This window comes from Pseudomonas sp. 2725 (assembly GCF_050434585.1).
Taxonomy (GTDB): domain Bacteria; phylum Pseudomonadota; class Gammaproteobacteria; order Pseudomonadales; family Pseudomonadaceae; genus Aquipseudomonas; species Aquipseudomonas jessenii.
The window spans coordinates 568715-682188 of record NZ_JBNDIV010000002.1 but is presented as its reverse complement, the minus strand read 5'-3'; the positions used below and the strand labels follow the sequence as shown (position 1 = coordinate 682188).

At 59.9% G+C, this 113474-nt stretch carries 105 protein-coding genes and 1 pseudogene (2 of these 106 running past the window's edge); 54 read left to right on the top strand and 52 right to left on the bottom strand.

Annotation, left to right across the window (positions count from 1 at the left end; translation table 11 throughout):
• A protein-coding gene (locus ABIE16_RS07380; protein WP_429520788.1) for a PepSY domain-containing protein crosses the window boundary here: on the bottom strand, positions 1–1152 show its beginning. 1377 nt of this gene lie to the left of the window's left edge; 1152 of the gene's 2529 nt are visible here — the first part of the coding sequence; the start codon lies at positions 1150–1152; the stop codon falls past the left edge of the window.
• A gap of 248 nt (positions 1153–1400) precedes the next feature.
• Positions 1401–3725 carry a TonB-dependent receptor gene (locus ABIE16_RS07375; protein ID WP_429520787.1) on the bottom strand — a complete coding sequence of 775 codons (2325 nt, stop codon included), beginning with the start codon at positions 3723–3725 and terminating at the stop codon, positions 1401–1403.
• 207 nt (positions 3726–3932) lie between these two features.
• Between ABIE16_RS07375 and ABIE16_RS07370 the strand changes: the two genes are divergently transcribed.
• The gene (locus ABIE16_RS07370; protein ID WP_090453057.1) at positions 3933–4613 is read left to right on the top strand and encodes a Fe2+-dependent dioxygenase; all 681 of its coding nucleotides are present in this window, start codon (positions 3933–3935) and stop codon (positions 4611–4613) included.
• Positions 4614–5375, top strand: a complete 762-nt coding sequence (locus ABIE16_RS07365) for a tetratricopeptide repeat protein (RefSeq protein ID WP_429520786.1) — start codon at positions 4614–4616, stop codon at positions 5373–5375. It begins immediately after the preceding gene.
• 157 nt (positions 5376–5532) lie between these two features.
• Here ABIE16_RS07365 and ABIE16_RS07360 read toward each other — a convergent pair whose 3' ends face one another.
• The 5 genes from ABIE16_RS07360 to ABIE16_RS07340 all read right to left on the bottom strand — a co-directional run bounded on the left by ABIE16_RS07360 (position 5533) and on the right by ABIE16_RS07340 (position 10807).
• Positions 5533–6696 (bottom strand): type III PLP-dependent enzyme, encoded by a 1164-nt coding sequence (locus ABIE16_RS07360; protein WP_056728269.1) that lies wholly within the window; start codon positions 6694–6696, stop codon positions 5533–5535.
• A 660-nt stretch (positions 6697–7356) separates the two neighbouring features.
• Positions 7357–8514 carry a betaine/proline/choline family ABC transporter ATP-binding protein gene (locus ABIE16_RS07355; RefSeq protein WP_057716457.1) on the bottom strand — a complete coding sequence of 386 codons (1158 nt, stop codon included), beginning with the start codon at positions 8512–8514 and terminating at the stop codon, positions 7357–7359.
• Positions 8511–9164, bottom strand: a complete 654-nt coding sequence (locus ABIE16_RS07350; RefSeq protein WP_057716456.1) for an ABC transporter permease — start codon at positions 9162–9164, stop codon at positions 8511–8513. Before ABIE16_RS07350 ends, ABIE16_RS07355 begins: the two co-directional genes overlap by 4 nt.
• Positions 9165–9176: 12 nt before the next feature.
• Positions 9177–10070 carry a glycine betaine ABC transporter substrate-binding protein gene (locus tag ABIE16_RS07345; RefSeq protein ID WP_057716455.1) on the bottom strand — a complete coding sequence of 298 codons (894 nt, stop codon included), beginning with the start codon at positions 10068–10070 and terminating at the stop codon, positions 9177–9179.
• A 20-nt stretch (positions 10071–10090) separates the two neighbouring features.
• Positions 10091–10807 (bottom strand): ABC transporter permease, encoded by a 717-nt coding sequence (locus ABIE16_RS07340; RefSeq protein WP_223501413.1) that lies wholly within the window; start codon positions 10805–10807, stop codon positions 10091–10093.
• A gap of 438 nt (positions 10808–11245) precedes the next feature.
• Between ABIE16_RS07340 and ABIE16_RS07335 the strand changes: the two genes are divergently transcribed.
• Positions 11246–12829, top strand: coding sequence for a peptide chain release factor 3 (locus tag ABIE16_RS07335; protein ID WP_057716453.1), 1584 nt, complete (start codon positions 11246–11248; stop codon positions 12827–12829).
• 338 nt (positions 12830–13167) lie between these two features.
• Positions 13168–13422: a hypothetical protein gene (locus tag ABIE16_RS07330; protein WP_057716452.1), complete on the top strand. Its 255-nt coding sequence runs from the start codon at positions 13168–13170 to the stop codon at positions 13420–13422.
• 195 nt (positions 13423–13617) lie between these two features.
• On the opposite strand, the gene ABIE16_RS07325 is transcribed toward ABIE16_RS07330, so the two are convergent.
• The 9 genes from ABIE16_RS07325 to ABIE16_RS07285 all read right to left on the bottom strand — a co-directional run bounded on the left by ABIE16_RS07325 (position 13618) and on the right by ABIE16_RS07285 (position 25557).
• The gene (locus tag ABIE16_RS07325; protein ID WP_429520785.1) at positions 13618–14598 is read right to left on the bottom strand and encodes a peptide ABC transporter ATP-binding protein; all 981 of its coding nucleotides are present in this window, start codon (positions 14596–14598) and stop codon (positions 13618–13620) included.
• On the bottom strand, positions 14598–15566 hold the full coding sequence (locus ABIE16_RS07320; RefSeq protein WP_057716450.1) for an ABC transporter ATP-binding protein: 969 nt from the start codon (positions 15564–15566) through the stop codon (positions 14598–14600). Before ABIE16_RS07320 ends, ABIE16_RS07325 begins: the two co-directional genes overlap by 1 nt.
• Before the next feature lie 10 nt (positions 15567–15576).
• A complete protein-coding gene (locus ABIE16_RS07315; protein ID WP_057716449.1) occupies positions 15577–16488 on the bottom strand; it encodes an ABC transporter permease subunit in 912 nt (303 codons plus the stop codon).
• A 10-nt stretch (positions 16489–16498) separates the two neighbouring features.
• Positions 16499–17509, bottom strand: coding sequence for an ABC transporter permease subunit (locus ABIE16_RS07310; protein ID WP_008051717.1), 1011 nt, complete (start codon positions 17507–17509; stop codon positions 16499–16501).
• Positions 17510–17581: 72 nt separating this feature from the next.
• On the bottom strand, positions 17582–19177 hold the full coding sequence (locus tag ABIE16_RS07305) for an ABC transporter substrate-binding protein (protein WP_057716448.1): 1596 nt from the start codon (positions 19175–19177) through the stop codon (positions 17582–17584).
• Between the two features lie 78 nt (positions 19178–19255).
• Complete coding sequence (locus tag ABIE16_RS07300) at positions 19256–20689, bottom strand: OprD family porin (protein ID WP_057716447.1); 1434 nt, start codon at positions 20687–20689, stop codon at positions 19256–19258.
• Between the two features lie 174 nt (positions 20690–20863).
• Positions 20864–22465: an ABC transporter substrate-binding protein gene (locus tag ABIE16_RS07295; RefSeq protein ID WP_057716446.1), complete on the bottom strand. Its 1602-nt coding sequence runs from the start codon at positions 22463–22465 to the stop codon at positions 20864–20866.
• 303 nt (positions 22466–22768) lie between these two features.
• Positions 22769–24394, bottom strand: a complete 1626-nt coding sequence (locus ABIE16_RS07290) for an ABC transporter substrate-binding protein (protein ID WP_057716445.1) — start codon at positions 24392–24394, stop codon at positions 22769–22771.
• A 446-nt stretch (positions 24395–24840) separates the two neighbouring features.
• The gene (locus ABIE16_RS07285; RefSeq protein ID WP_090453064.1) at positions 24841–25557 is read right to left on the bottom strand and encodes an SIMPL domain-containing protein; all 717 of its coding nucleotides are present in this window, start codon (positions 25555–25557) and stop codon (positions 24841–24843) included.
• Between the two features lie 372 nt (positions 25558–25929).
• On the opposite strand from ABIE16_RS07285, the gene ABIE16_RS07280 reads away from it, so the two are divergent.
• The 9 genes from ABIE16_RS07280 to ABIE16_RS07240 all read left to right on the top strand — a co-directional run bounded on the left by ABIE16_RS07280 (position 25930) and on the right by ABIE16_RS07240 (position 37564).
• The gene (locus tag ABIE16_RS07280) at positions 25930–27192 is read left to right on the top strand and encodes an ATP-binding protein (protein WP_057716443.1); all 1263 of its coding nucleotides are present in this window, start codon (positions 25930–25932) and stop codon (positions 27190–27192) included.
• Positions 27185–27745 (top strand): response regulator transcription factor, encoded by a 561-nt coding sequence (locus ABIE16_RS07275; protein WP_007973041.1) that lies wholly within the window; start codon positions 27185–27187, stop codon positions 27743–27745. Before ABIE16_RS07280 ends, ABIE16_RS07275 begins: the two co-directional genes overlap by 8 nt.
• 97 nt (positions 27746–27842) lie before the next feature.
• The gene (locus tag ABIE16_RS07270; RefSeq protein WP_057716442.1) at positions 27843–29570 is read left to right on the top strand and encodes an ABC transporter ATP-binding protein/permease; all 1728 of its coding nucleotides are present in this window, start codon (positions 27843–27845) and stop codon (positions 29568–29570) included.
• 177 nt (positions 29571–29747) lie between these two features.
• The gene (locus tag ABIE16_RS07265) at positions 29748–30497 is read left to right on the top strand and encodes a FadR/GntR family transcriptional regulator (protein ID WP_178081865.1); all 750 of its coding nucleotides are present in this window, start codon (positions 29748–29750) and stop codon (positions 30495–30497) included.
• A 404-nt stretch (positions 30498–30901) separates the two neighbouring features.
• The gene (gene kdgD / locus ABIE16_RS07260) at positions 30902–31813 is read left to right on the top strand and encodes a 5-dehydro-4-deoxyglucarate dehydratase (RefSeq protein WP_007976489.1); all 912 of its coding nucleotides are present in this window, start codon (positions 30902–30904) and stop codon (positions 31811–31813) included.
• Between the two features lie 61 nt (positions 31814–31874).
• Positions 31875–33320, top strand: coding sequence for an aldehyde dehydrogenase family protein (locus ABIE16_RS07255; RefSeq protein WP_150812819.1), 1446 nt, complete (start codon positions 31875–31877; stop codon positions 33318–33320).
• Between the two features lie 188 nt (positions 33321–33508).
• Entirely contained in the window at positions 33509–34870 is a 1362-nt protein-coding gene (locus ABIE16_RS07250) for an MFS transporter (RefSeq protein ID WP_057716439.1), read from the top strand.
• 11 nt (positions 34871–34881) lie between these two features.
• Complete coding sequence (gene garD / locus ABIE16_RS07245) at positions 34882–36435, top strand: galactarate dehydratase (RefSeq protein ID WP_429520784.1); 1554 nt, start codon at positions 34882–34884, stop codon at positions 36433–36435.
• A 187-nt stretch (positions 36436–36622) separates the two neighbouring features.
• Complete coding sequence (locus ABIE16_RS07240; RefSeq protein WP_429520783.1) at positions 36623–37564, top strand: AEC family transporter; 942 nt, start codon at positions 36623–36625, stop codon at positions 37562–37564.
• On the opposite strand, the gene ABIE16_RS07235 is transcribed toward ABIE16_RS07240, so the two are convergent.
• The 7 genes from ABIE16_RS07235 to gatC all read right to left on the bottom strand — a co-directional run bounded on the left by ABIE16_RS07235 (position 37561) and on the right by gatC (position 44471).
• Positions 37561–39042, bottom strand: coding sequence for a PhoPQ-activated pathogenicity-related family protein (locus ABIE16_RS07235; protein WP_429520782.1), 1482 nt, complete (start codon positions 39040–39042; stop codon positions 37561–37563). The two genes, ABIE16_RS07240 and ABIE16_RS07235, sit on opposite strands and share 4 nt — an antisense overlap.
• Positions 39043–39245: 203 nt before the next feature.
• Positions 39246–39626 carry a carboxymuconolactone decarboxylase family protein gene (locus ABIE16_RS07230; protein WP_057716435.1) on the bottom strand — a complete coding sequence of 127 codons (381 nt, stop codon included), beginning with the start codon at positions 39624–39626 and terminating at the stop codon, positions 39246–39248.
• Entirely contained in the window at positions 39623–40684 is a 1062-nt protein-coding gene (locus tag ABIE16_RS07225; RefSeq protein WP_057716434.1) for a calcium/sodium antiporter, read from the bottom strand. The genes ABIE16_RS07230 and ABIE16_RS07225 overlap by 4 nt, the downstream gene beginning before the upstream one ends.
• Positions 40685–40734: 50 nt before the next feature.
• Positions 40735–41109 carry a septal ring lytic transglycosylase RlpA family protein gene (locus ABIE16_RS07220; protein WP_008051680.1) on the bottom strand — a complete coding sequence of 125 codons (375 nt, stop codon included), beginning with the start codon at positions 41107–41109 and terminating at the stop codon, positions 40735–40737.
• Between the two features lie 149 nt (positions 41110–41258).
• The gene (gene gatB / locus ABIE16_RS07215) at positions 41259–42704 is read right to left on the bottom strand and encodes an Asp-tRNA(Asn)/Glu-tRNA(Gln) amidotransferase subunit GatB (RefSeq protein ID WP_090453075.1); all 1446 of its coding nucleotides are present in this window, start codon (positions 42702–42704) and stop codon (positions 41259–41261) included.
• A gap of 10 nt (positions 42705–42714) precedes the next feature.
• On the bottom strand, positions 42715–44166 hold the full coding sequence (gene gatA / locus ABIE16_RS07210) for an Asp-tRNA(Asn)/Glu-tRNA(Gln) amidotransferase subunit GatA (protein ID WP_057398872.1): 1452 nt from the start codon (positions 44164–44166) through the stop codon (positions 42715–42717).
• A 17-nt stretch (positions 44167–44183) separates the two neighbouring features.
• Complete coding sequence (gatC, locus tag ABIE16_RS07205; RefSeq protein WP_007901429.1) at positions 44184–44471, bottom strand: Asp-tRNA(Asn)/Glu-tRNA(Gln) amidotransferase subunit GatC; 288 nt, start codon at positions 44469–44471, stop codon at positions 44184–44186.
• Positions 44472–44682: 211 nt separating this feature from the next.
• Here gatC and mreB point away from each other — a divergent pair, with 211 nt between their 5' ends.
• The 8 genes from mreB to tldD all read left to right on the top strand — a co-directional run bounded on the left by mreB (position 44683) and on the right by tldD (position 56007).
• Positions 44683–45720 (top strand): rod shape-determining protein MreB, encoded by a 1038-nt coding sequence (gene mreB / locus ABIE16_RS07200; protein WP_002555108.1) that lies wholly within the window; start codon positions 44683–44685, stop codon positions 45718–45720.
• A gap of 191 nt (positions 45721–45911) precedes the next feature.
• Positions 45912–47000 (top strand): rod shape-determining protein MreC, encoded by a 1089-nt coding sequence (gene mreC / locus ABIE16_RS07195; protein WP_407514504.1) that lies wholly within the window; start codon positions 45912–45914, stop codon positions 46998–47000.
• Positions 47000–47491: a rod shape-determining protein MreD gene (gene mreD / locus ABIE16_RS07190; protein ID WP_007970244.1), complete on the top strand. Its 492-nt coding sequence runs from the start codon at positions 47000–47002 to the stop codon at positions 47489–47491. The genes mreC and mreD overlap by 1 nt, the downstream gene beginning before the upstream one ends.
• 32 nt (positions 47492–47523) lie before the next feature.
• A complete protein-coding gene (locus ABIE16_RS07185; RefSeq protein ID WP_429520781.1) occupies positions 47524–48132 on the top strand; it encodes a Maf family protein in 609 nt (202 codons plus the stop codon).
• Between the two features lie 45 nt (positions 48133–48177).
• Entirely contained in the window at positions 48178–49635 is a 1458-nt protein-coding gene (gene rng, locus ABIE16_RS07180) for a ribonuclease G (RefSeq protein WP_008018726.1), read from the top strand.
• A 75-nt stretch (positions 49636–49710) separates the two neighbouring features.
• Entirely contained in the window at positions 49711–53514 is a 3804-nt protein-coding gene (locus tag ABIE16_RS07175; protein WP_429520780.1) for a YhdP family protein, read from the top strand.
• Positions 53515–53697: 183 nt separating this feature from the next.
• The gene (locus tag ABIE16_RS07170) at positions 53698–54552 is read left to right on the top strand and encodes a carbon-nitrogen hydrolase family protein (protein WP_218494920.1); all 855 of its coding nucleotides are present in this window, start codon (positions 53698–53700) and stop codon (positions 54550–54552) included.
• A 12-nt stretch (positions 54553–54564) separates the two neighbouring features.
• Positions 54565–56007: a metalloprotease TldD gene (gene tldD, locus ABIE16_RS07165; protein ID WP_057716428.1), complete on the top strand. Its 1443-nt coding sequence runs from the start codon at positions 54565–54567 to the stop codon at positions 56005–56007.
• Positions 56008–56055: 48 nt separating this feature from the next.
• Here tldD and yjgA read toward each other — a convergent pair whose 3' ends face one another.
• Positions 56056–56580: a ribosome biogenesis factor YjgA gene (gene yjgA / locus ABIE16_RS07160; protein ID WP_056728351.1), complete on the bottom strand. Its 525-nt coding sequence runs from the start codon at positions 56578–56580 to the stop codon at positions 56056–56058.
• A gap of 108 nt (positions 56581–56688) precedes the next feature.
• Between yjgA and pmbA the strand changes: the two genes are divergently transcribed.
• The 6 genes from pmbA to ABIE16_RS07130 all read left to right on the top strand — a co-directional run bounded on the left by pmbA (position 56689) and on the right by ABIE16_RS07130 (position 62045).
• Positions 56689–58035 (top strand): metalloprotease PmbA, encoded by a 1347-nt coding sequence (gene pmbA, locus ABIE16_RS07155; RefSeq protein WP_057716426.1) that lies wholly within the window; start codon positions 56689–56691, stop codon positions 58033–58035.
• A 250-nt stretch (positions 58036–58285) separates the two neighbouring features.
• Positions 58286–58681 (top strand): hypothetical protein, encoded by a 396-nt coding sequence (locus ABIE16_RS07150; RefSeq protein WP_057716425.1) that lies wholly within the window; start codon positions 58286–58288, stop codon positions 58679–58681.
• Positions 58674–60050 carry a class II fumarate hydratase gene (locus ABIE16_RS07145; RefSeq protein ID WP_429520779.1) on the top strand — a complete coding sequence of 459 codons (1377 nt, stop codon included), beginning with the start codon at positions 58674–58676 and terminating at the stop codon, positions 60048–60050. The genes ABIE16_RS07150 and ABIE16_RS07145 overlap by 8 nt, the downstream gene beginning before the upstream one ends.
• 27 nt (positions 60051–60077) lie before the next feature.
• Positions 60078–60506 carry a hypothetical protein gene (locus tag ABIE16_RS07140; RefSeq protein ID WP_429520778.1) on the top strand — a complete coding sequence of 143 codons (429 nt, stop codon included), beginning with the start codon at positions 60078–60080 and terminating at the stop codon, positions 60504–60506.
• A 2-nt stretch (positions 60507–60508) separates the two neighbouring features.
• Positions 60509–61120 (top strand): superoxide dismutase, encoded by a 612-nt coding sequence (locus ABIE16_RS07135; RefSeq protein WP_218494923.1) that lies wholly within the window; start codon positions 60509–60511, stop codon positions 61118–61120.
• A 31-nt stretch (positions 61121–61151) separates the two neighbouring features.
• Positions 61152–62045 (top strand): ZIP family metal transporter, encoded by an 894-nt coding sequence (locus tag ABIE16_RS07130; protein ID WP_057716421.1) that lies wholly within the window; start codon positions 61152–61154, stop codon positions 62043–62045.
• Between the two features lie 28 nt (positions 62046–62073).
• Here the strand turns inward: ABIE16_RS07130 and ABIE16_RS07125 are convergent, their stop codons facing one another.
• From ABIE16_RS07125 to ABIE16_RS07080, 10 genes are all read right to left on the bottom strand, one after another.
• The gene (locus ABIE16_RS07125; protein ID WP_057716420.1) at positions 62074–62346 is read right to left on the bottom strand and encodes an HPr family phosphocarrier protein; all 273 of its coding nucleotides are present in this window, start codon (positions 62344–62346) and stop codon (positions 62074–62076) included.
• A 15-nt stretch (positions 62347–62361) separates the two neighbouring features.
• Positions 62362–63219 (bottom strand): RNase adapter RapZ, encoded by an 858-nt coding sequence (gene rapZ, locus ABIE16_RS07120; protein ID WP_057716419.1) that lies wholly within the window; start codon positions 63217–63219, stop codon positions 62362–62364.
• A 2-nt stretch (positions 63220–63221) separates the two neighbouring features.
• Positions 63222–63686 carry a PTS IIA-like nitrogen regulatory protein PtsN gene (ptsN, locus tag ABIE16_RS07115; protein WP_008046148.1) on the bottom strand — a complete coding sequence of 155 codons (465 nt, stop codon included), beginning with the start codon at positions 63684–63686 and terminating at the stop codon, positions 63222–63224.
• A 12-nt stretch (positions 63687–63698) separates the two neighbouring features.
• Positions 63699–64007, bottom strand: a complete 309-nt coding sequence (hpf, locus tag ABIE16_RS07110; RefSeq protein ID WP_007941242.1) for a ribosome hibernation-promoting factor, HPF/YfiA family — start codon at positions 64005–64007, stop codon at positions 63699–63701.
• Between the two features lie 74 nt (positions 64008–64081).
• Entirely contained in the window at positions 64082–65575 is a 1494-nt protein-coding gene (locus tag ABIE16_RS07105; RefSeq protein WP_015093497.1) for an RNA polymerase factor sigma-54, read from the bottom strand.
• 247 nt (positions 65576–65822) lie between these two features.
• Complete coding sequence (lptB, locus tag ABIE16_RS07100) at positions 65823–66548, bottom strand: LPS export ABC transporter ATP-binding protein (protein WP_008054366.1); 726 nt, start codon at positions 66546–66548, stop codon at positions 65823–65825.
• Entirely contained in the window at positions 66548–67096 is a 549-nt protein-coding gene (gene lptA, locus ABIE16_RS07095) for a lipopolysaccharide transport periplasmic protein LptA (protein WP_057716418.1), read from the bottom strand. Before lptA ends, lptB begins: the two co-directional genes overlap by 1 nt.
• Entirely contained in the window at positions 67083–67655 is a 573-nt protein-coding gene (lptC, locus tag ABIE16_RS07090) for an LPS export ABC transporter periplasmic protein LptC (protein WP_057716417.1), read from the bottom strand. Before lptC ends, lptA begins: the two co-directional genes overlap by 14 nt.
• A gap of 7 nt (positions 67656–67662) precedes the next feature.
• On the bottom strand, positions 67663–68187 hold the full coding sequence (locus tag ABIE16_RS07085) for a KdsC family phosphatase (RefSeq protein ID WP_008018712.1): 525 nt from the start codon (positions 68185–68187) through the stop codon (positions 67663–67665).
• Positions 68187–69161, bottom strand: coding sequence for a KpsF/GutQ family sugar-phosphate isomerase (locus ABIE16_RS07080; protein WP_218494925.1), 975 nt, complete (start codon positions 69159–69161; stop codon positions 68187–68189). The genes ABIE16_RS07085 and ABIE16_RS07080 overlap by 1 nt, the downstream gene beginning before the upstream one ends.
• Positions 69162–69436: 275 nt before the next feature.
• Between ABIE16_RS07080 and ABIE16_RS07075 the strand changes: the two genes are divergently transcribed.
• From ABIE16_RS07075 to hisC, 10 genes are all read left to right on the top strand, one after another.
• On the top strand, positions 69437–70246 hold the full coding sequence (locus ABIE16_RS07075) for an ATP-binding cassette domain-containing protein (RefSeq protein WP_007986707.1): 810 nt from the start codon (positions 69437–69439) through the stop codon (positions 70244–70246).
• A complete protein-coding gene (gene mlaE, locus ABIE16_RS07070) occupies positions 70246–71043 on the top strand; it encodes a lipid asymmetry maintenance ABC transporter permease subunit MlaE (RefSeq protein WP_057716415.1) in 798 nt (265 codons plus the stop codon). The genes ABIE16_RS07075 and mlaE overlap by 1 nt, the downstream gene beginning before the upstream one ends.
• Entirely contained in the window at positions 71043–71510 is a 468-nt protein-coding gene (gene mlaD, locus ABIE16_RS07065; protein WP_007970271.1) for an outer membrane lipid asymmetry maintenance protein MlaD, read from the top strand. Before mlaE ends, mlaD begins: the two co-directional genes overlap by 1 nt.
• An 11-nt stretch (positions 71511–71521) precedes the next feature.
• Positions 71522–72175 (top strand): MlaC/ttg2D family ABC transporter substrate-binding protein, encoded by a 654-nt coding sequence (locus tag ABIE16_RS07060; RefSeq protein ID WP_429520777.1) that lies wholly within the window; start codon positions 71522–71524, stop codon positions 72173–72175.
• Positions 72172–72477: an STAS domain-containing protein gene (locus tag ABIE16_RS07055; protein WP_057716413.1), complete on the top strand. Its 306-nt coding sequence runs from the start codon at positions 72172–72174 to the stop codon at positions 72475–72477. Before ABIE16_RS07060 ends, ABIE16_RS07055 begins: the two co-directional genes overlap by 4 nt.
• Positions 72478–72591: 114 nt before the next feature.
• Positions 72592–72831, top strand: coding sequence for a BolA family protein (locus tag ABIE16_RS07050; protein ID WP_020796650.1), 240 nt, complete (start codon positions 72592–72594; stop codon positions 72829–72831).
• Between the two features lie 22 nt (positions 72832–72853).
• Positions 72854–74119, top strand: a complete 1266-nt coding sequence (gene murA, locus ABIE16_RS07045; protein WP_056728381.1) for a UDP-N-acetylglucosamine 1-carboxyvinyltransferase — start codon at positions 72854–72856, stop codon at positions 74117–74119.
• A gap of 125 nt (positions 74120–74244) precedes the next feature.
• On the top strand, positions 74245–74880 hold the full coding sequence (gene hisG, locus ABIE16_RS07040) for an ATP phosphoribosyltransferase (protein WP_008018703.1): 636 nt from the start codon (positions 74245–74247) through the stop codon (positions 74878–74880).
• 126 nt (positions 74881–75006) lie between these two features.
• Positions 75007–76344: a histidinol dehydrogenase gene (gene hisD, locus ABIE16_RS07035; RefSeq protein WP_057716412.1), complete on the top strand. Its 1338-nt coding sequence runs from the start codon at positions 75007–75009 to the stop codon at positions 76342–76344.
• A gap of 2 nt (positions 76345–76346) precedes the next feature.
• Positions 76347–77399, top strand: a complete 1053-nt coding sequence (gene hisC / locus ABIE16_RS07030; RefSeq protein WP_429520776.1) for a histidinol-phosphate transaminase — start codon at positions 76347–76349, stop codon at positions 77397–77399.
• Positions 77400–77537: 138 nt separating this feature from the next.
• Here the strand turns inward: hisC and ABIE16_RS07025 are convergent, their stop codons facing one another.
• The 3 genes from ABIE16_RS07025 to algW all read right to left on the bottom strand — a co-directional run bounded on the left by ABIE16_RS07025 (position 77538) and on the right by algW (position 81623).
• A complete protein-coding gene (locus ABIE16_RS07025; RefSeq protein ID WP_429520775.1) occupies positions 77538–78257 on the bottom strand; it encodes a DUF4198 domain-containing protein in 720 nt (239 codons plus the stop codon).
• Positions 78258–78269: 12 nt separating this feature from the next.
• Positions 78270–80375: a TonB-dependent siderophore receptor gene (locus tag ABIE16_RS07020; RefSeq protein ID WP_429520774.1), complete on the bottom strand. Its 2106-nt coding sequence runs from the start codon at positions 80373–80375 to the stop codon at positions 78270–78272.
• A gap of 87 nt (positions 80376–80462) precedes the next feature.
• Positions 80463–81623 (bottom strand): Do family serine endopeptidase AlgW, encoded by a 1161-nt coding sequence (gene algW / locus ABIE16_RS07015; protein ID WP_057716410.1) that lies wholly within the window; start codon positions 81621–81623, stop codon positions 80463–80465.
• 103 nt (positions 81624–81726) lie between these two features.
• Here algW and ABIE16_RS07010 point away from each other — a divergent pair, with 103 nt between their 5' ends.
• The 3 genes from ABIE16_RS07010 (at position 81727) to cysN (ending at position 85567) form a co-directional block, all read left to right on the top strand.
• Positions 81727–82485: a Nif3-like dinuclear metal center hexameric protein gene (locus ABIE16_RS07010; RefSeq protein WP_429520773.1), complete on the top strand. Its 759-nt coding sequence runs from the start codon at positions 81727–81729 to the stop codon at positions 82483–82485.
• A gap of 256 nt (positions 82486–82741) precedes the next feature.
• Positions 82742–83659 carry a sulfate adenylyltransferase subunit CysD gene (gene cysD / locus ABIE16_RS07005; protein WP_008046199.1) on the top strand — a complete coding sequence of 306 codons (918 nt, stop codon included), beginning with the start codon at positions 82742–82744 and terminating at the stop codon, positions 83657–83659.
• A gap of 9 nt (positions 83660–83668) precedes the next feature.
• Entirely contained in the window at positions 83669–85567 is a 1899-nt protein-coding gene (gene cysN / locus ABIE16_RS07000; RefSeq protein ID WP_218494929.1) for a sulfate adenylyltransferase subunit CysN, read from the top strand.
• 183 nt (positions 85568–85750) lie between these two features.
• Here cysN and ABIE16_RS06995 read toward each other — a convergent pair whose 3' ends face one another.
• The 3 genes from ABIE16_RS06995 to ABIE16_RS06985 are packed head-to-tail and all read right to left on the bottom strand — an operon-like array spanning position 85751 to position 89143.
• The gene (locus ABIE16_RS06995) at positions 85751–86656 is read right to left on the bottom strand and encodes an acyltransferase (RefSeq protein WP_349733689.1); all 906 of its coding nucleotides are present in this window, start codon (positions 86654–86656) and stop codon (positions 85751–85753) included.
• Positions 86657–88756, bottom strand: coding sequence for a phosphate acetyltransferase (gene pta, locus ABIE16_RS06990; RefSeq protein WP_429520772.1), 2100 nt, complete (start codon positions 88754–88756; stop codon positions 86657–86659).
• 60 nt (positions 88757–88816) lie between these two features.
• Complete coding sequence (locus ABIE16_RS06985) at positions 88817–89143, bottom strand: DUF3565 domain-containing protein (protein ID WP_057716672.1); 327 nt, start codon at positions 89141–89143, stop codon at positions 88817–88819.
• Here ABIE16_RS06985 and ABIE16_RS06980 point away from each other — a divergent pair.
• The 3 genes from ABIE16_RS06980 (at position 89112) to ABIE16_RS06970 (ending at position 91503) form a co-directional block, all read left to right on the top strand.
• The gene (locus ABIE16_RS06980; RefSeq protein ID WP_007942189.1) at positions 89112–89597 is read left to right on the top strand and encodes an FKBP-type peptidyl-prolyl cis-trans isomerase; all 486 of its coding nucleotides are present in this window, start codon (positions 89112–89114) and stop codon (positions 89595–89597) included. The genes ABIE16_RS06985 and ABIE16_RS06980 overlap by 32 nt on opposite strands.
• 122 nt (positions 89598–89719) lie before the next feature.
• Positions 89720–90202, top strand: coding sequence for a glutathione peroxidase (locus ABIE16_RS06975; protein ID WP_150812800.1), 483 nt, complete (start codon positions 89720–89722; stop codon positions 90200–90202).
• A 197-nt stretch (positions 90203–90399) separates the two neighbouring features.
• Entirely contained in the window at positions 90400–91503 is a 1104-nt protein-coding gene (locus ABIE16_RS06970; RefSeq protein WP_150812799.1) for an NADH:flavin oxidoreductase, read from the top strand.
• A gap of 119 nt (positions 91504–91622) precedes the next feature.
• Here ABIE16_RS06970 and ABIE16_RS06965 read toward each other — a convergent pair whose 3' ends face one another.
• Together ABIE16_RS06965 and cysZ are read right to left on the bottom strand one after the other, a co-directional pair.
• Entirely contained in the window at positions 91623–92822 is a 1200-nt protein-coding gene (locus ABIE16_RS06965) for a glycosyltransferase family 4 protein (RefSeq protein ID WP_429520771.1), read from the bottom strand.
• Between the two features lie 36 nt (positions 92823–92858).
• Positions 92859–93611: a sulfate transporter CysZ gene (gene cysZ, locus ABIE16_RS06960; RefSeq protein ID WP_057716404.1), complete on the bottom strand. Its 753-nt coding sequence runs from the start codon at positions 93609–93611 to the stop codon at positions 92859–92861.
• Positions 93612–93926: 315 nt separating this feature from the next.
• On the opposite strand from cysZ, the gene trxB reads away from it, so the two are divergent.
• Positions 93927–94883 (top strand): thioredoxin-disulfide reductase, encoded by a 957-nt coding sequence (gene trxB / locus ABIE16_RS06955; RefSeq protein ID WP_057716403.1) that lies wholly within the window; start codon positions 93927–93929, stop codon positions 94881–94883.
• Positions 94884–94970: 87 nt separating this feature from the next.
• Positions 94971–95051, top strand: a pseudogene (locus ABIE16_RS06950) (outer membrane lipoprotein carrier protein LolA); the annotation flags it as partial.
• Between the two features lie 9 nt (positions 95052–95060).
• Here ABIE16_RS06950 and ABIE16_RS06945 read toward each other — a convergent pair.
• From ABIE16_RS06945 to ABIE16_RS06915, 7 genes are all read right to left on the bottom strand, one after another.
• A complete protein-coding gene (locus ABIE16_RS06945) occupies positions 95061–96311 on the bottom strand; it encodes a 2-aminoadipate transaminase (protein ID WP_429520770.1) in 1251 nt (416 codons plus the stop codon).
• A gap of 248 nt (positions 96312–96559) precedes the next feature.
• Entirely contained in the window at positions 96560–96898 is a 339-nt protein-coding gene (locus tag ABIE16_RS06940; RefSeq protein ID WP_407514357.1) for a HopJ type III effector protein, read from the bottom strand.
• Positions 96891–97187: a DUF1244 domain-containing protein gene (locus ABIE16_RS06935; protein WP_046040093.1), complete on the bottom strand. Its 297-nt coding sequence runs from the start codon at positions 97185–97187 to the stop codon at positions 96891–96893. The genes ABIE16_RS06940 and ABIE16_RS06935 overlap by 8 nt, the downstream gene beginning before the upstream one ends.
• A 97-nt stretch (positions 97188–97284) precedes the next feature.
• Positions 97285–97656: a dihydroneopterin triphosphate 2'-epimerase gene (gene folX, locus ABIE16_RS06930; RefSeq protein WP_007970304.1), complete on the bottom strand. Its 372-nt coding sequence runs from the start codon at positions 97654–97656 to the stop codon at positions 97285–97287.
• A gap of 2 nt (positions 97657–97658) precedes the next feature.
• The gene (gene folE, locus ABIE16_RS06925; protein ID WP_008046221.1) at positions 97659–98219 is read right to left on the bottom strand and encodes a GTP cyclohydrolase I FolE; all 561 of its coding nucleotides are present in this window, start codon (positions 98217–98219) and stop codon (positions 97659–97661) included.
• Positions 98220–98238: 19 nt separating this feature from the next.
• Positions 98239–98949, bottom strand: a complete 711-nt coding sequence (gene folM / locus ABIE16_RS06920) for a dihydromonapterin reductase (protein WP_429520769.1) — start codon at positions 98947–98949, stop codon at positions 98239–98241.
• Positions 98950–99120: 171 nt separating this feature from the next.
• Positions 99121–99690, bottom strand: coding sequence for an antibiotic biosynthesis monooxygenase (locus tag ABIE16_RS06915; protein ID WP_429520768.1), 570 nt, complete (start codon positions 99688–99690; stop codon positions 99121–99123).
• Between the two features lie 223 nt (positions 99691–99913).
• On the opposite strand from ABIE16_RS06915, the gene ABIE16_RS06910 reads away from it, so the two are divergent.
• Entirely contained in the window at positions 99914–100873 is a 960-nt protein-coding gene (locus ABIE16_RS06910; protein WP_429520767.1) for a MerR family transcriptional regulator, read from the top strand.
• A gap of 3 nt (positions 100874–100876) precedes the next feature.
• On the opposite strand, the gene ABIE16_RS06905 is transcribed toward ABIE16_RS06910, so the two are convergent.
• Positions 100877–101482, bottom strand: coding sequence for a hypothetical protein (locus ABIE16_RS06905; RefSeq protein WP_223501320.1), 606 nt, complete (start codon positions 101480–101482; stop codon positions 100877–100879).
• Between the two features lie 54 nt (positions 101483–101536).
• The gene (locus ABIE16_RS06900) at positions 101537–102013 is read right to left on the bottom strand and encodes a PAS domain-containing protein (RefSeq protein WP_218494936.1); all 477 of its coding nucleotides are present in this window, start codon (positions 102011–102013) and stop codon (positions 101537–101539) included.
• A 102-nt stretch (positions 102014–102115) separates the two neighbouring features.
• On the opposite strand from ABIE16_RS06900, the gene ABIE16_RS06895 reads away from it, so the two are divergent.
• The 4 genes from ABIE16_RS06895 (at position 102116) to ABIE16_RS06880 (ending at position 105645) form a co-directional block, all read left to right on the top strand.
• Entirely contained in the window at positions 102116–102571 is a 456-nt protein-coding gene (locus ABIE16_RS06895; protein ID WP_218494937.1) for a flavodoxin, read from the top strand.
• A 191-nt stretch (positions 102572–102762) separates the two neighbouring features.
• Positions 102763–103545 (top strand): class II aldolase/adducin family protein, encoded by a 783-nt coding sequence (locus tag ABIE16_RS06890; protein WP_429520766.1) that lies wholly within the window; start codon positions 102763–102765, stop codon positions 103543–103545.
• Positions 103545–104447 carry an alpha/beta fold hydrolase gene (locus ABIE16_RS06885; protein WP_057716393.1) on the top strand — a complete coding sequence of 301 codons (903 nt, stop codon included), beginning with the start codon at positions 103545–103547 and terminating at the stop codon, positions 104445–104447. Before ABIE16_RS06890 ends, ABIE16_RS06885 begins: the two co-directional genes overlap by 1 nt.
• 286 nt (positions 104448–104733) lie before the next feature.
• The gene (locus tag ABIE16_RS06880) at positions 104734–105645 is read left to right on the top strand and encodes an SDR family oxidoreductase (protein WP_057716392.1); all 912 of its coding nucleotides are present in this window, start codon (positions 104734–104736) and stop codon (positions 105643–105645) included.
• A gap of 74 nt (positions 105646–105719) precedes the next feature.
• Here ABIE16_RS06880 and ABIE16_RS06875 read toward each other — a convergent pair whose 3' ends face one another.
• The gene (locus tag ABIE16_RS06875; RefSeq protein WP_429520765.1) at positions 105720–106490 is read right to left on the bottom strand and encodes an N-acetylmuramoyl-L-alanine amidase; all 771 of its coding nucleotides are present in this window, start codon (positions 106488–106490) and stop codon (positions 105720–105722) included.
• Positions 106491–107069: 579 nt separating this feature from the next.
• Between ABIE16_RS06875 and ABIE16_RS06870 the strand changes: the two genes are divergently transcribed.
• From ABIE16_RS06870 to ABIE16_RS06855, 4 genes are all read left to right on the top strand, one after another.
• A complete protein-coding gene (locus ABIE16_RS06870) occupies positions 107070–108863 on the top strand; it encodes a DUF1302 domain-containing protein (RefSeq protein ID WP_429520764.1) in 1794 nt (597 codons plus the stop codon).
• Between the two features lie 23 nt (positions 108864–108886).
• The gene (locus tag ABIE16_RS06865) at positions 108887–110257 is read left to right on the top strand and encodes a DUF1329 domain-containing protein (protein ID WP_340315209.1); all 1371 of its coding nucleotides are present in this window, start codon (positions 108887–108889) and stop codon (positions 110255–110257) included.
• Between the two features lie 141 nt (positions 110258–110398).
• Positions 110399–112945: a LuxR C-terminal-related transcriptional regulator gene (locus tag ABIE16_RS06860; RefSeq protein WP_429520763.1), complete on the top strand. Its 2547-nt coding sequence runs from the start codon at positions 110399–110401 to the stop codon at positions 112943–112945.
• Positions 112946–113117: 172 nt separating this feature from the next.
• Positions 113118–113474, top strand: the 5' portion of a protein-coding gene (locus ABIE16_RS06855) for a hypothetical protein (protein ID WP_057716387.1). Its footprint extends 333 nt past the window's final position; the window shows 357 of its 690 coding nt (coding positions 1–357); its start codon is at positions 113118–113120; its stop codon lies beyond the right edge, outside the window.

The window sequence follows — 113474 nt, the reverse complement described above, 5'->3', positions numbered from 1 at the left end:
CGCCGGCGCGTCGCTGGCGGTTTGCACGAGATCTTTGCGTGCATCCTTGATCTGGCGCTTTTTGCGCCGACGATCCAGGTACAGCATCCAGCCGGTGATGAAGAACAGCGGCATGGTCAGCGAGGCGATGGTCAGGATAATGCGCCCGACGATGCCGAAGTAACTACCGACGTGCAGCGCATAGATGCTGGTCAGCAGTTGCGCCTTGAGGCTCTTGTCGCTGTAGCGATCAACCCGTTTGACCACGCCGGTGGCCGGGTCAAGGGTGATCTGGTTCAGGGCGCGGTCGTGAGGCGAAGTTTTCAGCAGGAAGTAAACGGTCGCTGGTTGGCCGGCCACGGGCGGCATGCGCACGTTATAGGAGCTGAGTTGCGGACCGGCCGCACTGTAGATGCTGCTCCACATCGCCGCGTAATCGGCCGTCGGTGCCGGACCGCTTGGCGCAGGGCCGCGTCCGCCGCGAACGCGTTCGCTCTGTGGTGAGTCGGAGAGCAACCGGGTCAGGCCTTTGTTGTACCACTCGTAGGACCAGGACAACCCGGTCAGCGCCGCCAGGAGGTAAAACACCAGGCACCAGGTGCCGGCCACCGAGTGCAGGTCCCAGTTGAAGCTGCGGCCCTTTTTCTTCCAGTCCAGGGTCAGCCAGGTCCGCCAGCTTTTCCACTGGCGAGGCCAGCGCAGGTATAGGCCGGACAGGCAGAAGAACACCAGAATCAGCGTGCACGCGCCGGTGATCTGCCGCCCCGTGTCGCCCATGGCGAGGAAACGGTGCAGTTGCAGCATCAGGCCGAAAAAGCCCTGGCCGGTGGCGTCGCCGAGGAACTCGGCGGTGTACGGGTCGAAGTAGCGCATCTCGCCACGGCGTTCACCCGGCGGCGGGGTGAACCACACTTTGGCGGCGCTGCCGCTGTCCGTTTCCACCGTGAGCATCGAGACTTTTTTGCCCGATGCGGCTTCGATTCGCTCCACCAGTTCGACGGGCGGCAGCACACCGGCGACCTGTTTCTCGACCTGCAACACAGAAGGATTGAGTGTGCTCAGGATTTCATCCTGAAACGACACCGCCGCCCCGGTGATGCCCATCAGGGCCAGGACCAGCCCGGCGCTGATGCCGAAAAACCAGTGCAACTGGAACAGGGTTTTCTTCAACACGTCGCTCGCCTTGTTCGTTCAAGTTGATTCATCACGGCGCGCATTATGCCGTGGGGTTGTCGAGAAGCATTCTTTTTTACGCACAAAGGCCCCGTTCATGTGGATGAACGGGGCCGGGTCTGATTTCACCCTCTCCTGTGGGAGCGAGCTTGCTCGCGATAGCGGTGTGTCGGCCAACATAAATGTTGAATGTGGCGACGTCATCGCGAGCAAGCTCGCTCCCACAGGGATTGCAGTGTGAGTGGCAATCAGAAGTGGAAGTTGGTGCTCAGCAAGGCGGTACGACCGGCCGCCTGGTTGGCGAAGTGAGTCGAGAACGCCTTGTCGTAGTAGGTTTCGTCGGTCAGGTTCTGTACGTTCAGTTGCAGGTCGACGTTCTTGGTCAGCTTGTACGCCGCCATTGCGTCGTAACGAACGTAGGAATCGACCATGGTGGTGTTGGCGGCACTGCCGAACACGTCATCGACATAGAACGCACCGCCACCGATGGTCAGCCTTGGCGTGACCTGATAGGTCGTCCACAGGCTGGCGCTGTTTTTCGGCGTGTTAGGCAGTTCGTTGCCGTTGTTGGCTTTGTTTGCTGGCATGTCGCCGCCATCGACTTGCTCGCTGTCCATGTAGGCGTAACCGGCGAAGACCTGCCATTTGTCGGTGAGCTTGCCGGTGGCCGACAGTTCGATACCTTGAACGCGGGTTTTGCCGACGTTTTCAAACGTAGTGGTGTTGGTTTGCACACGAGCGTTTTCTTTCTCGGTGCGGAAGATGTCGGCAGTCAGGGACAAACGATCGTTCAGCAGATCCCACTTGGTACCGATTTCGTAGTTCTTGGTGGTTTCCGGCTCCATGTCGCTTTTCAGCAGGTTGCCGTTGCGATCCGGCGTGCCGCCCAGCGGGTTGCCTTCCGAGCCTTCGCCGAGGGTGTTGCCCGGTGGAGTGGCAGACGTCGCATAGGAGGCATAGATGCTGCCGTTTTCGGCTGGTTTGTACACCACACCGAACTGACCGGTAACGAACTCGCTGGTGTCATCGCCCTTGGACGTGGTCACGCTGGAACCGTTGAAGGTTTTGTAGTCGGTGTCGAAATGGTCGTAGCGCAGGCCCATGTTCACCAGCCACTGCTCGGACAACGTCAGGGTGTCGAATACATACAGTGCGTAGGTGTTGGCCTTGGTTTCGGTGCCCGCGTAGTTGCGCGAGATGGCACCGCTCCACGGATCATTCGGCGTCGGGTTGGACAGCGAGGTGCAGTTGTAACCGCTTGGCGCGCCGATCAGTGCCGGCGAGCAGTTGTTGGTTACCGCTGCCGTTCCCGGGGTGGTGTCCGTGTTGACGTTGTACGAGGATTTTTCACTTTCCTCGTGGGTGTATTCGACACCGGTGGAGAAGCTGTTCTTGAACCCGGCGATGTAGATATCACCAAACAGGTCGGTCTGGTTGGTGGTGGTCTCGGTGTTGCTCACGCGGGTGTTCGCCCGGCGCCAGACGCTGCCGTTGTTGACGTTGCCTTTACTGTCGTCCGGCTGGGTCAGGATGTAATCCTGCATGCTGCTGCCGTGACGCAGGGTGTTCTTGATGGTCAGCGAGTCGCTCAGGTCGTGCTCGATGGCGAAGGTCGCGGTGTCGGTGCGGGTCTTGCGGAAGTCGCGGTCGGTCAGACCATAGAAATTGCTGCTGTCGCCGCCGTCATTCGGCTTGTCCGGGTTGGACTTGGTGCGTCCAGCCGCGAGAGTGGTCGGGATCGAGTACGGAATGCCCGAATCCGGCGTGTCGTTGCTTTCGAGGTGGTAGTAGTCGAGGTTGACGCGAGTGTCTGTACCCAGGCCGAAAGCCAGGGACGGTGCGACACCCCAGCGGTCGTAGTCGACGCTGTCACGTCCGGCGACGTTGCTCTCATGGCTCATCAGGTTCAGACGGCCAGCGGCAGTGTCGGTGAACTGATAGTTGCCGTCCATGGTGTAGCGCTGGGTCTGGTCGGAGCCCCAGGTGAAACCACCATCGAACGAATTGCCCAGGTGAGCTTTCTTGCTGACCAGGTTGATGCTGCCGCCTGCAGCGCCGCGACCGCCGATGGCAGAGTTCGGGCCTTTGCTGACTTCGATCGATTCCACGGCGAAGATCTCGCGGCTCTGGGAACCGGTATCGCGAACGCCGTCCAGGTAGGTATCGCCCTGGGCGTCAAAGCCGCGAATGAACGGACGGTCGCCCTGTGGGTTACCGCCTTCACCGGCACCGAAGGTGATGCCTGGAATGGTGCGCAGGGCGTCCTGCATGTTCATGGCGCCCGTGTCTTTCAACACTTGTTGCGGAATGACGGTGATCGAGCGCGGTGTGTCCACCAGCGGCGCGGTGTACTTGGGCGAGGAGGCTTTCTCTACGTTGTAGGTCGTCTCGTCCTGGGCTTCGCCGGTGATGGCGGTGGCGCCCAGCGAAATCACATTGCCCGGTGCTTTTTCGTCGGCTTTTTCCGCCGCGAAAACCATGTGGCCCGCAGAGCCGGCAGTAATCGCCATGCCGATGGCCGATGCGAGCAGACGTGGTGAACTGACCGGTACTTGTGGTTGTTGACGCGACATTTGAGTTCCCCTCCCCAAGGATTTGAGGCCGCGGAATATAGGGTAAACACGTATTCGTATCAATTGCGAAATATTACTATTCGCACTGAATTTACATTCTTTACAATTTACCCTTACGGTTTCTGCTGACTCATTCGTCAGATGTGTTTTACACAGGCAATAAGAATCAATACCATTGGCATCCCTTTGGTTTCAGGTGCCTTTGTCATGCTGCTGCACATTCCCGGCCTGTTTGAAAAAGACGAGGTGCAGCGCATTCGCGAGGCTCTGGAGCAAGCCGATTGGGCCGATGGCAAGATCACCGCCGGCTACCAGTCGGCGAAGGCCAAACACAATTTGCAGTTGCCGGAAGGTCACCCGCTGGCCAAGGAGATCGGCGCGGCGATGCTGGAGCGGCTGTGGAAAAATCCGCTGTTCATGTCAGCAGCGTTACCGCACAAAGTCTTCCCTCCGTTAGTGAACTGTTACACCGCCGGTGGCAGTTTCGACTTCCATATCGACAACGCGGTGCGTCAGCCAAAAGGCAGCATCGAGCGGGTGCGTACGGATTTGTCCGCCACGCTGTTCTTCAGCGAGCCGGAGGATTATGACGGCGGCGAGCTGGAGATCCAGGACACCTTCGGCACCCAACGGGTGAAGCTGCCTGCCGGCGACATGGTGCTGTATCCCGGCACCAGTCTGCACAAGGTCAATGCGGTGACACGCGGAGCGCGACTCGCCTCGTTTTTCTGGACGCAAAGCCTGGTGCGTGAAGACAGCCAGCGCGCCCTGTTGTTCGAGATGGACGGAGCAATCCAGCAACTGACCCGCGATGTGCCCGATCATCCATCGCTGATCCGCCTGACCGGGACGTATCACAACCTGTTGCGTCGCTGGGTCGAGGTCTAAGTGGCGGATTTTCGTTTACGCCGCGAGGAAATGCTCGACGGTGAGCGACTGCGCGCGATGCTCGACGAAAGTCCGGCCCGTGCGGCCCAGGCCATCCTGATTGCCGCACGAGAAGGAGAGGTCGAAGCCCAGGCCTTGCTCGGGCAGATTCTGCTCGACGGCCAGGGGATCGCGCAGGACCAACCGCTGGCAGTGAGCTGGTTCGGCATCGCAGCGCGCCAGGGGCACCTCATGGCGCGCAACATGCTCGGTCGTTGCCATGAGCATGGTTGGGGCTGCGCTGCCGATGCATCGCTAGCGGCCAGGCATTACCGACTTGCCGCCACTGCAGGGCTGGATTGGGCGATGTACAACTACGCCAATCTGCTGGCGACCGGTCGCGGGGTGGTTGAGGATCAGCTTCAGGCACTGAGTCTCTATCGCCGTGCGGCTGAATTGGGCCATGCAAAATCGATGAATCTGTTGGGGCGGTATCTGGAAGAAGGGCGGGTCTGTCCGGTGAATCCGGCAGCTGCGCGTGACTGGTATCGACGTTCGGCCGAGGGCGGGGATTTTCGCGGGCAGTTCAGCTTTGCTGCGGTCTTGACCGACGAAGGGAATATCGAGGATGCGTTGGTCTGGCTGCGCAAGGCGTTGGCCGGTGGCAACCTGAATTTTCTGCGAGTGGCGAGTCAGGCGCTGATGGGCGCGGTCGATCCGAGGATCCAGGCACTGGCCCACGAATTCCATCATCGTGCCGAAGAATTAACCCCAGTCTCTTGAGCCTTTGTGGGAGCGAGCTTGCTCGCGATGACGTCATGACATTCAGCATCAATGTTGATTGAGCTATCGCCATCGCGAGCAAGCTCGCTCCCACAGAGGGTGGCGTAAATGAAAAAGCCCATGACAGGTCATGGGCTTTTTGTTTTCTACGCAGTATTTACACGTAGAACGACTTCAGCGGCGGGAAGCCATTGAACTCGACGGCGCTGTAACTGGTGGTGTACGCACCGGTCGACAGCCAGTACAGGCGATCACCGATGGCCAGGTTCAGCGGCAGGCCGTACTTGTAGTTTTCGTACATGATGTCGGCGCTGTCGCAGGTTGGACCGGCGATGACCACTTCTTCCATTTCGCCTTTTTTCTCGGTCCAGATCGGGAACTTGATGGCTTCGTCCATGGTTTCGATCAGGCCGGAGAACTTGCCCACATCCGTGTACACCCAACGCTCTACTGCGGTACGGGATTTACGTGCAACCAGTACCACTTCGCTAACCAGGATGCCGGCGTTGGCGATCAGCGAGCGGCCTGGCTCCAGGATGATTTCCGGCAAGTCATCACCGAAGTCTTCCTTCAGGAAGCGGATGATTTCCTCGGCGTAGGTTTCCAGGCTGTTGGTGCGGGTGATGTAGTTGGCCGGGAAGCCACCACCCATGTTGATCAGCTTCAGGTGGATGCCGTCTTCTTCCTTCAGGCGTTCGAAGATCACTTTGACCTTGGCGATCGCCGCGTCCCAGACGCTGATGTCGCGCTGCTGCGAGCCGACGTGGAAGGAGATGCCGTAAGGCACCAGGCCCAGGTCGCGGGCGAGGATCAGCAGGTCCATGGCCATGTCGGTCTGGCAGCCGAATTTGCGCGACAACGGCCAGTCGGCGGTGGTCGAGCCTTCGGTCAGGATACGCACGTAGACTTTCGAGCCCGGTGCGGCCTTGGCGATGTTGCGCAGGTCGGCTTCGGAGTCGGTGGCGAACAGGCGCACGCCCTTCTCGTAGAAGTAGCGGATGTCCTTGGATTTCTTGATGGTGTTGCCGTAGCTGATCTGGTCGGCGCTGACGCCGCGACCAAGCACTTTGTCCAGCTCGTAGATCGAGGCGATGTCGAAGCTCGAACCTTTCTCTTTGAGCAGGTCGATGATCTCGACGGCCGGGTTGGCCTTGACCGCGTAGTAGACCTTGGCGAATTCGAAACCGGCGCGCAGGTCGTCATAGGCCTGGCTGATCATCGCGGTGTCGATCACCACGAACGGGGTTTCCTGTTTGTCGGCGAACGCCTTCATTTTCTGAAAGGTTTCACGCGCGAAATAGTCTTCGACCTGGATCGACATACCTGGGAGCTCCTAAAGGCAAACGTTGTTAATCAATGGGTGCAAATGAACGTCCTCCGTATCCCCACTTTGGTTCGCCTACTTCCCAAGGCATGTCGCCGAAAGCAAAAAGGCCATGGGAAGTGCAGCTTTCCCTTGGCCTTGCTGTCTCGTCGTCAGTACTTGAGCCGGATGGATCGTTTCCAGCATGGACGTTCGGCGCGAACTTTAGGGCGTGAGGGGCTTGAGATCAACAAAAAATGTCGCGTTTTTGCACTCTTCTGACGCGCGTTGCAGGCATCACTCTTTGTAACCGACACAGATGACAGTCGGATGTTCCCGAGGATTTATGGAGTGTTAAAAATACCTGCACGTTCGACGCTTTTGTGTGCAAAGTCGCTAGTAACTACGATAGCGTCAACATCGGCGACGTTGGCCGCGAAAAGGTGGTCTGAGAGGGGATTTGACTATTCAGGAGCGTGTTTCCGAATAGCCTTTACAGACGCTACTGTTGATATTTTTTTCCGGCCTGCGAATCACTGGAAAATCGCATAGAACCTGTGGGAGCGAGCTTGCTCGCGATGACATTTTCACAGCCAGCATCGTAGTTGCCTGAAATGACGCCATCGCGAGCAAGCTCGCTCCCACAGGTTTTGTGTTTTTACCTGGTTATGTGAGCTGTCAGGCGACCACCGCCTCGGCTGGCGAGACGATATTGGTCTTCATTCCACGGGAGCGACCGGAGCTCAAATAAGCCGCTATCGACTCCTGCGTCACCTCGCCCAAAAACACCCGCTCGGCATCCATCACCGGCAACCACGCCCGATTGAACTCGTACATGCGCGACAGCAGGATGCGCAAATGTTCGTCGTACGCCGCCGTGGCGTTGAACTCGCGTTGGTACTGCGCGCAGGTGCCGGCCTGACGGTGCAAGTCGCGACGTCGTACATAACCCAGGGCTTTATTCTCGGCACAAGTGACCACCACATAGCGTCGGTCATGCTCGTCCATCAACTCCAGCGCTTCGGCCACCGGGGTATGCGGGCTGACGGAAGGCGCGTTGTCCGCCGCATCTTCGGCTTTCACCAGCAGCAGGCGTTTCAGTGTGCTGTCCTGGCCGACGAAGTTGCTGACAAACTCATCCGCCGGATGCGCGAGCAAAGTGTCCGGGTGATCGATCTGCAGCAGCTTGCCGGCGCGGAAAATCGCGATCTTGTCGCCGAGCTTGATCGCCTCGTCGATGTCGTGGCTGACCATGATCACGGTCTTGTTCAGCGCCCGCTGCATTTCGAAGAACTCGTTCTGGATCATCTCGCGGTTGATCGGGTCGACTGCCCCGAACGGCTCGTCCATTAATAGCAGTGGTGCATCGGCGGCCAGTGCGCGAATCACGCCGATCCGCTGTTGCTGGCCACCGGACAGTTCTCGTGGATAGCGATGCAGATATTGCTTGGGTTCGAGCTTGATCATGCTCATCAACTCGCGGGCGCGGTCGTGGCATTTCTGCTTGTCCCAGCCGAGCAGTTTCGGCACCACGACGATGTTCTCCTCGATGGTCATGTTCGGGAACAAACCGATTTGCTGGATGACGTAGCCGATGTTGCGGCGCAGCGTCACTTCGTCGAGGCCCGTGGTGTCTTCACCGTTGATCAGGATCTTGCCCGAGGTCGGTTTGATCAGGCGGTTGATCATTTTCAGCGTGGTGCTTTTGCCGCAACCCGATGGCCCGAGGAACACGCAGATTTCGCCTTCATTGACGGTCAGGCTCACCGAGTCCACGGCTTTCACATCTTTGCCGTTGCTTTGGAAGGTCTTGCTGAGGTTTTGAAGTTCGATCATTTGAGCAGTCCTTTTGGAGTCAGCGAACGTTGCAGCACTTGCAGGATCAGGTCGGCGATGATCGCCAGCACACTGACCAGTACAGCGCCGACAATCAGCATCGACATGTCGCTGCGGCTGATGGCAGCGAGGATGAGTACGCCCAGGCCACCGGCGCCGATGGTCGCGGCGATGGTCATGACGCCGATGTTCATGACCACGGCAGTGCGCACACCAGCGAGGATCACCGGCACGGCGATGGGTAATTCGACCATGCGCAGGCGCTGACCGAAGGTCATGCCGATGCCGCGCGCGGCTTCACGGATGCCCGGTTCGACGTTGGTCAGGGCCAAGTAGGTGTTACGCATGATCGGCAGCAGCGAATACAGAAACACCGCGGTGATTGCCGGCATCGGGCCCAGGCCCTGGCCGAACTTGGAGTAGAACGGCAGCAGCAGGCCAAACAGGGCAATCGACGGCACGGTCAGGAGCACCGTGGCGCTGGCTTGCAACGGCCCGGCGAGGCTCGGGAAACGTGTCATCAGGATGCCCAGCGGCACGCCGACCACAATCGCCAGGGTTACGGCGATGCCGACCAGGGTGATGTGTTGGCCGGTCAGCTGTATCACCTGCTGCCAGTCGAGGTGGGAAAAGGCGTTGAGAAATTCCATGGCTTTTCCTCCTTATTTGATTGGATGCTGGCGCAGGAAATCTGCGGCAACGGACGAAGGGCTTTGGTGATCGACATCGACCCGCGCATTGAGCTCGCGCATGGTGTTGTCGTCGAACAGCTCAGCCAGAGGCTTGAGTTGTTCGGCCAGTTGCGGATGCGCATCGAGGTAGGCCTGACGCACCACCGGTGCGGCGGTGTAGTCGGGGAAGTAATGCTTGTCGTCTTCCAGCAGTTTCAGCTTGAAGGCGTTGAGGCGACCGTCGGTGGTGTAGACCAGACCGGCAAACACCTGACCGTTACGCAGCGCGGTGTACACCAGGCCGGCGTCCATCTGGCGGATGTTCTTGCGGGTCAGGTTCATGTCGTAGAGCTTGACCATGCCATCAAGACCGTCCGAGCGGTTGGCGAACTCGGTATCCAGCGCCACCAGATTGTTGGTCTCGGCCTCCTTGCGCAGCACCGAGTTCAGCTCGCTGATGGTGTTGATCTGCGGGTATTGGTCAGCAACGTTTTTCGGCAGTGCCAGGGCATAGGTGTTGCTGAATTTCGACGGTGTCAGCCAGACCAGGCCTTTTTTCGCGTCGAGTTCTTTTACTCGTGCGTAGGACTGTTCGCTGTCGAGTTTTTCAGTGACATGGTTGTAGGCCACCAGCGAAACGCCGGTGTATTCCCAGAGCATGTCCAGTTGGCCACTTTCATGGGCGCTGCGGGCCAGATTGCTGCCCAGGCCGCCGGTCACCTGCACCTCGTAACCTTTGGTGCGCAGGTACTGCGAGGTGATTTCCGCCAGCAGGGTCTGTTCGGTGAACACCCGGGCGCCGATGCGGATCAACGGTTTTTCCGTGGCTTGGGCAAATCCTGCGAACAGCAGGACGCAGCCTAGTAAAAAGCTTGAAGTTTTCATGACGATTCCTTTGCCGAGGCTTAAGACGGGCGCAAGCCGCGTTCGAGCCAGAGGCGGCTGGCGAGTGTCACCAGGCCGTCGAGCAACAAGGCCAGCAGGGCGGTGCAGGCCGCGCCGAGCAGCAATTGCGGCTGATTGTTCAGGGCTATGCCGGGGAAGATCAGGCTGCCGAGACTGTTGGCGCCGATCAGGAACGCCAGCGGCGCCGTCCCGACATTGATCGCCAATGCCACACGCACACCACCGATGATGATCGGCACCGCGTTGGGCAATTCGACTTTCCACAGTACCTGGCGCGGGGTCATGCCGATGCCGACGGCGGCTTCCTTGAGCGAACCCTGAACGTTTTTCAGGCCTTCGTAGGTGTTGCGCACGATGGGCAGCAAAGAGGCGAGGAACAGGGCGAAGATCGCAGGACCGCTGCCGATGCCGAGGATGCCTAAGGCGATGGCCAGGACGGCCAGGGGCGGAACGGTGTTGCCAATGTTGAAGAACTGCATGAAGCGTTCGGCACGGCCGACCATGGACGGGCGGCTGAGGAGGATGCCGGCAGGAATGCCCACGACAAGGGCGGCCAGCATGGAAGCGAGGACGAGAACCAGATGAGCTTGCAGGTAAAACAACAAATCGTCGCGGTAGTGTTCGATCGTGTTGATGCCGATCCATTGGATCAGCAGGGCCAGAAGGGCGAATACCAGCGCGCCTCCTATCAGCCCTTTGCCATAGTGGATAGCCACAGGCGGACTCCTTTTTTCAGTCGGCGAACACTTTCTCGTGTGGCAACGCCATTCCTGGCTGCCGAAAAAATGATCGCGATAAGCAGCTCCTGCCGAGCGCGTTTCACTGTAGGAGCGAGCTTGCTCGCGAAAAACTTCAAGACAATGCGTACCTTCAGGTACCCAGCATTATCGTTGACGTCCATCGCGAGCAGGCTCGCTCCTACAGGGGGAAACGCACGACAATCGAGCCATGAGCACAGCCTCGTCAGGCCGAATTGCAGGTGTTTCAAGCCCCCGACGAGTGGTCGTTACGGGGGAGTGGACGTCTCCGTGCCTTAAAAGGTTCCCATCTGAAGCAGCATTTGGCCACCCCTAATGTGCTCAACGGTTCGGTTCTTGGATCAACTTGGGCTATAATCTGCGCCCTTTTTTGAATCACCTGCCAGGCGATTTCCCATGACCAAACAGGCCGCCGAAGTCGCGAAACGCCGCACTTTCGCCATTATTTCCCACCCCGATGCCGGTAAGACCACCATCACCGAGAAGCTCCTGCTGATGGGCAAGGCGATTGCGGTAGCCGGTACGGTGAAATCTCGTAAATCCGATCGCCATGCCACCTCCGACTGGATGGAAATGGAAAAGCAGCGGGGTATCTCCATTACCACGTCGGTCATGCAGTTCCCGTATCGCGAACACATGATCAACCTGCTCGACACCCCGGGCCACGAAGACTTCTCCGAAGATACCTATCGCACCCTGACGGCGGTGGACTCGGCGTTGATGGTTCTCGACGGCGGTAAAGGTGTAGAGCCTCGGACCATCGCCCTGATGGACGTCTGCCGTCTGCGTGACACGCCGATCGTCAGCTTCATCAACAAACTCGACCGTGACATCCGCGACCCGATCGAACTGCTCGACGAAATCGAAGCCGTCCTCAAGATCAAGGCTGCGCCGATCACCTGGCCGATTGGTTGCTACCGTGATTTCAAAGGCGTGTATCACCTCGCCGATGACTACATCATCGTGTACACCGCCGGTCACGGCCACGAACGCACCGAAACCAGGATCATCGAGAAGCTCGACTCCGATGAAGCCCGCGCCCACCTGGGTGACGAGTACGAGCGTTTCATCGAGCAGCTGGAACTGGTGCAGGGCGCCTGCCACGAGTTCAACCAGCAGGAGTTCCTCGATGGTCAACTGACTCCGGTGTTCTTCGGTACGGCACTGGGCAACTTCGGTGTCGACCACGTCCTCGACGCCGTCGTTGATTGGGCGCCGCGCCCACTGGCACGCGTGGCCAACGAGCGCACCGTGGAGCCGGTGGAAGAGAAGTTCTCGGGTTTCATCTTCAAGATCCAGGCGAACATGGACCCGAAACACCGCGACCGCATCGCCTTCATGCGTATCTGCTCGGGCAAGTACGAAAAAGGCATGAAGATGCGCCACGTGCGCACCGGCAAGGACGTGCGGATCGGCGACGCGCTGACCTTCTTCTCCTCCGAGCGTGAGCAACTGGAAGAAGCGTTTGCCGGCGACATCATCGGCCTGCACAACCACGGCACCATCCAGATCGGCGACACCTTCAGCGAAGGCGAAGTCCTGGGTTTCACCGGCATTCCACACTTCGCCCCGGAACTGTTCCGTCGCGTACGCCTGAAAGATCCGCTGAAATCCAAGCAACTGCGCCAGGGCCTGCAACAACTGGCCGAAGAAGGCGCGACCCAGGTGTTCTTCCCGGAGCGCAGCAACGACATCATCCTCGGCGCCGTCGGTGTGCTGCAGTTCGATGTGGTCGCGAGCCGTTTGAAAGAGGAATACAAGGTCGAGTGCTCCTACGAGCCGATCACTGTTTACTCTGCGCGCTGGATCGAATGCAGCGACAAGAAGAAGCTTGAGGAATTCTCCAACAAGGCTGTGGAAAACCTGGCGCTGGACGGCGGTGGTCACCTGACCTACCTCGCACCGACGCGGGTCAACCTGGCCCTGATGGAAGAACGCTGGCCGGACGTGAAATTCCGTGCGACCCGTGAGCATCATTAAGCGCTGAGCTGCAAAATCCCAAAACCCCGTTGCGAAAGCTGCGGGGTTTTTTATTGCCTGGCGCAATTCCCTGTAGGAGCGAGCCTGCTCGCGATGATTCCAGCCGCGCTGCATTTATCCAGACAGAGCGCGTCATCGTTAGCCTCCATCGCGAGCAGGCTCGCTCCTACAGGGGGCTTCGGTGTTAGTTGAGTTGTGAATAACCCCTATTCCAAACCAGTCTCCAAACCCGCTGCATTTTCCCCCGCCAGATAGCGTCCAATCTGGAGAACCCGGCTGATCGGAACTAGATTTGACTCAGCACCAGACAGGCACTCAACGAAAGGAAGGAATCGGCTATGAACAGGTTGTTTCGCGTTTTACTGCTGTTGAAGGTGATGGTGATGCTCTCGCTCGGAGCTTCGACGGCGTGGGCCGAGTGTATCGATCACGGGGAGCAGGCTTCGAGCGGGCAGGCGGGTTATGCGGGGTTGATGATCGCCAAGTCTGAATCGGAACCGGGAGATCAGGGGCAGGGCGGTGCGGACAACGACGATGACTCGACCACCGACGAACCGGACTCCGATGAGGAAGAGGGCGACAGCCAGACGTAGTCGCTCTATTGCAGGCAAAAGAAAACCCCTTCTACCTGAGTGATGCGCATTCGAGGCAGAAGGGGTTTGGTTAACGCGTAATTACTTGAGCTACTCAATCCCTGTGGGAGCGGGCTTGCTCGCGAAAGCGATCTGTCAGTCGACATTGAGGTTGACTGGAATGACGCCTTCGCGAGCAAGCCCGCTCCCACATTTTTATGCCGCGCCGTCGAGGAATTGCTCGGCGTAGTGGCAAGCCACCTGGCGGCCGGCGATCAGGCGCAGGGCCGGCTCTTCAGTGCTGCAACGCTCGGTGGCGTACGGGCAGCGCTTGTGGAAGGCGCAGCCGGACGGCGGGTTCAGCGGGTTGGGCAATTCGCCGACGATCTTGATTTTCGGCTTGTCCGGATCCGGGTGGATGGCCGGCGTCGCCGACAACAGCGCCTGGGTGTAAGGGTGCAGAGGTCGGGAGTAAATGTCCTCTTTCGTGCCCATTTCCACCGGACGACCGAGGTACATCACCATCACATGGTCGGCAACGTGGCGTACCACTGCCAGGTTGTGGGAGATGAACACATAGGCGGTGTTGAACTCTTGCTGCAAATCCATGAACAGGTTGAGCACCTGTGCCTGAATCGACACGTCCAGTGCCGAGGTCGGTTCGTCCGCCACCAACACTTTCGGTTGCAGCATCATCGCGCGGGCCAGGGCGATCCGCTGGCGCTGACCACCGGAGAACATGTGCGGATAACGCTGATAGTGCTCGGGACGCAAGCCCACCTGCTTCATCATCGCCTGGACTTTCTCGCGACGTTCCGCGGCGCTCAGGTTGGTGTTGATCAATAATGGCTCTGCAAGCTGATCACCGACTTTCTGCCGAGGGTTCAACGAGGCGTACGGGCTCTGGAACACCATCTGTACGTCTTTGCGCAGTTGCTTGCGCTGGGCCTTGTCGGCACCGGCGACTTCCTGCCCGGCAATTTTCAAGGAGCCGGAGGACGGCTCTTCGATCAGGGTCAGGGCACGGGCCAGGGTGGATTTACCGCAACCCGACTCGCCTACGACAGCGAGGGTCTTGCCGGCTTCCAGTTCGAACGACACGCCGTTGAGGGCGCGCACGGTGGCGTGACCCTTGAACAGGCCTCGGGACACCTCGTAGTGACGGGTCAGGTTGCGGGCGGTAAGAACGACGGCCATTACGCCACCTCCTGGTTCAGCGGGTAGAAGCAGCGAGCGAGGCTGTTGCTTTTCTGGTCAAGGGCCGGACGTTGTTGACGGCAGTTGTCTTTCACGTAGGGGCAGCGTGGCGACAGCAGGCAACCTTGCGGGCGGTCGTAGCGACCGGGAACGATGCCCGGCAGGGTCGACAGGCGCGAGGCACCCAGGCTGTGTTCCGGAATTGCCTTGAGCAACGCTTCGCTGTACGGGTGTGCCGGAATGTCGAACAGTTGCGGCACCTGGCCGACTTCGACCGCCTGGCCGGCGTACATCACGCACACGCGCTGGGCGGTTTCGGCCACGACGGCGAGGTCGTGGGTGATCAGCACCAGGCCCATGTTCTGCTCTTTCTGCAACGCCAGCAGCAGGTCCATGATTTGCGCCTGGATGGTTACGTCCAGCGCCGTGGTCGGTTCGTCGGCGATCAGCAGTTTCGGTTCGCCGGCAATCGCCATGGCAATCGCGACACGTTGGCTCATGCCACCGGACAGTTGATGCGGGTAGGCGTCCATACGGCTGGCGGCACCCGGGATTTCAACTTTTTCCAGCAGTTCGATGGCGCGCTTGCGCGCAGCCTTGCCGGACATTTTCAGGTGCAGGCGCAGCACTTCTTCAATCTGGAAACCGACGGTGTAGCTCGGGTTCAGGGCAGTCATCGGATCCTGGAAGACCATGGACAGGTCTTTACCCACGATCTGGCGACGCTGGCGATTGTTGAGCTTGAGCATGTTCTTGCCGTCGAAATTCAGGGCGTCAGCGGTGACGATCCCCGGATGCTCGATCAGGCCCATCAGCGCCATCATGGTCACGGACTTGCCGGAACCGGACTCGCCAACGATGGCCAGCACTTCGCCCTTGTCCACTTGCAGGTCGAGGCCATCGACGACTGGCGTGGCGTTTTTGTCGCCGAAGCGAACGTTGAGATTCTTGATTTCTAGCAGTGACATGGGAATCTCCTCAGGCGGCGTTCTTGAGTTTCGGGTCCAGCGCATCGCGCAGGCCGTCGCCCATCAGGTTGATTGCCAGCACGCTGAGCAAAATGGTCAGACCAGGCAGGCTCACTACCCACCAGGCGCGTTCGATGTAGTCGCGGGCCGAAGCCAGCATGGTGCCCCACTCAGGGGTTGGCGGTTGTACGCCAAGGCCGAGGAAGCCCAGTGCGGCGGCATCGAGGATCGCCGAGGAGAAGCTCAGGGTGGCCTGAACGATCAGCGGCGCCATGCAATTAGGCAGCACGGTGACGAACATCAGGCGCGGCAGACCGGCACCGGCCAGGCGCGCGGCGGTTACGTAGTCGCGGTTCAGTTCGCCCATCACCGCAGCGCGGGTCAGACGAACGTAGGACGGCAGGGACACCACGGCGATGGCGATCACGGTATTGATCAGGCCAGGGCCGAGGATGGCGACGATCGCCACGGCCAGCAGCAGGGACGGCAGGGCCAGCATGATGTCCATCAGACGCATGATGCTCGGGCCAAGTATGCGCGGGAAGAACCCGGCGAACAGACCCAGCAGGATCCCAGGGATCAGCGACATCACCACCGACGACAAACCGATCAGCAACGACAGGCGCGAGCCCTGGATCAGGCGCGACAGCAGGTCGCGACCCAGTTCATCGGTGCCGAGCAGGAACTGCATCTGTCCACCTTCCAGCCAGGCCGGCGGGGTCAGCAGGAAATCACGGTATTGCTCGCTCGGGTCGTGAGGGGCAACCCACGGGGCGAAGATGGCGCAGAAAATCACCAGCAGCATGAACATCAGGCCGGCGACGGCACCTTTGTTCTTGGAAAACGCTTGCCAGAATTCTTTGTACGGAGACGGGTACAGCAGGCTTTGATCGACTGCTACCGATGGAATTGGAGTGGTCATGGTCATGATCTCAGCGCTGATGACGGATGCGTGGGTTGGCAAAGCCGTAGAGGATGTCCACTACGAAGTTGACCACAATCACCAGGCAGGCGATTAACAGGATGCCGTTTTGCACAACGGGATAATCCCGGGCGCCAATGGCTTCGATCAGCCATTTGCCGATGCCGGGCCACGAGAAGATGGTTTCGGTCAGGACCGCACCGGCCAGCAGGGTGCCGACTTGCAGGCCGACCACGGTGAGTACCGGGATCAGCGCGTTGCGCAGGCCGTGTACGAACACCACGCGTGCCGGCGACAGGCCTTTGGCCTTGGCGGTGCGGATGTAGTCTTCACGCAGCACTTCGAGCATCGACGAACGGGTCATCCGCGCGATCACTGCCAGCGGAATGGTGCCGAGCACAATGGCCGGCAGGATCAGGTGGTGCAGGGCGTCGAAGAATGCGTCCGGCTCGTCGGCCAGCAGCGTATCGATCAGCATGAAGCCGGTGCGTGGCTCGATGTCATACAGCAGGTCGATCCGCCCGGATACCGGGGTCCAGCCCAGACTTACCGAGAAGAACATGATCAGGATCAGGCCCCACCAGAAGATCGGCATCGAGTATCCCGCCAGGGAGACACCCATCACTCCATGGTCGAACAAGGATCCTCGCTTGAGTGCCGCGATCACCCCGGCCAGAAGGCCCAGGATGCCGGCGAACAACAGGGCGGCCATGGACAGTTCCAGGGTCGCGGGGAACAGGGAGGTGAATTCGCTCCACACGCTTTCACGGGTACGCAGGGATTCCCCGAGATCGCCGTGGGCCAGCTTGCCGATGTAATCCAGGTACTGGGCATACAGGGGTTTGTTCAGACCTAGGCGTTCCATTGCCTGAGCGTGCATTTCGGGATCGACCCTACGTTCTCCCATCATGACTTCTACGGGGTCGCCCGGGATCATGCGAATCAACGCGAAAGTCAGCAAGGTGATGCCGAAGAACGTGGGGATCAGTAACCCCAGTCGGCGGGCAATAAAACTAAACATCGTGTGTTGTACCTCATCAGCCGGTTAGGCGTGCCCGGCATGCCTGGGTCAGGAATGCCGGGAGTTTTCTTATTACTTCACCTGGGTGGTGGCGAAGTTATTCGTGGTGAGGGGGCTAATGTGATAGCCCTCTACGTTGTTGCGCATTGCGGTAAACATTCTAGTGTGCGCCATGCTGATCCACGGCTGGTCCTGGTTGAAAATAACCTGGGCCTGTTCGTAGAGCGCTGCGCGTTCGGCCGGATCGGTTTTTTCCCGGGCCTGGTCGAGCAGCGCCTGGAACTTGTCATTGCACCAGCGTGCGTAGTTTTCTCCGTTCTTGGCCGCTTCACAACTGAGCATAGGCGTCAGGAAGTTATCCGGGTCGCCGTTATCACCCGCCCATCCGGCGGAAACCATGTCGTGCTCGCCGTTTTTGGCGCGTTTGAGCATTTCGCCCCATTCCATCACGCGGATGTCGATCTTGATCCCGACCTTGGCCAGGTCGGCTTGCATCATCTGCGCGCCGAGCATCGGGTTCGGATTGGTCGGACCGCCACCGTTGCGGGTGAAGAGGGTGAAGGTGGTGCCTTCCGGTACGCCGGCTTCCTTGAGCAGGGCGCGAGCCTTGTCCAGATCACGGGCCGGGTTTTTCAGGCTGTGGTTGTAGCCCAGCAGGGTGTCCGGGTACGGGTTGACCGCGGCGGTCGCATTGCCCTTGCCAAACAACGCATTGACGTATGCCTCTTTGTCGAAGGCGATGTCGATGGCTTTGCGCACCCGCACATCACTCATGTATTTGTGCGTGGTGTTCATGGCGATGTAGGAAACGGTCATCGCGTTCAGTTCATCGACTTTCAGCTTGTCGTCTTTCTTGATGCTCGGAATGTCATCCGGCTTCGGATAGAGCGCGACCTGGCACTCGTTGGCCTTGAGCTTCTGCAGGCGCACGTTGTTGTCGGTGGCGATGGCCAGGATCAACGCATCGGCTGGCGGTTTGCCACGGAAGTAGTCCGGGTTGGCCTTGAAGCGGACCTGGGCGTCCTTGTTATAGCGCTGGAAGACGAACGGGCCAGTGCCGATCGGCTTGTTGTTCAGGTCGCCGGTCTTGTTCGCTTTGAGCAACAGGTCGGCGTACTCGGCGGAGTAGATCGAGGAGAAAGCCATGGCGATGTCGGCCAGAAACGGTGCTTCGCGACGGGTCAGGGTGAACTTGACCGTGTTGTCGTCGACTTTCTCGACGCTCTTGAGCAGTTCCTTGAAGCCCATGCTTTCAAAGTACGGGAAGCCCACGCTCGACAGCTTGTGCCACGGATGATTCGGGTCCAGCTGACGCTGGAAGCTCCAGACCACGTCGTCGGCATTCATGTCGCGGGTCGGCTTGAAGTATTCGGTGGTGTGGAACTTTACGCCTTTACGCAGATGGAACGTGTAGGTCAGGCCGTCTTCGCTGATGTCCCAGGAGTCGGCCAGTGCCGGAATCACGTCGGTGGTGCCGGGCTTGAAGTCTGCCAGGCGATTGAAGATGGTTTCGGCCACGGCATCGGCGGTGACTGCAGTCGTGTACTGGACCATGTCGAAGCCTTCGGGGCTGGCTTCCGTGCAAACCACCAGGGGCTTGGCCGAAACACCGACAGCGACACTGAGCAACGCGGCCGCGATGGCCGCACGTAGGGGAAGCATTTTCATCAAGAACCCTCTGCAATCAGTTAAAGGACAAAAGCCGAACGGCCGATTCGTCACTGAATCAGCCGTTCGGCACGGGCATTACAGGATGTTGAACGGAACCGTGGTCACGAGGCGGAACTCGTTGATGCTGCCGTCAGCCTGGTTTTCGCTGGCACGGTGAGCGGTGTAGGTGCCGCGAATCGTGGTGGCCTTGAGCGGGCCGCTCTGCACGGCGTAGGTCGCGCCGATGCCGTATTCATAATGGTGTTCGCCATCCTGGGACTGGATGCCGTCGTAACCCTTGCCTGCCACGCCGCCGTTGCCGGTGTAGTGGGTGCCGTCGATACCCCAGCCGCGAGCCTGGTAGATGTTGAACTTCAGGCCCGGCACGCCGTATTCGGCCATGTTCAGACCGTAGGCAACCTGGAACGATTTTTCGTTCGGGCCGTTGAAGTCCGACAACAGGGAGTTGGCCAGGTAGATGCCGTTGGTTTCGTGCAGGTAGTCGAAGTACTCGTTACCGTTCACTTCCTGGTACGAGAAGGTCAGGGTGTGGGCCTGGTGGGTCAGGCCGAACGACAGCGAGTAGGTGTCGTTGTCGATGTCGCCGATCAGGGCTTTACCGGTTTCCTTGGTTTTGTAGTAGTTCAGGCCGGTGGTCAGGCTCAGTACCTGGCTGTCGCCCAGTACGTGAGAGGCGCCGAAGTAGTACTGGTTCCAGATATCTTCAGCCTGGGTCGCCCAGAGGCTGGTGGTCAGGCTGGCGAACGGGTTGTAGGTGATACCGCCGGTGTAGACGTGGTCGGTTTCGACGATGCCGTTTGCGTATTCGGTGCGGAATTTGCGCTGGCTTTCTTCGGTACGCGGTGAGTTGCGGTCGAAGGTGGCCAGGTCGAAGGCCAGGTTGTTCAGCTCTTCGCTGTGGAGGGCTACGCCCTGGAAGCTCGAAGGCAGTGCACGGTTACCGATCACGTCGACCATTGGGCTGCTGAAGTTCATGCGGCCGGCGGTCAGGGTGCTGTTGGAGACACGAGCCTTGACGTTGGCCAGGCCCAGTTTGCTCCACTGGCCTTGAGCGTCGCCGCCCTCTTTGGTCAGGGTACGGTTGTTGCCCGCGCCTGGACGAGTGCCCGGTGCGCCGCCGTTGTTGGACGCCAGGTCTTTGCGGTCCTGGTCCAGTGCGATGGCGTTGTACGCCGCCACCTCAGTGCTGAAGCCAACGGTGCCTTCGGTGAAGCCCGAGTTGTACTTGAGGATGGTGCCCTGGACCCAGTTGATCCGGCGATCGGTCGGAGTCGAAACGCCGTCTTTCTTGTAGGCGAACTTTGCGCCGCGTTGCAGTTGTTCGTTGGCGTACCAGTTGCGCGTGGTGCCGGTGATCGACTGGCCTTCGATAAAGCCGGTGGCTTCGCTTTGGGCGCTTTTCTCGTTCACGGTAACCGGGGTGAAAGCCTGGCTTTGGGTTTCTGCGTAAGCCGTGGCGGTTACGCTGCTGATGGCCATGGCCAATAACGCGGTGCTGCTCAGTTTCATGGGTAAAGCTCCTTACTTTCTTTTTTTTATGCCGGTCTTTTTTTGTGATCCGGCTATTGGTTTAGAACTCATTCACGGCATCGCAAACGTTTGCTGTCAGCCAAATTGGCAAAAGACGGCAAAGCGTCTGCGTGAGGGCGGAAAATCCGCCCTCCGGCATTTCTGGCTAATCGGTTATTTTTCTATGCTGACACCCGAGAAAACATTGCGACCGAACGGGCTCACCTTGAACCCTTCGATTTTGGCGCTCAGCGGCTGGTTGACCGTCGAGTGGGCGACTGGCGTCATCGGCACTTGCTGCTTGAGCAATTGCTGCGCCTGTTTGTAGAGCAGGGTGCGCTGGTCGCGGTCGGTGACGACCTTGGCCTGTTTGATCAGCTTGTCGTAAGCCGGATCACACCACATCGAGTAGTTGTTGCCGCCAATGGCGTCACAGCTGTAGAGCGTGCCCAGCCAGTTGTCCGGGTCACCGTTGTCGCCGGTCCAGCCGATCAGGCTGATGTCGTGTTCGCCATTCTTGGTGCGCTTGATGTACTCGCCCCACTCATAACTGACGATCTTGACCTTGAGGCCGATCTTCGCCCAGTCAGCCTGGAGCATCTCGGCCATCAACTTGGCGTTGGGGTTGTACGGACGCTGGACCGGCATGGCCCAGAGGGTGATTTCGGTGCCTTCCTTGACGCCGGCAGCTTTGAGCAATTCCTTGGCTTTTTCCGGGTTGTAGGCGGCGTCCTTGATAGTCTCGTCGTAGGACCATTGGGTCGGCGGCATGGCGTTGACCGCCAGTTGCCCCGCGCCCTGGTAGACGGCATTGAGAATGCCTTGCTTGTTCACCGCCATGTCCAGCGCCTGGCGTACTTCAAGCTGGTCGAATGGTTTGTGGCGCACGTTGTAGGCGATGTAACCGAGGTTGAAACCGGGCTTCTCGATCAGTTGCAGGGCCGTGTCGTTCTTCAGTGCGGGCACATCGGCAGGGCGCGGGTGCAGGGTGATCTGGCACTCGCCGGCCTTGAGTTTCTGCACGCGCACCGAGGCGTCGGTGTTGATGGCGAAAATCAGGTTATCGAGCTTGACCCGGTCAGGGGCCCAGTAATGCTTGTTGCCGGTGTAACGGATGTTCGAGTCTTTCTGGTAGCTCTTGAACACGAACGGCCCGGTGCCGATCGGCTTCTGGTTGATGTCGCTCGGCTTGCCTTCGGCCAGCAGCTTGTCGGCGTATTCGGCCGAAAGGATGGCGGCGAAGCTCATGGCGATGTTCTGGATGAACGCGGCGTCCACGCTATTGAGCGTAAAGACCACGGTCAGTGGCCCGGTCTTTTCGACCTTGGCGATGTTCTTGTTCAGGCTCATGCCGTTGAAGTACGGAAACTCTGTCGGATAAGCCTTACGGAAAGGTTGCTGCGGGTCGAGCATGCGATTGAACGTGAACAGCACGTCGTCGGCGTTGAAGTCTCGGGTCGGCGTGAAGTATTTGGTGGTATGAAACTTCACCCCTTCGCGCAGGTGAAACGTGTATTTGAGGCCGTCCTCGGAAATATCCCAGCTCGTGGCCAGGCCCGGTACGACGTTGGTCGCGCCTTTTTCGAACTCAGCCAACCGGTTGTACAGCGGCTCGGCGGCGTCGTTGTCGGTCGCAGTGGTGTACTGCGCCGTGTCGAAACCGGCGGGGCTGCCTTCGGAGCAGAACACCAGGCTGTTGTTGGCGGCCTGGCTGATGGAAGTGGCGGCCAACAGGCCGGTGCCCAGCAATGCGGATAAAACCAAGGTATGGCGCATAACGCTCCCTTCTCTCTCAAAGTGTTTTCAATGAGTCGCCGTCCCGTCCGCGGACGTAGAGGCATCACTGATTTCAAGCCATGCGCACAGCATTAACCGATGACCCACGCGTGCACTGGTCAGATCCCGACGGTATGAGCCACGGGTCCGGCAGTAAATGCGTAGAGTCCTAAAGACTCGTAGGAAATGGCAACGCGTCCTCGCCCGATGCTGTAGTCAGCTGCGGACTAGGATGTAGGCGAATTCCTGCTTTCTCGGAAGATAAAGCAACGGCGACGTCAGGAACGTCGCCGTTGCAAAACCTTATTTGCTGACGCTGACGCCGTAGAAGGAGTTCAAGCCAAATGGGCTGATCTTGAAGTCCTGCACGTTGGCGCGCATGGGTTGGAACACCGTCGAGTGAGCGATAGGTGTCATAGGCACAGCATCCTTGAGGACGTGTTGCGCCTGTTTGTACAGCTCGGTGCGTTTGCCTTGGTCCGAAGTGCGCTTGGCTTGCTTGACGATGTCGTCAAACTTCTTGTCGCACCATTTGGAGAAGTTGTTGCCTTCCAGCGAATCGCAGCCGAACAGCACGTTCAGCCAGTTGTCCGGGTCACCGTTGTCGCCGCTCCAGCCAATCAGCATCGCGCCGTTCTCGCCGCCCTTGGAGCGCTTGATGTACTCGCCCCACTCGTAGCTCTGGATCTTGACCTTGAGGCCGATCTTGGCCCAGTCGGACTGCAGCATTTCTGCCATCAGCTTGGCGTTCGGGTTGTACGGACGCTGAACCGGCATCGCCCACAGGACGATTTCGGTACCTTCCTTGACGCCGGCTTCCTTGAGCAGCTCCTTGGCTTTCTCGGGATCGTACTTGGCGTCCTTGATGGTGGTGTCGTAGGACCACTGGGTCGGCGGCATGGCGTTGACCGCCAGTTGGCCGGCGCCCTGGTACACGGAGTCGATGATCTGCTGCTTGTTGACGGCCATGTCCATGGCCTGGCGCACTTTCAACTGCGACATCGGGTTCGGCTTGTCGTCGCCCTTGATCTTGTCCATCACGTTGTAGGCGATGTAGCCCAGGTTGAACCCGGCCTGCTCAGGCATCTTCAAGGACTTGTCTTCCTTGAGCGCCTTCAGGTCGGCCGGACGAGGGAACAGGGTGACCTGGCACTCGTTCTTCTTCAGCTTCTGGATGCGTACCGACGGGTCGGTGGTGATGGCGAAGATCAGGTTGTCGATCTTCACGTCGTCAGGCTTCCAGTAGTCCTTGTTCCCTGTGTAGCGGATGTTGGAGTCTTTCTGGTAGCTCTTGAACACGAACGGGCCGGTGCCGACCGGCTTCTGGTTGATGTCGGCTGCCTTGCCTTCCTTGAGCAGCTGGGCAGCGTACTCGGCGGACTGGATCGAGGCGAAGCTCATGGCCATGTTCTGGATGAACGCGGCATCAACGTCCTTGAGGGTGAACTTGACCGTGTGGTCGTCGACTTTATCGATCTTGGTGATGTTGGTATCCATCCCCATGTCGGTGAAGTACGGGAATTCGGTCGGGTACGCTTTGCGGAACGGATCATCCTTGTTAATCATGCGATTAAAGGTGAACAGTACGTCGTCGGCGTTGAACTCACGAGTCGGTTTGAAATACGGGGTAGTGTGGAACTTGACGCCTTCACGCAGGTGGAAGGTGTAGGTCAGGCCGTCATCGGAAACGTCCCACTTGGTCGCCAGCCCAGGAACCACGGCGGTGCCGCCACGTTCGAACTGGGTGAGGCGGTTGAACATGGTTTCTGCAGAGGCGTCGAAGTCGGTTCCGGTGGTGTATTGACCTGGATCGAAACCGGCCGGGCTCCCTTCGGAGCAGAACACCAGGTTAGTCGCTGCTTGGGCGAACGGTGCGCTGGCTAACAAGCTTGCGCCAACTAAGAACGGAATGACCGCGTGTTTAAGCATGGTGGCCTCATGATTTGTTGTCATTTTTGGAATTAGAGGACGACCTCGTGAGTCGTGCCTGCGGATACTTATGCAGGGGCCATACCCAATGCAAGATCCAGAGTGACTACAAGCCTTAAACGGTGGCACGAACGTACCTTAATGTCGCATTTGTATAATTCCTGACGCATTTGACCGTTTGCGCGGCGTTTTTATGGTGCAAATGACGCACTTTTACAGTGCGCTCTTGACTCGGGTTGCTCCCGCGTGGGGCGGGGGTGTTACTTATTCATACCCCGAATTGTGGGGTGGGCATGGCGTGAATAAGAGTGGTTATTGTTGTACCGATAGTGGCCAATCGACGGCTTTTCTCGGGGGACCTATCCAGTTATAGCTCATGCCTGAAAACTGCCAAAAAAAACGGCGATCATTTTCATGATCGCCGTTTTTGTTTACGGGCTACCGATTCAAGGCATCAGCACTTCAATCGAGCCATCGGCGGTCATGCTGACCTGGCTGGTGCCGGCCTCGACATCCGGCGTCACCGGTGCGCTGTCCATGGCGGCGGCTTTCATCATCATCGGCGCGCGCATGTAAGGCTGTGGATAACCGTTGCTGTTGAGGTTCAGGTTGACGATTTTGTAGCTCTTGCCGCCAAGGGCGTCGGTGGCCAGTTGGGCGCGGGCCTTGAAGGCGGTCACGGCGTCCTTGAGCAGGGCATCTTCGCTGGCCTTGCGGGTCGGGGTGGCGATGGCGAAGTCCATGCCGCCCATTTTCAGGTCGGTGAGCAGTTCGCCGGTCAGCTTCGACAGCGCAGCGAAGTCCGGGCTTTCCAGGCGCAATTCGGCGCGCTCGCGCCAGCCGGTGATTTTCTGGCCCTTGGTGTCATAGATCGGGTAGCTGTTGCGGCTGCCCTGGCGCAGAGTGATGTCCTTGACTTGCTTGGCCTTGGCCAGCGCCTTGTTCATGGTGGTGCTGACATCGGCGGCGAGTTTGGCCGGGTCGGTGTTCTGTTCTTCGGTGTAGAGGGTCACGATCATCAGGTCGCGGGCCACTTCCTGACTGACTTCGGCGCGCAGGGAAATCTGGTTGTAATGAAGCTCGTCGGCGGCCAGGGCCGGGAGGCTGGCGACGGTGCCAACGCTCAGGGCGAGGAGAGCGGCGCTGCGGCGGAATGTGTGCATGAAGGCTCCTTGAAAGGTGCGCAGGGGTATGGTCCGGACCTGCGTGAAACCATCAGACTCTAGCTTTTAAGCTCCGGTTCGCACAGTTACAACTTCTATACAGATGGAACTCAGGTGGCCCTGTGGCGAGGGGGCTTGCCCCCGTTGGACTGCGCAGCAGTCCCAAAACCTGCACCGCGTTATGACAGTTAGACCGAATCGACCTATTTGCGACTGCTTCGCAGCCGAACGGGGGCAAGCCCCCTCGCCACAGTTGTCATCGCCCGCGAAACTATGGGTAGCACTGTGGCCGTTTGCCGCACTTTTGCCTGTCAGCCCCCTCGCTTGGTTATACTCCCTGCGATCCGCCTGGAGCGCTCATCAGGAGAGCTCATGCTCGCCCCCGTTCAAATCACTTCCGCCACTCGCCAGAACCTCTGGCGGCTGACGTTCATCCGCACGTTGGTGCTGGCCGCCCAGGCCGGTTCCGTTGGCCTGGCCTACTGGCTCGAATTGCTGCCACTGCCCTGGTTTCAGTTGGCGGCGACGCTCGCATGTTCAATGCTGCTGTGCGTGTTCACGGCCATTCGTCTGCGTACCTCGTGGCCGGTGACCGAGCTCGAATACGCCGTGCAACTGGCCTGCGATCTGTTTATCCACAGCGCATTGCTGTATTTCTCCGGTGGCTCGACCAACCCCTTCGTCTCCTATTACCTGGTGCCGCTGACCATTGCCGCCGTGACCTTGCCGTGGCGTTACTCGGTGATCCTGTCGGGTATCGCGTTGACGATGTACACGCTGTTGCTGGCGCAGTTCTACCCGCTGCAAACCTTCCCGATCGCCCGGGAAAACCTGCAGGTGTACGGAATGTGGCTGAGCTTCGCCCTGGCTGCAGCGGTGATCACGTTTTTCGCCGCGCGCATGGCCGAAGAGCTGCGTCGTCAGGAAGAGTTGCGCGCCATTCGCCGCGAAGAAGGCCTGCGCGATCAGCAACTGCTGGCCGTCGCCACCCAGGCCGCCGGTGCGGCCCATGAACTGGGCACGCCGTTGGCGACCATGAGTGTGCTACTCAAGGAAATGCGCCAGGATCATCATGATCCGATGTTGCAGGACGACCTGAGCGTGCTGCAGGATCAGGTCAAGCTGTGTAAAGAGACCTTGCAGCATCTGGTACGCGCCGCTGAGGCCAATCGCCGGTTGGCGGTGGAGATGCAGGACGTCACCGATTGGCTTGATGAAGCCCTCAATCGCTGGCACCTGATGCGTCCGGAAGCCAGTTATCGCTTCCAGCGCCTCGGCCAGGGCCCGGTCCCCCGGATGGCGCCGCCGCCGGACCTGACCCAGGCTTTGCTGAATCTGTTGAACAACGCTGCCGATGCCTGCCCCGAAGGGCTGCAAGTGACGCTGGACTGGGATTGGGAAAACCTCACCATCAGCATTCGTGACCATGGTGCCGGTGTGCCGCTGGCCATCGCCGAGCAAATCGGCAAGCCGTTTTTTACCACCAAGGGCAAAGGCTTCGGCCTGGGCCTGTTTTTGAGCAAGGCCAGCGTGACACGCGCCGGCGGCTCAGTGAAACTCTACAGTCATGAGGAAGGTGGCACGCTCACCGAGCTGCGCCTGCCCCGTGTCGCCCGAGGAGACGAACATGAGTGAAGAGATCCAAGTCGAAGGCGAAGAACTGCCGCATTTGTTGCTGGTCGATGACGACGCCACATTCACCCGCGTCATGGCCCGCGCCATGGCTCGCCGCGGTTTTCGCGTCAGCACTGCCGGTTCCGCCGAGGAAGGCCTGGAGCTGGCCAAGGCCGATCTGCCGGATTACGCCGCCCTGGACCTGAAGATGGACGGCGATTCCGGGCTGGTGCTGCTGCCCAAGTTGCTGGAAATGGACCCGGAAATGCGCGTGGTGATCCTCACCGGTTACTCGAGCATTGCCACTGCCGTCGAGGCGATCAAGCGCGGTGCCTGCAACTACCTGTGCAAGCCGGCGGACGCCGACGACGTGCTGGCGGCGCTGCTGTCCGAGCACGCCGACCTCGACAGCCTGGTGCCGGAAAACCCGATGTCCGTGGACCGCCTGCAGTGGGAGCACATCCAGCGCGTGCTGACCGAACACGAAGGCAACATCTCCGCCACCGCCCGTGCCCTGGGCATGCACCGCCGCACCCTGCAGCGCAAACTGCAGAAGCGTCCCGTTCGCCGCTGAACCTGCGCTGAACGAATGCGGGCCGTATCTCGCGAAAAACCGGACCGATCATCTATGATCGGTTCGTGTGTGTACTTTTTTCTATCGAGCCTTATCCATGAATCAGAACGCTGAGTATTCCGCGGTCAACGACGCTGTGCGCGGGCAGTTTTTTCGCAAAGTGTGGGCGATGATCACGCCTTACTGGCGCAGTGAAGAGAAGGTCAAAGCCTGGACTCTGCTGATCGCCGTGATTGCGCTGTCGCTGATCAGCGTAGGGATCTCGGTGTGGTTCAACACCTGGTACAAGGATTTCTACAACGCGCTGCAACAAAAGGACGAGGAGGCATTCTGGCGGCTGATCCTGTATTTCTGCGGGATTGCTGCGGTGGCGATCGTCGGCGCGGTGTATCGGCTGTACCTGACGCAGATGCTGACGATCCGCTGGCGGGCATGGCTCACCGAAAAGCATTTCACCCGCTGGCTGGGTGACAAAAACTACTACCAGCTGGAGCAGGGCGGTTACACCGATAACCCGGACCAGCGGATTTCCGAAGACCTCAACAACTTCACCTCCAACACCCTTGAGCTGGGTATCGGGCTGCTGCGCAATATTGTCAGCCTGGTGTCGTTCTCGATCATCCTGTGGGGCGTGTCGGGCAGTATTGAAGTATTCGGCATCACCATTCCCGGCTACATGTTCTGGTGCGTGCTGGTTTACGCGGTGGTCGGCAGCTGGTTGACGCATTTGATCGGTCGTCGCCTGATCGGCCTGAACAACCAGCAACAACGCTTCGAAGCTGACCTGCGTTTCTCCATGGTGCGAATTCGCGAGAATGCCGAAAGCATCGCGTTGTACAACGGAGAACCGAACGAAAACCGCCGGTTGAGCAGCCGCTTCGGGATGGTCTGGCATAACTTCTGGGACATCATGAAGGTGTCCAAGCGTCTGACGTTCTTCACCGCTGGTTACAGCCAGGCCGCGATCATCTTCCCCTTCATGGTTGCCGCCCCGCGTTACCTTTCCGGCAAGATCGAACTGGGCGAACTGATGCAAATCAGCTCGGCGTTCGGCAATGTGCAGGAAAGTTTCAGCTGGTTTATCAGTGCCTACCAGAGCCTCGCTTCCTGGCGCGCCACCTGCGATCGTCTGTTGAGCTTCCACCAGGCCATGCGTGACAACGAAGAACGTGCGCCGGCCATCGACGTCCAGAATTCGGGATCGGTGCTGAAGGTGCACAACCTCGGCCTCGACCTGGCTGAAGGTCGTCACCTGCTGACCAACGCCGACATGACCGTGAAGGAGGGCGAGCGTGTGATGCTCAGCGGTCGTTCCGGCAGCGGCAAGTCGACCCTGCTGCGGGCGATGGGGCATCTGTGGCCGACCGGCCACGGCAGTATTCGCCTGCCATCGGCGCGCTACCTGTTCCTGCCGCAAAAACCGTATTTGCCGATTGGCACCCTGCGTGATGTCCTCAGTTATCCACAGCCCGGCGATACCTATCCGAACGAGCGCTACGCGCAGGTGCTGGAAACCTGCCGCTTGCCGCACCTGATTGCCCGTCTCGACGAAGCCAACCACTGGCAGCGCATGTTGTCGCCGGGTGAGCAGCAGCGCCTGGCCTTCGCCCGTGCGCTGCTTTATGCACCGCAATGGCTGTACATGGATGAGGCCACCTCGGCGATGGACGAAGAAGACGAGGCCACGCTTTATCAGGCGCTGATCGACGAGTTGCCGGGGCTGAGCATCGTCAGTGTCGGCCATCGCAGCAGCCTGAAGCGCTTCCACCCTCGGCACATTCGTATCGAGAATGGCCATCTGGTGGACCAGGCTGTGACTGCATAACACCACAATCCCTTGTAGGAGCGAGCTTGCTCGCGATGGTGGCTAACGATAACGCGTGCTTCCTGAAGACACGCGGCGCTTGCCAGTCCATCGCGAGCAGGGGTGGTGGTGATCGTACAACCGCGTTGCGCTATGATGCGGTTTCAGCCGCCGATTTTTTCGAGACAGATGTTCACCATGGAAAACCCGAACGACGTACCACGCCTCCCACGCAAGCGCCGCAGCCTCGCTCAGGAACTGGTGACGGTGCTGTCGGAGCAGATCCGCGACGGCCATCTCAAGCGTGGCGACAAGTTGCCCACCGAATCGGCCATCATGGATGCCCATGGTGTCAGCCGCACGGTGGTGCGCGAGGCGATTTCCCGTTTGCAGGCGGCAGGGCAAGTGGAAACCCGCCACGGTATCGGCACCTTCGTGCTCGACACGCCGAGCCCGAGCGGTTTCCGTATCGACCCGGCGACTGTGGTAACCCTGCGAGATGTGCTGGCGATCCTGGAACTGCGCATCAGTCTGGAAGTGGAGTCTGCCGGGCTGGCGGCGCAACGTCGCAGCCCGGAACAACTGGCCAACATGCGCGCCGCCCTCGATGCGTTGAATGAAAGTGCCGCTCACGCCAGTGACGCCGTGGCTTCGGACTTCGCCTTCCACCTCGAAATCGCGCTGTCCACCGGCAACCGCTACTTCACCGACATCATGACCCACCTGGGCACCAGCATCATTCCGCGCACACGGCTGAACTCCGCGCGCCTGGCCCATGACGACCAGCAGCACTACATGAGTCGCCTGAGCCGTGAGCACGAAGAAATCTACGACGCCATTGCCCGTCAGGATTCCGATGCGGCGCGGGCCGCCATGCGTTTGCACCTGACCAACAGCCGTGAGCGGTTGCGTCATGCCCATGAAGAGGCTGAGGCGCAGCGCGGATAAGAAATCTGACTCCGGTAATCCCTCGCCTGATCTGCCGCCATCGCGAGCAAGCTCGCTCTCACAGTGTCTTGTGTTGATCGTAGAATCGAGATCACACACAGCCCCCTGTGGGAGCGAACTTGCTCGCGATTGGGCCGTAAGCCACACCAGAAAAGCCTCGTTCCTACTGACTTCTCTTCTGACAACGTATCTCTGATACGCCTACGGTCGCGACTTTTTTCCTCCGCGCTCTTAGGTCGGAGAGCCTCTGATTTGCTGGTTTCCTGATCCGGTTGTCCAACAATTTTCACCCCCAGCGATGAAATGCAGTTGACGGTTGTATTTTAAGTTGTACGATGACCTACAACTTCAGCGCAGGCTGAACGGTTTTCTCACACAACGTCGCAATCCAGGGTGTTCGAATAATGAATCCACAAGAACTGAAGTCCATCCTCTCTTCCGGTCTGCTGTCTTTCCCGGTTACCGATTTCAATGCACAGGGCGACTTCAACCGCGCGGGTTACATCAAGCGTCTGGAATGGCTGGCCCCATACGGCGCCTCGGCTCTGTTCGCCGCAGGCGGCACCGGTGAGTTCTTCTCTCTGGCGGCCAGCGAATATTCGGAAATCATCAAGACTGCGGTCGACACTTGCGCCACCAGCGTGCCAATCCTGGCCGGGGTCGGCGGTTCGACCCGCCAGGCTATCGAATACGCACAGGAAGCCGAGCGTCTGGGCGCCAAAGGTCTGCTGCTGCTGCCGCACTACCTGACCGAAGCCAGCCAGGACGGCGTTGCCGCCCACGTTGAAGCCGTGTGCAAGTCGGTAAACATCGGCGTGGTGGTCTACAACCGTAACGTCTGCCGCCTGACCGCGCCGCTGCTGGAACGTCTGGCCGAGCGCTGCCCGAACCTGATCGGCTACAAGGATGGCCTGGGTGATATCGAGTTGATGGTGTCGATCCGTCGCCGCCTCGGTGATCGCTTCAGCTACCTGGGTGGCTTGCCGACCGCCGAAGTCTACGCCGCGGCCTACAAGGCCCTGGGCGTGCCGGTCTACTCCTCGGCGGTGTTCAACTTCATTCCGAAAACCGCGATGGACTTCTACCACGCGATCGCTCGCGAAGATCACGCCACCGTCGGCAAGATCATCGACGACTTCTTCCTGCCGTACCTGGACATCCGTAACCGCAAAGCCGGTTATGCCGTAAGCATCGTCAAGGCCGGGGCAAAAATTGCCGGCTACGACGCAGGTCCTGTGCGTGCACCGCTGACCGATCTGACCGGCGAAGAGTACGAAATGCTCGCCGCGCTGATCGACAAGCAGGGTGCGCAGTAACACATCCGTTCAAGTAAGGCCGCTGAGCAATCAGCGGCCTTTTGCGTGAGGAGATCTCAAAGTGGCAGATGCAAAGCGTTTCGATAACTACATCAACGGCGAATGGGTTGCCGGTGGCGATTATTCGACCAACATCAACCCGTCCGAACTGACCGACGCCATTGGCGACTACGCCAAGGCTGATCTGGCTCAGGTCCACGCTGCCATCGACGCCGCCCGTGCCGCGTTCCCGGCCTGGTCCACGTCCGGCATTCAGGCGCGTCACGATTCCCTGGATAAAGTCGGCACTGAGATCCTCGCCCGTCGCGAAGAACTCGGCACCCTGCTGGCCCGGGAAGAGGGCAAGACCCTGCCTGAAGCCATCGGCGAAGTGACCCGCGCCGGCAATATCTTCAAGTTCTTCGCCGGCGAGTGCCTGCGCCTGTCCGGCGACTACCTGCCGTCGGTGCGTCCGGGCGTCAACGTTGAAGTCACTCGCGAAGCTTTGGGCGTGGTTGGTCTGATCACCCCGTGGAACTTCCCGATCGCCATCCCGGCATGGAAAATCGCCCCGGCCCTGGCCTACGGCAACTGCGTCGTGCTGAAACCCGCAGACCTGGTTCCAGGTTGCGCCTGGGCCCTGGCCGAAATCATCTCCCGCGCAGGCTTCCCGGCCGGTGTGTTCAACCTGGTGATGGGCAGCGGTCGCGTGGTGGGCGATGCACTGGTCCACAGCCCGAAAGTCGACGGCATCAGCTTCACAGGCTCCGTGGGCGTGGGTCGTCAGATCGCTGTCAGCTGTGTATCGCGCCAGGCCAAAGTCCAGTTGGAAATGGGCGGCAAGAACCCGCAGATCATTCTCGACGACGCCGACCTCAAGCAAGCGGTCGAGTTGTCAGTACAGAGCGCGTTCTATTCCACCGGCCAGCGTTGCACCGCTTCCAGCCGCTTTATCGTCACCGCCGGGATTCACGACCAGTTCGTCGAAGCCATGGCCGAGCGCATGAAGTCGATCAAGGTCGGCCATGCATTGAAGGCGGGTACCGATATCGGTCCGGTGGTCTCGCAAGCGCAACTCGAGCAGGACATGAAGTACATCGACATCGGCCAGTCCGAAGGTGCGCGTCTGGTCAGCGGCGGTGGTCTGGTGACGTGCGACACCGAGGGTTACTTCCTTGCGCCAACCCTGTTTGCCGACAGCGAAGCTTCGATGCGCATCAGCCAGGAAGAGATCTTCGGCCCAGTGGCCAACATCGTCCGCGTCGCCGATTACGAAGCCGCGCTGGCCATGGCCAACGACACCGAGTTCGGGCTGTCGGCGGGCATTGCCACCACCTCGCTGAAGTACGCCAACCACTTCAAACGCCACTCCCAGGCCGGGATGGTGATGGTCAACCTGCCGACCGCCGGTGTGGATTACCACGTTCCGTTCGGTGGGCGTAAAGGTTCATCCTATGGATCACGTGAGCAAGGTCGCTATGCGCAAGAGTTCTACACGGTCGTGAAGACCAGCTACATCGGTTCGTAACAAGAAACACCGCGGTATTGGCAACGATACCGCGCCCCCTGTAGGAGCGAGCTCTGCTCGCGATGGTCTCGAGATCGCGAAGTTCAGCCTGATGCCCAGCGTCATCGTTGACGACCATCGCGAGCAAGCTCGCTCCTGCAAAGCACCGTTATTACCCGCATAAAAATAATCAGTGGGAGTACATCTACATGCAATCGACCCAGAAGCCGACTCACGTCCGCTATTTGATCCTGCTCATGCTGTTTCTGGTGACCACAATCAACTACGCCGACCGGGCTACCATCGCAATCGCTGGCTCCAGCCTGCAAAAAGACCTCGGCATCGACGCCGTGACCCTCGGCTACATCTTCTCCGCATTCGGTTGGGCCTATGTGGCCGGGCAAATCCCCGGCGGCTGGCTACTGGACCGTTTCGGCTCGAAAAAAATCTACGCATTGAGCATCTTCACCTGGTCGCTGTTCACCGTGCTGCAAGGCTTCGTCGGTGAATTCGGCATGTCCACGGCGGTGGTTGCGCTGTTCATGCTGCGCTTCCTGGTGGGCCTGGCTGAAGCGCCGTCCTTCCCTGGTAACGCCCGAATCGTTGCGGCGTGGTTCCCGACTGCCGAGCGCGGTACGGCCTCGGCGATCTTCAACTCGGCGCAATACTTCGCCACCGTGCTGTTCGCTCCGCTGATGGGCTGGATCGTCTACTCCTTCGGCTGGGAGCACGTGTTTATCGTCATGGGTATCCTGGGCATCATCTTCTCGCTGGTCTGGCTGAAAGTGATCTACAGCCCGCGCGAACACCCACGGATCAACGATGCTGAGTTCAAGCACATCTCCGAAAACGGCGGCATGGTCGACATGGACCAGAAGGGCAAGAAGTCCGACGGTCCGAAGTGGGATTACATCCGCCAGTTACTGACCAACCGCATGATGCTCGGCGTGTACCTGGGCCAGTACTGCATCAATGGCATCACTTACTTCTTCCTGACCTGGTTCCCGGTGTACCTGGTGCAGGAGCGCGGCATGACCATCCTCAAGGCCGGTTTCATCGCGTCCTTGCCGGCAATCTGCGGCTTCATCGGTGGTGTGCTCGGCGGGGTTATTTCCGATTACCTGTTGCGCAAGGGCCATTCCCTGACTTTCGCCCGCAAGGCGCCGATCATTGCTGGCCTGCTGGTTTCCAGCAGCATCGTGGCGTGCAACTACGTGGACGTAGAATGGATGGTCGTCGGCTTCATGGCCCTGGCGTTCTTCGGCAAAGGTGTCGGCGCACTGGGCTGGGCCGTGGTGTCCGACACTTCGCCGAAGCAGATCGCCGGTCTGAGCGGTGGCCTGTTCAACACCTTCGGTAACATTGCTTCGATCACCACTCCAATCGTGATCGGTTACATCATCAGCTCCACCGGTTCATTCAAGTGGGCGTTGGTGTTCGTCGGTTGCAACGCACTGGTTGCGGTGTTCAGCTACCTGGTGATCGTGGGCCCGATCAAGCGCGTGGTGCTCAAAGAGCCACCAGCGAACGGTACTGAAGCCCCAGGCAAATTGTCTCAAGCGCATTCCTGAGGAGCGGTGTCATGCAGTTGATTGAACATTCCGACTCGCCGCGCTACATCCGCCTGCACGAGCGGGACAACGTAGTGATCGTGGTCAATGATCAGGGTGTACCGGCCGGCACCGAGTTTGCGGACGGTCTGGTTACCGTGGATTTCGTGCCGCAGAGCCACAAGGTCACCCTGGAAGACATTTCCGAAGGTGGCCAGGTGATTCGTTATGGCCAGGTCATTGGCTATGCCTTGCAGCCGATTCCCCGAGGCAGTTGGGTCAAGGAAGATCAACTGCGCATGCCGACCGCGCCACCGCTGGACAGCCTGCCGCTGTCCACCGACGTGCCGGCCGCGCAGGCACCGCTGGAGGGCTTCACTTTCGAGGGTTATCGCAATGCCGACGGCACCGTCGGCACGCGCAACATTCTCGGCATCACTACCACCGTGCAGTGCGTGACCGGAGTACTGGATCATGCGGTCAAGCGCATCAAGGACGAGTTGCTGCCCAAGTACCCGCACGTCGATGACGTGGTGGCGCTGACCCACAGCTACGGCTGTGGCGTGGCCATCACCGCCACCGACGCGTACATCCCGATCCGCACCGTGCGCAACCTGGCGCGCAACCCGAACCTGGGTGGCGAAGCCTTGGTGATCAGTCTGGGCTGCGAGAAATTGCAGGCCGGGCAAGTGATGCACGAGAACGACAGCTCGGTGGATTTGAGCGAGCCATGGCTGTACCGCTTGCAGGATTCCAGTCACGGCTTCACCGAGATGATCGAGCAGATCATGGAACTGGCCGAGACGCGCTTGAAGAAGCTCGATCAACGTCGCCGGGAAACCGTGCCGGCATCCGAGTTGATCCTGGGCATGCAATGCGGGGGTAGTGATGCGTTCTCCGGCATCACCGCCAACCCGGCGCTCGGCTATGCCTCGGACCTGCTGCTGCGTGCCGGTGCGACGGTGATGTTCTCCGAAGTCACCGAAGTGCGCGATGCAATTTATCTGCTGACCTCCCGCGCGGAAAATCAGGACGTCGCCCAGGAACTGGTGCGGGAAATGGACTGGTACGACCGCTACCTGGCCAAGGGCGAGGCGGATCGCAGTGCCAACACCACGCCGGGCAACAAGAAGGGCGGGTTGTCGAACATCGTCGAGAAGTCATTGGGCTCGATCGTCAAGTCCGGCAGCAGCGCGATCAACGGGGTGCTTGGCCCTGGCGAGCGTTTCAAGCGCAAAGGCCTGATTTTCTGTGCGACCCCGGCCAGCGACTTTGTCTGCGGGACGTTGCAGTTGGCGGCGGGGATGAACCTGCATGTATTCACTACCGGTCGCGGCACGCCTTACGGGCTGGCCATGGCGCCGGTGGTGAAGGTATCGACCCGGACCGAACTGGCGCAACGCTGGCCGGACCTGATCGACATCGACGCCGGGCGAATTGCCACCGGGCGCGCATCCATCGAAGATCTTGGCTGGGAGTTGTTCCACTACTATCTGGACGTGGCGAGCGGCAAGAAGCAGACATGGGCCGAGCAGCACAAGCTGCATAACGACATCACCTTGTTTAACCCGGCGCCGATCACCTAAGACCGAGTCGCCTTCATTGCGAGCAAGCTCGCTCCCACAGTGGATTTTCGCCGTGCATAAATTTTGTGTTCGGCACTGGAAAAATGTGGGAGCGAGCTTGCTCGCGATATCGGTCTAACAGACGCCAGGGGACTTGGTGGCTTATCATTAGCCCCCTAACGACGCCCACCCCCAAGGTCATCCCGGCATGCTGGCAATTTTCCTCGAAACCCTGAACATCACCGCGCCGGTGTTCGTCATGTTGTTTCTGGGGGTGCTGCTCAAGCGCATCGACTGGATCAACGACAATTTCATCCACACCGCGTCGGCATTGGTGTTCAACGTCACCATGCCGGCGTTGCTGTTTTTGGGCATCCTGCATGCCGACCTGCACGCGGCGTTGCAGCCGGCGCTGCTGATCTATTTTTCCCTTGCGACCCTGGTGTGTTTTGCCATCGCCTGGGTTTGGGCGATCTGGAAGTGCCCGCGGGAAGATCGGGGGATCTACACCCAAGGTGCCTTTCGCGGTAACAACGGGGTCATTGGCCTGGCGCTGGCGGCAAGCATGTACGGCGACTACGGGATTTCCCTCGGAGCGATCCTGGCGGCGCTGGTGATCCTGTTCTACAACACCCTTTCGACCATCGTGCTGGCGGTGTACAGCCCGGTGATCAAGTCCGATCCGTGGAGCATCTGCAAAAGCGTATTCAGCAATCCGCTGATCATCAGTGTGATTGCGGCTGCACCCTTCGCTTATTTCAAGATCAGCTTGCCCGGCTGGCTGGAAACCTCCGGTCAGTACCTGGCGCAAACCACGTTGCCGCTGGCGCTGATCTGCATCGGCGGCACGCTGTCGCTGGCGGCGCTGCGCAAAAGCGGTTCGATGGCGTTCAGTTCGAGCCTGGTGAAAATGCTCGGTCTGCCGATCCTGGCGACACTCGGTGCGTGGCTCTGGGGCTTCCGTGGTGCGGAGCTGGGGATTCTGTTTTTGTACTTCGGCAGCCCGACGGCAGCGGCCAGTTTCGTCATGGCCCGGGCGGCGGACGGCAATCACGAGTTGGCGGCAGCGATCATCGTGATCACCACGCTGATGGCGGCGGTCACCACTAACGTCGGGATCTTCTTTTTGCAGTGGGGTGGCTGGATTTAACGCCTCTGTTCATCGGCCAGGGTTTTGCACGCCGGTTCGATTACCGGAGGCGCCTGGGTCGGATAGTGCGTGGGTATGACCTGAACCGGGGTCGTCACGACGAAGCCATCGGCAAAAGTCGTTTCGACAAAGGTCGCTTTCCAGCCATTTTCCGGTGTGTCGATCTGCATGTCGGCGTTGAACGGGTCCGTGAGCTTTACGTCTTCCGGCGCGTACTGGATGCCACAGGGGTGACGAAAGTCCCGGGCGACCGGATTTACCGCCGTCCACTGAACCACTCGCACCGGTGCCTCGGAAAAGCTCAGCCCCATCCCTTGTGATGAAACGTGCGGGTTCGAGCGCATGGAAATGACCGGCAAAGGCTTGTCCTGTTGCCAGCGATTGATGACCGGTATCAGAGAGTTCTCGATGAACCGGTTGATACCGTAGTGGCTCGCATTGGGAGCGACTCGCAAAGCTTTCGGACCTGGCAATTGATCGAAGAAATACTGCGAATTGTCTGGCAGGAAAAAATCGTCGCTGCTGGCATTGACGATGTATTTCGGAATCGCCAGCCGATCGGCATAGCGGGTTTGCAGGTAGCTTAACGGGTCTTCGATTTTCATCAGGTGTGCGAAGTTTTCAGTCTTGATCTGTTGGGTGATGCCCTCGTGATGGTAGTCAAAAAATGCCAGTGGCCAGTTCTTTCCATAGGCTTGCCAGGTATGTTCAAGCACATTGTCCGTGCCCAGTACGTCGATCACAAACGGCACGATGGCCATGATCCGGTCATCTGCAATCGCCGCCAGCCAAGTGGTCCAGCCACGTTTTGATGCGCCGCTGGCAATGAATCGGTCTATTCCCCAGGGTTGCAGCTCCTTTTGCGCGAGGTCCATGGCCTTGACCATCGACACCACCATGGGCAGGCGCACCGACATGTACGGGCGCTGGTGCGGGGCATCGAGAAAGAGTTTCCAGCTGTGGGCGACACTGGCATCTTCCGTGCGCGCTATGCCGTCGTCGGCATAGGTCAGGTACTGGTTCGGAACGTTGCTGACTGAAATGACAATCGTGCGTGTTTTGCGCGCCACTTCAAGTGCCATGGCTTCGGTAAAGTCCGTCGGTTCGCCGGCGTTGTTTTTCCCTGCGTTGGGGGTTCCGTTATTGGCAACCAACAGTGACTGGGCGCGCAGGGCATTGTCCGGGATGTAGATGTCCACGGTGTGTTTCCACTGTGCTGGACTGACCAATCCCAGCGGCGACCATTGCTGGGAGGACAGGTCGAAACTGCGCTTTTCCACACCTGGAAATGTCGTGTTGCCTTTGGCGGTGTAAACCAGTGGATTGGCGTCTTCGGCTTTCTTGTAGCAGGCAAGCACTTCGCTGAAGTCTTGATTGCTGGCCTCGAAACACGCCTGGGCAGAGGCATGTATCGAGCTGCTGACGAGCAGACTGGATAACATCAATTTCGACAATACGTACCGGGCGGGCAATCCCATGGGAACCTTCCTTGTAAAGCCGGGGGGGCTGGGTACAACGAAGATGCGCCGGCCTTCCCCTGGCGGTTTTTTGTCGGCGCAGTGTGTCGAAAGGAGGTGTGGATGAACAGGTTTGGCGGGGCGCCTTTTATTGTCGAAATATGTGGTTGAGCCGTTCAGTCACGAGCGTTACCGAGGGCTGTGGTCCGCTCTGGCGATGGTGATCACTCCGGCTTCTGGTAGCTGTCGATCACTTCCTGCGCCGCGCGAAACGCATCGATCGCGGCCGGCACGCCGGCATACACCGCGCAATGCAGCAGCGCTTCGCGAATCTCCTCCACGGTGCAGCCGTTGTTCAGTGCGCCGCGTACGTGACCTTTCAGCTCCTGCGGGCACTTGAGTGCGGTCAGGGCTGCGAGGGTGATCAGGCTACGGGTTTTCAGCGGCAGGCCTTCGCGATTCCACACGCCGCCCCAGGCGTGTTCATTGACGAAGTCCTGCAGCGGCTGGGTGAACTCGGTGGCGTTGCCCAGTGCGCGGTCGACGAAGGCGTCGCCCATCACTTGGCGGCGGACTTCAACGCCGGGTTTTTTATTCTCGGTCATGGGACTTCCTTCTTATGGTGTTGGCGACGCCAGGCGCGAAGTGACGTGAACAGCAAAAACGCTACCAGCGCTGGCAGGACGAATAACAGCATCAAGTGTTCCAGCTTGCCGGCCAGTGGCATGCCGGTGGTGAACGACACCACGTGCAGCCCATACGCCAGGTACAAACCCAGAAACAGCAGGCCTTCGGCGCGGGTCACCCGATAGCCGGAGTAGAACACCGGCAGGCACAGCGCCGCGATGCCGAGCATCACCGGCAGGTCGAAATCCAGGGCGTTGGGCGACACCGACAGCGGTGACGGTGCCACGAGCGCGGTAAAGCCGAGCACGCCCAGGAGGTTGAACAGGTTGCTGCCAATCACGTTGCCCACGGCAATATCGCGTTCGCCGCGTATAGCTGCGATCAACGAAGTGGCGAGCTCAGGCAGTGAGGTGCTGACGGCGACGATGGTCAGGCCGATGATCCGCTCCGACAGCCCAAGGTCGGTAGCGACCGCAACGGCTGCCCCCAGCAGCAAGTGTCCGGCGTACACCAGCATCGCCAGTCCGGCGACGATCATCAGCAGGCTGCTCAGCCATGACGCCTGGCCGTTGTGATCATGGCTCGATACCGGGCGTGCCGAGTGTCGCGACTGACGCAGTAACAAGCCCAGGTAAATCGCCAGCGCCGTCAGCAACATCACGCCGTCGGCCCGGGTCAGTTCTTCATTCCAGGCGAGTACGAACACCAACAGGCTGGCGCCGATCATCAACGGAATATCCAGGCGCACCAATTGTCGGGAAACCCGCAGCGGAATGATCAGCGCAGACAACCCGAGGGTGACGAGGATGTTGAAAATGCTGCTGCCGATCACACTGCCGACGGCGATGTCGGCATTGTGCGCCAGGGTCGCTTGCAGGCTGACCGCCATCTGCGGTGCGCTGCTGCCGAGGGCGACGATAGTCAGGCCGATGATCAGCGGTCGTACGTGCAATCGCGCGGCGATGCGTACGGCGGCGCGCACCATCAATTCGGCGCCGATAATCAGCAGGAGCAATCCGCTGAGCAATTCGATCACGCTGATCAGGGGTAAATCGGCTAATCCGAAAATGGTCGGGGCTCCATCGGTCAGTCGTCGAGGGCTTGCACGCGAACCCGCGCGGTGCCGCTGCGCAGCATGCCCAGGCGCTCGGCGGCTTCCTTGGACAGGTCGATCAGGCGGCCCCGGGTGTGCGGCCCGCGATCATTGATGCGCACCACGCAGGATTTGTCGTTATTCAGATTAGTGACCTTCACCCGTGTACCGAAGGGTAGCTGGCGATGGGCGGCGGTCATGGAATTCATGTTGAAACGCTCGCCGTTGGCGGTGCGTTTGCCTTGGTGTTTGGCGCCGTAGTACGAAGCCACGCCGGTTTTGTCGTAGCCATGCGGATCGACGGTGTCGGTGCTGGCGCAACCGGCCAGGAGCGAGAGGAGGGCGCAAAGTCCAAGTAGACGCTTCATTTGAAAGCTTCCGAAAGCAAATGTGGGAGCGAGCTTGCTCGCGATTGGCATTCTGACAGTCAACTTTGTGTTGAGTGCCGGACCGCTATCGCGAGCAAGCTGGCTCCCACAGGGAATGGAGCCAGATTTTAGAGCTGGCTCCATTCTCATTAGCCTTCGAGCTTGCTTTTGAGCAGTTCGTTGACCTGTTGCGGGTTGGCCTTGCCTTTGGAGGCTTTCATGGCCTGACCGACGAAGAAGCCGAACATCTTGCCGCGCTTGGCTTCGTCTGCCGCGCGGTATTGTTCGACCTGCTCGGCGTTGGCCGCGAGCATTTCGTCCAGCACCGCCGAGATGGCGCCGGTGTCGGTCACTTGCTTGAGGCCGCGCTTGTCGATGATCTCGTCTGCGCTGCCTTCGCCGTTGGCCATCGCTTCAAACACCACCTTGGCGATCTTGCCGGAGATAGTGTTGTCCTTGATGCGCAGCAGCATGCCGCCCAGAAGCTCGGCGGAAACCGGCGACTCTTCGATGTCCAGACCTTGCTTGTTGAGCAGGCTGCCCAACTCGACCATCACCCAGTTCGCCGCCAGTTTGGCGTCGCCGCCGATGCTCGCGACTTTCTCGAAGTAATCGGCTTGCTCGCGGCTGGTGGCCAGCACGCTGGCGTCATAGACCGACAGACCGAATTGCTCCTGGAAGCGCTCGCGCTTTTGCGGTGGCAATTCCGGCAGGGTGGCGCGCACGTCGTCGAGGAAGGAGTTCTCTATGACCACTGGCAACAGGTCAGGATCGGGGAAGTAACGGTAGTCGTTGGCTTCCTCTTTGCTGCGCATTGGACGGGTCTCGTCCTTGTTCGGGTCGTACAGGCGGGTCTGCTGGATCACCTTGCCGCCGTCTTCGATCAATTCGATCTGACGCTGGATTTCGCTGTTGATCGCCTTCTCGATGAAGCGGAACGAGTTGACGTTCTTGATCTCGCAGCGGGTGCCGAACTCGGCCTGGCCTTTCGGACGGATCGACACGTTGCAGTCGCAACGCAGCGAACCTTCGGCCATGTTGCCGTCGCAAATCCCTAAGTAACGCACCAGGGCGTGGATCGCCTTGACGTAGGCCACGGCTTCCTTGGCGCTGCGCATGTCCGGCTCGGAAACGATTTCCAGCAGCGGCGTGCCGGCACGGTTCAGGTCGATGCCGGTGGCGCCGCTGAATTCTTCGTGCAGGCTCTTGCCGGCGTCTTCTTCCAGGTGCGCGCGGGTGATGCCGACACGTTTGACCGTGCCGTCCTCGAGTGCGATGTCCAGGTGGCCCTTGCCGACGATCGGCAGCTCCATCTGGCTGATCTGGTAGCCCTTGGGCAAATCCGGGTAGAAGTAGTTTTTACGGGCGAACACGTTGTGCTGGCCGATCTCGGCGTCAATCGCCAGACCGAACATCACCGCCATACGTACCGCTTCCTGGTTCAGCACCGGCAATACGCCCGGCATACCCAGGTCTACCAGGCTGGCCTGGGTATTCGGCTCGGAACCGAAGGTGGTGGAACTACCGGAAAAGATTTTCGACCGGGTGGTGAGCTGGGTATGAATCTCCAGCCCGATCACGACTTCCCATTGCATGTGTGTCTCCTCAGAAGCCGGTTGGGGTGCGGGTGTGCCAGTCAGTGTTCAACTGATACTGGTGGGCAACGTTCAACAGGCGACCTTCCTGGAAATACGGAGCGAGCAATTGCACGCCGACCGGCAGGCCGTCGACAAAACCGGCCGGCATCGACAGGCCGGGCAGGCCAGCGAGGTTGGCGGTGATGGTGTAGACGTCTTCCAGGTACGCAGCGACCGGGTCGCTGTTCTTGGCGCCAAGCTTCCAGGCCGGGTTCGGCGTGGTTGGGCCGAGGATGATGTCGACCTCATTGAAGGCGGCCATGAAGTCGTTCTTGATCAAGCGACGAATCTTCTGCGCCTTCAGGTAGTAGGCGTCGTAGTAACCGGCGGACAGGGCGTAGGCACCGACCATGATCCGGCGCTGCACTTCTGTCCCGAAACCTTCGCCACGAGAGCGCTTGTACAGGTCTTCCAGGTTTTTCGGGTCTGCGCAACGGTAGCCGAAACGTACGCCGTCGAAACGCGACAGGTTGGAGGACGCTTCCGCCGGGGCGATCACGTAGTACGCAGGAATCGCGTGCTGCATGTTCGGCAGGCTGATTTCCTTGACCACGGCGCCGAGTTTTTTCAGCTCTTCGACGCTGGCCATGACCAGGTCGGCAATGCGCGGGTCGAGACCGGCGCTGAAGTACTCTTTCGGCACACCGATACGCAGGCCTTGCAGCGAACCGTTGAGGCTGGCGCTGTAGTCCGGCACGGGCTCATCGATGCTGGTGGAGTCGTTCGGATCGAAGCCGGCCATACCTTGCAACAAAATCGCGCAGTCTTCGGCAGTGCGCGCCAACGGGCCGCCCTGATCGAGGCTGGAGGCGTAAGCGATCATGCCCCAGCGCGATACGCGACCGTACGTCGGTTTCAGGCCGGTGAGGTTGGTCAATGCTGCTGGCTGGCGGATCGAGCCGCCGGTGTCGGTGCCGGTAGCCGCAGGCAACAGACGAGCGGCCACCGCGGCGGCCGAACCACCGGACGAACCACCCGGAACGTGTTCCAGGTTCCACGGGTTTTTCACCGCGCCGTAGTAGCTCGACTCGTTGGCCGAACCCATGGCGAATTCGTCCATGTTGGTCTTGCCCAGGGTCACGGCGCCGGCAGCGGCCAGCTTGGCGACGACGGTGGCGTCGTACGGGGCCTTGAAGTTGTCGAGCATCTTCGAGCCGCAGCTGGTGCGAATGCCCTGGGTGCAGAACAGGTCCTTGTGGGCGATCGGCGCGCCGAGCAGGGCGCCGCTCTCACCATTGGCCCGGCGGGCGTCAGCGGCTTTCGCCTGCGTCAGCGCCAGGTCTTCGGTGAGGCTGATGAAACTGTTGAGCTGCGGATCGAGCTGGGCGATGCGCGCCAGCAGGACCTTGGTCAGCTCTTCGGAGGAAAACTTTTTATCGGCGAGTCCGCGGGCGATCTCGGCCAGAGTCAATTGATGCATTGCAGGCTCTTTCCCTATTAGTCGATGACTTTCGGAACCAGGTACAGGCCGTTTTCGACCGCTGGTGCGATGGACTGGTAGGCCTCGCGGTGATTGGTCTCGGTCACGACGTCTGCGCGCAGGCGCTGGCTGGCTTCCAGTGGGTGGGCCAGCGGTTCGATACCATCGGTATTGACCGCCTGCATTTCGTCGACCAGCCCGAGAATGCTGTTAAGGGCCGAAGTGATGTGTGGAAGATCGGCATCATTAAGGCCAAGGCAGGCCAGATGAGCGATTTTTTCCACGTCGGAGCGTTCAAGCGCCATTGGGATTCTCCAGTGGAAAACAAAACGGACGGCGTCCGTGTGTTAGATTGTCGGAACACTACCGCACTTCTACGGTCATAAGGCCGCGATTGTGGGGCTTGGTGCACAGAAAAGCGGCCAATTTAACATATTGGCGCCTTGCCCAAAATCCCTGTCGTTGTTAGAGTTTGCCGCACTTTTTTACCCACGCGTTGCCTAGGGTCCCTTTCCCATGTTCAAGAAACTGCGTGGCATGTTTTCCAGCGATCTTTCCATTGACCTGGGCACTGCCAACACCCTTATTTACGTGCGCGAGCGCGGTATCGTCCTGAATGAGCCCTCCGTTGTGGCCATTCGGACACACGGTAACCAGAAAAGTGTCGTTGCTGTCGGCACCGAAGCCAAGCGCATGCTGGGTCGTACGCCGGGCAACATTGCTGCCATTCGTCCGATGAAAGACGGCGTGATCGCCGACTTCAGCGTGTGCGAAAAAATGCTGCAGTACTTCATCAACAAGGTTCACGAAAACAGCTTCCTGCAGCCTAGCCCACGCGTGTTGATCTGCGTTCCATGCAAATCCACCCAGGTTGAGCGTCGTGCCATCCGTGAATCGGCCCTTGGCGCCGGTGCCCGTGAAGTGTTCCTGATCGAAGAGCCAATGGCCGCTGCGATCGGTGCCGGCCTGCCGGTTGAAGAAGCTCGCGGTTCGATGGTCGTGGATATCGGTGGCGGTACCACTGAAATCGCGCTGATCTCCCTGAACGGTGTGGTTTACGCCGAATCCGTACGTGTGGGCGGCGACCGCTTCGACGAAGCGATCATCACCTACGTGCGTCGTAACTACGGCAGCCTGATCGGTGAATCCACCGCCGAGCGCATCAAGCAGGAAATCGGTACCGCGTATCCGGGCGGCGAAGTTCGCGAAGTCGACGTTCGCGGCCGTAACCTGGCCGAAGGCGTTCCACGCGCATTCACCCTGAACTCCAACGAAGTGCTGGAAGCTCTGCAAGAGTCCCTGGCAACCATCGTTCAGGCCGTGAAAAGCGCCCTGGAGCAATCGCCTCCGGAGCTGGCTTCCGATATCGCCGAACGTGGCCTGGTACTGACCGGTGGTGGCGCCTTGCTGCGTGACCTGGACAAATTGCTGGCCCAGGAAACCGGTCTGCCGGTGATCGTTGCCGAAGACCCGCTGACCTGCGTTGCTCGCGGCGGTGGCCGTGCATTGGAAATGATGGATAAACACACCATGGACCTGCTTTCCAGCGAATAAGTCGCCGGATTGCCTCTATGCTGTTGAGCGCGCAGGCGGCACTTTGCAGTGCTGCCTGTTCGCGTTTATCTTCTGTCAGTCTGCATCCAGGCCGGATTGCTGTCGTATGAATAAACAGAACATTTGCCTGGGAGGAGCGGCTTATTAAACCGCTTTTCACCAAGGGCCCTTCACTTGGCGTGCGCCTGTTGGTGCTGGTCGTGCTATCGGTCGCGCTGATGGTGGTCGATGCCCGTTTCAGTCTGCTCAAGCCTGCACGCAGCCAGATGTCGCTGGTGCTGATGGACGCCTACTGGATCACCGACCTGCCCGGACGGCTGTGGGAAGGCGTTGCCAGTCAGTTTGGCAGCCGGACCGAACTCGTCGCCGAAAACGAAAAACTCAAGACCGAGAACCTGCTGTTGCAGGGGCGCATGCAGAAGCTTGCCGCCCTGACCGAGCAGAACGTTCGGCTGCGCGAGTTGCTCAACTCTTCGGCCCTGGTCAACGAGAAGGTCGAAGTGGCCGAGTTGATCGGCATGGACCCCAACCCCTTCACCCATCGCATCATCATCAATAAAGGTGAGCGCGATGGCGTGGTCCTCGGTCAGCCGGTACTCGATGCCCGTGGCCTGATGGGGCAGGTGGTCGAGTTGATGCCCTACACCTCCCGCGTCTTGCTGCTGACCGATACCACCCACAGCATTCCGGTGCAGGTGAACCGTAACGGTTTGCGGGCGATTGCCAGCGGCACCGGCAACCCGGAACGTCTCGAGTTGCGGCATGTGGCCGATACCGCCGACATCAAGGAGGGCGACCTGCTGGTCAGCTCCGGCCTCGGTCAGCGTTTCCCGGCGGGTTATCCGGTGGCGACGGTCAAGGAAGTGATTCACGATTCCGGCCAGCCGTTTGCCATTGTCCGCGCCGTTCCGACCGCCGCCTTGAACCGTAGCCGTTACCTGTTGCTGGTGTTCAGCGACAACCGGACTGCCGAAGAGCGCGTCAACGCTGCCGCCCAGGCCCAGGAAAGCCTGGATGCGCAGGGCGGTGGGCCGATCATTCCGTCGACGGTTCCGAAACCGGTCAGCCCCGCGGTACCCGCTGTACCGGCCGCCGCACCGGCGATTCCTGCGACGGCGGCGCCTGCGGCCACCGCGCCAGCCAAGCCAACCACCACGCCAGCCAAGCCTGCGGCCTCGCATCCTGCGGCGGCTAAACCGCCGGCGGCGCAACCCGCTGCCGCGAAGCCTGCTGCCAAACCGCCAGTGTCCGCGCCGGCCACTCCAGTGGGGAGAGAATAATGGGCGGTGTGAAAGCATCCCGAAACGGCTGGATAGTCTGGCTGACGTTCGCCGTCGGTCTGCTGTTGAGCGTTTCGCCTCTGCCGCAATTCATGGAAATCCTGCGCCCGCTGTGGCTGGCATTGTTGCTGGCATTCTGGGCGTTGAACCTGCCGCAGACCGTCGGGATGGTGACGGCGTTTTGCCTGGGGCTGGCTGAAGACGTTCTCTACGGTACCTTGCTGGGTCAGAATGCCTTGATCCTGACGCTCATCACCTATCTGGTGCTGGCGCTGCAGCAGCGCCTGCGGATGTTCCCGATGTGGCAACAGAGCCTGGTGATCCTGGTGATCTTCGGCCTCGCCCAGCTTGTACAACTGTGGCTCAGTGCCTTGACCGGCAATCGTCAGCCGACGTTGGCGCTGGTGCTGCCGGCACTGGTCAGTGCGCTGCTCTGGCCCTGGATCAGTTTCGGTTTGCGCGGACTGCGTCGACGCTACAAAATTAATTAATTCGCTCAGGCATTGGACAGGGAGAGGTCTTGATGAAACGGTTGTACCTCGCCTCTGGTTCGCCGCGTCGACGTGAATTGCTCACGCAGATCGGCGTTGCGTTCTGCGCCGTCAATGCGGACATCGATGAAACTCCTTTAGCTCAAGAATCCCCATCGGCCTACGTCGAGCGTCTGGCACGCGGCAAGGCCGAGGCCGGGCGCGGCGTCGTCGTGTCTGACGAACCATTCTGCGTGCTCGGTGCCGATACCGCCGTGGTACTCGATGGAAAAATTCTCGGCAAACCGGTTGATCAAGCGGATGCGTGCGCCATGCTGACGATGCTGTCAGGGTGTGAACATGAAGTCCTGACCGCGATTGCCGTGCTCGATGGCGGACGTTGCGAATCCCGGGTTGTCACCAGCCGGGTACGTTTTCGAGATATCAGTCGTGAGGAAGCCGCAGCCTACTGGGCCAGCGGCGAACCACGGGACAAGGCGGGCGGTTATGGCATTCAAGGACTGGGTGCGGTGTTTGTCGCCGGGCTCGATGGAAGTTATTCAGCGGTGGTCGGACTACCGCTTTGCGAAACCGCGGAACTGCTCGGCCATTTCGGCATACCCTGTTGGCAACCCCGGAACGCACACCAAGCAACGTTCTGAACAGATGCGGCCATTATCGTGAACATGCCTGAACGAGACCCTGCCATGAGTGAAGAGATTCTGATCAACATCACGCCGATGGAGTCGCGCGTGGCGGTGGTCGAAAACGGTGTCCTGCAAGAGGTCCACGTCGAGCGTACGCAAAAGCGCGGGATCGTCGGCAACATCTATAAAGGCAAAGTCGTGCGGGTATTGCCTGGAATGCAGGCGGCATTCGTCGATATCGGCCTGGACCGTGCCGCGTTCATTCATGCGTCGGAAATTTCCCTGCGCGAAGGCCCGGCGGTCGAGAGCATCAGTGCACTGGTGCACGAGGGCCAGAGCCTGGTGGTGCAGGTGACCAAGGATCCGATCGGTTCCAAAGGCGCACGCCTGACCACTCAGTTGTCGATCCCTTCGCGTTATCTGGTGTACATGCCACGCACGGCCCATGTCGGCATTTCTCTGAAGATCGAAGACGAAGCCGAGCGCGAACGCCTCAAACAGGTGGTCACTGATTGCGTGGCCAAGGAAGGTATCAAGGAGGCTGGCGGTTTCATCCTGCGCACGGCAGCCGAAGGTGCCGGCGCGGATGAAATCCTCATGGACATCCGTTATCTGCGCCGTCTTTGGGATCAGATCAACGCCCAGATCAAAACCATCAGTGCGCCTAGCGTAATCTACGAAGACCTCGGTCTGGCGCTGCGCACCCTGCGTGACCTGGTGAGCCCGAAAATCGAGAAGATCCGCATCGACTCCCGGGAAACCTTTCAGAAAACCACGCAATTCGTCGCCGAACTGATGCCCGAGATCGCTGACCGCCTGGAGCATTACCCGGGCGAGCGGCCGATTTTCGACCTGTATGGCGTCGAAGACGAAATCCAGAAAGCACTCGAACGCAAGGTCCCGCTCAAGTCCGGCGGTTATCTGGTGGTCGATCCGGCGGAAGCCATGAGCACCATCGACGTCAATACCGGGGCGTTCGTCGGCCACCGCAATCTCGAAGAGACCATCTTCAAGACCAACCTCGAAGCCGCGACGGCCATCGCCCGTCAATTGCGCCTGCGTAACCTGGGCGGAATCATCATCATCGACTTCATCGACATGGAAGATGAAGAGCACCAGCGCCAGGTGTTGCGCACGCTCGAAAAGCAACTGGAGCGCGATCACGCCAAGACCAACATCATCGGTATCACCGAGCTGGGCCTGGTGCAGATGACCCGCAAGCGCACTCGCGAAAGCCTTGAACAGGTGTTGTGCGAGCCGTGCAATGCCTGTCAGGGACGGGGCAAGCTCAAGACCCCGGAAACCGTTTGCTACGAAATCTTCCGTGAAATCCTGCGCGAGGCTCGCGCCTATCAGGCGGAAGGCTATCGTGTATTGGCAAACCAGAAAGTGGTGGACCGCCTGCTCGACGAAGAGTCGGGCAACGTTGCCGAACTGGAAGGGTTTATCGGGCGCACCATCCGCTTTCAGGTCGAAACCATGTATTCCCAGGAACAATACGACGTGGTGCTGCTCTGAAGCGTTTTGTTTTGATTGTTCGAGAATGGCTGGCCTCAGCTTTTTGCAAAACTTTTGCCATGGGGGCCACCTGACATGGACCGTCTGACACGCATATTGGCCGCACTGACCCGCTGGGGTCTGGGCCTGTGCGCGTTGGTTTTGGTGTTGATGGCGCTCTACGTCAGCCTTGGCCGGGAGCTGACGCCGCTAGTCGCCGAGTACCGCGCCGACATCGAAACCAAAGCCAGCGATGCCTTGGGCATGCCGTTGCAGATCGGCGAGCTCGAAGGCAACTGGAGTGGATTCGCCCCTATATTGATGGCCCGCGACGTGACGGTCGGCGACGGCGCCAATGCCTTGCACCTGGATCAGGTGCGCGCGGTGCCGGACCTTTGGGCCAGCTTGTTGGCCCGCCAGGTACGCATCGCTCATCTGGAGTTCAGCGGCCTCAAGATCAACCTCAGGCAAGGTGAGGGCGGTCAGTGGGCTCTGGAAGGTTTGCCGATGCGCCAGGACCAGCCCACCGATCCGGAGCAACTGCTCAATCAGATGCAGATGATCCAGCAACTGTCGGTGCTCGACAGCCAGGTGACCTTGCAGCCGTTTGGCGAATCGCCGCTGACCTTGACTTATGTCGGCCTGAATCTGAAAACCGGGGCGTCGCGGCAGCGGCTCGACGCACGGCTGACCCTGCCGGACGGGCAACCGGTGGCCATGAGCCTGCGTACCCGTATTCGAGCCAGTCAATGGAAGGACGGTGAAGCCGAGGTCTACCTGAGCCTGCCGCAAAGCGACTGGTCGAAGTGGTTGCCTGAACGTCTGACCCAACAGTGGAATTTTTCCGAGATCAAGGCCGGCGGCGAGCTGTGGGTGACCTGGGGCAAAGGCGCCTTGCAAAGCGCTGCGGTGCGCGTGAACGCGCCACAACTCAAGGGTGCCTACGCCGAGCGCAAGCCGATCCAGATCAATAACCTGGCGCTCAATGGTTACTTCCAGCGCAGTGCCAAAGGTGCGTCAGTGACTCTGGACTCCCTGGCGATGAACTTCGGCGAGACCCGCTGGGAAACGCATCTGCAGCTCACGCAAAACGCCGCCACTGATAAAACCGAAGAACTCTGGCACCTGCAAGCCGACCGGGTTGATCTCACGCCGCTGACCCCGCTGCTCAACGCCCTGGCGCCGTTACCAGAGGGTTTTGCCACGGTCGTCGAGCGGCTCAAGGTCACGGGTGGCCTGCGTAACGTGCTGGTCGACTTCCGCCCCAATGCCACCGACGACAGCAAGTTCGGGTTTGCCGCCAACCTCGACCAGGTGGGCTTCGACGCCTATCACGGTGCGCCGGCGGCGCGAAATGTCAGCGGCAGCATCAGCGGTGACCTGGGGAACGGCGAACTGCGCATGGACAGCAAGGATTTCATGCTGCACCTGGACCCGATTTTCGCCAAGCCATGGCAGTACATTCAGGCCAATGCGCGGCTGACCTGGAAACTCGATAAAGAAGGTTTCACCCTGATCGCGCCGTATCTGAAAGTGCTGGGCGAGGAAGGCAAGATCGCCGGCGACTTCCTGATTCGCCTGTATTTCGATCACACCCGGGAAGATTACATGGACTTGCGGGTCGGCCTGGTGGACGGTGACGGTCGCTACACCGCCAAGTACTTGCCGACGGTCCTCAGTCCGGCGCTGGACGAATGGCTGCGCACGGCGATTCTCAAGGGCGCGGTGGATCAAGGCTTCTTCCAGTATCAAGGGTCGCTCAGCCCCGGTGCCGCGGACGTCGATCGCAGCATCAGCCTGTACTTCAAGGTTCACGATGCCGAACTGGCCTTCCAGCCGGGCTGGCCCCATGTCAGCAAGGTCAGCGGCGATGTGTTTGTCGAAGACAGCGGCGTGCGGATTCTGGCCAGCACGGGCCAGTTGCTCGACACCCAGGTCAACGATATCTACGTCGACATTCCCCATGTGCCGGCCGGGCAGAACGTTCATTTGTTCCTCGATGGCGGATTTGCCGGCGGTTTGGGCGATGGCCTGAAAATCCTCCAGGAAGCACCGATCGGCACCGCAGCAACCTTTGCCGGCTGGGAAGGCGAGGGTGACCTGCAAGGCAAGTTGAAACTCGATATTCCCCTGGCAAAAGGCGAGGAGCCGAAGATCCTCGTCGATTTCAAGACCGCCAGGGCGCGCTTGAAGCTGGCCGAACCTGCGCTGGAACTGACCCAACTCAAAGGTGATTTCCGTTTCGACAGCGGCAAAGGCCTGACCGGGCAGAACATCAGCGCCCGGGCGTTCGACAAACCGGTCACCGCACAGATATTTGCCGATGGCAGCCCGGGCAAGCACAGTACCCGGGTGGCCGCGTCAGGGCAGGTCGAGGTCAAGAAACTGACCGACTGGCTGAAGGTCACCCAGCCTCTGCCGGTGAGCGGTGTGATCCCGTATCAACTGCAACTGACCCTGGACGGCGCCGACAGCCAGTTGATGGTCAATTCCAGCCTCAAGGGCGTGGCCGTCGATTTGCCTGCACCGTTCGGCATAACCTCCGAGGCCGGGCGCGACACCACGTTCCGCATGACCTTGCAGGGCGCCGAGCGGCGTTATTGGGTCAACTACGGGGACTTGGCGAGTTTCACGTTCGCGGCCCCGGCCAGTAGTTTCGCCGACGGTCGCGGGGAGTTGTTCCTCGGTGGCGGCGAGTCCGTCTTGCCTGGTACCAAAGGCTTGCGGATACGGGGCGTGCTGTCGGAGCTGGACGTTGGCCCGTGGAAGGATCTGGTGGACAGATACGCCGGACAAGACCCCGGCGGCAGCGCCAGGCAACTGCTCAGCGGCGCGGATTTCAAGGTGGGCAAACTCAGCGGTATCGGCACCACCCTCGATCAGGCCTCGATCCAGCTGGCGCGCAAGCCTTCCGCCTGGGCGCTACAACTGGACAGCCAGCAGATCAATGGCAGCGCCAGCCTTCCCGATGCGAAAGCCACGCCGATCACGATCAATCTGCAAACTGTGCGCCTGCCCGCACCGGACCCGACCGTGCTGGCCGATGAAAACTCGCCGGATCCGCTGGCGTCGGTGGACCCGACAAAAATCCCCGCGATGGACATCACCATCAATCAGCTATTCCAGGGGCAGGATCTGGTGGGGGGCTGGTCGCTGAAAATTCGTCCGACGCCCAAGGGCATAGAGTTCAACTCCCTGGACCTGGGCCTCAAGGGCATGCTGTTGGTGGGCAGCGGTGGTTGGGAAGGCGTGCCTGGCGCCAGCAACAGCTGGTACAAGGGTCGTATCAGCGGCAAGAACCTCGCCGATGTGCTCAAGGGCTGGGGGTTTGCGCCGAGCGTCACCAGCCAGGACTTCTATATGGATGTCGATGGCCGCTGGCCTGGCTCACCGGCCTGGGTGGCGACCAAGCGTTTCTCCGGCACGCTTGATGCGACCCTCAATCAGGGTCAGTTCGTCGAGGTTGAGGGCAGTGCCCAGGCGCTGCGGGTATTTGGCTTGCTCAACTTCAACTCCATCGGCCGGCGCCTGCGCCTGGATTTCTCCGACCTGTTCGGCAAAGGCCTGAGTTATGACCGGGTCAAGGGGCTGCTGGTCGGGACCAATGGTGTGTATGTCACCCGTAAGCCGATCCAGCTGACGGGCCCGTCGAGCACCATTGAACTCGACGGCACCCTGAACATGGTGGCCGATCAGATCGATGCGAAACTGATGGTGACCTTGCCGGTGACCAATAACCTGCCGATTGCCGCATTGATCGTCGGTGCACCCGCGGTCGGCGGGGCGCTGTTCCTGATCGACAAGCTGATCGGAGACCGGGTCGCCCGTTTCGCCAGTGTGAAGTACACCGTCAAAGGGCCTTGGAAAGAACCGAAGATTGCCTTCGACAAGGCTTTTTGAAACGCCATCCTTCGGGCCTATGGAGTAGCATGGCCATTGCGGCTCGCCCCCTGTAGGAGCGAGCCCGCTCGCGATGGACGTGAACGATGACGCAGGCTGTCTGAAAAAACGCGTCGCATTCAAACTCATCGCGAGCAAGCTCGCTCCTACAAGGTCTGTGTTGGTTTCAATAAGGAAAAGGCCATGTCTCTAGCGGTGATTCAAATGGTCAGCCAGAGCGATGTGCTGGCCAATCTGGCCCAGGCCCGTCGGCTGCTCGAGCAAGCGGCCGCCGGTGGCGCGAAGCTCGCGGTATTGCCGGAAAACTTCGCCGCCATGGGCCGGCGCGACATTGCCGACATCGGGCGCGCCGAAGCACTGGGCGAAGGCCCGATCCTGCCCTGGTTGAAACAGACCGCACGCGACCTCAAGTTATGGATTGTGGCCGGCACGTTGCCGTTGCCGCCGGTGGATCAACCGGCGGCCAAGGTGCATGCCTGTTCGTTGCTGGTCGATGACCAGGGTGAAACGGTGGCGCGCTACGACAAGCTGCACCTGTTCGACGTCGACGTGGCCGACAATCGCGGCCGTTATCGTGAATCCGATGACTATGCTTATGGCAGTGGGGTCGTGGTGGCGGACACACCGGTTGGGCGGGTTGGCCTGACGGTCTGTTACGACTTGCGCTTCCCGGAGCTGTACAGCGAATTGCGCGCGGCCGGCGCGGAACTGATTACCGCCCCTTCGGCTTTCACGGCGGTGACCGGCGCGGCGCATTGGGATGTGCTGATTCGCGCACGGGCCATCGAGACACAATGTTATGTGCTCGCGGCTGCCCAGGGTGGGACGCATCCGGGGCCGCGGGAAACTTTCGGTCATGCTGCCATCATCGACCCGTGGGGGCGTGTGCTGGCACAACAGGATCAAGGCGAGGCCGTGCTGCTGGCCGAACGCGACAGCAGCGAACAGGCGTCCATCCGGGCGCGGATGCCGGTGTCCAGTCACCGGCGCTTTTTCTCGCAGGGCGCCCAGCGACCTGCATCAGAACGACGAATTTAAGGCGTAAAGCATATGAGCGAGTTGTTGTCCTCAGTCAGTGAACACCTGCTGGCGCCCGGTGGCGTCACGATCGAGAGCCTGCAAGGCGTGCTAGGCGACCTGGCCGGGCCGGGCATCGATGCGGCCGACCTGTATTTCCAGGGGCAGATCTCCGAGTCCTGGGCGCTGGAAGACGGCATCGTCAAGGAAGGTAGCTTCAACCTTGACCAAGGTGTGGGCGTGCGCGCGCAATCGGGTGAAAAAACCGGTTTTGCCTACAGCAATGCCATCACCCTGGAAGCCCTTGGCGCGGCGGCGCGGGCCGCCCGTTCGATTTCCCGCGCTGGCCAGAATGGCACTGTGCAGGCATTCACCAGCCAGGATGTCGCGCAGTTGTATGCGCCGGACAATCCCCTGGAAGTGCTGACCCGTGCCGAGAAAGTCGATTTGCTCAAGCGAATCGATGCCGCGACCCGCGCCCTCGACCCTCGCATCCAGCAAGTCACCGTGAGCATGGCCGGTGTCTGGGAACGGATTCTGGTGGCTTCCACCGACGGCGGTCTGGCGGCGGATGTACGGCCGCTGGTGCGCTTCAACGTCAGCGTGATCGTCGAGCAGAACGGTCGCCGCGAGCGCGGGGGGCATGGCGGTGGCGGTCGGACCGATTACCGTTATTTCCTCGGCGAAGACCGCGCCATGGGCTATGCCCGTGAAGCGTTGCGCCAGGCGCTGGTCAACCTCGAAGCCATTCCGGCACCGGCCGGTACCTTGCCGGTGGTGCTCGGTTCCGGCTGGTCGGGCGTGTTGCTGCACGAAGCGGTCGGTCATGGTCTGGAAGGCGACTTCAACCGCAAGGGCAGTTCGGCCTACAGCGGTCGCATGGGCGAGATGGTTGCGTCGAAGCTGTGCACCATTGTCGATGACGGCACCCTGGCCGGTCGCCGTGGCTCGTTGAGTGTCGACGACGAAGGCACGCCGACCGAGTGCACCACGCTGATCGAAAACGGCGTACTCAAAGGCTACATGCAGGACAAGCTCAACGCCCGCCTGATGGGCGTGGCACGCACCGGTAACGGCCGTCGCGAATCCTACGCGCACCTGCCGATGCCGCGCATGACCAACACCTACATGCTCGCCGGCGAAAGCGACCCGGCGGAAATCATCGCTTCGGTGAAGCGCGGCATTTACTGCGCCAACCTGGGTGGCGGTCAAGTGGACATCACCAGCGGCAAGTTCGTGTTCTCCACCAGCGAGGCGTACCTGATCGAGGACGGCAAGATTACCGCTCCGGTCAAGGGCGCGACCCTGATCGGCAACGGGCCGGAAGCCATGAGCAAGGTGTCGATGGTCGGTAATGATCTGTCGCTGGACAGCGGCGTGGGTACGTGTGGCAAGGATGGGCAGTCGGTGCCGGTGGGTGTCGGCCAGCCAACGCTGAAGATTGATGCGATCACCGTGGGTGGCACGGGGTCGTAAGAAGTGAGGCTGCGGGTGAGCTGCGAGGCAGCTCACCCGCTTCGAGAATTAACGCAGACCGCGTTGAGTCTCGTCCAGCTCACGGATGTACTTGAAGATTTTACGGCTGGAAGCAGGAGGTTTGTTTTGCGCAACCTCATGCTGGGCCTGACGGATCAGGGAGCGCAATTGCTGGCGGTCCGCGTCCGGGTAGTCGACGACGAATTTTTCCAGTACGGCATCGTCGCCGGCAATCAGACGATCGCGCCAGCGTTCCAGGTTATGGAAGCGTTCGTTGTATTGACGGGTGGAGGCATCGAGTTGATCGAGCAGAACCAGAATGGCGGCAGTGTCCTGATCGCGCATCAGTTTGCCGATGAACTGAAGGTGCCGTTTTCGCGCGATGTTCGCGGTGTGCTTGGGCGCATCGGCCAGAGCCCGACGCATTCCGTCGGTCAAGGGCAGTTTTGCCAGCAAGTCAGGCTTGAGTGTTGTAAGGCGCTCGCCAAGGTCAACCAGAGCATGCAGCTCGCGTTTGACCTGGGATTTGCTTTTTTCTCCCGTATCGAGGGAGTCGTCGTAAGAATCAACCATGGTGGCCGTCCGCAAAGAAACGCCGCCATGATAACCAGTCGGGGGCCGCTTGTCCGGCCCGGTCGCTCGATGACCGTTACCGAAAGCAGAATTTGAGTGGAGAACAGCATGAGTGCAGTTGAAAGCGTCGGCCCACAAGCGTTGCCGGCACTGCAGGAACAAGTCGAGCAGATCATCGCTGAAGCCAAGCGCCAGGGGGCCAGCGCCTGTGAAGTGGCGGTGTCGCTGGAGCAGGGGTTGTCGACTTCGGTGCGCCAGCGTGAAGTCGAAACCGTTGAGTTCAACCGCGACCAGGGGTTTGGCATCACCTTGTACGTGGGGCAACGCAAAGGCTCGGCCAGCACTTCGGCCAGCGGTCCTGATGCGATTCGCGAAACCGTCGCCGCTGCACTGGCCATTGCCAAACACACTTCGGAAGACGAAGCCTCGGGCCTTGCGGATGCCGCGCTGATGGCGCGCGATATTCCGGATTTCGACCTGTTCCACCAATGGGACATCACTCCGGAACAAGCCATCGAACAGGCCCTGGCCTGTGAAGCCGCGGCGTTTGCCGCCGACAGCCGGATCAAGAACGCCGACGGCACCACCCTCAGTACCCATCAGGGCTGCCGCGTTTATGGCAATAGCCACGGCTTTATCGGCGGTTACGCATCGACTCGGCACAGCCTGAGCTGCGTGATGATCGCCGAGGCCGATGGCCAGATGCAGCGCGATTACTGGTACGACGTGAACCGCCAGGGCAATCTGCTCGCCGACCCGGTGAGCATCGGTCAACGCGCTGCGCAACGGGCGGCGAGTCGTCTGGGCGCGCGTCCGGTGCCGACTTGCGAGGTGCCGGTGCTGTTTTCCGCAGAGTTGGCTGGGGGGCTGTTCGGCAGTTTCCTGTCGGCGATTTCCGGCGGCAGCCTGTATCGCAAGTCGTCCTTCCTTGAGGGCACTCTCGGGCAGAAGCTGTTTCCGGAGTGGCTGACCATCGACGAACGTCCGCATCTGATGCGTGCCATGGGCAGTGCAGCGTTCGACGGTGATGGTTTGGCAACCTACGCCAAACCGTTCGTCGAAAAGGGCGAGTTGGTGTCTTACATCCTCGGCACCTATTCCGGCCGCAAGCTCGGTATGCCGAGCACGGCCAACGCCGGCGGCGTGCACAACCTGTTCGTCACCCATGGCGACGAAGACCAGGCGGCGTTGCTGCGGCGCATGGGGCGTGGCTTGCTGGTGACTGAATTGATGGGGCAGGGCCTCAACATGGTGACCGGCGATTACTCCCGTGGTGCAGCGGGTTATTGGGTCGAGAACGGTGAAATCCAGTTCGCGGTCCAGGAGGTGACCATCGCCGGCAACATGCGCGACATGTTCAAGCAGATCGTTGCCGTGGGTAATGATCTGGAACTGCGCAGTAACATTCGCACGGGCTCGGTGTTGATCGAGCGGATGACGGTGGCGGGTAGCTAAGCCTCGGCCGCTTCACCAAAAGGCGCGCCACCCATTGGGTGGCGCGCCTTTTTTGTTGGCTACAACTCAGATCCCCTGTGGGAGCGAGCCTGCTCGCGATAGCAGCGTGTCAGACGAAATCAATGTTGAAAGTGATGACGCCTTCGCGAGCAGGCTCGCTCCCACAATGGATCTGCCATGTCGGCACGGCCTTGTTTTGGTTCTCATTATCATATAATAATAAATCTCATTACCGAATGAGCCCCGGATCATGAGTTCTGCCTTGCACGAGCAGCCTTACCTCGAAAGCTGGCGCTGGATGAGTCGCCAGATCCGTTGCGCGATGAACCCCGACGAGCCTCGCCTGATCGACCACTACCTGGCCGAAGGCCGGTACCTGGCGTGTTGCACGGCCACCTCACCCTGGACCGTCGCCGAAACTGCCTTCCGATTGTTGCTCGATACCGCCGCCGATGTCGCGCTGCCGTGGCATTGGCGCACTTACTGTCTTGACCAGGCCTGGCGCCCGCTGCGCGAACTGGAACGCCTCTCGTTGTGCAAATGCCGCCTCAAGCGCTGGCAGAGCTACACCTGGCAACTCGCTACCTGTGAGTTGCAGCCCTCGATTCCTCTCATAGAACTGATGCAAGGATCTCCCGATGAGTAATACCCGTATCGAACGCGACAGTATGGGCGAGCTTCAGGTCCCGGAAGACGCCCTCTACGGCGCACAGACCCAGCGTGCGGTGGATAACTTCCCGATCAGCGGCAAACCGATGCCGGTTCAGTTCATCCGCGCGTTGATCCTGGCCAAGGCAGCGGCCGCCCGCGCCAACGTCGAGCTCAAGCAGATCGGCGAAGCCCAGGGCAAAGCCATCGTCGACGCAGCCCAGGGCTTGCTCGAAGGTGATTTCATGCAGCACTTCCCGGTGGATGTGTTCCAGACCGGTTCCGGCACCAGCTCGAACATGAACGCCAACGAAGTGATCGCCACGCTGGCCGGCCGCTTGCTGGGCGAGGCGGTGAACCCCAACGATCACGTCAACTGCGGGCAGAGCAGCAACGACATCATCCCGACCACCATTCACGTCAGCGCAGCACTGGCGCTCCATGAGCAACTGCTGCCGGCGCTGACGCATCTGGTGCAGGTCATCGAGCACAAGGCCGAGCAGGTTCATCACCACGTCAAAACCGGGCGTACGCATCTGATGGACGCCATGCCGGTGCGCATGAGCCAAGTGCTCAACGGTTGGGCGCAGCAGCTCAAGGCCAACATCGGCCATCTGCAGGACTTGCAGCCAAGCCTGCAATCCCTGGCTCAAGGCGGCACGGCGGTGGGCACGGGTGTCAACGCCCACCCCGAGTTCGCGGCGCGTTTCAGTCAGCAGCTAAGCAAATTGACCCGGGTCGAGTTCCAGCCAGGCAAGGACCTGTTCGCGCTGATCGGCTCCCAGGACACTGCCGTTGCCGTCTCCGGACAGCTAAAGGCCACCGCCGTATCGCTGATGAAAATCGCCAACGATCTGCGCTGGATGAACTCCGGCCCGCTGGCCGGCCTTGGCGAGATCGAACTGCAAGCCTTGCAACCGGGTTCTTCGATCATGCCGGGCAAGGTCAACCCGGTCATTCCAGAGGCCACCGCGATGGTCGCGGCTCAGGTCATCGGCAACGACAGTGTTATCACCATCGCCGGCCAGTCGGGCAATTTCGAACTGAACGTGATGCTGCCGATCATCGCCCAGAACCTGCTGAGCAGTATCGAGTTGCTGGCCAATTCCAGTCGTCTGCTGGCAGACAAGGCCATCGCCAGCTTCAAGGTCAACGAAGGCCGGATCAAGGAAGTACTGTCACGCAACCCGATTCTGGTCACCGCGCTCAACCCGATCATCGGTTACCAGAAAGCTGCCGAGATTGCCAAGAAGGCCTATCAGCAAGGTCGGCCGGTGATTGACGTCGCGCTGGAACACACCGACCTGTCGCGCAGTCAGCTGGAAGAATTGCTCAACCCGGAAAAACTCACTGCGGGCGGCGTCTAAGCCCCGTTACCGCTTTGGAGGCGCACCATGGAGCACTGGAAACGCACGATCGAAAGAGCCAATCGCTTTTTCATGCTGGGTGAACTGGTCGATGCCCGCGAGGCGTACCTGCAGGCATTGGCTCTGGCCCAGGTGCTGTTCGAGCGCTGGGCGGATGCCGACGAAGCGGTAGCGGCCTGCGTGATTTCCCATCACAACCTGGCGGACCTGCACTTGCGTCTGAATCAGCCGGAGGAGAGCGCCGAATACTTGTGTGCCATCCACCAACGGCTCTTGCAGACCATGCAGGACCCACGGCTACCTCAAACATTGCGAGAAGCCGCGTTGCGCCAGAGCAGCAAGACCTACGTCGAGCTGCTGAACTTCATCAGTGAGCACGGCGAGTATCCGCGTACCCATCGGCTGCTGCACATCGATGCCGCTTCGCCTGCGCCTCATCATCAAGGAGTCCATTGAACATGGCTTTTACCTTGCCTGCCTTGCCGTACGCCTACGACGCCCTGGAGCCGCACATCGATGCGCAGACCATGGAGATCCACTACACCAAGCATCACCAGACCTACATCAATAACCTGAACGCGGCTGTTGAAGGCACCGAGTATGCCGAGTGGCCCGTGGAGAAGCTGGTGTCCGCCGTTCAGCAACTGCCGGAAAAACTACGGACGGCGGTGATCAACCAAGGTGGCGGCCACGCCAATCATTCGTTGTTCTGGGAAGTCATGGCGCCCGACGGTGGTGGCGAGCCCGAAGGCGTGTTGGCCAAGGCCATCGATGAACAACTGGGCGGTCTCGACAGCTTCAAGGAAGCCTTTACCAAGGCCGCGTTGACCCGCTTCGGCAGCGGCTGGGCCTGGCTGAGCGTGACCCCGCAAAAGACCTTGGTGGTGGAAAGCAGCGGTAACCAGGACAGCCCGTTGATGAACGGCAATACCCCGATTCTGGGCCTCGACGTCTGGGAGCACGCCTATTACCTGCGTTATCAGAACCGTCGTCCGGAGTACATCAGCGCGTTCTACCGCGTGATCAATTGGCCGCAAGTCGCTGCGCGCTATCAGGCCGCACTGGTTTAAGTCTTCCATAAAAACAATCCAAGGCTGGACTATGGGCACTGAAACACTGGCGATCGGAAATGGACGGATGTTTCGTTACGCGTTTGGATCGCTGTTACTGCTGGCGGGAATGAGCCTTTTGGTTGCCCATGGGCTGGCATGGCTCGACCTTGAACCGAAGTTGCTGCGCGCACTGCAGGGCGGTGCGATCTGCGCCTTGGGTACCGCGCTGGGCGCGGTGCCGGTGTTGGTGATTCGGCGGATGCCGCAGAGGCTCAGCGACACTTTGCTTGGCTTTGGCGCTGGCGTGATGCTGGCTGCGACGGCATTTTCGCTGATCGTTCCGGGCATCTCTGCCGCCGAAGGGCTTGGACTGTCACCTTGGGCGTCCAGTGGGTTGATCAGCTTCGGCATTATGCTCGGCGCCTTCCTGTTGTTCCTGGTGGATCGGAAGGTCTCTGGCGCCAGCCCGGACATGCTGGTCGGCACGCTGGAACGACCGGTCATTGCTCCGCGGATCTGGCTGTTCGTATTTGCCATCATCGCCCACAACATTCCGGAAGGCATGGCGGTAGGTGTTTCGGCCGGTGGCGCAATGCCTGACGCCGACAGCCTGGCCATGGGCATTGCCTTGCAGGATGTACCGGAGGGGTTGGTCATCGCTTTGGTGCTGGCCGGGGCAGGGATGTCTCGGGGCAAGGCGTTCCTGATCGGTGCGGCGTCAGGTTTGGTAGAACCGGTGTTCGCACTGCTATGCGCGTGGCTGGTGAGCCTGGCTGAACTGCTGCTGCCTTTGGGATTGGCGCTGGCGGCGGGGGCGATGCTGCTGGTGGTGACCCACGAAGTCATTCCCGAGTCGCGCCGCAATGGTCATGACAAGCTTGCCAGCCTCGGGCTGCTGATGGGGTTCTGTTTGATGATGGTGATGGATACGGCCCTCGCTTGATTTGTGGTGAGGGGCTTTTGTGGTTGTATTACTCGCCTTCGTCGAAGAAGTTGTTGATCAACGCCACCAGAGCATCCAGCGCTTCCTGTTCCTGCTCGCCTTCTGTGCTCAAGTGGATCGTGGTGCCTTTGCCGGCGGCCAGCATCATCATCGCCATGATGCTTTTGCCATCGACCATGGACTGTGGTGTACGTCCGGCCCTGATCTGGCACGGGAACTGACCTGCTACCCCAACGAATTTTGCAGAAGCGCGAGCGTGCAGACCCAGTTTATTGATGATTTCGATTTCCAGAGCAGGCATCGCGATGTGAATCCTTTAGCTGAGGTCGCGGTGGCGGACCTGGACGTTCTTCAGGGATTGTTGCAGCGTTTGCCCCAGGCGCTCGGTCAGGTAGACGGAACGGTGATGTCCGCCAGTGCAGCCAATGGCAATGGTGACGTAGGCGCGGTTGCTGGCGGCAAAGCGAGGCAGCCACTTTAGCAGGTATGTGGAAATGTCCTGGAACATCTCTTCGACATCCGGCTGAGCCGCCAGGTATTCGGCAACCGGTTGATCGAGCCCGGACTGTTCGCGCAACTCCGGTTTCCAGTAAGGGTTGGGCAGGCAGCGCACATCGAACACCAGGTCGGCGTCCACCGGCATGCCGCGCTTGAAGCCGAAGGATTCCACCAGGAACGCAGTCCCCGGCTCCGGCTGATTCAACAGACGCAGTTTGATGGCATCGCGCAGTTGATACAGGTTCAGGCTGGTAGTGTTGATCTTGAGATCGGCGAGGTCGGCAATCGGCCCGAGCAGGACGCTCTCGACGCTGATGGCTTCGGCCAGCGAGCGGTTGGCGTTGGTCAGGGGGTGACGCCGTCGGGTTTCCGAGAAGCGCTTGAGCAGTGTTTCTTCGTCGGCGTCCAGGTACAGCACATCGCACTGGATGTGGCGGGCACGGACTTCCTCGAGCAGGTCGGGGAAGCGTGACAGGTGGCTGGGCAGGTTGCGCGCGTCAATGGAAACGGCGACCAGCGGCTGCAACATCTCGGTATGAACCAGGGCGCGTTCGGCCAGCTCCGGCAGCAGGCCGGCCGGCAGGTTGTCGATGCAGTAGTAGCCGCTGTCCTCAAGAACGTCGAGGGCGGTACTTTTACCTGAGCCGGAACGGCCACTGACGATGATCAAGCGCATGATTACTGACCGTTTTGCTCGTCAAGGACAACCTGATACAGGGCTTCGTTGCTTGCAGCACTACGCAGCTTTTCGCGAACTTCCTTGCGGTCGAGCATGCTGGCGATCTGTCGCAGCAACTCAAGGTGCGCATCGGTGGCGGCTTCCGGGACCAACAGCACGAACAGCAGGTCAACCGGCGCGCCGTCGATGGCGTCGAAATCGATAGGGGCGTCCAGGTGCATCAATGCACTGATGGGCGAAACACAGCCCTTGAGACGGCAATGTGGAATAGCGATGCCATTGCCAAACCCGGTGGAGCCGAGTTTTTCACGGGCGATCAGCGCCTCGAAGACATCTTGCATCTCCAGGGCCGGCACTTCGCGGGCGATAAGATTGGCAATTTGTTCGAGGGCTTTCTTTTTACTGCCTCCCGGCACGTTCACCAGGGAACGGCCGGGGGTCAGGATACTTTCAAGTCGGATCATGGGTTGGGAGTGTTAACGACCGGTTGCGCCCTGGAGGAGGCTCTGGGTCTTTTCCTTATGCTTTTTGAGTTGTTTATCCAGCTTGTCGGTGAGTGCGTCGATCGCGGCATACATATCGGTATGTTCCGCGTTGGCGACCACTTCATTCCCGGGAATATGCAGCGTGGCTTCGATTTTCTGCTTCAGTTTTTCGACGGTCATCGTGACCTGCACATTAGTGATCTTGTCGAAATGTCGCTCCAATCGTTCGAGTTTTTCGCCGATGTAGGTGCGAAGAGGTTCGGTCACTTCCAGTTGGTGTCCACTGATGTTGACTTGCATACAGCTTCTCCTTCGTTGCCAGTGCATAAAGCGGTAGATCAGATGATCTACCACTGGAACGCTGTGGCGTGGCCCTACATCAACCGCTTGCGTTCGCTCGAAGGCGCGATCCCGAGGGATTCGCGGTACTTGGCGACGGTGCGGCGAGCCACCTGAATGCCTTGTGCCTCCAGTAAACCAGCGATCTTGCTGTCACTCAACGGCTTTTTCTGATTTTCCGCTGCAACCAGTTTTTTGATGATCGCCCGGATCGCTGTGGACGAGCATTCGCCGCCTTCGGAGGTGCTTACGTGACTGGAAAAAAAGTACTTCAGTTCATAAATGCCCCGGGGGGTGTGCATGAACTTCTGGGTGGTCACCCGTGAAATCGTCGATTCATGCATGCCGACCGCTTCGGCGATGTCATGCAGGACCAGCGGCTTCATGGCTTCGTCGCCGTACTCCAGAAAGCCGCGCTGATGCTCGACGATCTGGGTGGCAACCTTCATCAGGGTTTCATTGCGGCTTTGCAGGCTCTTGATGAACCAGCGGGCCTCCTGCAACTGATTGCGCATGAAGGTATTGTCGGCGCTGGTGTCGGCACGGCGCACGAAACCGGCGTACTGGGCATTGACCCGCAGCCGTGGCACCGACTCCTGATTGAGCTCCACCAGCCAGCGCTCGTTGTCCTTGCGCACGATGACGTCAGGAACGACGTACTCGGCTTCGGTGGACTCGATCTGCGAGCCCGGGCGCGGGTTGAGGCTCTGGACCAGCTCGATGACCTGGCGCAGTTCATCTTCCTTGAGCTTCATGCGACGCATCAACTGGCTGTAGTCGCGGCTGCCAAGCAGGTCGATGTAATCGGTGACCAGGCGCTTGGCCTCGGCCAGCCAAGGGGTCTTGGCAGGCAGTTGGCGCAATTGCAGCAGCAGGCATTCGCCCAGGTTGCGTGCGCCGATGCCGGCGGGCTCGAATTGCTGGATGCGGTGCAGGACGGCTTCGATTTCGTCCAGTTCGATATCCAGTTCCGGGTCGAACGCTTCGAGGATTTCCTCGAGGGTTTCGTCCAGGTAGCCCTGATTGTTGATGCAGTCGATCAGGGTTACGGCGATCAGGCGATCGGTGTCGGACATCGGGGCCAGGTTCAGTTGCCACAGCAAGTGGCTCTGCAGGCTTTCGCCGGCCGAGGTGCGGGTGGTGAAGTCCCACTCGTCATCATCATTGCTGGGCAGGCTGCTGGCGCTGGTCTGGTAAACGTCTTCCCACGCGGTGTCGACGGGGAGTTCGTTGGGGATACGCTCGTTCCAGTCACCCTCATCGAGGTTATCAACCGTCGGGGCGCTTTCCTGGTAGGAGGGCTCCTGGATGTCGGTGTTGGGCTTTTGTTCGGCGTTGTCGGCCAGGGGGTCGGAATTGTCGAAGTCGTCGCCTTCTTCCTGGCGTTCGAGCATCGGATTGGACTCCAGGGCCTCCTGGATTTCCTGTTGCAGGTCCAGGGTCGACAATTGGAGCAGGCGGATGGCCTGTTGCAGCTGCGGTGTCATCGTCAGCTGCTGGCCCATTCTCAAGACTAGCGATGGTTTCATGGCAGGGGCTTAACACCTTATTCGCCGGCGCACATGCGCCATCCACTACAGGGCGCCGGGGCGCCAAACTTAAGCAAATTATATGCCTGAAACTAAAGGGTTTGCCTAGAGCGCTGTAACAATAAAAAACTATAAAGCGGTGTTGCTGCGCTGCCCTTGTCGAGGGCTGACCACGCTTGTCGGCACGGAAGCGCTGGTGAGTGGCTGGTCAGGTGCCCGGGCAAGCTGCCTGGGCACGGCTCAGCGCTTACAGGCGGAACTCATGGCCCAGATACACTTCCTTGACCAGGTCGTTGGCCAGGATGGTCTCTGCGTCGCCTTCGGCAATCAGTTGGCCGTCATTGACGATATAGGCGGTTTCACAGATATCCAGGGTTTCACGAACGTTGTGGTCCGTGATCAGCACGCCAATGCCCTTGGCCTTGAGGTGGTGAATGATCTGCTTGATGTCGCCGACCGAAATCGGGTCCACGCCGGCGAAGGGCTCGTCGAGGAGGATGAATTTCGGGTTGGTGGCCAGGGCGCGGGCGATTTCCACGCGACGGCGCTCACCACCGGACAGGCTCATGCCCAGGTTGTCGCGGATGTGGCTGATGTGGAATTCCTGCAACAGGCTTTCCAGCTCCTTGCGACGACCGGCCTTGTCGAGTTCCTTGCGGGTCTCGAGGATGGCCATGATGTTGTCGGCCACCGACAGTTTGCGGAAGATCGATGCTTCCTGCGGCAAGTAGCCGATACCGGCCTTTGCGCGGCCGTGCATCGGTTGGTGGCTGACGTCCAGGTCATCGATCAGGACACGGCCCTGATCGGCTTGCACCAGGCCGACGATCATGTAGAAGCAGGTGGTCTTGCCGGCGCCGTTCGGGCCAAGCAGGCCGACGATCTGGCCGCTGTCGATGGACAGGCTGACGTCACGCACGACCTGGCGGCTCTTGTAGCTCTTGGCCAGATGCTGAGCTTTCAGAGTTGCCATTACTGGGCCTTTTTCTCGTCGGTTTTCTTCTTCGGCTGGATCACCATGTCGATACGCGGACGCGCCTCGGTGACTTTGCTGCCTGTGGCGCGACCGGCGCTGGCGAGTTTCTTGTCCGTGTCGTAGACAATTTTCTCGCCTTGGGTGACGTTGTTGTCCTTGTCGACAACTTTGGCCTTGTCGATCAGTACGACGCGATTTTGCGAAGCGTGATACTGGATCGTCACGCCCCAACCCTGGACAGGCTTGGTGTCGCCAGCCGTTTGCAATTGCTCGAAGTACGCCAGGTTGCCCACCGAGGTCACTACGTCAATGTCGCCAGCCGGGGTGCGGGTGATGGTAACGGTGTTGCCTGTCACCTTCATCGAGCCTTGGGTGATGATCACGTCACCCTTATAGGTAGCAATACCTTGCTTGTCGTCCAGTTGGGCATCGTCGGCCTGAATACGGATAGGCTGCTGTTGGTCTTCCGGCAGAGCCCAGGCGCTCACGCTTCCCAGTGCTGCGCCCAGACTGAGCAAAATCGGGAGGGTTTTAACGAGCCTCATACTGTCCTCTTACGTTCGATAGCAGGTGTATCCTGCTTTCTTTCAAATACGCTTTCATTCCCTTGCCAGTCGATACACCGCCAGCGCCGTCGATTCTAACGTCTTGCTCGGTCTGCGCATATTGTTGCTGCGGGAACACGGTCATGCGGGTGCTGGTGATCAGGGTTCTACGGTTTTTCTCGTCGAAGCGCGTGATGCGCACGTCATCGATCAGTTCGACCTGTGTGCCATCAGGGTTGACCTCGCCGCGCAGGCTCTGGACGTGCCACGGGAATTCAGTGCCGCGGAACACATTCAGGTCGGGATTGGTCAGCAATGTCACCTCGGTCGCTTTCACGTGCTCGACCTTGTCGGACACCAGATCATATTGCAGCTTGCCGTCGGGCAGGTACTGCACGCTGTGGGCGTTGATGGCGTAATAGTCGATCGCGCTTTCATCGACCGGCGTTACCGGCTTGTCGAGGAAGCGTTCCGGGCTGATGTTCCAGTAGCCAACCGCAGCGAATATCGCCGCGATGCAACTGAACATCAGGGTGTTGCGAAATTTTTTGCTCAGCATAGTGGGCTCACAGGTACGCCGCATTGGCCGCGTCGAGGCGGTCCTGGGCGCGCAGGATCAATTCGCAGAATTCGCGAGCGGCACCTTCGCCGCCACGGGCGAGGGTGATGCCGTGGGCGTGTTCACGCACGAAGCTGGCGGCATTGGCCACCGCCATGCCCAGGCCGACGCGGCGAATCACCGGCAGGTCCGGCAGGTCATCGCCGAGGTAGGCCACCTGTTCATAGCTCAAGTTGAGTTGGGCCAGCAGTTCGTCGAGTACCACCAGTTTATCCTCGCGACCCTGATAGAGGTGCGGGATACCGAGGTTTTTGGCCCGCCGCTCGACCACCGGGGTCTTGCGGCCACTGATGATGGCGGTCTGTACGCCGGCGGCCATCAGCATCTTGATGCCTTGGCCGTCGAGGGTGTTGAACGTCTTGAACTCGCTGCCGTCTTCGAGGAAGTACAGGCGCCCATCGGTCAGCACGCCATCTACATCGAACACCGCCAGCTTGATCTGTTTGCCGCGTTGCAGCAGGTCCGCACTCATTACATTACTCCTGCACGCAGCAAGTCGTGCATGTTCAAGGCGCCGACCGGGCGGTCTTCACTGTCGACTACGACCAGCGCGTTGATTTTATGGTCTTCCATGATTTTCAGCGCTTCGGCGGCGAGCATCTCGGCGCGGGCAGTCTTGCCGTGTGCTGTCATGACCTGTTCGATGGTAGCGCTATGGATGTCGATGCTACGGTCCAGCGTGCGACGCAAGTCACCGTCAGTAAAGATCCCGGCCAGTTTTCCGTCGGCTTCCAGGATCACGGTCATGCCCAGGCCTTTGCGGGTCATTTCCATTAGCGCGTCCTTCAGCAGGGTGCCGCGCTGTACCTGCGGTAACTCTTGCCCGGCGTGCATGACATTTTCCACTTTCAGCAGCAGGCGTCGGCCCAAGGCGCCGCCGGGATGGGAAAAGGCGAAGTCTTCCGCGGTAAAGCCACGGGCTTCCAGCAGCGCGACTGCCAAGGCATCGCCCATGACCAGGGCGGCGGTGGTCGACGAGGTGGGGGCCAGGTTCAACGGACAGGCTTCGTGCTCGACGTGAACATTCAGGTTGACCTCGGCGGCCTTGGCTAGCGGCGAGTCAGGCTTGCCGGTCACGCTGATCAACTGAATGCCCAGGCGCTTGATCAGTGGCAGCAGGGTCACGATTTCATTGGTGGAGCCGGAATTCGAGAGCGCCAGAATGATGTCGTCGCGGGTAATCATGCCCATGTCACCGTGGCTGGCTTCAGCCGGGTGCACAAAAAACGCCGTGGTGCCGGTGCTGGCCAAGGTCGCGGCAATCTTGTTGCCGATGTGTCCCGACTTGCCCATGCCGACCACGACTACGCGGCCTTTGCTGGCCAGAATCATCTCGCAAGCGCGTACGAAATCTGCGTCGATATGGGGTAGCAGGCCTTGCACGGCTTCTACCTCGAGGCGGATGGTGCGTTGTGCAGATTGAATCAGGTCGCTGGATTGGCTCATGTCAGAAATCGTATAGCCTGATGAAAAGGCGGCGATTATAACGGTTATGATCGAATCCCTCACGCTAGTTCGTCGCGCATTGCCATCCTTGTTGCCGGAAACCCTCTAAACGGGGCCTTCAACCTGTCGTGCAGTTGAACATGACCTGGCTTTGGCCTTGGGCGCGCAGCCGTTGCAGTGATATAGTTCGCCGCCAGTTCGGCCTGCCCGGGAGGTATGTGCTTTTGTCAGAAAGCCAGGCGTCCGAGTGAGAGGCTGCATCGCAAGGAGTTTAGATGAGTGCCGATAACGCCTACGCGGTCGAGCTGAAGGGACTGTCCTTCAAGCGCGGTGCGCGCAGCATTTTCAATAATGTCGATATCCGTATCCCGCGCGGCAAGGTCACCGGCATCATGGGGCCTTCCGGGTGTGGCAAGACCACGCTCTTGCGTCTGATGGGCGCCCAGTTGCGGCCCACCAAGGGCGAAGTCTGGGTCAACGGTCAGAACCTGCCAAAACTGTCGCGCAGCGACCTGTTCGACGCGCGCAAGCACATGGGCGTGCTGTTTCAGAGCGGCGCACTGTTTACCGACCTCGATGTCTTCGAGAACGTCGCTTTTCCGTTGCGTGTTCATACCCAACTGCCGGATGAAATGATCCGCGACATTGTCCTGCTCAAATTGCAGGCCGTGGGCTTGCGCGGTGCCATCGAGCTGATGCCCGACGAGCTTTCCGGCGGCATGAAACGCCGTGTTGCGCTGGCCCGGGCGATTGCGCTCGACCCGCAGATCCTCATGTACGACGAGCCCTTTGTCGGCCAGGACCCCATCGCAATGGGCGTGCTGGTGCGCCTCATCCGGTTGCTCAACGATGCGCTGGGCATCACCAGCATCGTGGTATCCCACGACCTGGCCGAGACCGCGAGCATTGCCGACTACATTTATGTGGTGGGCGATGGTCAGGTGTTGGGGCAGGGGACGCCTGACGAGTTGATGAATTCGGATGAACCGCGCATTCGTCAGTTCATGACCGGCGAACCCGATGGCCCGGTTCCGTACCACTTTCCAGCGACGGATTACCGCGCAGATCTTCTGGGGAAGCGCTGATGCGCAGAATTTCATTGATGGAGCGCGTTCGCCGCTTCGGCCAGGCCGGCATCGATGTGCTGGCGGTGTTCGGGCGTTCGAGCCTGTTCCTGTTCCATGCCTTGCTCGGCCGGGGCGGTATCGGTGGCGGCTTCGGGCTGCTGGTCAAGCAGTTGCATTCGGTGGGCGTGATGTCCCTGGTGATCATCGTGGTCTCCGGGGTGTTCATCGGCATGGTGCTGGCGCTGCAGGGTTTCAACATTCTTTCCAGCTATGGTTCGGAGCAGGCTGTCGGGCAGATGGTGGCGCTGACGCTGCTGCGTGAACTGGGGCCGGTGGTGACCGCCTTGCTGTTCGCCGGGCGCGCAGGTTCGGCGTTGACTGCCGAAATCGGCAACATGAAGTCCACCGAGCAGTTGTCCAGCCTGGAAATGATCGGGGTCGACCCGCTCAAGTACATCATCGCGCCACGCCTGTGGGCCGGTTTCATTTCCCTGCCGGTGCTGGCGATGATTTTCAGCGTGGTGGGTATCTGGGGCGGCTCGTGGGTAGCGGTCGACTGGCTGGGGGTCTATGAGGGCTCCTACTGGTCGAACATGCAGAACAGCGTGACGTTCGCCGACGATGTGCTCAACGGGATCATCAAAAGTATCGTCTTTGCCTTTGTCGTGACCTGGATCGCCGTATTCCAAGGCTATGACTGCGAACCCACTTCCGAGGGGATCAGTCGTGCCACTACCAAGACCGTTGTATATGCCTCGTTGGCAGTACTCGGCCTGGACTTTATTCTGACCGCCTTGATGTTTGGAGATTTCTGATGCAAAACCGCACCCTGGAAATCGGTGTCGGCCTTTTCTTGCTGGCTGGCATCCTGGCTTTGCTCTTGTTGGCGTTGCGGGTCAGTGGCCTGTCCCCGACTCCGAGCACCGACACGTATAAACTTTACGCCTACTTCGACAATATCGCCGGTTTGACGGTCAGAGCAAAGGTGACCATGGCCGGTGTGACCATCGGCAAGGTCACGGCCATCGATCTGGATCGCGACAGTTTCACCGGTCGGGTGACCATGCAGCTGGAAAAACGCATCGATAATCTGCCGGCGGACTCCACTGCATCTATCCTGACTGCTGGCCTGTTGGGCGAGAAGTACATCGGTATCAGCGTGGGCGGGGAAGACACCCTGCTCAAGGATGGTGGAACCATCCATGACACGCAGTCATCGCTGGTGCTCGAAGACCTGATCGGTAAATTCCTGCTCAATACCGTTAGCAAAGAAGCTAAATGAGGAACTGTTAAATGATCTCTATCTTGCGACGTGGCCTGTTGGTAATGCTCGCGGTGTTTCCGTTGGTGTCCCACGCCGTAGCGGCGACTTCGGCGCACGATCTGGTGCAGGACACAACCAACCGTATGCTCGCGGACCTGGCGGCAAACAAAGAGAAGTACAAGCAGGATCCGCAAGACTTTTATGCGGCGCTGAACAACATCGTCGGGCCTGTCGTGGATGCCGAGGGTATTTCCAAGAGCATCATGACGGTCAAGTACTCGCGTAAAGCTACGCCTGCACAGATGAAGACCTTCGAAGAAAACTTCAAGAAGGGTCTGTTCCAGTTCTATGGCAATGCCTTGCTGGAGTACAACAACCAGGGCATCACCGTTGAACCGGCCAAAGACGAGTCGGGTGACCGTACCAGTGTAGGCATGACTGTCAAAGGCAGCAGCGGCGCGATCTATCCAGTGTCCTACACGCTGGAAAAGATCAACGGCGAGTGGAAGCTGCGTAACGTCATCATCAATGGCATCAATATCGGCAAGCTGTTCCGCGATCAGTTCGCCGACGCGATGCAGCGCAATGGCAACGACCTGGACAAGACCATCAATGGTTGGGCCGGGGAAGTCGCCAAGGCCAAGGAAGCCACCGACAAGAAACCAGAGCAGTCAGCCCAATGAGTGAGTCGGCAGTCCAGATGGACGAAGCGGGCGAGCTGCGACTCAGTGGCGTGCTGGATTACCGCACCGGCCCTGGCCTGCGCGAGCAGGGCAAGGCGCTGATCAAGGCCAGCAACGCTGCAGCGTTGGTGGTCGATTGCTCGGCGGTAACCAAGTCCAGCAGTGTCGGTTTGTCGTTGCTGCTGTGCTTTATCCGTGATGCGCAGGAGGCCGGCAAGGCCCTGAGCATCCGTGGGATGCCGGAAGACATGCGTGAAATCGCTCAGGTCAGCGAGCTGACCGAGCTGTTGGCGCGTCCCTAACCCGCATCTATGAATAAGCCCCCCGTCTGAGTCCTGCTTGGCGGGGTTCGCAGGCGCGGGGCTTTTTTGTATGATGTCCGACCCGCGCGCACAGGGCGCCGATTGAGGTTGAGCATGCAGGCCAACGAAGTTAAGAGCTTTCTTGAAGGAAAGCTGCCCGGAACGAAAGTAGAAGTCGAGGGCGAAGGCTGCAATTTCCAGCTGAACGTGATTAGCGATGAACTGGCGGCGTTGAGCCCGGTCAAGCGTCAGCAGCAGGTCTATGCCCATTTGAACCCATGGATCACCGATGGCAGCATCCATGCGGTCACTATGAAATTTTTCAGCAGCGCGGCCTGGGCCGAGCGCACCTGAGCCCAAGGGCGTCGAGATTCTTATGGATAAATTGATTATTACTGGCGGTGCTCGTCTTGACGGCGAGATCCGCATCTCCGGGGCAAAGAACTCTGCCCTGCCGATCCTGGCGGCTACCCTGCTGTGCGATGGCCCGGTGACTGTGGCCAACCTGCCGCACCTGCACGACATCACCACCATGATCGAGCTGTTCGGGCGCATGGGTATCGAACCTGTGATCGACGAGAAGCTGGCCGTCGAAATCGACCCGCGCACCATCAAGACCCTGGTCGCACCTTACGAACTGGTTAAAACCATGCGTGCGTCGATTCTGGTGCTCGGTCCGATGGTTGCTCGTTTCGGTGAAGCCGAAGTCGCCTTGCCTGGCGGTTGCGCCATCGGTTCGCGTCCGGTTGACCTGCACATCCGTGGCCTGGAAGCCATGGGCGCCGTCATCGACGTCGAAGGTGGCTACATCAAGGCCAAGGCGCCTGAAGGTGGCCTGCGCGGTGCGCACTTCTTCTTCGATACCGTCAGTGTGACCGGTACCGAAAACATCATGATGGCCGCGGCCTTGGCCAAGGGCCGTAGCGTCCTGCAAAACGCCGCTCGCGAGCCTGAAGTGGTCGACCTGGCGAACTTCCTGAACGCCATGGGCGCCAAGGTTTCCGGCGCCGGTACCGATACCATCACCATCGATGGCGTCGAGCGCCTGCACACTACCACTTATAAAGTAATGCCTGACCGCATCGAAACCGGCACCTATCTGGTGGCGGCGGCGGTGACCGGTGGTCGTGTGAAGGTCAAGGATACGGATCCGACCATCCTCGAAGCCGTTCTGGAAAAACTCCGTGAGTCCGGTGCCGAAATCACCTGTGGCGAAGACTGGATCGAGCTGAACATGCACGGTAAGCGTCCGAAAGCCGTCAACGTGCGGACCGCTCCGTACCCGGCGTTCCCGACCGACATGCAGGCGCAGTTCATCTCCCTCAACGCCATTGCCGAAGGCACCGGCGCTGTGATCGAGACGATCTTCGAAAACCGCTTCATGCACGTCTACGAGCTGCACCGCATGGGTGCCAAGATCCAGGTCGAAGGCAACACCGCCATCGTCACCGGCACCGAAAAGCTCAAGGGCGCGCCAGTGATGGCGACCGACCTGCGTGCTTCGGCCAGCCTGGTGATCTCGGCCCTGATCGCCGAAGGCGACACGCTGATCGACCGCATCTACCACATAGACCGTGGCTACGAGTGCATCGAAGAAAAACTGCAGATGCTGGGCGCCAAGATCCGCCGCGTTCCGGGCTAGTCCCTGCTGTATGGGCATAAGGACATGCCCGTTGATTTGTTGAAGTCGAGCCGTTTTCGGCTCGATGTGTGTCCGGCGCCATTTGCGACCGGGCATGAGTACCTTGATAAGGACTGACGTTTCCCATGTTGACCATCGCACTGTCCAAGGGCCGCATCCTTGACGACACCCTGCCGCTTCTGGCTGAAGCGGGCATCGTGCCGACCGAGAATCCGGACAAGAGCCGCAAGCTGATCATTCCCACGACCCAGGAAGATGTACGCCTGCTGATCGTGCGTGCCACCGATGTGCCGACTTACGTCGAGCATGGTGCCGCCGACCTCGGTGTCGCCGGTAAAGATGTGCTGATGGAATACGGCGGCCAGGGCCTGTATGAGCCGCTGGACCTGCAAATTGCCCAGTGCAAGCTGATGACCGCCGGCAAGGTCGGCGCGGTCGAGCCCAAGGGCCGCCTGCGTATCGCCACCAAGTTCGTCAACGTTGCCAAGCGCTACTACGCCGAACAGGGCCGTCAGGTCGACATCATCAAGCTCTACGGTTCGATGGAGCTGGCGCCGCTGATCGGCCTGGCGGACAAGATCATCGACGTGGTCGACACTGGTAACACGCTGCGGGCCAACGGTCTGGAGCCACAGGATTTCATTGCTGCCATCAGCTCCCGGCTGATCGTCAACAAAGCTTCGATGAAGATGCAGCACGCCCGTATCCAGGCGTTGATCGACACCCTGCGCAAGGCAGTGGAGTCTCGACACCGCGGCTGATTCACCTGCGCGACGTTAAGTCGCGCCCGTCTATCCGCCTCATAGCCAGAATTCTCAGGTGCCCAAGCGGAAACGACTGCTAAGTTAGGGCGCCTGAGTTTTTGCCATTCCTATGAGGCTCTCGCTATGACCGCACCGACTGCAATTCGCCGACTCAACGCTGCTGACCCGGATTTCGCGCATCATCTGGATCATCTGCTGAGCTGGGAAAGTGTGTCTGACGACTCGGTCAATCAGCGGGTGCTGGACATCATCAAGGCTGTGCGTGAACGTGGCGACGCGGCACTGGTGGACTTTACCCGCCAGTTCGACGGCCTGGACGTGAAGTCCATGGCCGACCTGATCCTGCCGCGTGAGCGTCTGGAATTGGCACTGACGCGCATTACCGTGGCTCAACGCGAAGCGCTGGAAGTCGCCGCCGCCCGTGTGCGCAGCTACCACGAAAAACAGAAGCAGGACTCCTGGAGCTACACCGAGGCCGACGGCACCGTGCTGGGCCAGAAAGTCACGCCGCTGGACCGTGCCGGCCTGTACGTACCCGGTGGCAAGGCGTCGTACCCGTCGTCGGTGTTGATGAACGCGATTCCGGCCAAGGTCGCCGGCGTCACCGAAGTGGTCATGGTCGTACCGACCCCGCGCGGTGAAATCAATGAACTGGTGCTGGCCGCTGCCTGCATCGCCGGCGTTGACCGTGTGTTTACCATCGGTGGCGCTCAAGCCGTTGCCGCATTGGCTTACGGCACCGAAAGCGTGCCGAAGGTCGATAAAGTGGTCGGCCCGGGCAACATCTATGTCGCCACCGCCAAGCGCCACGTGTTTGGCCAGGTCGGAATCGACATGATCGCCGGTCCCTCCGAGATCCTGGTGGTGTGCGACGGCCAGACCGATCCGGACTGGATCGCCATGGACCTGTTCTCCCAGGCCGAGCACGACGAAGACGCCCAGGCGATTCTGGTCAGCCCCGACGCCGAATTCCTCGACAAGGTCGCCGCCAGCATCGCCAAGCTGATGCCGACCATGGAGCGCGCCGCGATCATCGAAACCTCGATCAATGGCCGTGGTGCTCTGATCAAGGTGCGCGACATGGAGCAAGCCATCGAAGTGGCCAACCGCATCGCGCCGGAGCACCTCGAATTGTCCGTTGCCGATCCACAAGCCTGGCTGCCGCAGATCCGCCACGCCGGCGCGATCTTCATGGGCCGCCACACCTCTGAAGCCTTGGGCGACTACTGCGCAGGTCCCAACCACGTGCTGCCGACCTCCGGCACCGCGCGTTTCTCCTCGCCGCTGGGTGTGTACGACTTCCAGAAACGCTCGTCGATCATCTTCTGTTCCGAGCAGGGCGCTTCCGAGTTGGGCAAAACCGCTTCCGTGCTGGCCCGTGGCGAATCGCTGACCGCCCACGCGCGTAGCGCCGAGTACCGCATCGTCGACGAAGACTTTCCACAAGGGCAGGGGAACTGAACATGAGTAAATTCTGGAGCCCGTTCGTCAAGAATCTGGTGCCTTACGTCCCGGGCGAGCAGCCGAAGCTGGCAAAACTGGTGAAGCTAAACACCAATGAAAATCCGTACGGTCCATCGCCCAAAGCCTTGGCCGCGATGCAAACCGAACTGAACGACAACCTGCGTCTGTACCCGGACCCGAACAGCGATCTGCTGAAGAACGCGGTCGCCAGGTACTACGGTGTTCAAAGCAATCAAGTGTTCCTCGGCAACGGTTCCGATGAAGTGCTGGCGCACATCTTCCACGGTTTGCTGCAGCACGATCAGCCGCTGTTGTTCCCGGACATCAGCTACAGCTTCTACCCGGTCTACTGCGGTTTGTACGGCATCAAGTTCGACGCGGTGCCGCTGGACGAGCAGTTCCAGATCAACCCGGCGGACTATGCCAGGCCGAACGGCGGGATCATCTTCCCCAACCCGAACGCGCCGACCGGCTGCCTGTTGGCGCTGGAAGCGGTGGAGCAGATTCTCAAGGCAAGCCCGGATTCGGTGGTGGTGGTCGACGAGGCCTACATCGACTTCGGTGGCGAGACGGCAATCACCCTGGTGGACCGTTATCCGAACCTGCTGGTGACCCAGACCCTGTCCAAGTCCCGTTCCCTGGCGGGCCTGCGGGTTGGATTGGCGGTCGGCCATCCGGACCTGATCGAGGCGGTGGAGCGGATCAAGAACAGCTTCAACTCCTATCCGCTGGATCGCATGGCGAATGTCGGCGCTGCCGCCGCGTTCGAGGATCGCGAGTATTTCGACAAGACCTGCCGGTTGGTGATCGAGAATCGCGAGAAGGTCGTTGCACAGCTGGAGGAGAAGGGTTTTGAAGTGCTGCCATCGGCGGCGAACTTCATTTTTGCCCGTCACCCCTGGCACGATGCAGCGGGGCTTGCGGCGAAGCTGCGCGAGCAAGGTGTGATCGTCCGGCACTTCAAGCAGGAGCGGATTGCCCAGTTCCTGCGGATCTCCATCGGCACGCCGGAGCAGAATCAGGCGCTGATCGACGGTTTAGGCGATCTCTAAACCATCCCCCGAACCTGTGGGAGCGAGCTTGCTCGCGATGAGGCCATAACATTCAATATTTTGTTGAATGTCACACCGACATCGTCGGAACGCCGCCCGGAGCAAGCTCGCTCCCACAGTGTTTAGTGTCGCTTTGACTTATTCGTGATGCGGCTCGCCCAGGAACGTCAGTGAACTGAACAGCCCGCGACTATTCACATCAATGCTGTCCTTCACCGACACTTCCACCTGCGCCGAAATCACGTTCAAGCCTTCATTGCGCACCAGCACCTGAGCCCGGCCGTTTGCATCGGTTTCGGTGCTCAAGGTATTCGGTGCGTTGCGATAGTCCCCCACCAGCTTCACGCCCGCAGCGGGTTTGCCATCCAGTAACACTTGGACTGGCAGCGACTCGCCCGGCCCTACGGTCAGCGGATCGACCTCAGGCAGAATCAGCAATTTCATTTGATCCAGCTTGGGCAGCTTTGCACCCGGCTGATAGATCGCCAGGCTGTACTTGAACGTCTGGGTCGCCTCGATCGCTCCCGGCACTTTGCTGCGTCCTTCGTTGATCCATTTCTTGTCGGCGGTCTGCGACCACATCCCATTGTCGAGCGCCACCGCCATCACGGCGGGTGGTTTAAGCGGTTGCAGGCGCGCGTGATCAGGCAGGCGCTGCACCGTCACCGGAATCATTTTTCCATTGACGTCATAGGCCCAGGCACCGCTGATTTTCTGTGCCTTGAAGGTGTTGTCTTCGGCGCCGTGCCCGTAAATGACCTCGATGTTTCCACGACGTTGTTCGGTCCACAGGCCGTGGGCCGAGACCTCGGTGGCAAACAGCAAGCCGAGCAGTGCCAGGGGGTTGAGTGGGTGCATGGGGACGTCCTTTTACAGAGTGAGTGTCAGGCTGACGGTGAAATTGCGCGGCTCGCCGGGGTTGACCCAGTAGTTGCTGTAGGAGCGCTCGAAATATTTTTCGTCGAAAATGTTGTTCAGGTTCAGGCCCACCGTGATGTTGTCGCTGGTCTTGTAATGGGCCAGCAGGTCGACGGTGTGATACGCGGGTAACTCAAAGTCGCTGCCAGCTTCGCCCGAGCGATCGCCGACATAAGTGAACGCGGCGCCAAGGTCCGAGCCGCGCAGTCGACCGTCCTGGAACTCATAAACACCCAACAGGCTGCCACTGCGTTTGGCCACGCCGAGAATGCGGCTGCCGGCGGGAATGACCTTGTCGCCCTCAGTGACTTCAGCGTCGATGTAGGCGAAGGCGCCAATCACGCGAACAGCGTCGCTGACATGTCCGGTGACTTGCAGATCGATGCCCTGACTGCGTGCCTTTCCCATGGCGCGGCTGGTGTCTGTACCCGGGTCGAGGGCGAGGACGTTTTCTTTCTCGATATGGAAAGCGGCGAGGGTGCTGCTCAAACGGTCATCGAACAGCTCGCTCTTGATCCCGATTTCGTAGCCGATGCCTTCTTCCGGGTCGAAGGATTTACCGGCCGCGTCCAGGCCATTGTTCGGCTTGAACGAGGTCGAGGCGTTGGCGAACAGGCCGACTTCAGGTGTCAGTTGATAAAGCAAGCCGGCCCGTTGGGTCAGCGCGTCGTGGCTCTGAGTGCTGGTAGCGCCACGGGTGTGATCGTCGATGTGTTGCTCGAAATGTTCGAAGCGCACACCGAGCATGCCCCGCAGCTTATCGGTGAAGATGATCTGGTCCTGCAGGTTCAGTGCATGGCTTTCGACGTGTTCGAAGAAATCCGTGCCAGAGCGCGCGCCGTTGGGTTTTGGCTGGCCATAGACCGGTTGGTAGATGTCGATGGCGTAGGGGCTGCCGGCAATGGTCGTCACCCGTTCGTTCTTGCGGTAGTTCTCGTATTCGCTGCCGATCAACAGTTCGTGCTGCAAACTGCCGGTGTCGAAAAAGCCGCGCAGTTCGAGTTGGGTAATGCTGTCGTGCCAATCGTTGTCACGCTCGCGATAGCGGCGGTTGACGGTACGGCCGTCGGCATTCAGCGGGCGCGCTTCTGACGCGAAACCCCAGAGTTTGCCTTCCTTGTAATGGCTGGCCAGGCGCAGTTTCCAGCTGTCGCCGAGCTGATGTTCGAGGGCGGCCTGCAGCATGTTGTTGTGGTTGTCGATGTCTCCATCATCGGGTTCGCCGAGGAAGGTCGAACGGGAGGCGCCGCTCCAGGTGTTGTTGGGGGCGACGATGCCGCGATCGAAGGTCGAGCTGTGGCGAACGAATTCGCTTTCCACCAACAGGCTGGTGTCCTGGTTCAGTTGCCAGCTGAAGGAGGGCGCGACAAATACGCGCTGGCTGTCGACGTGATCGCGGAAGCTGTGGTTGTCCTCTATGGCCAGGTTGACCCGCGACAGCACGTTGCCTTGGTCATCCAGTGGCGTGTTGACGTCCAGCGCCGTGCGATAACGATCCCAGCTGCCCGCGCTGGTGTTCAGGGTCGCGAAGGCTTCGGGCTGAGGTTTCTTGGTGACGATGTTGACTGTGCCGCCCGGATCACCTCGGCCATACAAACTGGCGGCGGGGCCTTTGAGCACCTCGATGCGCTCGATGTTCGCCACATCCGGCGTGCTTGGGTAGCCACGGTTGGCGCTGAAGCCGTCCTTGTAGAACTCCGACGTGGTGAAGCCGCGTACGCTGTATTCGTAAAGCGTCAGGCCACCGAAGTTGTTCTGCTTCGAAACGCCGCCGGCAAAGTCCAGCGCGCGCTCAACGCTGGTGCTGCCCAGATCGTTGAGCACGCTGACGGGGACCACGCTGATCGATTGCGGGATGTCGCGAATGGCGGTGTCGGTTTTGGTCGCGCTGGCGGAACGGGTGGCGCGGTAGCCAGCGACAGGCCCGGTAGGGGATTCGTAGTCGGAAGTGACGCTGATGGCATCCAGTTCCAGCGCTCGGGGTTCTTCGGCGAAGGCCGGTTCTCCCAACAGCCCGAGGGCAAGACTTGCCACCGAGGCCTTTATTCGAGACGACATGTTATGTTGTTCCAATTTCAAGAATTGAAACAACATAACATAACTAATGAGAATGTCTTCCATCGACCCGAAATGATCGGGTCTGGCTTATTCCTCTTCTTTTTCCTTGATCGGAGCCGGCGGCGGACGCAGGCCGACTTCAGCCATCAGCTTGAGCTCCTTGCCGTTGCGCATCACCTCGATCGCGACCTTGTCGGTCGGCTTGATCCGCGCTACCTGATTCATCGAGCGACGGCCATCACCGGCCGGTTCGCCATCGATGGCAAGAATCACATCACCCAGTTGCAGACCGGCCTTCTGTGCCGGGCCATCGCGGAAAATTCCCGCCACGACAATGCCTGGACGACCGGACAAGCCGAACGACTCGGCCAGTTCCTGGGTCAGCGGCTGCACCTCGATACCCAGCCAGCCACGAATCACCTGGCCGTGCTCGATGATCGACTTCATCACTTCCATCGCCAGCTTCACGGGGATTGCGAACCCAATGCCCTGGGAGCCCCCGGACTTGGAAAAGATCGCCGTGTTGATGCCGGTCAGGTTGCCGATGGCATCCACCAGCGCACCGCCAGAGTTGCCCGGGTTGATCGCCGCATCGGTCTGGATGAAGTCTTCGTAGTTGTTCAGGCCCAATTGATTGCGCCCGGTGGCGCTGATGATGCCCATGGTTACGGTCTGGCCGACGCCGAACGGGTTGCCGATGGCCAGCGCGACATCGCCGATGCGGATGTTGTCGGAACGCCCCACGGTGATCGCCGGCAGGTTTTTCAAGTCGATTTTCAGAACCGCGAGGTCGGTCTCCGGGTCGCTGCCGATCACTCGCGCCAGGGTTTCCCGGCCGTCCTTGAGCGCCACCACGATCTGGTCGGCACCGCTGGTCACGTGGTTGTTGGTCAGGATGTAGCCTTCCGGGCTCATGATCACGCCGGAACCGAGGCTCGACTCCATGCGTTTCTGCTTGGGCGAGTTATCGCCGAAGAAGCGACGAAACTGCGGATCTTCGAACAGCGGATGGTTGGGTTTGTTGATGACTTTGGTGGTGTACAGGTTCACCACCGATGGCGCGGCGGTGGATACCGCTTCGGCATAAGACACCGGACCCTGCTGCATGCTGGTGGTTTGCGGCGCCTGTTGCAGATTGACGTCGAGGCTCGGGAGCCCGACCCACTGCGGGTAACGCTGGATTATCAAAAGAGCGACAAGCACGCCGGCCAACAGCGGCCAGCCGGAAAAACGCAGCGCCTTGAGCATTAAGCAGTTCCTGAGAGAGTTGCAGGCGGTCTGAGACCGCTCATAATGACGCGCATTATACGAGGCCGCACGCGCCTCTGAACGGGATATTTAGGAGTCTTTTATGGCCGTCGCCCTGAGCACCCTGGTCGAAGAAGCCGACCGCTACCTCAACAGCGCCAAAATCGCCGATTATTGCCCCAACGGCCTGCAGGTCGAGGGGCGGCCACAAGTGATGCGCATTGTCAGTGGGGTCACCGCCAGCCAGGCCTTGCTCGATGCGGCCGTGGAGGCCAACGCAGACCTGGTGCTGGTGCATCATGGCTACTTCTGGAAAGGTGAAAACCCGTGCATCACCGGCATGAAGCAGCGCCGCTTGAAGACCCTGCTCAAGCACGATATCAGCCTGTTGTCCTATCACCTGCCGCTGGACCTGCACCAGGATGTCGGCAATAACGCGCAGCTCGCGCGACAGCTCGACATCACCGTCGAAGGACCGCTGGATCCGGACAACCTGAAGATTGTCGGCCTGGTCGGCTCGCTGAATGAGCCAATGATGCCCCGGGATTTCGCCCGCCGCGTCCAGGAAGTGATGGGGCGTGAGCCACTGTTGATCGAAGGCAGCGCCATGATCCGCCGCGTCGGCTGGTGCACCGGTGGTGGCCAGGGTTACATCGATCAAGCCATTCTGGCGGGTGTCGATCTGTACCTCAGCGGCGAGGCTTCCGAGCAAACCTTCCACAGCGCGAGGGAAAACGACATCAGCTTCATCGCCGCCGGTCACCATGCGACCGAGCGCTACGGCGTTCAGGCGCTGGGGGATTATCTGGCCCGTCGGTTTGCGCTGGAGCACATCTTCATCGATTGCCCGAATCCCATCTGAAAGCGCACCCTCTTCCTGTAGGAGCGAGCTTGCTCGCGATGAACCTGAAGACACCACGGGGTGTCAGACTCCCAGCGTTATCGTTGACGACCATCGCGAGCAAGCTCGCTCCTACAGGGGGTGAGCCCAAACAGGCAGGCATATTCATATGCTCTTTCGATCTAGTTGGCGTCCTGATTAGAAGGGGGCGCTGTGCTAGGATCCCCGCTCGAACACGGCCCGGTGGCCGTTCATAAGAAAGTTTTCGTGAGTAGCCATGGTCGACAAACTGACGCATCTGAAACAGCTGGAGGCGGAAAGCATCCACATCATCCGCGAGGTGGCCGCCGAGTTCGATAACCCGGTGATGCTGTACTCCATCGGTAAAGACTCCGCCGTGATGCTGCATCTGGCACGCAAGGCGTTCTTCCCGGGCAAGCTGCCGTTTCCGGTGATGCACGTCGACACTCGCTGGAAATTCAAGGAGATGTACAGCTTCCGCGACAAGATGGTCGCCGAGCTGGGCCTCGACCTGATCACCCACGTCAACCCGGACGGCGTGGCGCAGGACATCAACCCGTTCACCCACGGCAGCGCCAAGCACACCGACATCATGAAGACCGAGGGCCTCAAGCAGGCACTCGACAAGTATGGTTTCGACGCAGCATTCGGCGGCGCCCGTCGCGATGAAGAGAAATCCCGCGCCAAAGAGCGCGTGTACTCGTTCCGCGACAGCAAGCACCGCTGGGATCCGAAAAACCAGCGCCCCGAGCTGTGGAACGTCTACAACGGCAAGGTCAACAAGGGCGAGTCGATCCGCGTCTTCCCGCTGTCGAACTGGACCGAGCTGGACATCTGGCAGTACATCTACCTTGAAGGCATCCCGATCGTTCCGCTGTATTTCGCCGCCGAGCGTGAAGTCATCGAGAAGAACGGCACGCTGATCATGATCGACGACGAGCGCATCCTCGAGCACCTGAGCGACGAAGACAAAGCGCGCATCGTCAAAAAGAAAGTGCGTTTCCGTACCCTTGGTTGCTACCCGTTGACGGGCGCGGTGGAGTCCGAGGCCGAAAGCCTCACGGACATCATTCAGGAAATGCTCCTGACGCGAACTTCCGAGCGCCAGGGCCGTGTCATCGACCACGATGGCGCAGGCTCGATGGAAGACAAAAAACGTCAGGGTTATTTCTAAGGGGTTGTCATGTCGCACGCATCTGATTTGATCAGCGAGGACATCCTCGCCTACCTGGGCCAGCACGAACGTAAAGAGCTGCTGCGCTTTCTGACCTGCGGTAACGTCGACGACGGCAAGAGCACCCTGATCGGGCGCCTGCTGCACGACTCCAAGATGATCTACGAAGATCACCTGGAAGCCATTACCCGCGATTCGAAAAAAGTCGGCACCACCGGCGAAGACATCGACCTGGCGCTGCTGGTCGACGGCCTGCAGGCCGAGCGTGAACAAGGCATCACCATCGATGTCGCGTACCGCTACTTCTCCACCGCCAAGCGCAAATTCATCATCGCCGACACCCCTGGCCATGAGCAGTACACCCGCAACATGGCCACCGGTGCCTCCACCTGTGACCTGGCGATCATCCTGGTCGACGCCCGTTACGGCGTGCAGACCCAGACCCGTCGCCACAGCTTCATCGCCTCGTTGCTGGGCATCAAGCACATAGTCGTGGCCATCAACAAGATGGACCTCAAGGACTTCGACCAGGGTGTGTTCGAGTCGATCAAGGCCGACTACCTGCAGTTCGCCGAAGGCTTGAAGCTCAAGCCCACCAGCATGCACTTCGTGCCGATGTCTGCGCTGAAAGGCGACAACGTGGTGAACAAGTCCGAGCGCTCGCCGTGGTACACCGGCCAATCGCTGATGGAGATCCTCGAGACCGTGGAAGTGGCGGGCGATCGCAACTTCACCGACTTGCGTTTCCCGGTTCAGTACGTCAACCGTCCGAACCTGAACTTCCGTGGCTTCGCCGGCACCCTAGCCAGCGGCATCGTCAAGAAAGGCGACGAAGTCGTGGTCCTGCCGTCGGGCAAGAGCAGCCGCGTGAAATCCATCGTCACCTTCGAAGGTGAACTGGAGCACGCAGGTCCTGGTCAGGCTGTAACGCTGACCATGGAAGACGAAATCGATATTTCCCGTGGCGACCTGTTGGTACATGCCGACAACGTGCCGCCAGTCACCGACAGCTTCGAAGCGATGCTGGTGTGGATGGCTGAAGAGCCGATGCTGCCGGGCAAGAAGTACGACATCAAACGCGCCACCAGTTACGTGCCTGGCTCCATCGCCAGCATCGTCAACAAGGTCGACGTGAACACCCTGGAAGAAGGTCCGGCCAGTGCGTTGCAGCTGAACGAAATCGGCAAGGTCAAGATCGCGCTCGATGCGCCGATTGCCCTCGACGGTTACGACAGCAACCGCACCACCGGCGCCTTCATCATCATCGACCGCTTGACCAACGGCACCGTTGGCGCGGGCATGATCGTCGCCCAGCCTTTGGCCCATGGCACCAGTACGCACCACGGCAAACTGGCCCACGTTGCCACCGAAGAACGCGCACAGCGCTTCGGCCAGCAACCGGCCACCGTGTTGTTCAGCGGCTTGTCGGGCGCGGGCAAAAGCACCCTGGCGTATGCGGTTGAACGCAAGTTGTTCGACATGGGTCGTGCGGTGTTCGTGCTCGATGGCCAGAACCTGCGTCACGACCTGAACAAAGGTCTGCCACAGGATCGTGCCGGGCGTACCGAGAACTGGCGTCGTGCCGCGCACGTGGCGCGTCAGTTCAACGAAGCTGGCCTGCTGACCCTCGCTGCGTTCGTTGCCCCGAGTGCCGAAGGGCGTGAACAGGCCCGGGAACTGATCGGCAAGGAGCGTCTGCTGACGGTCTACGTCCAGGCTTCGCCGACGGTCTGCGCCGAGCGTGATCCGCAAGGTTTGTATGCGGCGGCCGGGGATAACATCCCGGGCGAGTCCTTCCCGTACGATGTGCCGCTGGATGCCGACCTGGTGATCGACACCCAGTCCGTGTCGCTGGAGGAAGGCGTCAAGCAAGTGCTGGGTCTGCTGCGTGAGCGTGGCGCGATCTAAGCGCTGACCGGTAAAAAGAAACCCGTCGATGAGTGATCATCGGCGGGTTTTTTTGTGTCTGGTAATCAGTCAAAACAAACACTAAACCTGTGGGAGCGAGCTTGCTCGCGATAGCGGCGGATCAGTCGACATCAATGTTGAATGTCAGTCCGAAATCGCGAGCAAGCTCGCTCCCACAGGGGATTAGTGTTTGCCTGGGAATTCGTGGTGCATCTGGTCCAGCAACGCATCCTTGTCCTGCCACAACTGATTGATCCAGCCCTGAAACTGCAGGCGGTATTCACCGTCCTGGTCGTAGTTCTTGCCGATGAACTGCGGCGGGATCTTCAGCTCCTCAAAGTGCACCACCACATCCGCAACGTTCCCGCACAGCAAATCCCAGAAACCCGGGCGCCCGGCGGGGTAGTGGATGGTCACGTTGACCAGGGATTCAAGCTGCTCGCCCATCGCATCCAGCACAAAGGCAATGCCGCCGGCCTTGGCCTTGAGCAGGTACTTGAAGGGTGACTGCTGTTGCTTGTGCTTGCCCTCGGTGAAGCGAGTGCCTTCGACGAAGTTGAAAATGCCCACCGGGTTGTCGCGGAATTTCGCACAGGTCTTGCGGGTGGTTTCCAGGTCCTTGCCTTTCTTCTCCGGGTGCTTTTCCAGATAGGCCTTGGAGTAACGCTTCATGAACGGAAAGCCCAGCGCCCACCAGGCCAGACCGATCACCGGAACCCAGATCAGCTCCTGCTTGAGAAAGAACTTCAGCGGCTGAATGCGCCGGTTTAGCACGTATTGCAGCACCAGGATGTCGACCCAGCTCTGGTGGTTGCTGGTGATCAGGTACGAATGCTGATAGTCGAGGCCTTGCAGGCCGCTGATGTGCCAGCGTGTGCGGCGCACCAGGTTCATCCAGCCTTTGTTGATGCTGATCCAGGCTTCGTGGGTATGGCTCATCAGCCAGCCCGCGAGGCGCTGGGTGAGGGCGAACGGCAATACCTTGACGAGTGCCACGCAGAACAGGAACGAGCAGAGCAGAATCGTGTTCAATGCCAACAGCAGCGAGGCGATCACGCCCCGCAGCGCAGCAGGTAAGAAGTCCAGCATTTACACATCCATAGGTCGGTTGGCGGCTTGAATCGCGGTCAGGGCGATGGTGTAGACGATGTCATCGACCTGCGCGCCGCGCGGCAAATCGTTCACCGGTTTGCGCAGGCCTTGCAGCATCGGCCCGAGGCTGACGCAGTCGGCGCTGCGCTGTACGGCCTTGTGCGTGGTATTGCCGGTGTTGAGGTCGGGGAATACGTACACCGTGGCACGACCGGCCACCTGACTGTTCGGCGCCAGTTGCCGGGCCACGCTTTCGTTGGCGGCGGCGTCGTACTGCAAGGGGCCGTCGATCAGCAGCGAGTGCTGTTGTTCGTGGGCGAGCAGGGTTGCCTCGCGGACCTTCTCGACTTCCTCGCCGCTGGCCGACTCGCCGCTGGAGTAGCTGATCATCGCCACCCGTGGCGTGATGCCGAACGCGGCGGCCGAATCAGCGCTTTGCAGGGCGATCTCGGCCAGTTCACTGGCGCTCGGGTGCGGGTTCATCACGCAGTCGCCGTAGACCAGCACCTCTTCCGGAAACAGCATGAAGAACACCGACGACACCAAGGTGCAGCCTGGCGCGGTTTTAATCAGCTGCAGGGCCGGGCGGATGGTGTTGGCGGTGGTGTTGATCACGCCCGATACGAGGCCGTCGACTTCATCCAGGGCCAGCATCATGGTGCCGATCACCACGGTGTCTTCCAGTTGTTGCTCGGCCATTGGCGCATTGAGGCTTTTGCTTTTGCGCAGCGCGACCATCGGCTCGACATAGCGTTCGCGGATCGAGTCCGGATCAATGATTTCCAGGCCCGGTGGCAACTCGATGCCCTGGGCACGGGCGACGGCCTGCACGTCCTCGGGCTTGGCCAGCAACACACAGCGAGCGATGCCACGGGCCTGGCAGATCGCGGCGGCCTGCACGGTCAGCGGCTCGCTGCCTTCGGGCAGTACGATGCGCTTGTTGGCCGCCTGGGCGCGTTGGATCAATTGATAGCGGAACACCGCTGGCGACAGGCGCATCTCCCGTGGTGTGCCGCAGCGCTGATGCAGCCAGTTGGCATCGAGGTGGCTGGCGATGAAATCGGTGATGATTTCGGCGCGCTCGCGGTCATCGATGGGGATTTCTTTGTTCAGGCCATTGAGCAGGTTGGCGGTGTCGTAGGAGCCGGTACTCACCGACAGCACCGGCAATCCGGCCTGCAGGGCACCGCGACACAGGTCCATGATGCGTGGGTCGGGCAGGGTGTCGCTGGTCAGCAGCAGGCCGGCGAGCGGCACGCCGTTCAAGGCCGCGAGGCTGACGGCGAGGATGATGTCGTCGCGGTCGCCGGGGGTCACCACCAGCACGCCGGGCTTGAGCAACTCCACGGTGTTGCGCATGGTGCGGGCGCAAATGATGATCTTGGTCATGCGCCGGGTTTCGTAATCACCGGCGTTGAGCACTTGCGCGCCCATCAGGTCGGCGACGTCGCGGGTGCGCGGGGCGTTCAGTTCCGGCTGGAACGGAATGCAGCCGAGCAAGCGGAAATCACCACTGCGCAGTAACGGCGAATGCTCTTTCAGGCGCGTGGCGAAGGCCTCCATGCTTTCTTCGGTCTTGACCTTGTTGAGGATCACACCGAGGACTTTCGGGTCTTTCGGGCCGCCGAACAACTGCGCCTGCAACTCGACGCGACCGGAGAGCTCGGTCAGCACTTCGTTTTCCGGTGCCGAGACCAGGATCACCTCGGCGTCGAGGCTCTTGGCCAGGTGCAGGTTGACCCGCGCGGCATAACTGGCGCTGCGGGTCGGCACCATGCCTTCGACGATCAGCACGTCCTTGCCGATGGCAGCCTGCTGATAAAGGGTGATGATTTCTTCGAGTAACTCATCGAGCTGGCCGTCGCCGAGCATGCGCTCGACATGGGCCAGGCCCAGGGGCTGGGGCGGTTTCAAGCCGTGGGTACGCGCCACCAGTTCGGTGGAACGTTCCGGGCCCGTGTCGCCCGGATGCGGCTGGGCAATCGGTTTGAAAAAACCGACCTTGAGCCCGGCCCGCTCAAGGGTGCGTACCAGCCCGAGGCTGATGGAGGTCAGACCCACACCAAAATCGGTGGGCGCGATAAAAAAAGTTTGCATGCGGATTCTCTGAAGGAGCATGGCAAAGGTGATCATCTATATCTGACGATCTACCGAAATTCAGTCGCCAAGGTTATCGCTAACCGAGCCCTGTGCGCACCAACCGCAAGCAAAGGGCTGGCCTATTTTTTCAAGGCGTTGCACAGGGTCCATGACCCAGGCGCGGGATTGCCAGGGTGGCTGGTGCCGCAGGTGCTGGGTGTGGCCGCAGGAAAGCTCGGCCACCCAGTGTCCGTCCTCGTCCTGATGGAAGCCTGTGATCGTCGAATCCCGTCTGTCCGGGTTGTGTTCGCTTTCGGACGATTGCTTCGCTAAACTTGGCCTTTCAATTTTCCTATGCAAAAGGTCTCGCCCCATGCTGATCGCCGCCAATAAGGCTGTCTCCATCGACTATACCCTGACCAACGACGCTGGTGAGGTCATCGACAGCTCCGCCGGCGGCGCGCCGCTGGTCTACCTGCAAGGTGCAGGCAACATCATCCCGGGCCTGGAAAAGGCTCTGGAAGGCAAGGCTGTCGGCGACGAGCTGACCGTAGCCGTTGAACCGGAAGACGCTTACGGCGAATACGCCGCCGAACTGGTCAGCACCCTGAGCCGCAGCATGTTCGAAGGCGTCGACGAGCTGGAAGTGGGCATGCAGTTCCACGCCTCCGCTCCGGACGGCCAGATGCAGATCGTGACCATCCGTGATCTGGACGGCGACGACGTCACCGTTGACGGCAACCACCCGTTGGCCGGTCAGCGCCTGAATTTCCAGGTCAAGATCGTTGCCATCCGTGACGCCAGCCAGGAAGAAATCGCTCATGGTCACGTCCATGGCGAAGGTGGCCATCACCACTGATTTCTGCGCTAAGCTCAGATAACTGGAGAGGCGCCTTGTGGGCGCCTTTTTAGTCTGCGGCCGTCCCTGATGACACCGCCAAGTGGCTGTTTCGAGAAGAACACGGGAATCTGGAGTACGCCATGAGTGCTTTTCACGACCTTAAATTGACAGCCCTGGATGGACAGGAGCTACCTTTGGCGCCTTTCAAAGGCCAAGTCGTACTGGTGGTCAACGTCGCCTCCAAATGCGGCCTGACCCCGCAGTACGCGGCGCTGGAAAACCTCCATCAGCAATTCAAGGCCAAGGGCTTCAGCGTCCTGGGCTTGCCGTGCAACCAGTTTGCCGGGCAGGAACCGGGGACCGAGCAGGAAATCAAGGATTTCTGCAGCCTCAACTATGGCGTGACCTTTCCGTTGTCCAGCAAGCTGGAAGTCAACGGGCATGAACGTCATCAGTTGTATCGCCTGCTGGCGGGAGAGGGCGCGGAATTTCCCGGCGACATCACCTGGAACTTCGAGAAGTTCCTGCTGGGCAAGGACGGGCGTGTACTGGCTCGGTTCTCGCCACGCACGGCACCGGATGATCCGACCATCGTTCACGCGATAGAAAAAGCGCTGAGCTGACATCCTCCTCTCCCTCTGTAGGAGCGAGCTCGCTCGCGATGGTTGTAGGAACACCGCGGGGCATCAGACCGCCAGCGTTATCGTTGACCACCATCGCGAGCAAGCTCGCTCCTACATCACCCAAATCAATAGTGCTGTTCAGTACGTGCGAACCTCCATATTATCGCCGTCATAAAGTCATTTCTGTGGAGCGTCCCATGCCCGTCAAAGCCCTGTTCAAACCGTTCCACCTCGGCACCCTCGAACTGCCGACCCGCGTCGTCATGGCGCCGATGACCCGCTCCTTTTCCCCAGGGGGCGTGCCTAATTCCAAAGTGATCGAATACTACCGTCGCCGCGCCGCAGCCGGCGTCGGCCTGATCATCACCGAAGGCACCACCGTCGGTCACAAGGCTTCCAACGGCTACCCGAACGTTCCGCATTTCTATGGCGAAGCAGCCCTGGCCGGCTGGAAGAAAGTCGTCGACGCCGTTCACGCCGAAGGCGGCAAGATTGTTCCGCAGCTGTGGCACGTGGGCAGCGTACGCCGGATCGGCACCGAGCCGGACGCCAGCGTGCCGGGTTATGGCCCGTCGGAAAAGTTGAAGGAAGGCCAGGTCGTGGTTCACGGCATGACCAAACAGGATATCCAGGACGTGATCGCCGCGTTCGCCCAAGCCGCCAGGGATGCCCAGAGCATCGGTATGGACGGCGTGGAAATCCACGGTGCCCACGGTTATCTGGTGGACCAGTTCTTCTGGGAAGGCAGCAACCAGCGTACCGACGAATACGGCGGCAGCCTGGCCAACCGTTCGCGCTTCGCCATTGAGTTGATTCAGGCCGTGCGTGCCGCGGTCGGTGAAGGTTTCCCGATCATTTTCCGTTTCTCCCAGTGGAAGCAGCAGGACTACACCGCACGTCTGGTGCAAACCCCTGAAGCCTTGGGTGAGTTCCTCAAGCCGTTGGCCGACGCAGGCGTGGACATTTTCCACTGTTCGACCCGCCGCTTCTGGGAGCCGGAGTTCGACGGTTCCGAGCTGAACCTGGCTGGCTGGACCCGCCAACTCACCGGCAAGCCGACCATCACCGTGGGCAGCGTCGGCCTGGACGGCGAGTTCCTGCAATTCATGGTTAACACCGACAAGGTCGCGCAGCCTGCCAGCCTGGAAAAACTGCTGGAGCGCCTGAACAACGACGAGTTCGACCTGGTGGCGGTCGGTCGTGCCTTGCTGGTGGACCCGGACTGGGCGCAGAAAGTGCGTGACGGCCGCGAGGAAGACATTCTGCCGTTCAGTCGTGAGGCGTTGATGACGCTGGTTTAAGCGGCGACCGGGAAGGCCTCATCGCGAGCAAGCTCGCTCCCACAGGGGATTTGTGTACGACACAGAACCAATGTAGGAGCGGGCTTGCTTGCGAAGACTGACTCAAGAACACTGCAAAATCAGGGAACAGTCGGCGCATTCGGCATCACCATCTCCCCGGCACAGGCCCCGCGCAACTGTCCCTCGAACTGCTCGATAATCGTCGCCCAACCCTGGCGACTGGCATGCTGGCGCGCATTGAGCCTGACATTGCGCAAGGCTTCCCTTTCCTCCAGCAGCCATGCCGCTGCATCGCAGAACGCTTCTTCATCCCCCGGCATCGCCAGTACGCCGTTGTAGCCATGACGAATATGCTGGGCCGCCGCCGCCTGGTCGTAGGCGACCACGCCGAGCCCCGAGGCAAGTGCTTCAAGCACCACATTGCCAAAGGTTTCGGTCAGACTGGGAAACAGAAACACGTCGCCCGACGCGTAGTGACACGCCAGGGCTTCACCCCGTTGGGTGCCGCAGAAAATCGCCTCGGGCATTTCGTTTTCCAGTTCCTGGCGCTGCGGGCCATCGCCGACCACGATCAGTTTCAGCGTGCGCTGGGGATAACTCGCCTTGAGGGTATTGAAGGTGCGCTTGAGCAGGCCAAGGTTTTTTTCCGGGGCCAGGCGTCCGACATGAATGACGGCGATGTCTGCCTCGGCCAGCCCCCATTGCTCGCGCAGGGCATTCAAGCGTTTGGCCGGGTGAAACAATTCGCTGTCGACCCCTCGGGACAGCAACGCCAGGCGCTCGAAATGCCGCCGCTCCAGTTCCATGCGTTGGCTGACGCTGGGCACCAGGGTCATGGTCGAGCGGTTGTGGAACCAGCGCAGGTAGTGAGTCAGCAGGCGCGTGAGCAAACCAAGCCCGTACTGGTTGGAGTACTGTTGGAAATTGGTGTGGAAACCGCTGACCACGGAAATTCCCAGTCGCCGTGCCGCACGCAACGCAGAGAGACCCAGCGGGCCCTCGGTGGCGATGTAGAGCACATCCGGGCGGTGACGCGTCCAGCGCCGCAGCAGCTTGTGCATCGACGACTGACCCCATTGCAGGCCGGGATAGCCCGGCAGTGGCCAGCCGCGGCACAGCAGCAATTCATCGTCGCTGCCCAGTTGCTGGTCGCAGCCCTGACGCGGCCGCACCAGCTCCACTTGATGCCCGCGCGCGCGCAAACCGTCGCACAAGCGACCAAGGGTATTGGCCACTCCGTTGATTTCCGGTGGGAAGGTTTCGGTGATCAGGGTGATATGCAGAGCTGTCGTCATGACCCCAGTGTCGGCTGGGGCCATGTCGTCAGTGTGACGTCGGGATGATGGATTTGTGACTCAGCGCTGGGTCACCAGGTTTTCTGCCCCGCGCTCACGCACCCAGAACAGCGTCGCCCCGGCCACGGCAGCCGGCATCATCAGGATGTTCACCACAGGGATCAGCAGCACCAGGTACACGCTGCCGCCGAAGCTCATGCTCTGCCAGCGCTTCTCGCGCAGCCAGGCGAGCATCTCGTTCCAGCCCAGCTTGTGGTTGTCCGCTGGGTAGTCGATGTACTGGATCGCCATCATCCACACCCCGAACAACAGCCACAGCGGCGCGGCGATGATGTTCACCACCGGGATGAACGAGAGGATGAACAACCCGATCGCCCGGGGCAGAAAATAGCCAAGCTTGCGCATTTCCCGGGCCAGGGTACGCGGGATCATGGCGATCAACTCGCCCCAACTGAAGGCCGGGAAGTCGTCGGTGCCGCGTACCACCACTTCGACTTTCTCCGCGAGGAAGCCGTTGAACGGCGCGGCAATGACGTTGGCGAGCATGGTGAAGGTGAAGAACACCATCAACACCACCAGCACCACGAACAATGGCCAGAGGATGTAGCTGAGAAAACTCAGCCAGTCGGGCAGCGATGGCATCAAGGTGTCGACCCACAGGCTGAATTGATGGCTGGCCAGGTAGATCAATCCGACGAACAGCACCAGGTTGATTGCCAACGGCAACAGCACAAACAAACGCAGGCTGGGGCTCAACACCAGCTTGAGGCCTTCGCGCAGGTATTGCGGGCCGGACAGTACAGGGGCGGGCATAAGGTGCTCCGAGCAGAGGGAAAACGCGCCGACCTTACCGGCTTTGCCTTGCAGGCGAAAGCGCGGTGGCGGTATCGACATTCACTGTAACAAAGACGTCGATATCGTCGGTCAGATGCCATAGAGACCACCTATGAGCTGGATTGTTAAACCGTATTTCCTTAATCTTCGCCCCCTCGATACGCTGCACCCAATCTTTTTACAGGACGGTCGGGTCAAGCCTTCCCCAAGTGCTTTCAACCGTTCTTTATTTATTCCAGCCGGCAATCCGGCGTTCCGTGCCAGGTAATCCGGGCCGGTCAACAGGAGCAGGTCATGTCTGAAGTCCGTCATTCGCGAGTGATTATTCTCGGTTCCGGCCCTGCCGGTTACAGCGCCGCGGTCTATGCCGCCCGTGCCAACCTCAAGCCACTGCTGATCACCGGCATGCAGGCCGGCGGTCAACTGACCACCACCACCGAAGTCGACAACTGGCCGGGCGACGTCCACGGCCTGACCGGCCCGGCGCTGATGGAGCGGATGCGCGAGCACGCCGAGCGCTTTGAAACCGAGATCGTTTTCGATCACATCAATGCCGTCGACTTCGCCGCCAAGCCATACACCCTGACCGGCGACAGCGCGACTTACACCTGTGACGCCCTGATCATCGCCACCGGCGCCAGCGCTCGTTACCTGGGCCTGCCATCGGAAGAAACCTTCATGGGCAAAGGCGTTTCGGCCTGTGCGACCTGCGACGGTTTCTTCTATCGCAACAAGCCGGTGGCGGTGGTCGGCGGCGGCAACACCGCTGTTGAGGAAGCCCTGTACCTGGCCAACATCGCCAGCAAAGTCACCCTGATCCACCGTCGTGAAACCTTCCGCGCCGAGAAGATCCTGATCGACAAGCTGAACGCCCGTGTCGCCGAAGGCAAGATCGAGCTGAAGCTGAACGCGACCCTGGACGAAGTGCTGGGCGACAACATGGGCGTGACCGGTGCCCGCCTGAAGAACAACGACGGCAGCTTCGACGAAGTGAAAGTCGACGGCGTGTTCATCGCCATCGGCCACACCCCGAACACTTCGCTGTTCGAAGGCCAGTTGACCCTCAAAGACGGCTACCTGGTTGTGCAGGGCGGCCGTGACGGCAACGCCACTGCCACCAGCCTCGAAGGTATCTTCGCCGCTGGTGACGTGGCTGACCACGTGTACCGTCAGGCCATCACCTCGGCTGGCGCAGGTTGCATGGCGGCACTGGATGCCGAGCGTTACCTGGATAATCTGCAGAACGCTTGATTCTGTAGAAACGAAAAACCGGCTTCGGCCGGTTTTTTTGTGCCTTCGGAAAATACACATGTCCCTGTAGGAGCGAGCGCGCTCGCGATGGTCGTCAACGATAACGCTGGGAGCCTGACACCCCGCAGGGCTCTCAGGTTCTTCGCGAGCATGCTCGCTCCTACAGTGGGCGCTGGATCAGGCCAATTTCTTCAGACACGCCTCAAGGATATCCAGCCCTTCCTCCAGCACCGCAGCCTCGATGGTCAGCGGCGCCAGCAAGCGAATGATGTGCCGCGACTTGCCGCTGGGCATCAGCAGCAAACCAGCGTCGCGCGCCAAGGCCAGCAGTTGGGTCAATTGTGCCGGTGCTGGTGAACCATCGGCGTTGATCAGCTCGATACCACGCATGGCGCCGACGCCGGTCAGGCGTCCCAGGTACGGCGTCAGGTTGTTCGCGCGCCAGGTCGCATGGCGACCGACAATCGCTTCTTCCTGTTGGGTGCCCCAGGCATGCAGGTTGGCATCGGTCATTTCGTCCAGGGTTGCCAGTGCCGCTGCACAGGCGATGGGATTGCCGGAGTAAGTGCCACCGAGTCCGCCCTTGGGCAAATTGTCGAGCAGCGACTTGCGCCCGACCACCGCACCCAGCGGCACGCCGCCGGCGATGCTTTTGCCGAGCAGAATCAGATCGGGCTCGATGCCCAGCCGCGAGAAGGCGAAACGCTCCCCGGTACGGCCGAAACCGGACTGGATTTCATCGGCGATCAGCACAATGCCCTTGTCGTCGCAGAACTTGCGCAGCGCCTGGGCGAACTCGACGTCCATGGCCAGGAAACCCGCTTCACCCTGCACCGGTTCGACGATAAAGCAGGCGACGTCTTCGACATCGATCTCGACGCTGAACAGGCGCTCCATGGCCTTGAGGGCCTCGCCACAGGTGACGCCGTTGTCCCGGCTGGGGAAGGGCAGGTGAAACACCGGTCCCGGCAGCACGCCGACTTTCTGTTTGTACGGCGCGACTTTGCCATTGAGGTTGAGGGTGGCCAGTGTGCGGCCGTGGAAAGCGCCGTCGAAGGCGATGACCGCGCTGCGGCCGGTGGCGCCACGGACGATCTTCAGGGCGTTTTCCGCCGCTTCCGCGCCGCTGTTGGTGAGCATGCCGCTGACCGGGTAAGCCACAGGCATGAATGCGCTGAGGCAATCCATCAGTTCGAGGTAAGGCTCATGGGGTGCAGCGTTGAACGCGTAGTGGGTCAGACGGGTGGCTTGTTCGCGAATGGCTTCGACGATGCGCGGATGGCAATGGCCGAGGTTCAACACGCCGATGCCGCCGACAAAGTCGATGTAGCGTTTGCCATCGGTGTCCCAGACCTCGGCATTCTTGCCATGGCTGAGCGTGACAGGGTGAACGATGTTGATCGACTGGCTGATGGTTTCGCTGCGCATGAATGACCGGCTCGGAAGAAGGAGGACTTCTTTTTATCTAAGCCGTGAGCGGTGGTACGGGGCAAACGAAATAAAGTTGCCGGGTCAATCTTAAAAGTCGGGTTGTGCTTGTGATCAATTGCGCGCCATGAACGCAAAACCTGTAGGAGCGAGCTTGCTCGCGATGGTGGTGAACGATGACGCTGGGAGCCTGACACCCCGTGGCGTTCTTCAGTCCATCGCGAGCGGGCTCGCTCCTACAAATCAAATCAGCGGCGTGTCAGCGGCTGTTCAGAGAACTTCACACCGGCCAGACCATGGGCAATCAACGCGCGGATATTGCCGTGATCGCTGCCTTCAGGCGTCGCCAGCACCGAACGGTAGTGCTCGCCGAAAGCCAGCAAGGCTTCTTCATCGCTCAAGCCTTCGAGCAGCGCCAGGCCCAGGGTCTTGCACGAGCCTTCGTTCTGCCCGGCTGCGTTTTCCACACCGCCGTTGTTGAAGGCCTGAGGCTGGTAGTCGTAACCGGCGGCAATGAACGCCAGGGTGTCGGCGAAGGCGTGTTCGCCGGTCTTGAGGCTGGCGCGCAGGGTGTTCAAATCACTCATTGGGTTTTCCTTTGGCGAACGCCGCTTGCTGGTCGGCGCTGGCTTCTTGCTGATATTGGGCTTTCCATTCGGCGTACGGCATGCCGTAAACCACTTCGCGGGCTTCGTCGAGGCTGACCTCGATCTGGCGGTCGTCGGCCGCGGCCTTGTACCACTTGGACAGGCAGTTGCGGCAAAAGCCCGAGAGGTTCATCAGGTCGATGTTCTGCACATCCTTGCGGCTGTCCAGGTGGGCCACCAGCCGACGAAAGGCGGCGGCTTCGAGTTCCAGGCGTTGTTGATCGGTCATGGCGGTCTCTGCGAGACAGCTTCAAGCGGCACGCTTGAAGCTGCAAGTTGGATGGCGGTGGCTTGAAGTCTACCGCTTGCGGCTTGAGGCTTGAAGCTCAGCGGCTTGCCGCGAGTGTGATCGACACCGACTCGGCGAATCGCAGCGCGTGGGGCTTGTCGACCTCGACCTCGGCGTACAGCACCGATGCGTTGGCCATCACCAGGTCGAGAATTTCCTGGGTCAGGCGTTCGAGCAGCGCAAAGCGGTTGCCTTCCACATGGGCGATGATTGCCTTGGTAATGGTCCGGTAGTTCAACGCGTGATCGATGTCGTTGTCCCGTACCGCTTCCTGGGCTGCGTACAGAATGGTGAGGTTGATCAGCACATCCTGCTTGTTGAGGATTTCATCCTCGTTGATGCCGATGAAGGTACGCAGGCACAGGTCTTTGACCCGGATGCGTGCCATGCCTGGCTGAAGTTGTGGCATTGCTACTTGCTCCGTCCAATCAATTGCAGGAACTCCTGGCGGGTATTGCTCGACTCGCGGAAGGCACCGAGCATCACCGAGGTGTTCATGGTCGAATTCTGTTTCTCGACGCCGCGCATCATCATGCACATGTGCTGCGCCTCGATGACCACTGCGACGCCTGCCGCGCCGGTCACTTGCTGCACCGCGTCGGCGATTTGCCGGGTGAGGTTTTCCTGGATTTGCAGGCGCCGGGCGAACATGTCCACCAACCGCGCGATCTTCGACAGGCCCAGCACCTTGCCGGTTGGAATATAAGCCACATGCGCCTTGCCGATGAAGGGCAGTATGTGGTGTTCGCACAGCGAGTACAGCTCGATGTTGTCGACGATTACCATTTCATCGTTGTCGGAGGCGAACAGCGCGCCATTGACGATCTCTTCGACACTTTGCTCATAGCCATGGCAAAGGTACTGCATGGCTTTGGCTGCACGCGTCGGCGTATCGAGCAAGCCCTCGCGGTCGGGGTTTTCACCGAGACCGATGAGGATCTCTCGATAATTCTGGGGCAGGGATAACGTCATGGAAAATCCTCGCGGGACACTATTTGATGTGCCTTCCGCCATTGACGGTCAGGGTGGTGCCGGTGACATAAGGGTTGTCGAGCAGATAGCGCAGGCTCTGGTAGATCACTTCGCAACCGGGTTCGATGCCCAGCGCGGACTTGGCCAGCGCCTTGGCGCGGTAGGCCGCGTCGTCTTCAGGGTTGAACAGTAGCAGGGCCGGCGCGATCCCGTTGACCTTGATGGCCGGCGCGTACCGGGCGGCGAAGGACAGGGTCAGGCTGTCGAGCCCGGCTTTGCTGGCGCAATAGCCGATATGCCTGCTGCTGCCCTTGCGGGTCACGTCATCGCTGATGTGCACGATGTCGGCGGGGCTCGAGCGTTGCAGCAGGTCGGCGCAATGCAGGTTGATCAGGTAGGGCGCCAGCATGTGCACGCTGAACATGCGGGTGAATGCCGCGGCGTCGGTGTCCGGCGTTTCAGCCAGCCATTCGGAAGCGTTGTGGACGATTGCCCGCAGGCTGTCGGTATGGGTTTTCAGCTCGTTGATGAAGGCGAAGATCCCGGCCTCGCTGGCGAAGTCCGCGAACACCGCGGTGGCCCCCAGGTCGCGCAGGGCTTGTACGCCGGGACGCTCGCTGCGGTAGCTGAAAATCACCCGATGGCCATCTTCCAGCAATCGCCGGGCGCAGTGCAGGCCGACACGCTGGCCGGCGCCGGTAATGAGGACAGGGGCTACGGAAGAAGTCATGAACGGCTCGCATCGCGGTGAGAGCAAAACTATACCAGCGACGGGAGCGCTCTACCTATTGCGAGGGAAACAAGTGTGGGAGCGAGCTTGCTCGCGATTGCGGACTGTCAGACGACACATATGTTGACTGACACGCCCTCATCGCGAGCAAGCTCGCTCCCACAGGAGGCATCAATGATTCTGTGTGGTGGGTTCGGCACGCAATGGTCGTGTCGGCGTGCTGTTCAGCCAGCCGGCCAGCAAACGGGTCGACAATGGAATGAACAGGTAGACCATCAGCGGCGTCAGGCACAGGGTGCTGATGAACACCCGCGGCAGCAGGCTCATGTCACTCAACAGCGGCCCCAGCACAAAGTTGAACAGCAGCGAGACCGGAAAGAACGCCAGCCAGATCGCCACGGCCTGTTTCCAGCGCGGCGGGCGTTGACCGACGGCACCGAACCAGCCCTCGATGCCGCTGACCCGGTGTTCTGTCGGGTGGGCGAACAGGTCGCCGCCACGTCCGAGCCAGGCGCTGCGCGAAGCGGAATGTTCCCAGGCCTGCAGGGTCTGCTCGTCGGCGAAACGGAAAATGATCTGGAATTCGTCATCGCCGGGCGGCGGAGCGAGCACACCGGAGCCGAGATAACCTGGAAAATCGGTGGCCAGTTGTTCGCCTTCGCGCAGCCAGGCGATCAGGTCCTGGTAGCGTCCATTGGCAACGCGGCGCGCAACCATCAGCGTGACGGGAGGGGTAGACATTGTGTATCTCCGTAAGGCATTTGCGTCGCTCCGGATAGGAACTTCGCCAGGCACAGCGCCGGGGTGGTGGGCTGCGACTCGAAACAAGCAAGGATTATTCCTGATTCCGCCTGTGGCGTCTGTGACGTTTATCCGTTCATTCGCGGTATCAATTTTTTACGGAAACTTTACGGGGCAGGGGCGTTAGAATACGCCTTGGACGATACAAGGATGTTTCAACAGGATGCCCATATTTACAGACGTCGCTTCAGGCTCCACGCTGGCCGTCGCTCTCGAACAGGAAGAGCTCTTTCCCATTCGCGAGGTGGCGCGACTGACAGGTGTCAACCCGGTCACGCTTCGAGCCTGGGAGCGACGATATGGCCTGATTGTTCCAACACGCACCGACAGTGGGCATCGACTGTATTCGATGTCCGATATTGAGCGTGTCCATAGCATTCTCGGCTGGATCGAGCGCGGGGTTGCCGTCAGCAGGGTCGGCAAGATCATGGCCAGGACCGAGCCAATCCAGGCATTGTCGCATATCATCCCCAACAACCTCGTGGAAGCCGATTACGCGCAGTGGCGGCAGCAGATTCATGTTGCGGTCAACGGGTTTGACGAGCTTCGGCTGGAGGAACTCTACGGGCAAATCTTTTCCAGCTACTCCCTGCCGGTGGTGTTCCAGGGCATTCTGATGCCCGTCTGGAAGCTGTTGTTGCAACGCCAGGACCAGTTCGGCGGCACTAGCGAGTGGCTGTTCCTGGATGGCTTTTTGCGTTCCCGGGTGTTGCAGCGTCTGTTGTTGATGCGCGAAAAACAGCCGCGTCGCGTGGTCATCTGTGCCCTGAATGGCAATTGCCGGGAACTGGAACTATTGGTCGCCGCCCTGTTCCTGAGTTCCGGGCCATTGGCCGTTCGCGTACTGAACATGGGCCAGCCATTCGAGGAACTGGCGCTGATGTGTGAAAGGATCAAGCCCCTGGCACTGGTGCTGTTTTCCAATCATGTGCCGACTCCCGAGTTGCCGCGGCGTCTGAATCGCCTGGCCATGAGTCTGGAGTGCCGATTGTTGTTGGCCGGCGATGCTTCTGACCTGGCACAGGAAAGCCTGACCGGGTCATCGATCGGTTGCCTGGGCAATGAAGGGGAGGTCATGAGCCAGCGTCTGAAGCAGTTCCTGGCGGGTACTCTGGATACTTGACGTTCAGAGATGCAGCGCAGGATGAGTCAAACGATGCTGTTGCAGGATGAACTGGCGCAGACGCTCGGCTTCATCGGTATCGCTCAGGCTCAGTTGATAGGCGTAGAAGCCCTGTTCGTTTTCTTTCTCGAAAGTACCGCGCAACGCAATCCGCTCGTAGCCTGAGGGGCTGAACCACAAGGCGAAATGCTTCGGTGGTTTGGTCTTGTTGCGAGCTTCCAGCAAAACCCCTTTGCACGACACTTCGTGTACCCACAGGGTGCCGGGTTGACCCTTGGCGTTTTCCAGCGCTACCGGTTCGTCCAGTACCAGGCGCCAAGGACGGACCATCGGCCCGTCTTCATAGATGCTGGGCACGCCTAGGCGCAAATGCAGCGCATGGAACTCGTCTTCCACCAAGTGCAGGGGGAAGGTCATTTGCTGGTTTTCGAAGCTGGCTTGAATGGTGACCTGCTCATGAGCCGCCAGGCGGGTGAGCAGGTCACGGATTTGCGACCCACCGTTGACGAGCAAGCTCGACGTCGCGTCCCGCACATTGAGTTGCGGGTTGTGTTGCATGGTCTGGATGAAATCCAGCTCATCCTGGGTCAGGAGCGCGTCGCGTTGCATGGCCAGCTCGAAAGATGTAGTTACAAAGTCATTGGTGATTGTAATTACTGACCATTAATTCTGAGTTTCGTTTGCGCCGTTCGTCGCCTTGAGCGCAGCAAGCTCGGCCTGGAGTTCAGCCAACTGCCTCTCCAGCTGTGCCACGCGCTGTTGCGCCTTGATCTGCACAGTGACGTCTTTCTGTACGCCGACAAAATAGGTTTGCCCGTCCGCTGGATTTTTCACCGTTGAAAGGGACAGCTCGTTCCAGAACGGCGTGCCGTCCTTGCGGTAGTTGCGCAGTATTTCCCGGCAGGATCCTTCACGGTTCAATGCATCGCGAATCAGCGGCAGCGCTTGCTGATCGCGGTCCCCCGACTGCAGGAAGCGACAATCCTGATAGAGGATTTCTTCACTGGAGTACCCCGTCAGGCGTTCGAACGCGGGGTTGACGTAAATGAGGATCTTGTCCTGATCGCCTTCCTTTTCGGCAATCACGATACCGTCGTTGGAGGCGTTGATCACCATTTGCAGCAGTTGTGCATTAATCATCGGAGTATCCTTTCCTGATTGATTGTCAATTGCATTCTAAAAGAATAATCACAACCGTGGTGTTAATATCCGGGTCTTTCACTCGGATTCAGGATCAGCTCGATGAAAGTCGCCATCATTTCCGGCTCGGTGTACGGCACGGCCGAAGAAGTTGCCCGCCACGCCGCCAACCTGTTGAACGCCGCCGGTTTCGAAACCTGGCACAACCCGCGTGCGACCCTCGCCGACATCCAGGCGTTTGGCCCTGAAGCCTTTCTGGCGGTGACCTCGACCACCGGCATGGGTGAGCTGCCGGACAACCTGCAGCCGCTGTATTCGACCATTCGTGATCAATTGCCAGCAGCCTGGCGCGGTTTGCCGGGCGCGGTGATCGGATTGGGCGATGCGAGTTATGGCGATACTTTTTGTGGCGGCGGCGAGCAGATGCGCGAATTGTTCGCTGAGCTTGGCATTCGCGAAGTGCTGCCGATGCTGCGCCTGGATGCCAGCGAAACGGTGACCCCAGAGACGGACGCCGAGCCTTGGCTGGCGGACCTGATCAGTGCACTGCGCGACTGAGCGTTGCCCCGGCCCTATGCCTGTCAGCCCCCTGCTGGCGCCGGTCGTTTGACATGGAACCAGGACGGCAGGGCGGCTGACTCGCTGGGCCATCAAGCTGGCTGCCAATGCAACTACACGAACCTCAAGGGCTGACTAGACTCGGTGGACATAGGAAACACTCCATAATAAAAACACCGAGGCTCCTTGCCGTGACTGTCCCTCCCGTCCAATCGCCACCCAGTGTCAAAGACCAGGTCAGTGCTGCCGAGTGGCAGACCCGCGTCGACCTGGCAGCCTGTTATCGCCTGGTCGCCCAACATGGCTGGGATGACCTGATCTTCACCCATATCTCCGCCAAGGTGCCTGGCACCGAAGATTTCCTGATCAACCCGTTCGGGTTGATGTTTCACGAAATTACCGCGTCGAGCCTGGTCAAGGTGGATCAGGCCGGCAACAAGTTGATGGACAGTCCTTACGAGATCAATCCGGCGGGTTACACCATCCACAGTGCCGTGCATGAAGCCCGTCACGATGTCGTCTGCGTGCTCCACACCCACACGGCTTCGGGGGTGGCGGTGTCGGCGCAGAAGCAGGGTGTTTTGCCGATCAGCCAACAGTCGTTGTTCGTGCTTTCCAGTCTGGCCTACCACGCCTACGAAGGCGTGGCGCTCAACCATGAAGAGAAAGTGCGGCTACAGGCCGATCTCGGTGAAAGCAATTTCCTGATGTTGCATAACCACGGTCTGCTGACCTGCGGCAGCACCATCGCCGATACGTTCCTGATGATGTTCACCTTTCAGCGTGCCTGCGACATTCAGGTCATGGCGCAAAACGGTGCCGCTGAACTGATCGCCATCGAACCGCAGATTCTGGCCGGCGCCAAAGCCATGATCGCGGGTGTCACCCGAAGTGCTCAAGGAATGGGCGGAGCGCTGGCCTGGCCGGCACTGCTGCGCAAACTCGATAAACTGGACCCGGGTTATAAACTCTGATGGAGCTCGCCGAGATCCCCTTGTGTGTCTGGCGCAAACGCAGCCAGACGTTCGTATTCCGTGGCCAGAGCATCCGCTACTGGGCAGCAGGCCAGGGTGAGCCGCTGTTGCTCATTCACGGCTTTCCATCCGCCAGTTGGGACTGGCATTACCTGTGGCAGCCATTGGCCCAGCGCTTTCGCGTGATCGCTTGCGACATGCTGGGCTTCGGCGATTCGGCCAAACCGGCGAATCACGAATACAGCCTGCTGGAGCAAGCGGATCTGCAACAGGCACTGCTTGAACACCTGAATGTCGAGCAGCCAGTGCACCTGCTCGCCCACGATTACGGCGACAGCGTGGCTCAGGAACTGCTGGCCCGGCATTACGAGTCGCGGGTGGAACTAGCCAGTTGCGTGTTTCTCAATGGCGGGTTGTTTCCGGAAACCCACCGCCCGGTACTGATGCAAAAACTCTTGCTCAGCCCTTTGGGCTGGATGATAGGCCGCGCCTTCAGCCGTGATGGCCTGGTCAGAAGCTTTCGGCAGATTTTCGGTCCGCAAACCCGTCCCAGTGAAAGCCAGATGGATGATTTCTGGAGCCTGGTCGAAAGCCATCAGGGGCCACGGATCATGCACAAATTGATCGGGTACATCCCGGAGCGGCGCGTCTGGCGCGACCGCTGGGTGAGCGCGATGCAACGCGGTGAAGTGCCGCTGCGAGTGATCGATGGCGGGGTCGATCCGGTCTCCGGCGTGCACATGGTCGAGCGTTACCGGGAGTTGATCCCGGAGGCGGACACGGTAGTGTTGCCCGACATTGGCCACTACCCGCAGATCGAGGCGCCCTGCGAGGTGCTCAAGCACTACCTGGCGTTTCGCGATCAATTGCTCTTGCCGCCGCGCAAGGTGGCGTGTTCCTGAACCTTAAGGTGAACTGTTGTGGCGAGGGGGCTTGCCCCCGTTGGGCTGCGCAGTGGCCCCAAACCATACGGCGCAGTGATTCAGGTATAACGCGTTTAGCCGGTTTACGACTGCTTCGCAGCCGAACGGGGGCAAGCCCCCTCGCCACAGGGTTCGTGTCCATTTCTCTATCAATCATCCCCCTGCCTTATCGCGCACCATTCAGCCTCTCCCGTGTTCATTGTGACCCGCTGCGCCGTGCCTGAAACTCGGACTCACTGTCCCTTGGCCTGCTGGAGTCCCCCCCATGAATGAGTCTGTGCGCTTCGAAGATAAAGTCGTGATCATCACCGGAGCCGGTGGCGGCCTGGGACGGACGCATGCACTGTTGTTCGCCAAACAGGGCGCCAGGGTGCTGGTCAACGATCTTGGTGGCTCGGCCCAGGGCGAAGGCGCCAATGCCTCGGCCGCCGACCGCGTGGTCGCGGAGATTCGCGAGGCCGGCGGCATTGCCGAAGCCAACCACGACTCGGTCACTGACGGTGACAAACTGGTCCAGCACGCCCTGGACGTCTTCGGTCGCGTCGACGTGGTGGTCAACAATGCCGGGATCCTGCGGGACAAGACCTTCCACAAAATGGATGACGCCGACTGGGACCTGGTTTACCGCGTCCACGTCGAAGGTGCCTACAAAGTCACCCGCGCCGCCTGGCCGCACATGCGCGAGCAGAATTACGGCCGGGTGATTTTCACCGCGTCGACCTCGGGCATCTATGGCAACTTCGGCCAGTCCAACTACGGCATGGCCAAGCTCGGTCTCTATGGCCTGACCCGCACCCTGGCCATCGAAGGCCGCAAGAACAACATCCTGGTCAACGCCATCGCCCCCACCGGCGGCACGCGCATGACCGAAGGCCTGATCCCGCCGCAAGTCTTCGAACAGCTCAAACCCGAACTGGTCAGCCCGCTGGTGGTGTACCTGGCCAGCGAGAACTGTCAGGAAACCTCCGGTCTGTTCGAAGTCGGCGGCGGCTGGATGGGCAAGGTCCGCTGGGAGCGCAGCCTCGGCATCGGTTTCGATCCACGGGCCGGCTTCTCCCCGGAAGACGTGGCGGCGCACTGGCAGCAGATCTGCGACTTCGAGGGCGCGGCGCATCCGAAGGACAACATCGAAGCGCTGAAGGAAATGATGGGGAATTTGCAGAAATATACGCTTTGATACCACCGGCAAGGTCACATTGACTGACCTTGCCGGTTGTTGCATTTGTCGGCTGCAAAGCGGTTTGCCAATGGTCAGCAGGGAAAGTATTTGACGACCAGCGCCTTCAGGTTGGCGGCTGTTTGCGCGTCCATTTTTCCATCGAAGTTTTCCGGGCGAAAATGCATCTGGAATGCCCGCACCAATTGTTGAAAACCGCCTTCCGTGGACGCCCCCGAAACATCGTATCCATAGGATTTGAACAGCCCCAGCAACTCGCTTCGGGCTGGAACCCCCGATGTGTTGTATTGGCGCAGATACTCGTCCCGAGTGGTTTCATCGAACCAGGCGCCGACGCCTTTCAAGTACAGTTCCCGCCAGGGAAACATCGGCCCCGGGTCACTTTTGCGGCCGATCGAAACATCGGAGTGGCCCAGAACCTGCGTCGGCGTGATATCCGGGTAGCGCATGAGGATACTCAGCGCCAGTTGTTCAATCGCAACAATCTGCTCGGGGTGATACGGCGGAAAGGTGAATTCGCCCTTGTTGTCGGTCGCCAGGTTGACGATTTCAATGCCGATGGACGTATCGTTCAGATTGCTGCGGCTACCCCACTGACTGACACCTGCGTGCCACGCGCGATAGGTTTCATCCACCAGGCTGAAAACTTCCTGCCCGGTATGGCCGGCCTTCAGGTAACTGGGGTCCGTGATATCTGGAACCAGATAATGCGCGCTGACATTGGGGCCAGTCAGGGCATTGACAGAACTTGAAAAGTCAGCGGCCGTGTAGTGAAGAATCAGAAAGCGTATTCGACTGTTGAAACTTCTGGTTGAACGATACCGGATGTAGTTGATGGATTTCATGGTTGCACTCGCAATAAGTAAGTTTGAAGTCGGACGAAGATAAAAGTCGTTCGCCGACTTGCTGTTCAACTTAAAGACTCGAGTGCTTTTGGTGTTTACCTATGCTTGTAGGTACTTTCTGAAAGAAATGTAGGCATGAGAAGTTTTACCTGGATGCTCCGGGGTCACTGACTGGCAGCTGTTAATTATCAAAAACCATCGCCCATAAAAAAGGCCGCTGCAAACGCAGCGGCCAAAGTAAGACGTTGGATCAGGAGCTACAAATCAACGTCAGTGAACACAGGGTGACGAACCGAATCCTCGATTCATCTGAAGTCTCTCAGTCACGGCGCAGGCGGGTACAGGGTGCCTGCGGTGGTTTACTGTGACAGTGAGGTAAGAATAAGCCCTCGGCGCTGTAGGAAAAATACCAATTCCCGACATGCACTGTTGCAGCCCCGGCAACAGTCAGGATTCGGGTGCTCGTCGTCTGTGCCAGTCATCCTTTAGAGGTACACCACGAATACCTCCTTGGTGCGCTTATCGACCCCGGTGCCCGGCAGTAGGGTGAGGCCTTCTGTCACTCACCGGGGAAGACGCATGACAAAAACAACAATGCGCGCCATCTTCACACCGCAGGCGCTGGCGGTTGCAGTCGCATTAGGCTGTTGCGCCCAGGCGCAGGCCCTTTCATTCAACATCGGGGAGATCGAGGGGACGTTCGACTCCTCGTTGTCGGTCGGCGCGAGCTGGGGCATGCGTGATGCGGATAAATCCCTGGTGGGCATCGTCAACGGCGGCTCCGGCCAGTCTTCGACCGGTGACGACGGGCGATTGAATTTCAAGAAAGGTGAAACCTTCTCGAAGATCTTCAAGGGTATTCACGACCTCGAACTGAAGTACGGCGACACCGGTGCGTTTGTGCGAGGCAAGTACTGGTACGACTTTGAACTCAAGGATGAAAGCCGCCCCTTCAAGGACATCAGCGATCACAATCGCAAAGAAGGCGCCAAGTCTTCAGGCGGACAAATCCTCGACGCTTTCGTCTATCACAACTACTCCCTCGCCGATTTGCCGGGCACGGTCCGCGCCGGCAAGCAGGTGGTCAGTTGGGGGGAGAGCACGTTCATCGGCAACTCGATCAACAGCATCAATCCGGTCGACGTGTCCGCGTTCCGTCGTCCTGGCGCCGAGATCAAGGAAGGCCTGATCCCGGTCAACATGTTGTTTGCCTCCCAGGGGCTGACGGAAAAGCTGACCGTGGAAGGCTTCTATCAACTGGAATGGGACCAGACGGTCGTCGATAATTGCGGCACTTTCTTTGGTGTCGACGTGGTGGCGGACGGCTGCAACAAGGGCTACACCGTTGCCAACCCGGCCATTGCACCCTTGCAGCCGATTGCGGCTGCCTTTGGTCAGGGCTTCGAGGTCAGCAAGGAGGGGGTGATCGTGCCCCGTGGCGGTGACCGCGATGCCCGGGATTCCGGGCAGTGGGGTACGGCGCTGCGCTGGCTGGGGGACGACACCGAGTACGGCCTGTACTTCATGAACTACCACAGCCGTTCACCGAATGTCGGGACCACCACCGCCGGCCCCGGTACGCTGGCAAGCATTCCGGGAATCGTTGCCACCGCCAACCGCATCGCGCCCGGCACCGGTTCAGGCCTGGCCCAAAGTGTGATGCTCGGTCGCGGCCAGTATTACCTCGAATACCCGGAGGACATCCGCCTCTACGGTGCCAGCTTCGCCACCACCTTGTCCACCGGCACCGCGTGGAGCGGGGAAATCAGCTACCGTCCCAACGCCCCGGTGCAGGTCAACACCAATGACCTGACCCTGGCCATGCTCAATCCGATTGCAGGTGGTGCGGCATCACCGATCGCCACGTCACCCGGGGCTGACAACAAAGGCTATCGCCGCAAGGAAGTGACGCAGATCCAGAGCACCCTGACGCACTTCATCGATCAGGTCGCGGGTGCGGATCGCCTGACCCTGGTGGGCGAGGCGGCGGTGGTTCGGGTCGGTGGTCTGGAGGCGCGCAGCAAACTGCGCTACGGCCGCGACTCGGTGTATGGCCAGTATGGATTCGGCGGCGATACCGACGGCTTCGTAACCTCGACTTCATGGGGTTATCGCGCCCGGGCCATCCTCGACTACAACAACCTCATCGCCGGGATCAACGTCAGGCCCAACCTCTCGTGGTCCCACGACGTCGCGGGCTTTGGTCCCAACGGTCTGTTCAACGAAGGCGCCAAGGCCATCAGCCTCGGTGTCGATGCGGACTATCGCAACACCTATACCGCCAGCCTCAGTTACACCGACTTTTTCGGCGGCGACTACAACGTCCTCACCGACCGTGACTTCGTGGCGTTGAGCTTTGGTGTGAACTTCTGATCTGGCTGAAAAGGATGAATTCAATGCGCAAGATGATTCTGCAATTGGGCACCGTTCTGGCCCTGAGTCTGCTGGCCGCCAACGTGATGGCGGCGGTGTCGCCGCAAGAAGCCAACACGCTCGGCACCAGCCTTACACCGCTCGGTGCCGAGAAGGCCGGCAATGCCGATGGCTCGATTCCGGCCTGGACCGGCGGCATCCCGAAAAACGCTGGCGCGGTGGACAGCAAAGGTTTCCTGGCCGACCCGTTCGCCAACGAAAAGCCGTTGTTCGTGATCACCGCGGCGACTGTCGACAAGTACAAGGACAAACTCTCCGACGGCCAGATCGCAATGTTCAAGCGCTATCCAGAGACCTACAAGATTCCGGTCTACCCGAGCCATCGCACCGTGGCGTTACCGGCAGAAATCTATGAGTCGGCCAAGCGCAGTGCGCTGAACGTAACACCGATCAACGAGGGTAACGGTCTGGCCAACTTCACTGGTAATCGCTACTACGCATTCCCGATTCCGAAGAATGGCGTGGAAGTGATCTGGAACCATGTCACTCGTTACCACGGCGGCAATCTGCGACGCACCATCACCCAGGCAACACCGCAGTCCAATGGCGACTTCACGGTGATCCGCTTCAAGGACGAAGTCGCCGTGCCGTCGTTGCTCAGCGATCTGAAACCGGGCAGCGACGATAACGTCCTCAACTACTTCAAGCAGGAAGTGACCGCGCCGGCGCGGCTGGCGGGCAACGTGTTGCTGGTCCACGAGACCCTCGACCAGGTCAAGGAACCGCGCAAGGCCTGGATCTACAACGCTGGCCAGCGCCGGGTACGGCGTGCGCCGCAGGTCGCTTATGACGGTGTTGGCACCTCATCCGACGGCCTGCGCACTACCGATAACTTCGACATGTTTTCCGGCGCGCCGGATCGCTACGATTGGAAACTGATCGGCAAGAAGGAGATGTACATTCCCTACAACAGCTACAAGCTCGACTCGCCCAACCTCAAGTACACCGATGTGATCAAGGCCGGGCACATCAATCAGGACCTGACCCGCTACGAGTTGCACCGTGTCTGGGAAGTCGTCGCCACGGTCAAGCCGAGCGAGCGTCACGTGTACGCCAAGCGCCACATGTACATCGACGAAGACAGCTGGCAAGTGGCGCTGGCCGACCACTACGACGGGCGTGGCCAACTCTGGCGCGTCGCCGAAGGGCATGCCCAGTTCTACTACGATCACCAGGTGCCGGCCTACACCGTCGAAGCGCTCTATGACCTGATCGCCGGTCGCTATATCGCCCTGGGAATGAAGAACGAAGAGAAACGCAGCTTCGAATTCAATATCGATGCAAAAGCGGGGGACTACACTCCAGCAGCCTTGCGGAGCACGGGAGTCAGGTAGGTTTCCTACAGGGTCTTACACAAAAGGGTGACTTTGCGGTCACCTTTTTTATAGCGGTCGATCAGTGTGTTGAATACTTCTTCAACAAGCGCTCGGGAGGGGGCTAGGGTGGCGCCAGAATTATAAAAAAGGCGCACCACAATGACTGCAATGACGCACTGTCTGGACCGCCCTGGCTTCCTGCCCCGACTGTCGTCCCATCATCTGTCCCGCGAGCGACTGATCGAGCCCATGCTGGTTTCGACCGCTCGGGTGAAGTTGCTTTGCGCACCGGCCGGTAGTGGCAAGAGCGCGTTGCTTACCGAATGCCTGCTGCGGGCGCCGGAGCACGCTCGGATCTGTTGGCTGCCGCTGGCGGGGGCGTCGTTGAGTGCAGCCGATTTACTATTGCGCCTGACGCAAGCGCTGGGTCTGCCCTCGACGGATGAGCCCGGGCTGTTGGCGCATCTGGCCCGATTACAGGCACCGACCTGGCTGTTTATCGATGATTACTGTCGAGCACCCAATCCGGAACTCGACCGGATGCTCGATCGCCTGTTGGCCGTCGACAGCCCGGCGCTGACCTGGTGGCTGAGCTCCCGTCGACGACCACCCTGCAACTGGCCGCGGCTGCTGCTCGATGATGAGTTGTACGAGTGCGAAGGCCGGACGCTGGCGTTTACCGAGGCCGAGGTCGGGCAGTTGCTCGGTCATGTCGAGCCGGCCCTGGCGGCACAAACCGCCAAAAGGGTGGCTCAGCGCAGTGGTGGCTGGTGCGCTGGCGTGCGGATCGCATTGCTCAATGGTTGTCCGTGGTCGGGTGAGCAGGGGCGTTCGGCGACATTGCTCGATTATCTGCAACACGAGTTGTTCAACACTTTGCCGTCGGAGTTGGTTGAGGTCTGGAAGGTGTTGGTTCATCTGCCACGCTTCAACGCCAGCTTGTGCGAGCATCTTTTCGGCACGGGTGAGGGCGCGCAGTGGCTGAACGCGTTGCAGGACATGGGCTGCTTCATTGAACCCTGGGAAGACTCCGTCGAGTGGTTGCGGGTCTTCGAGCCACTGGCCCGGGAGATGCGTGAAGAACCGACCCCGGCCGGGCGCTCCTGGCATCGCCGCGCGTGCCAATGGTTCAGCGCCGAAGAAGACTGGCAGGGCGCCTTCGAGCAGGCGTTGCTGGCGCAAGAGCACGAGGTCGCGGTCAGCCTGTTGCAACACTTCAGTTTTGAGCATCTGTTCAAGCGTCAGAACGTCAGCTGGTTACTCAAGCTGCACGAGCAGCTGGGTGAACAGTTGACCCTGGGCACGCCGCAACGGGTGGGGTTGATCACCGCGGCGTTGCTGTTTGCCGGGCGTTTCGAGCAGGCGGCTGCCTGCATTGGGCAACTGTCCCGATTTGCCCCGCAGCCGACGGCATCCTTGCAACGCCAACTGCTGGCGCGTTGGCAGGCGCAACAGGGTTGGTTGCTGCATTTGCAGGGACGCCTGCCGGCGGCACGGGCGCATTTTATCGAGGCGCTGGACGAACTGGCGGCCGAGGCATGGCCCGCACGGTTGTTGTGTCTGTCCGGGCTGACCCAGCAAGCACTGCTCAACGCCGACCTCGATGCCGCCCAGGCCTTCAATCGTGATGCCCTGTGCCTGGCACGGGCGCAAGGCTCGTTGCTGTTTGAAGGCTTGCTCGAACTCGATCATGCGCAGTTGCTGGAGCAGCGTGGCGCACCGCGGCGAGCAGGCCAGTTGCTGGCCGACATCCATGAAATGCTCGGACGGCAGGCTGATCGACCGACGCCGCTGCTGGGACGAATCGCCCTGCGACGTGGGCGCTTGGCCTTGTGCCAGGGCCAGGATGAATTGGCCGGTGAATGTTTCCAGGCGGGCCTCGATGACTGCCTCCACAGTCAGGACAAGCATGTGCTGTACGGGTTTCTCGGGCAGGCGCAACTGGCGGCCAACCAACGTGATTACGCCCATGCATTTGATCGTCTGCGCGAGGCCGAACGGTTGATGCAGCAACGGCAGATCCCCGACACGGTTTATCGCGGCGTGCTGCTGCAAATCAGCAGTCATTTCTGGCTGCAACAAGGGCGCCCGGAGCTGGCCCGGGAAGCGCTGACCCGGGTCTTGCGTCATTATCGTGGGGCCAACGCGCGCCAGGCACCACCGGCCACGCTGCAACTGATTGCGCGTATCGAATACCAGTTGGTGTTGGCCGAGGCTCAACTGCAACTGGTGCAACGTCCACTGGATCGACTCAAGGCGTTACTCGAACACGCGCAACAACACGCCATGCTGGCGCTGGAAACGGAACTGCAATTGGCAATCTGCGAAGTGGCGGACCTGACGGGTGAGCCGGACACGGCTCACGCAGCGCTGGAGGCCGGGCTGGCGTTGGTCAAGCGTTGTCAGGGACAACAGGCATTGCGGGATTTGAACTTGCGCCAGCCGAACCTGATCTGTCGTTTGCAAGGCGAGGAGACGGTGACCGCGCTGGCCCCGGATGCCAGCCTGCTGAGCAGTAGGGAACTGGAAGTGCTCGGCCTGATTGCCCAGGGTAATTCCAATCAGCAAATTGCCGAGCAGCTGTTCATTTCGCTGCATACGGTGAAAACCCATGCCCGGCGCATTCACAGCAAGTTGGGTGTGGAACGGCGTACACAGGCAGTTGCCATGGCAAAGAAGTTGGGATTTATAATGCAGGCCTGGTAGTTGTTGGTTTTTAGTCGGGAAATGAATTAAAACATATGGTCGCGTGCATAAATAACTGTGTTGATTAGTATGGTCGTCGGCGCTGACAAACAAGCAAGTGTTTGCGATGTCAGTATGTTGAACGACAGTTCGAGCAGGATGCTCGGTTCTTTAACCGTGACAGGAAGTCTGTATGAGTGACAGTTTTTTTTCTACCAGTAAAATTGTTCTATTGAAGCGTATTCGTGCGGATTTCGCCGTCGAGGTGCTGTTGGTTGAACGCCTGGGGAAACTCGGGATCAACCCGTTCACGACCTATCTGAATACGTTGGGTGAGAGTATTGACGCCGACGTCATTGAGTCCAGGACGTTATTCGATGAGACGCTGGAGTGGGTTGAGAAAGAGTCGCTGCCTACTTATGTCCAGGTTATCAATGGAATCTTCAAACGGCGTTATTCTTTCGAGCCGGAGTATCAGGTTAAAGGGCTGGATTTGCTAGAGTTTGAAGAAATAGTAATGGATACCGTCCGTTGGTTGACCGATGCGCCC

Excerpts from the sequence above, each read along its gene's own strand:
- hpf (WP_007941242.1), bottom strand. The coding sequence starts at position 64,007 with ATGCAAGTCAACATCAGTGGACACCAACTGGAAGTGACCGAACCTCTT.
- algW (WP_057716410.1), bottom strand. The coding sequence starts at position 81,623 with ATGCTCAAGGCGCTGCGTTTTTCCGGCTGGCCGCTGTTGGCCGGCGTG.
- ABIE16_RS06915 (WP_429520768.1), bottom strand. The coding sequence starts at position 99,690 with ATGTCTACCCCTCCCGTCACGCTGATGGTTGCGCGCCGCGTTGCCAAT.
- cysD (WP_008046199.1), top strand. The coding sequence starts at position 82,742 with ATGGTCGACAAACTGACGCATCTGAAACAGCTGGAGGCGGAAAGCATC.
- yjgA (WP_056728351.1), bottom strand. The coding sequence starts at position 56,580 with ATGGTTGATTCTTACGACGACTCCCTCGATACGGGAGAAAAAAGCAAA.
- hisG (WP_008018703.1), top strand. The coding sequence starts at position 74,245 with ATGTTGACCATCGCACTGTCCAAGGGCCGCATCCTTGACGACACCCTG.
- mlaE (WP_057716415.1), top strand. The coding sequence starts at position 70,246 with ATGCGCAGAATTTCATTGATGGAGCGCGTTCGCCGCTTCGGCCAGGCC.
- ABIE16_RS07320 (WP_057716450.1), bottom strand. The coding sequence starts at position 15,566 with ATGTCACTGCTAGAAATCAAGAATCTCAACGTTCGCTTCGGCGACAAA.
- folM (WP_429520769.1), bottom strand. The coding sequence starts at position 98,949 with ATGACTTCTTCCGTAGCCCCTGTCCTCATTACCGGCGCCGGCCAGCGT.
- ABIE16_RS07295 (WP_057716446.1), bottom strand. The coding sequence starts at position 22,465 with ATGCGCCATACCTTGGTTTTATCCGCATTGCTGGGCACCGGCCTGTTG.
- ABIE16_RS07145 (WP_429520779.1), top strand. The coding sequence starts at position 58,674 with ATGAGTAATACCCGTATCGAACGCGACAGTATGGGCGAGCTTCAGGTC.
- ABIE16_RS07170 (WP_218494920.1), top strand. The coding sequence starts at position 53,698 with ATGTCTCTAGCGGTGATTCAAATGGTCAGCCAGAGCGATGTGCTGGCC.
- ABIE16_RS06900 (WP_218494936.1), bottom strand. The coding sequence starts at position 102,013 with ATGATTAATGCACAACTGCTGCAAATGGTGATCAACGCCTCCAACGAC.
- ABIE16_RS07360 (WP_056728269.1), bottom strand. The coding sequence starts at position 6,696 with ATGTCGATCCAGGTCGAAGACTATTTCGCGCGTGAAACCTTTCAGAAA.
- kdgD (WP_007976489.1), top strand. The coding sequence starts at position 30,902 with ATGAATCCACAAGAACTGAAGTCCATCCTCTCTTCCGGTCTGCTGTCT.
- pmbA (WP_057716426.1), top strand. The coding sequence starts at position 56,689 with ATGAGTGCAGTTGAAAGCGTCGGCCCACAAGCGTTGCCGGCACTGCAG.
- ABIE16_RS07240 (WP_429520783.1), top strand. The coding sequence starts at position 36,623 with ATGCTGGCAATTTTCCTCGAAACCCTGAACATCACCGCGCCGGTGTTC.
- ABIE16_RS06910 (WP_429520767.1), top strand. The coding sequence starts at position 99,914 with ATGCCCATATTTACAGACGTCGCTTCAGGCTCCACGCTGGCCGTCGCT.
- pta (WP_429520772.1), bottom strand. The coding sequence starts at position 88,756 with ATGCAAACTTTTTTTATCGCGCCCACCGATTTTGGTGTGGGTCTGACC.
- ABIE16_RS07080 (WP_218494925.1), bottom strand. The coding sequence starts at position 69,161 with ATGAGCCAATCCAGCGACCTGATTCAATCTGCACAACGCACCATCCGC.
- ABIE16_RS06895 (WP_218494937.1), top strand. The coding sequence starts at position 102,116 with ATGAAAGTCGCCATCATTTCCGGCTCGGTGTACGGCACGGCCGAAGAA.
- ABIE16_RS07265 (WP_178081865.1), top strand. The coding sequence starts at position 29,748 with ATGGAAAACCCGAACGACGTACCACGCCTCCCACGCAAGCGCCGCAGC.
- ABIE16_RS07370 (WP_090453057.1), top strand. The coding sequence starts at position 3,933 with ATGCTGCTGCACATTCCCGGCCTGTTTGAAAAAGACGAGGTGCAGCGC.
- ABIE16_RS06905 (WP_223501320.1), bottom strand. The coding sequence starts at position 101,482 with ATGCAACGCGACGCGCTCCTGACCCAGGATGAGCTGGATTTCATCCAG.
- ABIE16_RS07270 (WP_057716442.1), top strand. The coding sequence starts at position 27,843 with ATGAATCAGAACGCTGAGTATTCCGCGGTCAACGACGCTGTGCGCGGG.
- lptA (WP_057716418.1), bottom strand. The coding sequence starts at position 67,096 with ATGAGGCTCGTTAAAACCCTCCCGATTTTGCTCAGTCTGGGCGCAGCA.
- lptB (WP_008054366.1), bottom strand. The coding sequence starts at position 66,548 with ATGGCAACTCTGAAAGCTCAGCATCTGGCCAAGAGCTACAAGAGCCGC.
- ABIE16_RS07275 (WP_007973041.1), top strand. The coding sequence starts at position 27,185 with ATGAGTGAAGAGATCCAAGTCGAAGGCGAAGAACTGCCGCATTTGTTG.
- ABIE16_RS07300 (WP_057716447.1), bottom strand. The coding sequence starts at position 20,689 with ATGAAACTGAGCAGCACCGCGTTATTGGCCATGGCCATCAGCAGCGTA.
- folE (WP_008046221.1), bottom strand. The coding sequence starts at position 98,219 with ATGACGTTATCCCTGCCCCAGAATTATCGAGAGATCCTCATCGGTCTC.
- ABIE16_RS07290 (WP_057716445.1), bottom strand. The coding sequence starts at position 24,394 with ATGCTTAAACACGCGGTCATTCCGTTCTTAGTTGGCGCAAGCTTGTTA.
- gatA (WP_057398872.1), bottom strand. The coding sequence starts at position 44,166 with ATGCATCAATTGACTCTGGCCGAGATCGCCCGCGGACTCGCCGATAAA.
- ABIE16_RS07140 (WP_429520778.1), top strand. The coding sequence starts at position 60,078 with ATGGAGCACTGGAAACGCACGATCGAAAGAGCCAATCGCTTTTTCATG.
- garD (WP_429520784.1), top strand. The coding sequence starts at position 34,882 with ATGCAGTTGATTGAACATTCCGACTCGCCGCGCTACATCCGCCTGCAC.
- ABIE16_RS07285 (WP_090453064.1), bottom strand. The coding sequence starts at position 25,557 with ATGCACACATTCCGCCGCAGCGCCGCTCTCCTCGCCCTGAGCGTTGGC.
- ABIE16_RS07335 (WP_057716453.1), top strand. The coding sequence starts at position 11,246 with ATGACCAAACAGGCCGCCGAAGTCGCGAAACGCCGCACTTTCGCCATT.
- ABIE16_RS07135 (WP_218494923.1), top strand. The coding sequence starts at position 60,509 with ATGGCTTTTACCTTGCCTGCCTTGCCGTACGCCTACGACGCCCTGGAG.
- ABIE16_RS07175 (WP_429520780.1), top strand. The coding sequence starts at position 49,711 with ATGGACCGTCTGACACGCATATTGGCCGCACTGACCCGCTGGGGTCTG.
- mlaD (WP_007970271.1), top strand. The coding sequence starts at position 71,043 with ATGCAAAACCGCACCCTGGAAATCGGTGTCGGCCTTTTCTTGCTGGCT.
- ABIE16_RS06965 (WP_429520771.1), bottom strand. The coding sequence starts at position 92,822 with ATGGCCCCAGCCGACACTGGGGTCATGACGACAGCTCTGCATATCACC.
- ABIE16_RS07075 (WP_007986707.1), top strand. The coding sequence starts at position 69,437 with ATGAGTGCCGATAACGCCTACGCGGTCGAGCTGAAGGGACTGTCCTTC.
- ABIE16_RS07315 (WP_057716449.1), bottom strand. The coding sequence starts at position 16,488 with ATGACCACTCCAATTCCATCGGTAGCAGTCGATCAAAGCCTGCTGTAC.
- ABIE16_RS07085 (WP_008018712.1), bottom strand. The coding sequence starts at position 68,187 with ATGAGTGCGGACCTGCTGCAACGCGGCAAACAGATCAAGCTGGCGGTG.
- ABIE16_RS06970 (WP_150812799.1), top strand. The coding sequence starts at position 90,400 with ATGCCCGTCAAAGCCCTGTTCAAACCGTTCCACCTCGGCACCCTCGAA.
- ABIE16_RS06865 (WP_340315209.1), top strand. The coding sequence starts at position 108,887 with ATGCGCAAGATGATTCTGCAATTGGGCACCGTTCTGGCCCTGAGTCTG.
- ABIE16_RS07250 (WP_057716439.1), top strand. The coding sequence starts at position 33,509 with ATGCAATCGACCCAGAAGCCGACTCACGTCCGCTATTTGATCCTGCTC.
- ABIE16_RS07330 (WP_057716452.1), top strand. The coding sequence starts at position 13,168 with ATGAACAGGTTGTTTCGCGTTTTACTGCTGTTGAAGGTGATGGTGATG.
- ABIE16_RS06860 (WP_429520763.1), top strand. The coding sequence starts at position 110,399 with ATGACTGCAATGACGCACTGTCTGGACCGCCCTGGCTTCCTGCCCCGA.
- ABIE16_RS07185 (WP_429520781.1), top strand. The coding sequence starts at position 47,524 with ATGAAACGGTTGTACCTCGCCTCTGGTTCGCCGCGTCGACGTGAATTG.
- ABIE16_RS07150 (WP_057716425.1), top strand. The coding sequence starts at position 58,286 with ATGAGTTCTGCCTTGCACGAGCAGCCTTACCTCGAAAGCTGGCGCTGG.
- ABIE16_RS07130 (WP_057716421.1), top strand. The coding sequence starts at position 61,152 with ATGGGCACTGAAACACTGGCGATCGGAAATGGACGGATGTTTCGTTAC.
- ABIE16_RS06945 (WP_429520770.1), bottom strand. The coding sequence starts at position 96,311 with ATGCGCAGCGAAACCATCAGCCAGTCGATCAACATCGTTCACCCTGTC.
- ABIE16_RS06885 (WP_057716393.1), top strand. The coding sequence starts at position 103,545 with ATGGAGCTCGCCGAGATCCCCTTGTGTGTCTGGCGCAAACGCAGCCAG.
- ABIE16_RS07280 (WP_057716443.1), top strand. The coding sequence starts at position 25,930 with ATGCTCGCCCCCGTTCAAATCACTTCCGCCACTCGCCAGAACCTCTGG.
- ABIE16_RS06940 (WP_407514357.1), bottom strand. The coding sequence starts at position 96,898 with ATGAGTGATTTGAACACCCTGCGCGCCAGCCTCAAGACCGGCGAACAC.
- gatB (WP_090453075.1), bottom strand. The coding sequence starts at position 42,704 with ATGCAATGGGAAGTCGTGATCGGGCTGGAGATTCATACCCAGCTCACC.
- rng (WP_008018726.1), top strand. The coding sequence starts at position 48,178 with ATGAGTGAAGAGATTCTGATCAACATCACGCCGATGGAGTCGCGCGTG.
- hisD (WP_057716412.1), top strand. The coding sequence starts at position 75,007 with ATGACCGCACCGACTGCAATTCGCCGACTCAACGCTGCTGACCCGGAT.
- ABIE16_RS07310 (WP_008051717.1), bottom strand. The coding sequence starts at position 17,509 with ATGTTTAGTTTTATTGCCCGCCGACTGGGGTTACTGATCCCCACGTTC.
- ABIE16_RS07350 (WP_057716456.1), bottom strand. The coding sequence starts at position 9,164 with ATGGAATTTCTCAACGCCTTTTCCCACCTCGACTGGCAGCAGGTGATA.
- ABIE16_RS07355 (WP_057716457.1), bottom strand. The coding sequence starts at position 8,514 with ATGATCGAACTTCAAAACCTCAGCAAGACCTTCCAAAGCAACGGCAAA.
- cysZ (WP_057716404.1), bottom strand. The coding sequence starts at position 93,611 with ATGCCCGCCCCTGTACTGTCCGGCCCGCAATACCTGCGCGAAGGCCTC.
- ABIE16_RS06880 (WP_057716392.1), top strand. The coding sequence starts at position 104,734 with ATGAATGAGTCTGTGCGCTTCGAAGATAAAGTCGTGATCATCACCGGA.
- ABIE16_RS07375 (WP_429520787.1), bottom strand. The coding sequence starts at position 3,725 with ATGTCGCGTCAACAACCACAAGTACCGGTCAGTTCACCACGTCTGCTC.
- ABIE16_RS06980 (WP_007942189.1), top strand. The coding sequence starts at position 89,112 with ATGCTGATCGCCGCCAATAAGGCTGTCTCCATCGACTATACCCTGACC.
- murA (WP_056728381.1), top strand. The coding sequence starts at position 72,854 with ATGGATAAATTGATTATTACTGGCGGTGCTCGTCTTGACGGCGAGATC.
- ABIE16_RS07055 (WP_057716413.1), top strand. The coding sequence starts at position 72,172 with ATGAGTGAGTCGGCAGTCCAGATGGACGAAGCGGGCGAGCTGCGACTC.
- ABIE16_RS07230 (WP_057716435.1), bottom strand. The coding sequence starts at position 39,626 with ATGACCGAGAATAAAAAACCCGGCGTTGAAGTCCGCCGCCAAGTGATG.
- gatC (WP_007901429.1), bottom strand. The coding sequence starts at position 44,471 with ATGGCGCTTGAACGCTCCGACGTGGAAAAAATCGCTCATCTGGCCTGC.
- ABIE16_RS06870 (WP_429520764.1), top strand. The coding sequence starts at position 107,070 with ATGACAAAAACAACAATGCGCGCCATCTTCACACCGCAGGCGCTGGCG.
- trxB (WP_057716403.1), top strand. The coding sequence starts at position 93,927 with ATGTCTGAAGTCCGTCATTCGCGAGTGATTATTCTCGGTTCCGGCCCT.
- folX (WP_007970304.1), bottom strand. The coding sequence starts at position 97,656 with ATGCCACAACTTCAGCCAGGCATGGCACGCATCCGGGTCAAAGACCTG.
- ABIE16_RS06935 (WP_046040093.1), bottom strand. The coding sequence starts at position 97,187 with ATGACCGATCAACAACGCCTGGAACTCGAAGCCGCCGCCTTTCGTCGG.
- ABIE16_RS07345 (WP_057716455.1), bottom strand. The coding sequence starts at position 10,070 with ATGAAAACTTCAAGCTTTTTACTAGGCTGCGTCCTGCTGTTCGCAGGA.
- cysN (WP_218494929.1), top strand. The coding sequence starts at position 83,669 with ATGTCGCACGCATCTGATTTGATCAGCGAGGACATCCTCGCCTACCTG.
- ABIE16_RS07010 (WP_429520773.1), top strand. The coding sequence starts at position 81,727 with ATGGCCGTCGCCCTGAGCACCCTGGTCGAAGAAGCCGACCGCTACCTC.
- ABIE16_RS07105 (WP_015093497.1), bottom strand. The coding sequence starts at position 65,575 with ATGAAACCATCGCTAGTCTTGAGAATGGGCCAGCAGCTGACGATGACA.
- ABIE16_RS06985 (WP_057716672.1), bottom strand. The coding sequence starts at position 89,143 with ATGGAGACAGCCTTATTGGCGGCGATCAGCATGGGGCGAGACCTTTTG.
- ABIE16_RS07220 (WP_008051680.1), bottom strand. The coding sequence starts at position 41,109 with ATGAAGCGTCTACTTGGACTTTGCGCCCTCCTCTCGCTCCTGGCCGGT.
- ABIE16_RS07305 (WP_057716448.1), bottom strand. The coding sequence starts at position 19,177 with ATGAAAATGCTTCCCCTACGTGCGGCCATCGCGGCCGCGTTGCTCAGT.
- ABIE16_RS07325 (WP_429520785.1), bottom strand. The coding sequence starts at position 14,598 with ATGGCCGTCGTTCTTACCGCCCGCAACCTGACCCGTCACTACGAGGTG.
- ABIE16_RS06995 (WP_349733689.1), bottom strand. The coding sequence starts at position 86,656 with ATGCTGGACTTCTTACCTGCTGCGCTGCGGGGCGTGATCGCCTCGCTG.
- mreB (WP_002555108.1), top strand. The coding sequence starts at position 44,683 with ATGTTCAAGAAACTGCGTGGCATGTTTTCCAGCGATCTTTCCATTGAC.
- lptC (WP_057716417.1), bottom strand. The coding sequence starts at position 67,655 with ATGCTGAGCAAAAAATTTCGCAACACCCTGATGTTCAGTTGCATCGCG.
- ABIE16_RS07060 (WP_429520777.1), top strand. The coding sequence starts at position 71,522 with ATGATCTCTATCTTGCGACGTGGCCTGTTGGTAATGCTCGCGGTGTTT.
- ABIE16_RS07125 (WP_057716420.1), bottom strand. The coding sequence starts at position 62,346 with ATGCCTGCTCTGGAAATCGAAATCATCAATAAACTGGGTCTGCACGCT.
- rapZ (WP_057716419.1), bottom strand. The coding sequence starts at position 63,219 with ATGCGCTTGATCATCGTCAGTGGCCGTTCCGGCTCAGGTAAAAGTACC.
- ABIE16_RS06875 (WP_429520765.1), bottom strand. The coding sequence starts at position 106,490 with ATGAAATCCATCAACTACATCCGGTATCGTTCAACCAGAAGTTTCAAC.
- ABIE16_RS06975 (WP_150812800.1), top strand. The coding sequence starts at position 89,720 with ATGAGTGCTTTTCACGACCTTAAATTGACAGCCCTGGATGGACAGGAG.
- ptsN (WP_008046148.1), bottom strand. The coding sequence starts at position 63,686 with ATGATCCGACTTGAAAGTATCCTGACCCCCGGCCGTTCCCTGGTGAAC.
- tldD (WP_057716428.1), top strand. The coding sequence starts at position 54,565 with ATGAGCGAGTTGTTGTCCTCAGTCAGTGAACACCTGCTGGCGCCCGGT.
- mreD (WP_007970244.1), top strand. The coding sequence starts at position 47,000 with ATGGGCGGTGTGAAAGCATCCCGAAACGGCTGGATAGTCTGGCTGACG.
- hisC (WP_429520776.1), top strand. The coding sequence starts at position 76,347 with ATGAGTAAATTCTGGAGCCCGTTCGTCAAGAATCTGGTGCCTTACGTC.
- ABIE16_RS07050 (WP_020796650.1), top strand. The coding sequence starts at position 72,592 with ATGCAGGCCAACGAAGTTAAGAGCTTTCTTGAAGGAAAGCTGCCCGGA.
- ABIE16_RS07020 (WP_429520774.1), bottom strand. The coding sequence starts at position 80,375 with ATGTCGTCTCGAATAAAGGCCTCGGTGGCAAGTCTTGCCCTCGGGCTG.
- ABIE16_RS07235 (WP_429520782.1), bottom strand. The coding sequence starts at position 39,042 with ATGGGATTGCCCGCCCGGTACGTATTGTCGAAATTGATGTTATCCAGT.
- ABIE16_RS07025 (WP_429520775.1), bottom strand. The coding sequence starts at position 78,257 with ATGCACCCACTCAACCCCCTGGCACTGCTCGGCTTGCTGTTTGCCACC.